At 63.4% G+C, this 115,343-nt stretch carries 99 protein-coding genes, 1 tRNA gene and 6 pseudogenes (1 of these 106 only partly in view); 67 read left to right on the top strand and 39 right to left on the bottom strand.

Going from position 1 to position 115,343, the window contains the following annotated elements; translation table 11 throughout:
* From QCE58_RS16310 to QCE58_RS16285, 6 genes are all read left to right on the top strand, one after another.
* Positions 1-1,543, top strand: the 3' end of a protein-coding gene (locus QCE58_RS16310; protein ID WP_250522355.1) for an ImcF-related family protein. The gene continues 1,973 nt to the left of window position 1, outside the view; 1,543 of the gene's 3,516 nt are visible here — the last part of the coding sequence; its start codon lies beyond the left edge, outside the window; the stop codon is at positions 1,541-1,543.
* Positions 1,540-3,399, top strand: coding sequence for a type VI secretion system baseplate subunit TssF (gene tssF / locus QCE58_RS16305; RefSeq protein ID WP_250522354.1), 1,860 nt, complete (start codon positions 1,540-1,542; stop codon positions 3,397-3,399). Before QCE58_RS16310 ends, tssF begins: the two co-directional genes overlap by 4 nt.
* A gap of 99 nt (positions 3,400-3,498) precedes the next feature.
* Positions 3,499-4,419 carry a LysR family transcriptional regulator gene (locus tag QCE58_RS16300; RefSeq protein WP_008347062.1) on the top strand — a complete coding sequence of 307 codons (921 nt, stop codon included), beginning with the start codon at positions 3,499-3,501 and terminating at the stop codon, positions 4,417-4,419.
* A 112-nt stretch (positions 4,420-4,531) separates the two neighbouring features.
* The gene (locus QCE58_RS16295; protein ID WP_250522353.1) at positions 4,532-5,635 is read left to right on the top strand and encodes a tartrate dehydrogenase; all 1,104 of its coding nucleotides are present in this window, start codon (positions 4,532-4,534) and stop codon (positions 5,633-5,635) included.
* A 2-nt stretch (positions 5,636-5,637) separates the two neighbouring features.
* Positions 5,638-7,086: an aldehyde dehydrogenase family protein gene (locus QCE58_RS16290; protein WP_309779880.1), complete on the top strand. Its 1,449-nt coding sequence runs from the start codon at positions 5,638-5,640 to the stop codon at positions 7,084-7,086.
* A gap of 23 nt (positions 7,087-7,109) precedes the next feature.
* The gene (locus QCE58_RS16285) at positions 7,110-7,940 is read left to right on the top strand and encodes a Rossmann-like and DUF2520 domain-containing protein (RefSeq protein WP_008347056.1); all 831 of its coding nucleotides are present in this window, start codon (positions 7,110-7,112) and stop codon (positions 7,938-7,940) included.
* Positions 7,941-7,949: 9 nt separating this feature from the next.
* Here QCE58_RS16285 and QCE58_RS16280 read toward each other — a convergent pair.
* Positions 7,950-8,075 (bottom strand): annotated as a pseudogene (locus tag QCE58_RS16280) (short-chain dehydrogenase/reductase); the annotation flags it as partial.
* 180 nt (positions 8,076-8,255) lie between these two features.
* Here QCE58_RS16280 and QCE58_RS34110 point away from each other — a divergent pair.
* The 3 genes and pseudogenes from QCE58_RS34110 to QCE58_RS16265 form a co-directional block, all read left to right on the top strand.
* Positions 8,256-8,474: pseudogene (locus QCE58_RS34110) on the top strand (LysR family transcriptional regulator); the annotation flags it as partial.
* The gene (locus tag QCE58_RS16270; protein ID WP_309779878.1) at positions 8,471-8,932 is read left to right on the top strand and encodes a BON domain-containing protein; all 462 of its coding nucleotides are present in this window, start codon (positions 8,471-8,473) and stop codon (positions 8,930-8,932) included. The pseudogene QCE58_RS34110 and the gene QCE58_RS16270, both read left to right, overlap by 4 nt.
* 33 nt (positions 8,933-8,965) lie before the next feature.
* Complete coding sequence (locus QCE58_RS16265; RefSeq protein ID WP_309779876.1) at positions 8,966-10,564, top strand: MFS transporter; 1,599 nt, start codon at positions 8,966-8,968, stop codon at positions 10,562-10,564.
* Positions 10,565-10,625: 61 nt separating this feature from the next.
* Here QCE58_RS16265 and QCE58_RS16260 read toward each other — a convergent pair whose 3' ends face one another.
* Positions 10,626-10,988, bottom strand: a complete 363-nt coding sequence (locus QCE58_RS16260) for an NUDIX hydrolase (protein WP_175981399.1) — start codon at positions 10,986-10,988, stop codon at positions 10,626-10,628.
* 187 nt (positions 10,989-11,175) lie between these two features.
* Here QCE58_RS16260 and QCE58_RS16255 point away from each other — a divergent pair, with 187 nt between their 5' ends.
* From QCE58_RS16255 to QCE58_RS16240, 4 genes are all read left to right on the top strand, one after another.
* Positions 11,176-11,988 (top strand): CHAD domain-containing protein, encoded by an 813-nt coding sequence (locus QCE58_RS16255; RefSeq protein ID WP_008347044.1) that lies wholly within the window; start codon positions 11,176-11,178, stop codon positions 11,986-11,988.
* A gap of 41 nt (positions 11,989-12,029) precedes the next feature.
* Positions 12,030-12,779 carry a DUF2278 family protein gene (locus QCE58_RS16250; protein ID WP_250522351.1) on the top strand — a complete coding sequence of 250 codons (750 nt, stop codon included), beginning with the start codon at positions 12,030-12,032 and terminating at the stop codon, positions 12,777-12,779.
* Between the two features lie 141 nt (positions 12,780-12,920).
* Positions 12,921-14,159, top strand: a complete 1,239-nt coding sequence (locus QCE58_RS16245) for a multidrug effflux MFS transporter (protein WP_175981403.1) — start codon at positions 12,921-12,923, stop codon at positions 14,157-14,159.
* A gap of 104 nt (positions 14,160-14,263) precedes the next feature.
* On the top strand, positions 14,264-14,473 hold the full coding sequence (locus QCE58_RS16240; protein WP_008347038.1) for a hypothetical protein: 210 nt from the start codon (positions 14,264-14,266) through the stop codon (positions 14,471-14,473).
* 16 nt (positions 14,474-14,489) lie between these two features.
* Here the strand turns inward: QCE58_RS16240 and QCE58_RS16235 are convergent, their stop codons facing one another.
* Positions 14,490-16,676 carry a hybrid sensor histidine kinase/response regulator gene (locus QCE58_RS16235; RefSeq protein ID WP_250522350.1) on the bottom strand — a complete coding sequence of 729 codons (2,187 nt, stop codon included), beginning with the start codon at positions 16,674-16,676 and terminating at the stop codon, positions 14,490-14,492.
* 171 nt (positions 16,677-16,847) lie between these two features.
* On the opposite strand from QCE58_RS16235, the gene QCE58_RS16230 reads away from it, so the two are divergent.
* Positions 16,848-17,114: a hypothetical protein gene (locus tag QCE58_RS16230; RefSeq protein ID WP_033536447.1), complete on the top strand. Its 267-nt coding sequence runs from the start codon at positions 16,848-16,850 to the stop codon at positions 17,112-17,114.
* Positions 17,115-17,120: 6 nt separating this feature from the next.
* Positions 17,121-18,104 (top strand): FkbO/Hyg5 family chorismatase, encoded by a 984-nt coding sequence (locus tag QCE58_RS16225; protein WP_250522349.1) that lies wholly within the window; start codon positions 17,121-17,123, stop codon positions 18,102-18,104.
* Here the strand turns inward: QCE58_RS16225 and QCE58_RS16220 are convergent.
* Positions 18,096-18,965 (bottom strand): LysR family transcriptional regulator, encoded by an 870-nt coding sequence (locus tag QCE58_RS16220; RefSeq protein WP_250522348.1) that lies wholly within the window; start codon positions 18,963-18,965, stop codon positions 18,096-18,098. The genes QCE58_RS16225 and QCE58_RS16220 overlap by 9 nt on opposite strands.
* Before the next feature lie 156 nt (positions 18,966-19,121).
* On the opposite strand from QCE58_RS16220, the gene QCE58_RS16215 reads away from it, so the two are divergent.
* A complete protein-coding gene (locus QCE58_RS16215) occupies positions 19,122-19,970 on the top strand; it encodes a DMT family transporter (protein WP_250479283.1) in 849 nt (282 codons plus the stop codon).
* Between the two features lie 10 nt (positions 19,971-19,980).
* On the opposite strand, the gene QCE58_RS16210 is transcribed toward QCE58_RS16215, so the two are convergent.
* Positions 19,981-20,886, bottom strand: coding sequence for a LysR family transcriptional regulator (locus tag QCE58_RS16210; RefSeq protein WP_175981409.1), 906 nt, complete (start codon positions 20,884-20,886; stop codon positions 19,981-19,983).
* A gap of 125 nt (positions 20,887-21,011) precedes the next feature.
* Between QCE58_RS16210 and QCE58_RS16205 the strand changes: the two genes are divergently transcribed.
* The 5 genes from QCE58_RS16205 to QCE58_RS16185 all read left to right on the top strand — a co-directional run bounded on the left by QCE58_RS16205 (position 21,012) and on the right by QCE58_RS16185 (position 28,943).
* Positions 21,012-23,141, top strand: a complete 2,130-nt coding sequence (locus QCE58_RS16205) for a 3-hydroxyacyl-CoA dehydrogenase NAD-binding domain-containing protein (protein WP_250522347.1) — start codon at positions 21,012-21,014, stop codon at positions 23,139-23,141.
* A gap of 35 nt (positions 23,142-23,176) precedes the next feature.
* A complete protein-coding gene (locus QCE58_RS16200) occupies positions 23,177-24,367 on the top strand; it encodes an acyl-CoA dehydrogenase family protein (protein WP_250522346.1) in 1,191 nt (396 codons plus the stop codon).
* A 12-nt stretch (positions 24,368-24,379) separates the two neighbouring features.
* Positions 24,380-25,519, top strand: coding sequence for an acyl-CoA dehydrogenase family protein (locus tag QCE58_RS16195; protein WP_250441545.1), 1,140 nt, complete (start codon positions 24,380-24,382; stop codon positions 25,517-25,519).
* Between the two features lie 120 nt (positions 25,520-25,639).
* Positions 25,640-27,163 carry a sensor domain-containing diguanylate cyclase gene (locus tag QCE58_RS16190; RefSeq protein ID WP_250522345.1) on the top strand — a complete coding sequence of 508 codons (1,524 nt, stop codon included), beginning with the start codon at positions 25,640-25,642 and terminating at the stop codon, positions 27,161-27,163.
* Between the two features lie 127 nt (positions 27,164-27,290).
* Positions 27,291-28,943: an ATP-binding protein gene (locus tag QCE58_RS16185; protein WP_008347018.1), complete on the top strand. Its 1,653-nt coding sequence runs from the start codon at positions 27,291-27,293 to the stop codon at positions 28,941-28,943.
* Positions 28,944-28,956: 13 nt separating this feature from the next.
* Here the strand turns inward: QCE58_RS16185 and QCE58_RS16180 are convergent, their stop codons facing one another.
* From QCE58_RS16180 to QCE58_RS16170, 3 genes are all read right to left on the bottom strand, one after another.
* The gene (locus QCE58_RS16180) at positions 28,957-29,904 is read right to left on the bottom strand and encodes an amino acid ABC transporter substrate-binding protein (protein ID WP_008347016.1); all 948 of its coding nucleotides are present in this window, start codon (positions 29,902-29,904) and stop codon (positions 28,957-28,959) included.
* A gap of 12 nt (positions 29,905-29,916) precedes the next feature.
* Complete coding sequence (locus QCE58_RS16175; RefSeq protein WP_008347015.1) at positions 29,917-31,221, bottom strand: dicarboxylate/amino acid:cation symporter; 1,305 nt, start codon at positions 31,219-31,221, stop codon at positions 29,917-29,919.
* 164 nt (positions 31,222-31,385) lie between these two features.
* On the bottom strand, positions 31,386-32,918 hold the full coding sequence (locus QCE58_RS16170) for a NuoM family protein (protein WP_250522344.1): 1,533 nt from the start codon (positions 32,916-32,918) through the stop codon (positions 31,386-31,388).
* A gap of 349 nt (positions 32,919-33,267) precedes the next feature.
* On the opposite strand from QCE58_RS16170, the gene QCE58_RS16165 reads away from it, so the two are divergent.
* Entirely contained in the window at positions 33,268-33,516 is a 249-nt protein-coding gene (locus tag QCE58_RS16165; protein ID WP_175981421.1) for an adhesin, read from the top strand.
* Between the two features lie 7 nt (positions 33,517-33,523).
* Here QCE58_RS16165 and QCE58_RS16160 read toward each other — a convergent pair whose 3' ends face one another.
* Positions 33,524-34,876, bottom strand: a complete 1,353-nt coding sequence (locus QCE58_RS16160; RefSeq protein ID WP_250522343.1) for an NAD(P)/FAD-dependent oxidoreductase — start codon at positions 34,874-34,876, stop codon at positions 33,524-33,526.
* Between the two features lie 112 nt (positions 34,877-34,988).
* On the opposite strand from QCE58_RS16160, the pseudogene QCE58_RS16155 reads away from it, so the two are divergent.
* Positions 34,989-35,918, top strand: a pseudogene (locus QCE58_RS16155) (LysR family transcriptional regulator); the annotation flags it as partial.
* Positions 35,919-35,968: 50 nt separating this feature from the next.
* Here the strand turns inward: QCE58_RS16155 and QCE58_RS16150 are convergent.
* Positions 35,969-36,053: transfer RNA gene (locus QCE58_RS16150), tRNA-Leu, on the bottom strand.
* A gap of 152 nt (positions 36,054-36,205) precedes the next feature.
* Between QCE58_RS16150 and QCE58_RS16145 the strand changes: the two genes are divergently transcribed.
* Positions 36,206-37,414, top strand: a complete 1,209-nt coding sequence (locus QCE58_RS16145; RefSeq protein ID WP_034470218.1) for a mechanosensitive ion channel family protein — start codon at positions 36,206-36,208, stop codon at positions 37,412-37,414.
* Here the strand turns inward: QCE58_RS16145 and QCE58_RS16140 are convergent.
* The gene (locus QCE58_RS16140; RefSeq protein ID WP_250522342.1) at positions 37,403-38,377 is read right to left on the bottom strand and encodes a LysR family transcriptional regulator; all 975 of its coding nucleotides are present in this window, start codon (positions 38,375-38,377) and stop codon (positions 37,403-37,405) included. The genes QCE58_RS16145 and QCE58_RS16140 overlap by 12 nt on opposite strands.
* Before the next feature lie 96 nt (positions 38,378-38,473).
* Here QCE58_RS16140 and QCE58_RS16135 point away from each other — a divergent pair, with 96 nt between their 5' ends.
* Together QCE58_RS16135 and QCE58_RS16130 are read left to right on the top strand one after the other, a co-directional pair.
* On the top strand, positions 38,474-40,501 hold the full coding sequence (locus QCE58_RS16135; protein ID WP_409014126.1) for an FAD-dependent oxidoreductase: 2,028 nt from the start codon (positions 38,474-38,476) through the stop codon (positions 40,499-40,501).
* 51 nt (positions 40,502-40,552) lie between these two features.
* Positions 40,553-42,130, top strand: coding sequence for an ABC transporter substrate-binding protein (locus QCE58_RS16130; RefSeq protein WP_309779865.1), 1,578 nt, complete (start codon positions 40,553-40,555; stop codon positions 42,128-42,130).
* A 7-nt stretch (positions 42,131-42,137) separates the two neighbouring features.
* Here the strand turns inward: QCE58_RS16130 and QCE58_RS16125 are convergent, their stop codons facing one another.
* Positions 42,138-43,010 (bottom strand): GNAT family N-acetyltransferase, encoded by an 873-nt coding sequence (locus QCE58_RS16125; RefSeq protein ID WP_008346999.1) that lies wholly within the window; start codon positions 43,008-43,010, stop codon positions 42,138-42,140.
* 244 nt (positions 43,011-43,254) lie between these two features.
* On the opposite strand from QCE58_RS16125, the gene QCE58_RS16120 reads away from it, so the two are divergent.
* From QCE58_RS16120 to QCE58_RS16070, 11 genes are all read left to right on the top strand, one after another.
* On the top strand, positions 43,255-44,733 hold the full coding sequence (locus QCE58_RS16120) for an aldehyde dehydrogenase (RefSeq protein WP_250522340.1): 1,479 nt from the start codon (positions 43,255-43,257) through the stop codon (positions 44,731-44,733).
* Between the two features lie 176 nt (positions 44,734-44,909).
* Complete coding sequence (locus QCE58_RS16115) at positions 44,910-45,578, top strand: haloacid dehalogenase type II (RefSeq protein ID WP_008346995.1); 669 nt, start codon at positions 44,910-44,912, stop codon at positions 45,576-45,578.
* Positions 45,579-45,606: 28 nt separating this feature from the next.
* Positions 45,607-46,881, top strand: a complete 1,275-nt coding sequence (locus QCE58_RS16110; RefSeq protein WP_250507801.1) for an FAD-binding oxidoreductase — start codon at positions 45,607-45,609, stop codon at positions 46,879-46,881.
* A gap of 80 nt (positions 46,882-46,961) precedes the next feature.
* A complete protein-coding gene (locus QCE58_RS16105) occupies positions 46,962-48,584 on the top strand; it encodes an ABC transporter substrate-binding protein (RefSeq protein WP_008346991.1) in 1,623 nt (540 codons plus the stop codon).
* Positions 48,585-48,664: 80 nt separating this feature from the next.
* Entirely contained in the window at positions 48,665-49,621 is a 957-nt protein-coding gene (locus QCE58_RS16100; RefSeq protein WP_008346990.1) for an ABC transporter permease, read from the top strand.
* Positions 49,618-50,550, top strand: a complete 933-nt coding sequence (locus QCE58_RS16095; protein WP_008346989.1) for an ABC transporter permease — start codon at positions 49,618-49,620, stop codon at positions 50,548-50,550. The genes QCE58_RS16100 and QCE58_RS16095 overlap by 4 nt, the downstream gene beginning before the upstream one ends.
* The gene (locus tag QCE58_RS16090; RefSeq protein ID WP_250458258.1) at positions 50,547-52,394 is read left to right on the top strand and encodes an ABC transporter ATP-binding protein; all 1,848 of its coding nucleotides are present in this window, start codon (positions 50,547-50,549) and stop codon (positions 52,392-52,394) included. Before QCE58_RS16095 ends, QCE58_RS16090 begins: the two co-directional genes overlap by 4 nt.
* Entirely contained in the window at positions 52,391-52,705 is a 315-nt protein-coding gene (locus tag QCE58_RS16085) for a (2Fe-2S)-binding protein (protein WP_008346985.1), read from the top strand. Before QCE58_RS16090 ends, QCE58_RS16085 begins: the two co-directional genes overlap by 4 nt.
* Positions 52,690-54,078, top strand: a complete 1,389-nt coding sequence (locus tag QCE58_RS16080) for an NAD(P)/FAD-dependent oxidoreductase (protein WP_250522339.1) — start codon at positions 52,690-52,692, stop codon at positions 54,076-54,078. The genes QCE58_RS16085 and QCE58_RS16080 overlap by 16 nt, the downstream gene beginning before the upstream one ends.
* Positions 54,075-55,244 carry an FAD-binding oxidoreductase gene (locus tag QCE58_RS16075; protein WP_250437411.1) on the top strand — a complete coding sequence of 390 codons (1,170 nt, stop codon included), beginning with the start codon at positions 54,075-54,077 and terminating at the stop codon, positions 55,242-55,244. The genes QCE58_RS16080 and QCE58_RS16075 overlap by 4 nt, the downstream gene beginning before the upstream one ends.
* Positions 55,241-55,657, top strand: a complete 417-nt coding sequence (locus tag QCE58_RS16070; protein WP_175981448.1) for a helix-turn-helix domain-containing protein — start codon at positions 55,241-55,243, stop codon at positions 55,655-55,657. The genes QCE58_RS16075 and QCE58_RS16070 overlap by 4 nt, the downstream gene beginning before the upstream one ends.
* Here the strand turns inward: QCE58_RS16070 and QCE58_RS16065 are convergent.
* On the bottom strand, positions 55,571-56,542 hold the full coding sequence (locus tag QCE58_RS16065) for a LysR family transcriptional regulator (RefSeq protein ID WP_008346980.1): 972 nt from the start codon (positions 56,540-56,542) through the stop codon (positions 55,571-55,573). The genes QCE58_RS16070 and QCE58_RS16065 overlap by 87 nt on opposite strands.
* 100 nt (positions 56,543-56,642) lie before the next feature.
* On the opposite strand from QCE58_RS16065, the gene QCE58_RS16060 reads away from it, so the two are divergent.
* From QCE58_RS16060 to QCE58_RS16035, 6 genes are all read left to right on the top strand, one after another.
* Positions 56,643-57,719, top strand: a complete 1,077-nt coding sequence (locus QCE58_RS16060) for an ABC transporter ATP-binding protein (RefSeq protein WP_008346979.1) — start codon at positions 56,643-56,645, stop codon at positions 57,717-57,719.
* Positions 57,720-57,791: 72 nt separating this feature from the next.
* Complete coding sequence (locus QCE58_RS16055; RefSeq protein ID WP_008346978.1) at positions 57,792-58,505, top strand: HAD-IA family hydrolase; 714 nt, start codon at positions 57,792-57,794, stop codon at positions 58,503-58,505.
* A gap of 2 nt (positions 58,506-58,507) precedes the next feature.
* Positions 58,508-59,821, top strand: a complete 1,314-nt coding sequence (locus tag QCE58_RS16050) for an FAD-binding oxidoreductase (protein WP_250522338.1) — start codon at positions 58,508-58,510, stop codon at positions 59,819-59,821.
* Entirely contained in the window at positions 59,818-60,729 is a 912-nt protein-coding gene (locus QCE58_RS16045) for an ABC transporter permease (RefSeq protein WP_008346976.1), read from the top strand. Before QCE58_RS16050 ends, QCE58_RS16045 begins: the two co-directional genes overlap by 4 nt.
* Entirely contained in the window at positions 60,726-61,523 is a 798-nt protein-coding gene (locus tag QCE58_RS16040) for an ABC transporter permease (RefSeq protein WP_008346975.1), read from the top strand. The genes QCE58_RS16045 and QCE58_RS16040 overlap by 4 nt, the downstream gene beginning before the upstream one ends.
* 20 nt (positions 61,524-61,543) lie before the next feature.
* A complete protein-coding gene (locus QCE58_RS16035) occupies positions 61,544-62,971 on the top strand; it encodes an aldehyde dehydrogenase family protein (protein WP_250522337.1) in 1,428 nt (475 codons plus the stop codon).
* Here the strand turns inward: QCE58_RS16035 and QCE58_RS16030 are convergent.
* The 11 genes and pseudogenes from QCE58_RS16030 to QCE58_RS15980 all read right to left on the bottom strand — a co-directional run bounded on the left by QCE58_RS16030 (position 62,959) and on the right by QCE58_RS15980 (position 75,938).
* On the bottom strand, positions 62,959-64,674 hold the full coding sequence (locus QCE58_RS16030; protein WP_250522336.1) for a GMC family oxidoreductase: 1,716 nt from the start codon (positions 64,672-64,674) through the stop codon (positions 62,959-62,961). The two genes, QCE58_RS16035 and QCE58_RS16030, sit on opposite strands and share 13 nt — an antisense overlap.
* Before the next feature lie 7 nt (positions 64,675-64,681).
* Complete coding sequence (locus QCE58_RS16025) at positions 64,682-65,743, bottom strand: ABC transporter substrate-binding protein (RefSeq protein WP_008346971.1); 1,062 nt, start codon at positions 65,741-65,743, stop codon at positions 64,682-64,684.
* A 196-nt stretch (positions 65,744-65,939) separates the two neighbouring features.
* Complete coding sequence (locus tag QCE58_RS16020; protein WP_008346969.1) at positions 65,940-66,284, bottom strand: cupin domain-containing protein; 345 nt, start codon at positions 66,282-66,284, stop codon at positions 65,940-65,942.
* A gap of 808 nt (positions 66,285-67,092) precedes the next feature.
* Positions 67,093-68,089: pseudogene (locus QCE58_RS16015) on the bottom strand (M14 family metallopeptidase).
* Positions 68,086-69,558 (bottom strand): NAD-dependent succinate-semialdehyde dehydrogenase, encoded by a 1,473-nt coding sequence (locus QCE58_RS16010; protein ID WP_008346965.1) that lies wholly within the window; start codon positions 69,556-69,558, stop codon positions 68,086-68,088. The pseudogene QCE58_RS16015 and the gene QCE58_RS16010 overlap by 4 nt, the downstream one beginning before the upstream one ends.
* A gap of 17 nt (positions 69,559-69,575) precedes the next feature.
* On the bottom strand, positions 69,576-70,640 hold the full coding sequence (locus QCE58_RS16005; protein ID WP_008346962.1) for a tartrate dehydrogenase: 1,065 nt from the start codon (positions 70,638-70,640) through the stop codon (positions 69,576-69,578).
* Between the two features lie 95 nt (positions 70,641-70,735).
* Positions 70,736-71,233, bottom strand: coding sequence for an Lrp/AsnC family transcriptional regulator (locus QCE58_RS16000; protein WP_008346961.1), 498 nt, complete (start codon positions 71,231-71,233; stop codon positions 70,736-70,738).
* 43 nt (positions 71,234-71,276) lie between these two features.
* Positions 71,277-72,686 (bottom strand): aspartate aminotransferase family protein, encoded by a 1,410-nt coding sequence (locus QCE58_RS15995; RefSeq protein ID WP_175981466.1) that lies wholly within the window; start codon positions 72,684-72,686, stop codon positions 71,277-71,279.
* A gap of 172 nt (positions 72,687-72,858) precedes the next feature.
* Positions 72,859-73,785 carry a glyoxylate/hydroxypyruvate reductase A gene (locus QCE58_RS15990; RefSeq protein ID WP_250437461.1) on the bottom strand — a complete coding sequence of 309 codons (927 nt, stop codon included), beginning with the start codon at positions 73,783-73,785 and terminating at the stop codon, positions 72,859-72,861.
* Between the two features lie 6 nt (positions 73,786-73,791).
* Entirely contained in the window at positions 73,792-74,664 is an 873-nt protein-coding gene (locus QCE58_RS15985) for a GNAT family N-acetyltransferase (RefSeq protein WP_250458250.1), read from the bottom strand.
* A 74-nt stretch (positions 74,665-74,738) separates the two neighbouring features.
* Positions 74,739-75,938 (bottom strand): YbfB/YjiJ family MFS transporter, encoded by a 1,200-nt coding sequence (locus tag QCE58_RS15980; protein WP_250479268.1) that lies wholly within the window; start codon positions 75,936-75,938, stop codon positions 74,739-74,741.
* Between the two features lie 97 nt (positions 75,939-76,035).
* Here QCE58_RS15980 and QCE58_RS15975 point away from each other — a divergent pair, with 97 nt between their 5' ends.
* A complete protein-coding gene (locus QCE58_RS15975) occupies positions 76,036-76,926 on the top strand; it encodes a LysR family transcriptional regulator (protein ID WP_250458247.1) in 891 nt (296 codons plus the stop codon).
* A gap of 46 nt (positions 76,927-76,972) precedes the next feature.
* Here QCE58_RS15975 and QCE58_RS15970 read toward each other — a convergent pair whose 3' ends face one another.
* Positions 76,973-77,956, bottom strand: a complete 984-nt coding sequence (locus QCE58_RS15970; protein ID WP_250522334.1) for a phytanoyl-CoA dioxygenase family protein — start codon at positions 77,954-77,956, stop codon at positions 76,973-76,975.
* Positions 77,957-78,112: 156 nt separating this feature from the next.
* The gene (locus tag QCE58_RS15965; RefSeq protein WP_250522333.1) at positions 78,113-78,736 is read right to left on the bottom strand and encodes a TetR/AcrR family transcriptional regulator; all 624 of its coding nucleotides are present in this window, start codon (positions 78,734-78,736) and stop codon (positions 78,113-78,115) included.
* A 122-nt stretch (positions 78,737-78,858) separates the two neighbouring features.
* Between QCE58_RS15965 and QCE58_RS15960 the strand changes: the two genes are divergently transcribed.
* Positions 78,859-80,895, top strand: coding sequence for an NADH:flavin oxidoreductase (locus QCE58_RS15960; RefSeq protein WP_250522332.1), 2,037 nt, complete (start codon positions 78,859-78,861; stop codon positions 80,893-80,895).
* A 6-nt stretch (positions 80,896-80,901) separates the two neighbouring features.
* Here QCE58_RS15960 and QCE58_RS15955 read toward each other — a convergent pair whose 3' ends face one another.
* Complete coding sequence (locus QCE58_RS15955) at positions 80,902-81,495, bottom strand: YSC84-related protein (protein ID WP_008346946.1); 594 nt, start codon at positions 81,493-81,495, stop codon at positions 80,902-80,904.
* A 125-nt stretch (positions 81,496-81,620) separates the two neighbouring features.
* Between QCE58_RS15955 and QCE58_RS15950 the strand changes: the two genes are divergently transcribed.
* Positions 81,621-82,079, top strand: coding sequence for a septal ring lytic transglycosylase RlpA family protein (locus QCE58_RS15950; RefSeq protein WP_250522331.1), 459 nt, complete (start codon positions 81,621-81,623; stop codon positions 82,077-82,079).
* Between the two features lie 14 nt (positions 82,080-82,093).
* Here QCE58_RS15950 and QCE58_RS15945 read toward each other — a convergent pair whose 3' ends face one another.
* Positions 82,094-82,981: a PTS sugar transporter subunit IIA gene (locus QCE58_RS15945; protein ID WP_250522330.1), complete on the bottom strand. Its 888-nt coding sequence runs from the start codon at positions 82,979-82,981 to the stop codon at positions 82,094-82,096.
* 606 nt (positions 82,982-83,587) lie between these two features.
* Between QCE58_RS15945 and QCE58_RS15940 the strand changes: the two genes are divergently transcribed.
* Together QCE58_RS15940 and QCE58_RS15935 are read left to right on the top strand one after the other, a co-directional pair.
* Positions 83,588-85,135: a methyl-accepting chemotaxis protein gene (locus tag QCE58_RS15940; RefSeq protein WP_250522329.1), complete on the top strand. Its 1,548-nt coding sequence runs from the start codon at positions 83,588-83,590 to the stop codon at positions 85,133-85,135.
* Positions 85,136-85,190: 55 nt separating this feature from the next.
* Positions 85,191-85,697 carry an NUDIX domain-containing protein gene (locus QCE58_RS15935; RefSeq protein WP_175981487.1) on the top strand — a complete coding sequence of 169 codons (507 nt, stop codon included), beginning with the start codon at positions 85,191-85,193 and terminating at the stop codon, positions 85,695-85,697.
* On the opposite strand, the gene QCE58_RS15930 is transcribed toward QCE58_RS15935, so the two are convergent.
* Entirely contained in the window at positions 85,688-86,134 is a 447-nt protein-coding gene (locus QCE58_RS15930; protein WP_008346936.1) for a type II 3-dehydroquinate dehydratase, read from the bottom strand. The genes QCE58_RS15935 and QCE58_RS15930 overlap by 10 nt on opposite strands.
* Positions 86,135-86,138: 4 nt before the next feature.
* Complete coding sequence (locus QCE58_RS15925; RefSeq protein ID WP_008346933.1) at positions 86,139-87,422, bottom strand: MFS transporter; 1,284 nt, start codon at positions 87,420-87,422, stop codon at positions 86,139-86,141.
* A 188-nt stretch (positions 87,423-87,610) separates the two neighbouring features.
* Here QCE58_RS15925 and QCE58_RS15920 point away from each other — a divergent pair, with 188 nt between their 5' ends.
* Positions 87,611-88,396, top strand: coding sequence for an IclR family transcriptional regulator (locus QCE58_RS15920; RefSeq protein ID WP_250437389.1), 786 nt, complete (start codon positions 87,611-87,613; stop codon positions 88,394-88,396).
* A gap of 132 nt (positions 88,397-88,528) precedes the next feature.
* On the opposite strand, the gene QCE58_RS15915 is transcribed toward QCE58_RS15920, so the two are convergent.
* Both QCE58_RS15915 and otnK read right to left on the bottom strand, forming a co-directional pair.
* Positions 88,529-89,164, bottom strand: a complete 636-nt coding sequence (locus QCE58_RS15915; RefSeq protein WP_008346930.1) for an aldolase — start codon at positions 89,162-89,164, stop codon at positions 88,529-88,531.
* Positions 89,164-90,465, bottom strand: a complete 1,302-nt coding sequence (gene otnK, locus QCE58_RS15910; RefSeq protein ID WP_175981494.1) for a 3-oxo-tetronate kinase — start codon at positions 90,463-90,465, stop codon at positions 89,164-89,166. The genes QCE58_RS15915 and otnK overlap by 1 nt, the downstream gene beginning before the upstream one ends.
* 186 nt (positions 90,466-90,651) lie before the next feature.
* Between otnK and QCE58_RS15905 the strand changes: the two genes are divergently transcribed.
* The 4 genes from QCE58_RS15905 (at position 90,652) to QCE58_RS15890 (ending at position 96,155) form a co-directional block, all read left to right on the top strand.
* Positions 90,652-92,031, top strand: coding sequence for a homoserine dehydrogenase (locus tag QCE58_RS15905; protein ID WP_250522328.1), 1,380 nt, complete (start codon positions 90,652-90,654; stop codon positions 92,029-92,031).
* Positions 92,032-92,090: 59 nt separating this feature from the next.
* Positions 92,091-93,440: a gluconate:H+ symporter gene (locus QCE58_RS15900; protein WP_175981496.1), complete on the top strand. Its 1,350-nt coding sequence runs from the start codon at positions 92,091-92,093 to the stop codon at positions 93,438-93,440.
* A gap of 54 nt (positions 93,441-93,494) precedes the next feature.
* Positions 93,495-94,304, top strand: coding sequence for a DeoR/GlpR family DNA-binding transcription regulator (locus QCE58_RS15895; protein ID WP_008346923.1), 810 nt, complete (start codon positions 93,495-93,497; stop codon positions 94,302-94,304).
* Positions 94,305-94,574: 270 nt separating this feature from the next.
* Positions 94,575-96,155, top strand: coding sequence for an isocitrate lyase (locus QCE58_RS15890; RefSeq protein WP_008346921.1), 1,581 nt, complete (start codon positions 94,575-94,577; stop codon positions 96,153-96,155).
* Positions 96,156-96,227: 72 nt separating this feature from the next.
* On the opposite strand, the gene QCE58_RS15885 is transcribed toward QCE58_RS15890, so the two are convergent.
* Positions 96,228-96,674, bottom strand: coding sequence for an SRPBCC family protein (locus tag QCE58_RS15885; RefSeq protein ID WP_239295253.1), 447 nt, complete (start codon positions 96,672-96,674; stop codon positions 96,228-96,230).
* Here QCE58_RS15885 and QCE58_RS34105 point away from each other — a divergent pair.
* Both QCE58_RS34105 and QCE58_RS15875 read left to right on the top strand, forming a co-directional pair.
* Complete coding sequence (locus QCE58_RS34105; protein WP_409014125.1) at positions 96,664-97,140, top strand: hypothetical protein; 477 nt, start codon at positions 96,664-96,666, stop codon at positions 97,138-97,140. The genes QCE58_RS15885 and QCE58_RS34105 overlap by 11 nt on opposite strands.
* A pseudogene (locus tag QCE58_RS15875) lies at positions 97,137-97,847 on the top strand (GNAT family N-acetyltransferase); the annotation flags it as partial. The gene QCE58_RS34105 and the pseudogene QCE58_RS15875, both read left to right, overlap by 4 nt.
* A 36-nt stretch (positions 97,848-97,883) precedes the next feature.
* Here QCE58_RS15875 and QCE58_RS15870 read toward each other — a convergent pair.
* Positions 97,884-98,282, bottom strand: coding sequence for an FKBP-type peptidyl-prolyl cis-trans isomerase (locus QCE58_RS15870; RefSeq protein WP_250522327.1), 399 nt, complete (start codon positions 98,280-98,282; stop codon positions 97,884-97,886).
* A 50-nt stretch (positions 98,283-98,332) separates the two neighbouring features.
* Positions 98,333-98,629, bottom strand: a complete 297-nt coding sequence (locus tag QCE58_RS15865; RefSeq protein WP_175981500.1) for a DUF4148 domain-containing protein — start codon at positions 98,627-98,629, stop codon at positions 98,333-98,335.
* 238 nt (positions 98,630-98,867) lie between these two features.
* On the opposite strand from QCE58_RS15865, the gene QCE58_RS15860 reads away from it, so the two are divergent.
* Entirely contained in the window at positions 98,868-100,115 is a 1,248-nt protein-coding gene (locus tag QCE58_RS15860; protein WP_008346909.1) for an MFS transporter, read from the top strand.
* A 57-nt stretch (positions 100,116-100,172) separates the two neighbouring features.
* Positions 100,173-101,102 (top strand): LysR family transcriptional regulator, encoded by a 930-nt coding sequence (locus QCE58_RS15855; RefSeq protein ID WP_008346907.1) that lies wholly within the window; start codon positions 100,173-100,175, stop codon positions 101,100-101,102.
* Between the two features lie 46 nt (positions 101,103-101,148).
* Here the strand turns inward: QCE58_RS15855 and QCE58_RS15850 are convergent, their stop codons facing one another.
* Positions 101,149-102,030 (bottom strand): LysR family transcriptional regulator, encoded by an 882-nt coding sequence (locus QCE58_RS15850; protein ID WP_250522326.1) that lies wholly within the window; start codon positions 102,028-102,030, stop codon positions 101,149-101,151.
* Positions 102,031-102,143: 113 nt separating this feature from the next.
* Between QCE58_RS15850 and QCE58_RS15845 the strand changes: the two genes are divergently transcribed.
* Entirely contained in the window at positions 102,144-103,343 is a 1,200-nt protein-coding gene (locus QCE58_RS15845; protein WP_175981504.1) for an amidohydrolase family protein, read from the top strand.
* A 3-nt stretch (positions 103,344-103,346) separates the two neighbouring features.
* Here QCE58_RS15845 and QCE58_RS15840 read toward each other — a convergent pair whose 3' ends face one another.
* The 3 genes from QCE58_RS15840 to QCE58_RS15830 form a co-directional block, all read right to left on the bottom strand.
* Positions 103,347-104,183: a bifunctional allantoicase/(S)-ureidoglycine aminohydrolase gene (locus tag QCE58_RS15840; protein ID WP_008346903.1), complete on the bottom strand. Its 837-nt coding sequence runs from the start codon at positions 104,181-104,183 to the stop codon at positions 103,347-103,349.
* Between the two features lie 216 nt (positions 104,184-104,399).
* On the bottom strand, positions 104,400-105,740 hold the full coding sequence (locus QCE58_RS15835; RefSeq protein ID WP_008346901.1) for an SLC13 family permease: 1,341 nt from the start codon (positions 105,738-105,740) through the stop codon (positions 104,400-104,402).
* A gap of 18 nt (positions 105,741-105,758) precedes the next feature.
* A complete protein-coding gene (locus QCE58_RS15830) occupies positions 105,759-106,796 on the bottom strand; it encodes an amino acid ABC transporter substrate-binding protein (protein WP_175981507.1) in 1,038 nt (345 codons plus the stop codon).
* 193 nt (positions 106,797-106,989) lie between these two features.
* Between QCE58_RS15830 and QCE58_RS15825 the strand changes: the two genes are divergently transcribed.
* The 9 genes and pseudogenes from QCE58_RS15825 to QCE58_RS15785 form a co-directional block, all read left to right on the top strand.
* Positions 106,990-107,394: a hypothetical protein gene (locus tag QCE58_RS15825; protein ID WP_175981509.1), complete on the top strand. Its 405-nt coding sequence runs from the start codon at positions 106,990-106,992 to the stop codon at positions 107,392-107,394.
* Between the two features lie 99 nt (positions 107,395-107,493).
* Positions 107,494-107,997, top strand: a complete 504-nt coding sequence (locus tag QCE58_RS15820) for a MaoC family dehydratase (protein ID WP_008346896.1) — start codon at positions 107,494-107,496, stop codon at positions 107,995-107,997.
* Positions 107,998-108,171: 174 nt separating this feature from the next.
* Positions 108,172-109,518: an MFS transporter gene (locus tag QCE58_RS15815; RefSeq protein WP_008346894.1), complete on the top strand. Its 1,347-nt coding sequence runs from the start codon at positions 108,172-108,174 to the stop codon at positions 109,516-109,518.
* A complete protein-coding gene (locus QCE58_RS15810; protein ID WP_250522325.1) occupies positions 109,515-110,912 on the top strand; it encodes an MmgE/PrpD family protein in 1,398 nt (465 codons plus the stop codon). Before QCE58_RS15815 ends, QCE58_RS15810 begins: the two co-directional genes overlap by 4 nt.
* A gap of 27 nt (positions 110,913-110,939) precedes the next feature.
* Positions 110,940-112,124 carry an acyl-CoA dehydrogenase family protein gene (locus QCE58_RS15805; protein ID WP_250522324.1) on the top strand — a complete coding sequence of 395 codons (1,185 nt, stop codon included), beginning with the start codon at positions 110,940-110,942 and terminating at the stop codon, positions 112,122-112,124.
* Complete coding sequence (locus tag QCE58_RS15800; protein ID WP_008346888.1) at positions 112,121-113,311, top strand: CaiB/BaiF CoA-transferase family protein; 1,191 nt, start codon at positions 112,121-112,123, stop codon at positions 113,309-113,311. The genes QCE58_RS15805 and QCE58_RS15800 overlap by 4 nt, the downstream gene beginning before the upstream one ends.
* Positions 113,312-113,382: 71 nt before the next feature.
* Positions 113,383-114,132 (top strand): GntR family transcriptional regulator, encoded by a 750-nt coding sequence (locus QCE58_RS15795; RefSeq protein ID WP_250522361.1) that lies wholly within the window; start codon positions 113,383-113,385, stop codon positions 114,130-114,132.
* A 19-nt stretch (positions 114,133-114,151) separates the two neighbouring features.
* The gene (locus tag QCE58_RS15790) at positions 114,152-114,946 is read left to right on the top strand and encodes a CoA ester lyase (protein WP_175981513.1); all 795 of its coding nucleotides are present in this window, start codon (positions 114,152-114,154) and stop codon (positions 114,944-114,946) included.
* Between the two features lie 25 nt (positions 114,947-114,971).
* Positions 114,972-115,343: pseudogene (locus QCE58_RS15785) on the top strand (electron transfer flavoprotein subunit beta/FixA family protein); the annotation flags it as partial.

Genomic DNA, 115,343 nt, shown 5'->3' with positions numbered 1-115,343 from the left:
CGGCGATGCAATCGACAAGGCGGCGAAGGAAGGGCGCGTCGCCGCCGACTGGGTGCTCGCCGATGAACGCGCGGCCCGCATACCGGGTGCGGCGCTCGAAGCGCAACAGGACATCGAAGAAGCGAAGCGGCGCTTGCATGCGCGCTATTTCGCGGATTACACCGCCGCATGGCAGGCGATGCTCAATAGCATCCAGTGGCGCAGCGCATCGAATCTGAGCGATGCAATCAGCCAGTTGACGCGTCTGACGGATGCGCAAACGTCACCGCTGATCGCGCTGATGAAGGCAGTCGAATATCAGGCGCAGGCGGGCCGTGCGTCGCAGGCGCTGACCGATACGCTCGTGCGCAAGGCGCAGGATCTGATCGCTAACAAGACCGGCGTTGCAGCCGCGCCGGAAATCAATCCGCTTGATAAACCCTTCGGTCCGCTGCTCGCGCTCATGGGCGACGATGTGGTGACTGGCCACGGCAAGTCCAGCACGAAATCGAAGAACGCGGCGGACTTCAGCGGCGTGAGTCTCGCGCACTTTCTGACCGTAGCGACAACGATGCGCCTGAAGTTGCAGCAGATCGCGACCAGCGCGGACGCACAGGCGATGTCCCGTCAGATGGCGCAAGCCGTGTTTCAGGGCAAACTCTCGGAACTCACTCAAGCGCGCGACGATGCAGCATTGACCGCCGCGAGCCTCGGCTCGCAGTGGTCGGGCTTCGGCGATGCGCTCTTCGCCAAACCGCTCGATGTAGCATGGCAAACGATCCTTCAGCCCGCAGCAGCGAGCCTGAACGACGCATGGCGAGCGTCAGTCGCGGCGCCGTTCGCGAGTGCCTTCGACGGTCACTATCCATTCGCCGACACCGCATCCGACGCCTCATTCGTCGAGCTCGGCCGCTACATCAAGCCGGAGACGGGTCTGATCGCGCGCTTCGTCACGACGCAACTCGCGGGCATGCTGCAGCCGCAGGGCAACGCGTGGACCCCGAACGAACTCGCGCCGCAAGCGCTGCAATTCGATCCGGAGTTTTTATCGGCGCTGCGTCAATTGTCGACGCTCGGCGCGCAACTGTATGCACAAGGCGATGCGAGCTACCGCATCCAGATCATGGCGACCCCGACGCCGGAAGTCGTGCGCAGCATCCTCACGGTCGATCAGACGAAGATCGAGTATTTCAATCAACGTGAATCGTTCACGCCGATCGTCTGGCCGGGAAATGGTCGCGACGGGCAGGCGATGCTGACGTGGGAATCGCTGACTGCCGGGACGAGCGTCGCGTTCAGTGCCGTCGGTGACTGGGCATTCCTTCGATTGCTGGGCACGGCGAACATCAAGCCGCTCGACAGCACGAACTACGCGCTGACACTCAATCACGACAATGACTATCCGCTGCATTACGTGATGAAGACGCAGGTCGGCGCGGGACCGCTCGATCTGCTCAAGCTGCGCGGCTTCAAGATGCCGCAGCGTGTCTTCATCGCCGGCAGGAGCGCTGTGTACGCGGGCGCGCCGTCGTTGCCGCCCTTGCCAGCGGAGATACAGCCGTGACCGCGCCGTGGAAGCGTTCGGCGCTGGAACACGAGAATCCGTTCCTGAAGTACTTCGATGCGGAGATGCGCTACTTGCGCGCGGCATCGGCGGAGTTCGCTCAAGCACATCCCGACGCCGCGCGTCGCCTGGACATGCGTTATGGCGACGTGGGCGACAGCGCGCGCGCGACCTTCGAAGGCTTTGCGCTGCTCACGGCGCGTCTACGTATGAAGCTCGATGACGGCGCTCCGGAATTCACGGAAACGCTGATCGACAACCTGTACGAACATGCGGCGCGCGCGATTCCATCGCTGTCGATCATCGAATGCACGCCGATTGGTCGCGGAGTTGCTTCGGCAACGCAGATTCCCGCGGGGGCCGCCGTGCGGTCGACGCCCGTCGGTCCGGATCAGGTCAAGTGTCTCTATCGGACGACGCAGACGGTGAAGTTGTTGCCACTTTCGGTCGAAGATGCAGAGATCGCGGTCCGCGATGGCGGACGCACCGTGATTCGCCTTACGTTCCGGTTGTGGCTTGGCGAGCAACGCGAGGCGGTTGATTTGTCGCGCATCCGTCTTTACTTGCACGGCGACCGGCCTGCCGCCTCCGCGCTGTACGCGGCGCTGACGCGCCAAGTCGAATCGATCAGCCTGCGCCTGCCTACAGTGCGCGATGGCGAGTTGCAACCGCTCGAAGACGTGCGCTTCGAAGCGGCAGGCTTTGGTCCGTCCGCGCGGCTGTGGCCGGTCACGGAGCCCGAGCGTGACCGCGGGCTGGATCGCGAACAGACGCTGTTGGAATACTTCGTGTTCCCGCAGAAATTCAACTTCGTCGATCTATGCGGCTTCGATGCGTCGATGCTGCCGATGGGTGAATCGCAAATGACCTTCGAGATCGAACTGAACGCTCGCGTGCCTGGCGACTATCCGGTCAGTCGCGACAGCTTTCGTCTCTTCTGCACGCCCGTGATCAATCTGTTCGAAGTGGACGCGTTGCCGCTGCGGCCGACAGACCGACATGACCGCGAGCATCGCGTACGTCTGCAGCAGGATGTGGCGGGGCACGTCGAGCCGTATCACGTGCTCGCGGTGACGGCGGCCGATCCGGAAGACAGCGCGCGCCACGCCTACGGCGCATTCACGAGCTTCCGCCATCGCGGCTGGACGCTGCGCTACGAGAACCCCGAGCGGTATTTCCATACCTCGATGCGCTTTGGCGTAACCGGCCGCGAACTCTGGGTGACGCTTTCCGGTTCGCTCTGGGAGCGCTTCCATGCGGATGCCCGACACGATGAGAATCGTCCAAAGCCGGACGGCTACCTGACGGTTCGCGCGCTCGCGAACAACGGACGCCTGCCGCGCATGGCGCTGTCCGAGGCGACGATCAACGAGACCGTGTCGGGTTTTACCGGCATCGCTTCCGTGCGCAATCTGACAGCGCCGACTTTGCCGCTCTATCCTCCGCGCTATCACCCGGAGTACGACTGGCGCGTGCTCGGGCACTACACGGCAGGCGGCGCGAATGAGTTGAACATGATCGGGATGGGCGGCGTGGTGGTGCTCCGTGAGGCGCTGGAGCTCTACGACTGGTCACACGACGAAAGCATCGCGCGACGCATCGATGCGATTCGAGACGTGCGGCTGTCCGAGCATGAAAGCGTGGGAAAGGGGCATATGCGCTTCGAGATTCGCGTTCACGTCCGGCTCGATGCGAGTGCGTTTGACGGACCCGGCGATGCGACGCTCTTCGGCGATGTGCTGAGCCGCTTCGTTGGCCGCTATGCAAGCTTCCATCACGCGACGCGGCTCGTGCTGAATATCGACGGCAAGGACACGCTTTTTCCGCTCATGGAATTCGAGGGTGCGCCTTTCTAATAGCCGCATCGCTCAGGGTTTTCCTGTATCCCTCCACGCCACAGCAACCCCAACCCAATGCCATACTCCCCGGAATAAACTTCCACGGAGCATCCGGTTTTGTTCGATCTCACGTCGCTGGCTCTCTTTCTGCGCGCCGTCGAAATGGGCAGCCTGTCCAAGGCGGCGCAGCAATCGCATATGTCGCTATCGACGGCGAGCCGGCGCATCGCGCTGCTCGAACATCACTTTCGCGTGGGGCTTCTGAATCGCACGTCGGCGGGTGTCGAGCCCACGCCGGCCGGCGAAGCGCTCGCGCGTCACGCCACGGAACTGCTGCTCAGGACCGACGCGATCTATAGCGAGCTATCCGATTACACGAAAGGCTCCGTCGGCCGCGTGCGCGTGTTCGCCAATATCTCCGCGATCAGCCAGGACTTGCCCGATCATCTGCGTGCGTTCTCCCAGCGCTATCAGGACATCAAGCTGCATATCAGCGAATTGCGCAGCATGGACATTCTTCAGGCGCTGCGCGAAGGGCGCGCGGATGTCGGCGTGGTGACGTCGCAGAGCGGCATGGAAGGCATTCGCCTCGCACCATATTGCACGGATCGCATCAGCGTCGTCGTGCCCGAAGATCACGTTCTGCAAGGCGATCAGATCGATTTCGCCGCGCTGCTCGAGCACGATATCGTCGGTCTGGACGATAAGGCCGAAGTCACGCGCATGCTCGTCAAGGAAGCCGCGCTCGCGGGCCGCGCGATCCGCTTTCGCGTACAGGTGCAAAGCTTCGAAGGCATGTGCAGGCTGATCGCGGCGGGGCAGGGCATCGGCGTGTTGCCCGAAGGCGCGGTGCGGCTCTTTCGCGAACCCATGCGTCTGCGCTTCATTCGCCTGACGAATCCGTGGGCCGAGCGCGTGATGTCGGTCGGCATACGCGTGGGCGCGGCGCCTTTGCCCGCGCGCAGGCTCTTCGATTATCTGAGCGGACTCGCGCCCGCATCGCTCGTCGCGCCCGGCGGGGAACGCGCCGCAAGCTGAGCCCTTGCGGATATTCGAAGACTCCCGTTTCCGGATTCGCACTTCCGCAGCAACAACGCCTCCGCTAGATTTCCCCTCAGATCAAACGTCGAAAACGAGGAGACAGAGCGCAATGGCAACGACACATCACATCGCCGTCATTCCGGGCGATGGCATCGGCAAGGAAGTCATGGTCGAAGGACTGCGCGTGCTGAAGGCCGCCGCCGCGCGCTACGACATCGCGCTCGATTTCGACGAGTTCGCATCATGGTGCACCGAGCATTACGTCCAGCACGGCACGATGATGCCCGCCGACTGGGACAAGCAGATCGGCAAGCACGACGCGATCTTCTTCGGCGCGGTCGGCACGCCCGACATCGTGCCGGACCATACGGCGGTGTGGGAATCGATCATCAGGATTCGCCGCGAGTTCGATCAATACGTGAACCTGCGTCCCGTGCGGCTGATGCCCGGCGTGCCTTCGCCGCTCGCCAATCGCAAGCCCGGCGACATCGACTTTCTGGTCGTGCGCGAGAACACCGAAGGCGAGTATTCGTCGGTCGGCGGACGCATGTTCGAAGGCACCGAGCGCGAGTTCGCGACGCAGCAGGCGGTCTTCACGCGCACGGGCGTCGATCGCATTCTCGACTTCGCGTTCAAGCTCGCGCAGAGCCGTCCGAAGCAGCAGCTCACCGCCGCGACCAAATCGAACGGCATCTCCATCACGATGCCGTACTGGGACGAGCGCCTTGCCGAAGCGGCGAAGCGCTATCCGGACATCGCGACGAACAAGTTTCACATCGACATTCTGTGCGCCCATTTCGTGCAGCATCCTGACCGTTTCGATGTCGTGGTCGCGTCGAATCTCTTCGGCGACATTCTTTCCGATCTCGGTCCCGCATGCACGGGCACCATCGGCATCGCGCCTTCGGCGAACCTGAATCCCGAGCGGCGCTTTCCATCGCTCTTCGAGCCGATACATGGATCCGCGCCCGATATCGCGGGCAAGGGCATCGCCAATCCGATCGGGCAGATCTGGTCGGCCGCGCTGATGCTCCAGCATCTCGGACGCGGCGACGCGCGCTACGAAGCGGCGGCGAAGACCATCGTGTCGGCCATCGAAAGCGTGCTCGAAAACGGCCCGCGCACGCCCGACATGGGCGGCACGGCGAACACCATCGAAGTCGGCAAGGCGATCGCCGAAGCCGTCACCGAACATGCACTGATCACGGAGTAAGCATGGAATACCGTCACTTCATCGGCAACGCGTGGAAAGCGGGCGACAACGGCGAATCGCTCGATGTCATCGATCCGAGCACCGGCGAGCCGTTCGCGGCGATTGCACGCGGCAACGCCGCCGATATCGCCACGGCTGTCCACGCAGCGCGCAGCGCAATGGGCGATGCGCTCGACGGTCCGTGGGCGAAGCTCTCGCCTGTCGAGCGCTCGAACCTGCTGTTCGCCTATGCGAACGCCGTTCTCGAACACGCCGACGAACTCGCGCAACTCGAAGCGCGCGACACCGGCAAGGCGCTCAAGACCGCGCGCACCGATGCGGCCGTGCTCGCGCGCTATCTGCAGTATTACGCGGGTTGCGTCGACAAGCTGCACGGCGAAACGCTGCCCTATACGACCGGCTTTACGGTGCTGACGGTACGCGAGCCGATCGGCGTGACGGGCCACATCATTCCGTGGAATTACCCGATGCAGATCTACGGCCGCAGCGTCGGCGCGTCGCTCGCGGCGGGCAATGCGTGCGTCGTGAAGCCCGCGGAGGACGCGAGCCTGTCGATCCTGCGGCTCGCAGAAATCGCCGCCGACGTCGGCTTTCCGGCTGGCGCGATCAACGTCGTCACCGGACTCGGCAGCGAGGCGGGCGCGGCGCTGTCGGCGAACGAAGGCATCGGTCATATCTCGTTCACCGGCTCGACCGCGACGGGCGCGCTCGTCGGACGCACGGCGGCGGAACGTCATTGCCCGAGCGTGCTCGAACTCGGCGGCAAGTCACCGCAACTCGTTTTCGACGATGCCGATCTCGACGAAGCCTTGCCCGTGATCCAGAACGCGATCGTGCAGAACGCCGGACAAACGTGTTCGGCGGGCAGCCGTCTGCTGGTTCAGCGCGGCATCTACGAAACCGTGATCGAACGTCTCGCGCAGCGTTTCGAAGCGCTGCGTTCCGGGCCGCCCGCGATGGACCTCGACATGGGCCCGCTCGTCAACGCGAAGCAACATGCGCGTGTGCGCAGCATCGTCGAGCAGGCGGAAGGCGAAGGCATACGCGTCGCGGCGCGCGGCAAGATTGTCGTGGAAGCGTCGCGCAATGGCTTCTTCCAGGAAGCGGTGCTGTTTCGCGACGTGCCGCCGCAAAGCCGGCTCGCGCAGGAGGAAGTCTTCGGCCCGGTGCTCGCGGTAATGCCCTTCGACGACGAAGCCGAAGCCGTGAAGCTCGCCAATGGCACGAACTACGGTCTCGTCGCGGGCGTGTGGACGCGCGACGGTTCGCGCGGCCTGCGACTCGCGCGCAAGCTGCAGGCGGGCCAGGTGTTCATCAACAACTATGGCGCGGGCGGCGGCGTCGAGTTGCCGTTCGGCGGCGTGAAGGCGAGCGGGCATGGACGCGAGAAGGGCTTCGAAGCGCTGTACGGCTTCACGAGCCTGAAGACCATCGCGATCAGGCACGCCTGAGTCTCGCGCGGGTTCACATCATCATGGCGACTCTCAACATCATCGGCGCGGGGCGGGTCGGCGCGACGCTCGGCAATCTGATCGTCGCGAACCGCGTGCTCGATATCGGCGATGTATGCGACAGCGATCTCGCGCATGCGCATGAAGCGGTCGATTTCATCGGCGCGGGCCGCGCGCTCGACGACATCGCCGCGATGCATCCCGCGGATATCTGGCTGCTCTCGGTGCCCGATGCACGCATCGCGGACGTGGCGCAAGCGCTTGCGGCGCATCGCAAGCATGATGCGCCGACGATTGCCGTGCATTGCAGCGGCGCGCTCGACGCCGACACGCTCGCGCCCTTGCGCGCGCTCGGCTGGAGCGTCGCGAGCGCGCATCCGATGCTGAGCTTCGCGAAGCCCGGCACGGCCGTGTTCCAGTTCGAAGGCACGCCATGCGGACTCGAAGGCGATCGCGCCGCCCGCGATGCATGGAGCGAGATTCTCGCGGCCATCGGCGCGCGCTGCTTCGATATCGAGCCGGGCAGCAAGGCGCTTTATCACGCGGCGGCGGTCGTCGCATCGAACTTTCTGCCGATACTGGCGGCGATGTCCGTCGAGATGTGGCAGGCGGCCGGCATTCCGCAAGCGCTCATCGAAGACATGATGCACACGCTCACGCGCAATGCCGCCACCAACGTCGTTTCGCTCGGGCCGAAGGATGCGTTGACCGGTCCGGCGGCGCGCGGCGATCGCGCGGTCGTGGAAGTGCAATCGCAGGCGATCGGCGCGTGGGACACGGTATCGCGCGATGCCTACGACGCGCTCTCGACGCTCGCCACGCGCCTCGCGCTGACGGGCAAGGTGCGAGGGTAATTGACGCGATCAAACAGCGAAATCCGTCGAACTCGATGACTCACGCCACGCGTCCGTTTCGGCTTCGACATGCGCGTTCTTCTCCGCGATGGGCTTCAGCGTGTCGGTGCCGAGCGCGAGGCGCAGCGGCGGCGTTGCGCATCGGCGAGCGTGATGAGCGGCGTGCGGTCATTGATCAGGGGATATCGCCGCAAGCCACAGCGCCTGTTGCAGAGCGTCGAACCGGCGCTTGCGATGCTCACGTCTGCCATCGCGGATGCGAAGAACGCGAAGGAAGACATCGCCCGGCCGTTGCGCATCAGCGCGCCGAAAGCGCTCGGTAGTTTTTTCGCGGTCGCGCATATCCGCGAAGGACGTCTCGTACCCTTGCTCACGCGTCAAATGACGCAGCGCGAATCGATCTACATCTACTATCGGCATCGAACGGAGCGGCCGCTTCGCGTGCGAACGTTCATCGACTTCACGATCGCAAAGCTCGCGGGAAACGCCGATTTCTGCCTTACGCCGACGCGATTGCGCGCGCTAGCGAAATGAACGGCCCGATTCCCTGCGATATCGCGAAGCGTCGATTAGAATCCATCTTGCCTTTGCATCCTCCATTTCACGCAAGCTACCGGAGCCACGCAATGAAGATGATCAATGCGCTCAGATTTGCCGCCGTTGCATCAGCGATAGCCTTTTCCGTCAACGTATGGTCGCAGACCAGCGATGCGGGATCGACCCAGTCCGCGACGCCTTCGGCGAGCACGGGAAGCTCCAAATCGACGGCGCGCAAAGCCAACCGCGCGCTCAGCAAGAAGGTGTCTCAGGCATTGCAAAAAGGCGGCATCGACACGAACGGCATGAATGTGATCGCCAAGAACGGCGCGATCACGCTCGCCGGTCACGCAGCCGATGGCGAGCAGATCGACCAGGCGGCGTCGATCGCGAGAGGCGTGGACGGCGTGAAGTCGGTGAAGAATGTTCTGACGATTCAGGAAGGCGGGCAGTAACACACTGCTTCTGAGCGCGCGCTCGCGCATGTCATGAACTCGTTCCTGGATGTCGGCGATCGCGAACGGCAACGCCTGCCGTTTCGCGAATCGCTGCTCGCGATGCTCGGCATCGCGTTCGTCACGATGCTCGTCGCGCTCGATCAGACCATCGTCGGGACCGCGATGCCGCGCATCGTCGCCGAACTCAAGGGCTTCGATCTGTACGCGTGGGTCGCGACGTCGTACATGCTCGCGTCCGTCATCACGATTCCGATCTTCGGGCGGCTCGGCGACCTTTACGGACGAAAGCCGTTTCTGCTCGCGGCGATCGTGCTGTTCACGCTGGCGTCGGTGCTGTGCGGATTCGCCGACAGCATGCTGTTCCTGGTAATTGCGCGCGGCGTGCAGGGCATCGGCGGCGGCATTCTGCTCGGCACGGTGTTCGCCGCCGTCGCCGATCTCTTTCCCGATCCGAAGCTGCGTCTGCGCTGGCTCGTGCTCGTCACGTCGACGTTCGGCGTCGCCAACGTGATCGGCCCGACGCTCGGCGGCATGCTCACGCAGATGCGCGGCTGGCGGCTCGTGTTTTTCGTCAACGTGCCAATCGGCATCGTCTCGCTAATGTTCGTGCTGATGTTCGTGCCGAACCTGCATCATGCGAAGACGCGTGGACGGATTCAGCTCGACTGGCTCGGCGCGTGCGTCGTCGCGGTGACGCTCGGCGCATTGCAACTGCTGATCGAACTGCTGCCGAAAGAAGGCGTCTCGCGCACGACGATCGTGCTTGCGCTCGTCACGCTCCTGTTCGGCGCGACACTGTACTTCTGGGAAAAGCGCATGGGCTATCCCGTCGTGCCCGTCGACGTGCTGATGGACCGCAAGCTCGCCGCGCTTTTCGCGATCTCCGTGCTCGGCGGCTTCGCGCTCTTCTCGATGGCCTTCTACATTCCGCTGCTGTTTCAGGGCGGCTATGGCATGTCGCCGCACGATTCGGGCATGCTCATCACGCCGCTGCTGCTCGGCACGACCGTCGGCAGCATGATCAACAACCGCATCGTCACGCGCATCCCGCGTGCGAACGTGCTGATGTATGCGGGCTTCGCGCTTTCCGTGGCCGGCTGTCTCGCGCTCGTCTCGCTCGATGGTCACGAACCGCATGCCGTCTGGATGGCGTGCATGGGCGCGAGCGGACTCGGTCTCGGGCTCGTCGCGACGAATCTCACCATCTGCTCGCAACAGATCGTCGCGCGCGAGCAGATCGGCGCGGTCACGGCGTTGCTGCAATCGCTGCGCATTTTCGGCGGCATGCTGGGCACCGCGATCACCGGCGCGCTGCTCGGGCATCTCTATGCGCAAAACGTGCATCGTCCGCTCGATTCGTATCAGGCGACGCAGTGGCTCAAATCGTTCGCGAGCGCGGACCTGCTGATCGACCGTGCGGAACAGTCTGCGCTGATCGAACGCCTCGTCGCGGCGGGCCAAGCGGCCGATGCGATGACGATGATGCACTCGGCGCGCATGGCGCTCGTCGCGTCGATTCACGTCGGGCTCGTGGTCGCCGCGATGGCGGCGTTCGTCGGCCTCTGTCTCGCGTGGTTCGTGCCTGCGGTGCGCGTCGATTATGGCGATGCGAAAGGACAAAGCGCGTGACGTTTGCCGAACGACCATGCGAGAGTCCGATTATGACAAGAGGATGTCGGGCCAAACGGTGTCAGCGTTTGCCGCCGAGCGCCTTCACAATGTGTCTCGTCGGCTCGCTGGTCGCGAGTCGTGAAATTTCCGACATATGAACCCAGCGGCAGCGAGAGATTTCATTGCTCGCGCGCGGCTTTGCGTTCTTCGGCACATCGCAGAAGAAGACGTGATGATGCTTCTGCCTTCCACGATGCTGAAACAGGAATTTCGCCGACTTGCCCGCGAGACGCGTTTCTTCCTTGAGTTCGCGAAGCGCGGCGTCCGAAAGATGCTCGCCTCGCTTGAGCATGCCGCCGGGCAGCGCCCACTTGGTGCGACGTCGCGCCACCAGAAGTATCCGGTTGCCCTTCCGACAAATGACGGTGGCTCGCTTCCTCAAACCGACTCCGTTATCTATAAGCTATGTCCTGTCAACGGACCCAGTGTACCCAACCGTTTTTTCATTGTGGAGCATCCGATGACAGCGGCATTTTCCGTATTGGGCATGAAGCAAGACATGTTCCGCTCGCCCCGCGCAGCGGGTATGCATGTTGCGTAACCGGGTCATTCGGTAACAGGGAGCGATCATGGACGATCGAACGCGCATCACGGCCGAAGCCAGATTCGGCGATCTCGCGTCGCCGCTGATCGACGAGGCGATGCAGCACGCTGCCACGCTCGACGGAAACACGGACCCGGAAGTGCTTCACAAGCTGCGTGTTGCGTTGCGCAGGCTGCGCACTTTGTTCTGGGCATACCGGCCTTTGCTGGACGAAGAATTCGATACGCGTCAGCGCGCCCTGTTCAGGTATCTCGCGACATCGGCGGGCAGCGCGCGGGACTGGGACATTCTGATCGAATTGCTGCATGAACTCGATGTCGAAGGATTCGACGAAACGGTGAAGGCGCATCGGGCTAACGTGCTCGCGACGAGCATCGAAAATCTCGCCAACGCGGACATGAAGCATGTGCTGCTGAGCGGATTGAAGGAAGCGAATCATCAGCTCAACACGGGACCGCAACGCGTGCCGGTCGAACGGTTCGCGAAAAAGCGCATCGGCGCGGCGCGCAGTCAGCTGAAGAAGCGCATCAAGCGGGCGTTGCGCGCGAAACAGTCAGACTATGCTGCGTATCACGAAGTGCGCAAGGCGGGAAAGAAGGTGCGTTATCTGATCGAGTTTTTCGAGCCGGATATCCCGGCGAAACTGCGCGCCGAGGTGAAGAGCCTCAAGCGGCTTCAAAAGCGCTTCGGCGCGTTGAACGATGTCGTTGCGAGCCGCGATTTGCTTTCGAATTCACGAGGCGAATTCGCCGACGATGCCAGCGAAAAGCACGCGTTACGTGCGCTGAAGGCGGAGCAGAAACATCGCTTCAAAGCTGCGAGAAAAGCGATTCGTTGATATCGTCGTGATCGCATATTGGCCGAAAGGATGTTGTCATCATGGCGCGCAACGAATACGTTGTCTTCAAGGGCACGGTCAAGCTAGGCGTCCCCTTTCTTCAGGGCTATAAGGGCGATCCGCATTACGTGATCGTCAGCGAGGACGCGAACGGCAAGCCATTCGACATCGTCACCAACGTGAAATCGGATAGCTCGCTGACGGGGCCAGCGGGTTATCTCGTGCTGTATGTCTGGAATCGATACTTCGATCATCCGATGACGGCCGATCTCGACACGCTGTCGGCGGGTGTGTCGACAGCGAACTTCCCGAAGCTCGACTATGTACACGATTCGCGACTCGTCGATCTCGACGCGATGCGCCCGATCCCGCTCGACACCAAGGACGAGAAGAACGATATCAATGCGCTTCTCAACGAGATGCTGCAACTGGACATGTCGGCGAACGGCGTCGATTACGTCTACGAAACGCCGAGCTATAGCGACGATCGCCTCGGATGGAAGCCGACGAAAGACGTGACCGTCTATGGCTTTGGCTTCCTGTTCGAGCCGGGGAAGGACGGGCTGCACGAGACGCATATGAATCAGGGCAACCCGAAGCCGGGCAAGGGCACGCATGTCAAGGACCACTCGAACGAGAACGGCGTGTTTCAGGACGGCGCGGTCATGATCGAAGTGGACGGCAAGTTTCAGGCGCTGTTCGTCGCGTTCCAGACGCAGCTCGTGCCGACCGACAGCCGTGGCCGCCCGATACCGGGCCAGTCGCATCCCATCCTGCATGGCAAGACGTGATCGATCGCGCGGGAAACGCGCAGGTTGACGTACGCGCGACGAGGGCTTTGAGCCGATTCGCGCGATGACAGGCACAATACGATGAATCCCCATCCGGATTGGCCCGCAGAGGCCGCCGGCCTTCGCTCATTCGTCGTTGTCATGAACCACGCTCATCCTTCGAAGAATTCCCCGCAATTCCTGCTGTTTCTGGTTTGCCTGTTCGCGTCGGCGGGGCAGCTCGCCATCGATATCTACGTGCCCGCGTTGCCCGCGATGGCGCGTTACTTCGCCACGTCGCCCCAGGCGATCCAGTCGAGCGTCTCCGGCTACATGGCGGCGTATGCGATCGGTCAACTGGTCTTCGGCCCCATCGCCGATGCGTACGGGCGCAAAAAAGTGCTGGCGTTCGGGCTCGTCGTCTTCACGCTCGGCTGCTTACTGTCGCTCGCGGCGACGAACCTCGAAACCTTCCTGCTCGCGCGGTGCCTGCAAGGCTTCGGCATCGCGGCGACCAACCTGCTCGCGAAGGCGATCATCACCGATTCGTTCAAGGGCCTGGCGCTGCTGCACGCGTTCACCTATATGTCGATCGCGTGGGGGCTCGCGCCGATCGTCGCGCCCGTGATCGGCGCGCACTTGCAGGAATGGTTCGGCTGGAAGTCGTGCCTCGTCTTTCTGCTCATCTATTCGATCGTGATGTGGACGCTCATATGGCGCTATCGCGAGACCTTGCAGAAGCCGGTGCATCTCGCGCCGCGCACGCTGTTCACGAATGCGGGCAAGGTGTTGTCGAGCCGCGTTTTCCAGAGCTGTTTTCTCGCGCAAGGGCTGTGCTACAGCATCCTGCTCGTATTCAACATCGTCGGCCCCTTCATGGTGCAGAACACGCTGCACAAGCCGCCGACGTACTTCGGCTATCTCGCGCTCGCCATCGGCATGATGTATTTCCTCGGCGGGCTGTCGAACCGCGTGCATGGCGCGCGTCTGCCGAGCGCGGAGCAACGGCTGCGCATCGGCGCGCGCGTGATGGCGGGCGCATCGGTCGTCATGCTGCTGCTCTCGCTGACGGTCGGCCTCACCGTATGGACGTTGTCCGCGCCGGTGCTCGTGATGGGCTTCTGCGCCGGCGCGATGTACCCGACGCTGATGGCAAAGGGCAATTCGCTCTTTCCGCATATCGCGGGCCTTACCGCGGCGATTCTCGGCTGCTCGCTCTTGCTCGTGTCGTCGGTGATGATGGGTCTCGCGGGCTTCGTGTCGGTGCAGATTCTCACGCCCCTCGCGGCGTTCTTCGTGATTCTCGCGTTCACCGTCGTCGCGATGGTGACGTTGCTGCTGCGCCATCTGGAGCAGTCGCAGGCCACGGGCACCGTGCGGGAAGGCGTCGACGCAGCCTGATGCGCCAAAGCGGTGCGGCCTGCAATGCATTGCAGAAAAGCTTGTTTGTCCAAGTCTTTTTGAAGGCTTAGATTCGAGCTGTTCATGCATCGAGGAGGCGAGCCATGCCGCACTTCCTGACTCACTACTGGCAGGCGCTTTCGGGCCCTTCGCAGCGTGCGCGTGAGCGTTCGGCCAACGACGCGCACGCCGCGAGCGAAACCACGCGCGCCGAGCAGCTCGAGCACATTTCCGTCTACGCGCGCGCGGGATATTTCAACATGGGCTATACCGTGGATGCGTTTCAGTTGCCCGGAGAATCGCCGCTGCACTGAAGCGCACGAACGAGACTCACCGCGCGGCGCGCATCGACAGGCCGTTCAGCAGCCGTTGCAACTCGTCGATATTGAAAGGCTTCGCGAGTATGGTGAAGCCGGTGCGGCGCGCCTCGTCGAGCTGATCGGCGTAACCCGTCATCAGCGTGACCGGCTGATTCGGGCGCGTCGACTTGATCCATTCCGCGAGCTTGATGCCGTCGTAACTACCGGGCATCTGGATGTCGGAAAGCACGAGATCGAATTCATCGCCGGCTTCGAGCATCTGTCTCGCGGCATCGCCTGACGATGCGTGGCGCGCTTGCCAGCCGAGCACGTCGATCACGGCGCACAGGCCCGCCGCGACTTCCTCGTTGTCTTCGACGATCAGCACGGTGGACGATGGCGCTTCGCGATCGACGGTCTCCACAGGCGGCGCATCCGCAGGCGCATCGACTTCGCCGGTCCAGTGCGGCAGATAGATGTCGACTGTCGTGCCGAAGCCCCATGCAGAATTCACGCGCGCCGTGCCGCCCGCCTGCTCGGACATCGCGAGCACTTGCGCGAGTCCGAGCCCAGTCCCGGCGCCCGCGCCCTTGGTGGTGAAAAGCGGTTCGAACGCTTGTTTTGCGACGTCGGTGCGCATGCCGACGCCGCTGTCCTTGCACGAGATCACGACGTATTCGCCGGCGCCGAGACCTTCATGCGTAGACGTATAACGCACGTTGTTGCACTCGATGCGAAAGTCGCCGCCGTGAGGCATCGCGTCCTTCGCATTCACGGCGATGTTGATGAGCGCGGAGGTCAGCTCCGTCGCATCGACGCGCACGGTCCACGTCGATGGCGGCACGCGCGAGCCGAACGTGACCTTGTCGCCCACCGACGCGCGCACGAGCGGCTCGGAGTCCATCATCCAGCGATCGAGGCGGATGACCTGCATCTGAAGCGGCTGACGTCGCGCGACGCTCAGCAGGCGGCGTGCGAGCGATTGCGCATTCTTCGATGCGCGCTCGACCGCCGCGACTTCCTTCTCGAGGCCGTTGAAGCCCTTGCGCCGTGCCAGTTCCATGTTCGACGTGACGACCATCAGCAGGTTATTGAAGTCGTGCGCGACGCTCGCGACGAGATTGCCGAGCGCGCCCATGCGTTGAAGCCGCCGCGTGGCCGCGACGGCCGAGCGGCGCAGCGCAAGTTCGCCGCGCCAGTTGTGCCATGCCGCTTCTTCCGCTTTGAGGCGTCGCAGCGAGAAGCCGATCAGCACCCACAGCGCGATGCACGGAATCAGTGCGATCGACGCGATCGATACATCGCGCCGCCACCATGCGAGGCGCACGTCATGAATCGAAAAGCCCGCCGCCGCATAGACGGGATAGTCGCCGACACGCCGCCACGCCGCGAGCTTTTCATCGTTGTCGAGCGGCGATATGTAACGCATCAGACCCGTGGGCTTGCCTTGCGCGAATGCGCTCGCCAGCACCGAATGGCGATCGGGCGCATTGGGCGCGGACGCTGGCGGAAAACGCGCGAGCACGGCGCCGTCGTCGCGATGTAGCGCGAGCGTGAGCGCGGGATCGCTCACAATGAGTTCGCGATAGAAATCGAACAGATAGTCGCGCCGCACGGCAATCGCGATTTCGCCGAGAAATCGGCCGTCTTTCGCATAGCGTGCGCTCAGCGTGTTGACGATGTCCGTGTTCTTCACGCGCCCGCGCTCGGGCATGGAAACATGAAAGCTCGAATGCGTATCGCGCGTCGCGATGAAATCCGCACGATCGCTGACGGACACATCGGGCGCGGGAAAAAAGCGGCTGCTGAGCACGAGCCTGCCGCGACTGTCGAGCACGGAGAGCGCCGCGATCTGTTCATGAGCCGCCGCGAGACGCGCGAGCTTGTCGTGCAGCTCCGACTGGCTGCGCGCGATGAAATCCGCGTCGCCGCTGCCGAGCATCTCGTCGATGCGCGAGATCAGTTCGCGGTTGATGCTGAAAACGGTGTTGGCCTTTTCGTCGACGATACGCACGAGCCGTTCGAGCGACTCGCCGGTTTCGGCGAATGTGCGTCCGTAAGTGTAGTAACCGTACAGGTAGAAAAATGCGAAGGGAATGACGATCGACGCAACGAGTGCAGCGAAGAGCCGTCTGCGCGCCGCGCGAAAGTCGAGCGGTGGCAGAGAGGGCAGGGTCTCTGCGGTGCCTGAAGCGGAGTGTTCTTCAGATTCATTCATGGCGCGTTGCAAGGCGTGCGCGAGCGCCGAAACGCTCGTTTCGATGGTAGCACGCAGGTCTGTCATCGCCATGCATGAGTGCGCATCGGTCGTCGCGCAATCAGGCTGTGGTATAAGCACCGCATGCGCGCGCCCGCTCGCGGCGCGCAACGAACGTAACAGGAGCATGCAGTGAGAAGGACCGCCGAAAACAAGCTAAAGGTGGTCGCAGTGCGGGTCGATCCACAATTCGAACAACGGCTGCGACTTCTGGCGGAAGTGACGGGGCGCAAGCAATCGTTCTTCCTCCAGCAGATGATCGAGAACGGCATCGGCGCAATGGAAGAAACCTGGCTGCCGCCGGACGTGCTCGAACAAGTGAGGAGCGGTGCGTTACCGCCGTTGCAGCAGGATCGCGTCTCGACCGCGGACCTCTTCGGCGATCAGGCCGATGAATGATCGATGATGGCGACGCCCCGATCGCGCTTCATCGCGCATGACGCGACATGCGAAGACGATGTGCTCGCGCGCATCGTCTTCGGTGCGGCGAGCGGCGGGCCGTGCATCGAAAGCGGTGTGCCGACGCTGCGCCTCGCGATGTGCGACGACTCTCACGACGGCTTCGCCGAAATCTGGACAGGCAACGGGCCGATCCGCAGCGGACGCTTCAACGATCTCGTCTTCGCGCACGACGACGCGTTTCTCTTTTGCGCGGGCTTCATCGCGTCGTCCGGCCGCTATACCGAAGCCACGCGACAAGCGTATGGCGATGCGTTCGCGCTCGTCGGCGAACTGAACTTCCCGAAGATTTTCCGCATGTGGAATTTCATCCCGCACATCAACGGGGCGAATCGGGAGGGGCTCGAGGTGTATCGCGATTTCTGCCGTGGACGCGCCATCGCGTTCGAGCAGGATTACACGGGCGCATCGGGTATGCCGGCGGCGACCGGCATCGGCACGTCGGGCGATGGCGTCGGCTTCTATTTTCTGGCGTGCCGCGCAAATTCGCCACGGCATATCGAGAACTCGCGACAAACGCCCGCGTATGAATATCCGCAGCGATACGGTCCGAAGTCGCCGAGCTTCGCGCGCGGCACCTTGTTGGACGATACGTTGTACGTCTCGGGCACCGCGAGCATTCTCGGACACGAGACCGTGCACGAAGGCGATCTCGACAAGCAATGGCATGTCGCGATCGGCAATATCGCGCATCTGATCGGCATCGAGAATCTCGAAGCGCAGAACGTGAGCGGCGGCTATACGCTGCGCGACCTCGATCAGATCAAGGTGTATTACCGTCATGCGGCGGACTTGCCGCGCGTGATGAAACTCGCGCAGACCGCGTTTCATGCGGATGCGAACATCCGCTATGTCAAGGCCGATATCTGCCGCGCCGATCTGCTCGTCGAGATCGAGGGCATTGCTTCATATCGTCGTCGATCAGACTGACGCCGATTGCCTGAGCGTCTTCACGAGGAGGCTATACAGGCCGTCCACCGCTTTGGAGCCGCGCGAATCGCGACTGCGATAGACAGCGACTTCCATCGGTTCGAGCGGACCCAGGCCTTCATCGTTGCCCAGAATGCGGAGATGGTCCGGCGCGCTGCATTCCGTCAGCACCGCGACCGCGAGACCGCTTTCGACGGCGGCAATCTGCCCGGCCAGACTCGAACTGTTGTAGACCACCTTGTAGCGGCGGCCTTGCTGCGCGAGCGAATGAATCGCGCTGCGCCGCGCGAGGCTCGCGCTTTCATAGACGGCGATCGGCAACGGATCGCGTCTCCATAATTCGAATTGCGCCGCGCCGACCCAGACCATCGGCTCATGGAACAGCAGCGTGCCGCGCCGGCCGTGATCGCGCGATACGAGTGCGATATCAAGCTCGCTATTCGCGATGCGCGGAATCAGCGATGTCGATTGCTCGCAGATCAACTCGATCTCGACGCCGCTGTGCCGCGGCGCAAAGCGCTTCAGCACGGGTGTCAGATATTTGGCCGCGTAGTCGTCGGGCACGCCGAGGCGCACGCGGCCGGTGAGTTGCTCGCCCTGAAGCGCGACCTGCGCCTCGGCATGCAGATCGAGAATGCGCCGTGCATAGCCGAGCAGCGTTTGCCCGTCGTGAGTCAGTTCGAGCGCGCGCGAGCCGCGTTCGATGAGCCGCAATCCGAGCGCGCTTTCGAGCTTCTTCAATTGCATGCTCACCGCCGATTGCGAACGATGCACTTCGCCCGCCGCGCTCGACAGCGAACCCGCATCGACGACGGCGACGAAGCACTTGAGCCAGTCCATCTGCAAATCGTGTTGTTTCATGGGTCTGATCGGCGATTTCGAAAATCGAATGGATGATCTTCGAATTATGCGCTTTTCGTTCTATCGATCGCGGCACACACTTGGGGCATGAACACGAACGCGTCATCCTCTTCCCGTACAACCGCGCGCAGTGAAGCACGATCTGCGGCAGGCGCGTTGCCCTTTATCGTCGGCTGCGCGCTGCTCGGCACGATCGGTGTTTTCCTGCACGAAGCGAATGCCGATCCGCTGACCGCGACATGGTTTCGCTGCGCTTTCGGGCTTCTGGGCATGAGCGCGTGGCTCATCTCGCGCGGACAGACCCGCTTTCTGCGCCTCACGCGCAGCAACGTTCTTTGGGTGCTCGCGGCGAGCCTGCTGATGGTGTCGAGCTGGGCGCTCTTCTTCAGCGCGGTCGAGCGCATATCGGCGGGCGTCGCCATCGTTCTGTTTCATGTGCAGCCGATGTGGGTGCTGCTATTCGCATCGTTGTGGCTCAAAGAGACGATCGGCGGGCAGCGCGTCATGGCCGTGGCAGTCGCGATGTGCGGACTCGTGCTCGCGACGGGCGTCGCCGGGCACGCGTCGGACGGCTCTTTGCAGCCCGCGTACTGGACGGGCGTGGCCGCATGCCTGGCCGGTTCGCTGTGCATGGCGGGCGTGACGATCATCGCGCGACGGCTGCGCGATCTGCCTGCGGGCGTGCTCGCGTGGTGGCAGTGCGCCATCGGCACGCTGTTGTTATGGATCTGGCCGATGCAGCACGGGTGGCCCGCATGGGGCATGTCGTGGGCGTGGCTCGCGGGCCTCGGGCTGATTCACACGGGCTTTGCGTACACACTGATGTATGTCGGCATGGCGCGGCTCGACACCGCGCGCGTCGCCGTGCTTCAGTTCGTCTATCCGGCGGTGGCCATCGTCATCGACTGGCTGGTTTTCGATCAGCGTTTGAGCGGCGCGCAGATGACGGGCATTGCGTTGATGTCGGTGGCGATAGGCTTTGCGGAGCGCGTCCGCAAGGCGTGACGCAGATGCTTCAATGACGCCCGCGCCCCGCCATTCGGGCGCGGTCGAGCATGAACTCGATGAACGCCAGCGTCGCGCGCGTGTGATGCCGGTTCGGCATGTAGAGCATGTACATGTGCGTGCCGAAGATGCTGAGCCGCCATTCGTCGAGCGCGGTGACGATCGCGCCGCGCCGCATGTCTTCCGACACGACGTAATCCGGCACGATGCCGACGCCGAGACCCGCGAGGATCGCATCGCGCAAAAACAGGAAGTTCTCGGAGATGAGGCTCGGTTCGAGGAGCACTTCGTGACGTTCATCGTCGAGATAGGCGGCGACGCGCGTCTGCTTGCCGACGACCGTCGCGGTGATCACCGGCACGACGCCCAGTTGCTCGAGCCGCGTGGGCATGCCGTGCGTTTCGGCATACGCGGACGATGCACACGCGACGTACCGCACCGGCCCCATGTCGCGCGCAACGAGACTCGGCGGCGGCTCGGGCATCACGCGCACGGCGATATCGACTTCGTCGCGCAGCAGGTCTTCGACGCGGTTTTCGAACATCACGTCGAGCACGATATCCGGGTACTCGCGCTTGAACGCGATCAGCCATTCCGACATCACGAGCTGTCCATAACCGCTCGGCACCGATAACCTCACGCGCCCCTGCAATCCTTGCCCGAGCGTCGATACCGATTCCTGCGCCGCGAAAAGCGCGTTGCGGATCGAACGGCCGTGCTCGTAGAGCTTGAGGCCGAGCTCGGTCGGCTCGACGCGTCGCGTGGTTCGCCGCACGAGCTGCAAGCCGACGGACTTTTCGAGCTGATTCAGGTGATAGCTGACATTCGCGCGCGTCATCTTGAGGCGGCGCGCCGCTTCGCTCAGATTGCCCGCATCGAGGATTTCGACCAGCAGCGTCAGCTCGTTGACGTCCACGGCATGGCTCGATTGTCAAAAGAGATTTGACAGTCTGTCAATCGAGCCTGTGATTGTCAAGGATGCCTGTCCCCGCGAGAATGCTTCCACGTAAAACAGGAACATCGACTCAGGAGACTTCATCCATGACGCTTTCGAGCGCGCCCGAAACCGCATCCGCGGTTCAACACGAATTACGCGGCAGCGTCCTTGTCGTGACGATCGATCATGCGCCCGTCAACGCACTCAACGCTGCCGTGCGGCGCGGTCTCATCGATGCAATCGAAGCCGCCGATGCAGATGCCTCCGTGCGCGCGGTGCTGATCGTCGGCGCGGGCCGGAACTTCATCGCGGGCGCGGACATTCGCGAGTTCGGCAAGCCCGCCGTGCCGCCGTCGTTGCCGGAGGTGTGCAACCGCATCGAGCGTTGCGAGAAGCCCGTCGTCGCGGCGATACACGGCGCGGCGCTTGGCGGCGGACTCGAAGTCGCGCTGGCGTCGCATTACCGGATCGCGGTCGCCGGCGCGAAGCTCGGCCTGCCCGAAGTGCAACTGGGACTCTTGCCGGGCGCGGGCGGCACGCAGCGCTCGGCGCGTCTGATCGGCGCACAGGCCGCGTTGTCGATGATGTTGAGTGGCCGTCACATCGGCGCGGAGGAAGCGCTGCGTCTGGGTCTCGTCGACCGCGTCGGCCAGAGCGACGACGTGTTCGCCGAAGGCCTTGCTTTCGCGCACGAACTCATCGCGACGAAGGCCGCGCCGCGCCGCACGAAGAACGCGCGCGGACTCGCGGACAAGGAAGCGAGCGTGGCAGCGATCGCCGCCGCGCGCGCCGAGACGCAGAAGAAGTCGCGCGGATTGCTGTCGCCGCTGAAGATCGTCGATTGCGTGGAAGCGGCGTTGAATCTGCCCTTCGACGAAGGCTTGCGCTTCGAACGCGAGCAATTCCTCGAATGCCGCGAGAGCCCGCAACGCGCGGGTCTCGTGCATGCGTTCTTCGTCGAACGCGAAACGCAGAAGTCGCCCGAAACGCGCGACGCACAGCCGCGCGCGCTCGATCGCATCGGTGTGATCGGCGGCGGCACGATGGGTGCGGGCATCGCCGTCGCGCTGCTCGACGCGGGTCTCGCGGTGACGATGATCGAGCGCGACGAAGCCTCGCTCGAACGCGGAAGCGCGCATGTCGAGAAGGTGTACGACGCGCTGATCGCGAAGGGCCGCCTGACGCACGAATCGAAAACACGCGCGCTGCAACGCTTTCATGGCGACACGAAATACGACGCGCTCGCCGATGCCGATCTCGTCATCGAAGCCGTGTTCGAGGACATGGCCGCGAAGAAGGCCGTGTTCGCGCAACTCGATCGCGTGTGCAAGCCGGGCGCGGTGCTCGCGACGAACACGTCGTATCTCGACATCGACGAGATCGCGGCGAGCACCTCGCGTCCGCAGGACGTGCTCGGGCTGCACTTCTTTTCGCCCGCGAACATCATGAAGCTGCTCGAAGTGGTCGTGCCCGCGCGCGTGAGCGCCGATGTCGTTGCGACCGGTTTCGAACTCGCGAAGAAGCTGAAGAAGGTGGCGGTGCGTGCGGGCGTGTGCGATGGATTCATCGGCAATCGCATGCTCGCGGCGTATCGCGCGGCGGCGGATCATCTGATGGAAGACGGCGCGTCGCCGTATCAGATCGATCGGGCCGTGCGCGACTTCGGCTTTCCGATGGGACCGTATCAGGTCATCGATCTGGCTGGCGGCGATATCGGCTGGGCCGCGAGAAAGCGCCGCGCCGCGACGCGCGATTCGAACGCGCGTTACGTGCGTATCGGCGATGAACTGTGCGAGCGCGGCTGGTTCGGCCAGAAAACGGGACGCGGTTTCTATCGTTACGAAGACGGTGCGCGCACGGGCACGCCGGATGCGGAAGTCGAGTCGATCATCGATGCCGAGCGCGAGCGTGCGGGCGTCAAGCCGCGACCATTCACCGATGAGCAGATCGTGCGCCGCTACCTGGCCGCGATGATCAACGAGGGCGCGAATATCGTGCACGAAGGCATTGCGCAACGTCCGCTCGATGTCGATGCCACGTTGATGCACGGCTTCGGTTTCCCGCGCTATCGCGGTGGCCCGATGCATTATGCCGATACCGTGGGTCTCGACAACGTGCTCGCAGATATCCGCGCATTCGCGCAGGAAGATCCGCTCTTCTGGCGCGCGTCGCCGTTGATCGTCGATCTCGTGGCGCGCGGGAGGAATTTCGCGAGCCTGAATCAGACGGCCTGACGCGTGGCCTTTCAATCACTCATGGAATCGCAGTCATGGACCTGACATTCAACGCAGACGAAGAAGCCTTTCGCGCCGAAGTCCTAGCGTTTCTGCGCACATCGCTGCCAGAGCATGTTGCGCAGAAGGCGCGCACGGGCGAGCGCCTGACGCGCGACGACATGGCGCAATGGCACGCCACGCTCAACGCAAAAGGCTGGCTCGCGAATCACTGGCCGAAGGAGTATGGCGGCCCGGGCTGGACCGCGGTGCAGAAGTTCATCTTCGAGAACGAATGTGCGATTGCGGGCGCGCCGCGCATCGTGCCTTTCGGTGTGAACATGCTCGGGCCGGTGCTCATCAAATACGGGAGCGAGGCGCAGAAGCGTCACTGGCTGCCGCGTATTCTCGATGGCTCGGACTGGTGGTGTCAGGGCTATTCGGAGCCGGGCGCGGGTTCCGATCTCGCATCGGTGCGTACGACAGCCGTTCGCACGATGGAGAACGGCAGCGAGTATTACATCGTCAACGGACAAAAGACGTGGACCACGCTCGCGCACTTCGCGAACATGATCTTCTGTCTCGTACGGACGTCGCAGGATGCGCGCAAGCAGGAAGGCATCAGCTTTCTGCTCATCGACATGAATACGCCGGGCGTCGACGTGCGTCCGATCATCACGCTCGACGGCGAGCACGAAGTCAACGAAGTGTTCTTCACGGACGTGCGCGTGCCCGTTGCGAATCTCGTCGGAGAGGAGAACAAGGGCTGGACGTATGCGAAGTATCTGCTGACCTACGAGCGCACGAACATCGCGGGCGTGGGCTTTTCAGTGGCCGCGCTGAGCCGGCTGAAGGCTGTTGCGGGCAAGGTGCAATGCAACGGCCGCGCGCTCATCGACGATCCTTTGTTCGCCGCGCGTCTCGCGCGTGTCGAGATCGATCTGGAGAACATGAAGACGACGAATCTGCGCGTGATCGCGGCGGTCGCGGGCGGCGGCGCGCCAGGCGCGGAAAGCTCGATGCTGAAGATTCGCGGCACGGAGATTCGCCAGGAAATCTCTTCGCTGATGCGTCGCGCGATGGGTCCGTACGCGCAGCCGTTGATAGACGAAGCATTCGAAGATGACAAGGATGACGAAACATTCGATTCGGCGTCGGAGTACTTCAACAATCGCAAGCTGTCGATCTTCGGCGGCTCAAACGAAATACAGAAGAACATCATCTCGAAGATGATCCTCGGTCTTTAAAGGACGCGCACGATGAATTTCCAGCACACGGAAGACCGGCGGATGCTCGCGGATTCGCTGAACCGCTTCATCGCCGAGCAATATGGCTTCGATGTGCGCGACAGGATCGCGCGTTCGCAAGAGGGCTTCAGCCGCGATATGTGGCGACGGTTTTGCGAGCTTGGCATCGTCGGCGCGTTCTTCGATGAATCGATCGGCGGCTTCGGCGGCGACGGGTTCGATGTGTCCGTCGTGTTCGAAGCGCTCGGTCGCGGGCTCGTCGTCGAACCGTTTCTCGATACGTTGATCGTCGGGCGCGCACTTGCCTTCGCGGGCGATGAGCGGCAGCGCGAGATCGTTGCGAGCATGATCGACGGGACGGCGATCGCAGCATTCGCGCATGACGAACCCGGCTCGCACTACGAGCTTGCACGCGTGAACACGCGCGCGACCCGGCATGGCGATGGATGGATGCTCAACGGCGCGAAGGGCGTCGTGCAGCAGGGCGAACATGCGGACGTGCTGCTCGTGTCGGCGCGCACGTCGGGCAACGAGTACGACGAAGCGGGCATTTCGCTCTTTATCGTGCCGCGCGATGTGCAGGGCGTGAAGATGCGCGGCTACCGCAAGATCGATGGCGGACGCGTGGCGGAAGTATCGCTCGAAAACGTGACGCTCGATGCCAATGCGCTCGTCGGCAATGAAGGCGATGCCTACGCGACGCTCACGCATGCGATCGGATATGGTCTCGTCGCGCTCGTGTCGGAAGCGGTCGGCGCGATGGATGTCGCGAAGGAGCACACGCTCGAATATTTGCGCACGCGTAAGCAGTTCGGCGTGCCGATCGGCGCGTTTCAGGCGTTGCAGCATCGCATGGCCGATGTGCTGCTCGAGATCGAGCAGGCGCGTTCCGCTGCGATCAATGCGGCGGCGGCGGTCGGCGCATCGGGTGTTGCGCGCGAGCGAGCGTTGTCGGCGGCGAAGCATTCGGTCGGGCGCATCGGCACGCTCGTCGCGGAAGAGTCCATTCAGATGCATGGCGGCATCGGCATGACGTGGGAGCTGCCGCTTGCTCATTACGCGAAGCGGCTCGTGATGATCGATCATCAATTGGGCGATGAGGATCATCATCTCGCGCGGTATATCGCGCTGGGGCGGGGGGCGCTTCGCTGAAGCTTCACTACTTCAAGCCGGGATCATACAAATAGGAGACAATGACGCCCTAGCTCGCAACCCAAGGACCATGTAGAGCAACAGATAAACTCGCGAGCCAGGTTCCCGGACCTCCAGATAGTGGCAACCGAAAATATCTACAACCCGAGTCTCAACGCACCCGCCCCGGCACGCGCGCGAAGCTCGACGCCGAACGTCATCGTGCTGTGCGGCACGCTCATCGCGCTTCTCATGGTGGCGCTTTGCGCGCTGGTCCTGTATCAGGGCCGGGTCGATGCGCTCGATCGCGCGCGCGACACGTCCCGCAATCTCGCGTTGCTCGCCGAGCGCGACATCGAGCGCAATTTCGAACTCTACGAACTGTCGCTGCAAGCGGTCGTCGAAGGCGTCGAACGCGACGACGTAATGAGCCTTCCGCCCCGCCTGCGCAACGACGTGCTGTTCGACCGGGCGGCCACAGCGCGCGATCTCGGGTCGATCCTCGTGCTCGACGAGAACGGCAAGATCATCATCGATTCGGGCAGCCTCGTGCCGCGGCCGGGCGATTTCGCGGATCGCGGTTATTTCACGGTCCAACGCGACCGGCCAGACGCCGGGCTTTACATCAGCGGCCCGTATGCGTCGCGATTGCGCGGCGGCGCGCCCAGCATCGCGTTGAGCCGCAGACTCTCGCGTCCCGACGGGTCCTTCGCGGGCGTCGCGATGCTCGCCATCAACCTCGAATACTTCCGCAATCTTTTCGCGGGGCTTTCGCTCGGGCCGCACGGCGCGGTGTCGCTCGTCAATCACGACGGCCTGATGATCATGCGTCAGCCGTTCGATCCGCGCGTGATCGGCCGCGACATCAGCCAGGCCGATACCTTCAAGAAATTTCGGGCGGCGGAGCAGGGCAGCTTCAGCGAAACATCGTCGATCGACGGGAGGCGCCGCCTCTACTACTTCCGCAACTTCCCGAATCTGCCGCTCATCATCATGGTGGCCGAAGGAGAAGAGGACATCTACGCGGCATGGCGGCGGCGCGCGATCATCATCGGCTCGTCGATGGGCGTGCTCGCTATCGGATTCATCGCGTTGTCGTTCGTGCTCGCCGCGCAATTCAGGCGGCGCATGCGCGCGGAGTCGGAGCTACAGTTGCTCGCGCGCACCGATGGACTCACCGGGCTGCACAATCGCCGCACGCTGGGCGAGATTCTCGATCAGGAATGGCGCAGGGCGCGCCGCACGCGCAGTCTCTTTTCGCTGCTGTTCGTCGATATCGACCGCTTCAAGGCCTTCAACGATGCCTACGGCCATCAGGCCGGCGACGACGCGCTCGCGGCCGTCGCACGCTGCATCGGCGACAACATACGGCGGCCCGTCGATACCGCCGCGCGCTACGGCGGCGAGGAGTTCGTCGTCGTATTGCCCGACACGCCCGCCGACGGCGCCGCGAAAATCGCCGAGAAGATTCGCGCGGCCATCAGCGATCTGTCGATCGAGCACGCGGGCAGCGAGTTCGGCCGCGTCACGGCGAGCATCGGTCTCGCGAGCTGGCGGCCGGAACGCGACGACGACGTAAGCGCGCTCATTCGCGCGGCCGACGAGGCGCTCTACGATGCGAAAGCGCGCGGGCGCAACCGCATCATGCAGGCAAGTTTCGTCTGAGACGGTGGACGAAAGTTCGTCGCGCAACGGCCGGGCATGTGCGTGCACGCAAAATGCTTGTTTTGCCGTAAGCTCTCGACGCCGCGCGGGCCGCCCGCCCACGACGCGACCGACCCGAACCCTTCCGATGACCCAAACGCCCGATCCAGAAGCCCGCCGCCTCGCCACGCTGGCGCGCTACCACACGCTCTTCAACGCGATCGATGACGGCTTTTGCATCATCGAATTCATCGATGGCCCGCACGGACCGCTCAGCGATTATCTGCACGTCGAGGCCAATCCGGGATACGAGCGGCACTCGGGCATTCGCGACATCGTCGGCAAGACCTTGCGCGAGATCGATCCGACCGATGCCGACGGCTGGGTCGAAATCTACGGCGACGTTCTGCGCACCGGCGCGACCGCGCGTTTCGAGCGCTACTTTCTGTCGGCGGGGCGGCATATCGAGGTGTCGGCGTCGCGCGTCGAACCGCCCAGCCTGCGGCAAGTGTCGATCCTCTTTCGCGACATCTCCGCGCGCAAGAAAGCGGAGGAGGAACGCGATCGCGCGATCGCGTCGCTGCGCGCGTTCAACGAAACGCTGGAGCAGCGCGTCGCCGAGCGCACGGCGGAATTGATGCGCGCGGAAGAGCAACTCCGTCAGGCGCAGAAGATGGAAGCGGTCGGTCAGTTGACGGGCGGCCTCGCGCACGACTTCAACAATCTGCTGGCGGGCGTGTCGGGCTCGCTGCAGTTGCTCGGCATTCGGCTGAGCCAAGGACGGATCGCGGAGGTCGACAAATACGTCGTCGCGGCGCAAGGCGCGGTGCGGCGCGCGGCGGCGCTGACGCATCGGCTGCTGGCGTTTTCGCGGCGGCAAACGCTCGATCCGCGTCCCACGGACGTCAACGCGCTCGTCAACGGCATGACCGAGCTGATCCAGCGCACGGTCGGCCCGGGCATCAAGGTGGAGTCTGTCGGCGCGACGGGCCTGTGGCCCGCGCTCGTCGATTCGGGACAACTGGAAAACGCGCTGCTCAACCTGTGCATCAATGCACGAGACGCGATGCCCGATGGCGGGCGCATCACCATCGAAACGGCCAACAAGTGGATCGACCACCGCGCGGCCCAAAGCCACGACATGCCCGAAGGCCAGTTCCTGTCGCTGTGCGTGACGGATACCGGCACCGGCATGACGCCCGATGTCATCGCGAATGCGTTCGATCCGTTCTTCACGACCAAGCCGATCGGCATGGGCACGGGCCTCGGTCTATCGATGATCTACGGCTTCGCGAAGCAATCGGGCGGCCAGGTTCGGATCTATTCCGAAGTCGGGCAGGGCACGACGGTCTGCATCTATCTGCCGCGCTTCTATGGCGGTGTCGATGACGATGCCGCCGATCAATCCGCATCGCCGATCTCCGGCGCGGAGTCGGGAGAAACCGTGCTCGTCGTCGACGATGAACCGAGCGTTCGCATGCTTATCGTCGATGTGCTGGAAGAGGCCGGCTACGCGGTGATCGAAGCCGCCGACAGCATCGCGGGCCTCAAGCTGTTGCAGTCGAATGTGCGGATCGATCTGCTCATCAGCGATGTCGGCTTGCCCGGCGGCATGAACGGACGCCAGATGGCCGATGCGGCGCGCGAGGCGCGTCCCGATCTGAAAGTGCTCTTCATCACCGGCTATGCGGAGAATTCGGTGATCGGCAATGGACGCCTGGAGCCCGGCATGCAAGTGCTGACCAAGCCGTTCGCGATCGAAACGCTGGCCGCGCGCGTGCGCCAGCTCGTCGACGAGTAAGGACGCCCGCGCGCTACTGCGCCTCGCCGCCCGCCATCGACTCGATGATGCTTTCGAGTTGCGCGCTCATCGGCATGTCGAGGCTTTTTCCCGACGGCAGACGTTGCAGGAACCAGCGCTTGTATTGACGCTCGATTTCGCCATCGGCGGCGAGGTTCTGGAACGTATCCTTCACGACTTGCGCAAGCTGGGGATCGTCCCTGCGATACATGATGCCGTACGGGTCATACGACAAATAATCGCCGATCACCTGATACGCGCCGCCCTTCGCCGCGTTCTCCGCGATGAGGCCGTAGAGCAGCACGTCGTCGGTGGCGAAGGCATCGGCCTCGCCGTTCGCAACGCGCGCGAAGCCTTCCGCGTGATCCGGCACGATCTGCAACTGCAGGCCGAGCGCGAACTTCCGGTCGAGATCGCGCAGCGCCTTCTCGTTCGTCGTGCCTGCCGTCACCGCGACCTTCTTGCCCGCGAGATCGCGAAACGAGCGGATCGGCGACCCTTTCCTGACCATCACCTTGGTGCCGGCCACGAAGAAGATCGGCGAAAAGGCCACGCGTTTCTGCCGCTCGACGTTGCTCGTGGTCGAGCCGCATTCGAGATCGACACGGCCATCGACGACCGCTTCGATGCGATTCTCCGGCGTCACGGGCACCCACCGGATGTTCAGGTTCTTGTGCACCGCATTGCCGATCGCGGCGACGATCGACTTGCAGAGTTCGATCGAATAGCCGATCGGCTCCTTGCGCGCGTTCAGATACGAGAACGGCACTGAGGCATCGCGATAGCCGATCGCGATCGTGCCCGTGTCGCGCGCCTTGGCGAGCGTGCCGGTCAGCGTCGCGGGCGCGTAGGCGTCGTTGTCGGGCGGCGGTGTCTGCACGTCGTCGGCCGCGCGCGCGTTCGGAGCGATCGCGATCAGGCTGGCCGCAGCCAGCGCCGACCAGAAGCGCTGCGTCTTCATGGCTCGCCTCCGTCAGACCTGCGCGGGATGCGCGAGCGACGCGTCCTGTTCGGCCTCGATGCGCGCCGCATTCTTCGCCGCCTCCGATTCCGTCAGCAGCTCGCCTTCCCACTTCGCGACGACCGCGCTCGCGATCGAATTGCCGACGGCGTTGGTCGCCGAGCGCCCCATGTCGAGGAAGGTATCGACGCCGAGAATCAGCAGCAGACCCGCCTCGGGAATGTTGAAGTGATTGAGCGTGGCCGCGATCACGACCAGCGACGCGCGCGGCACGCCGGCCATGCCTTTCGATGTCAGCATGAGGATCAGCAGCATCGTGATCTGCGTGCTGATCGGCAGATGAATGCCGTACGCCTGCGCGATGAAGAGCGTCGCGAACGTGCAATACATCATCGAGCCGTCGAGGTTGAACGAGTAGCCCATCGGCATCACGAAGCTGGAGATCTTGCGCTTCACGCCGAAACGATCGAGCGCGTCGAGGATCTTCGGATACGCGGCCTCCGAGCTCGCGGTCGCGAACGAAAGCATGAACGCTTCCTTGATGAGCGACAGCAGCTTGAACACGCGCCGCCGCAGAAACAGGAAGCCCGCGAGCACGAGCAGGCCCCACAGCAGAAAGAGGCTGATATAAAAGTCGGCCATGAAGACCGCGAACTTCAGAAGGATCGTCAGCCCGTTGACCGCGACGGTCGCGGCCATCGCGGCGAGCACGGCTAGCGGCGCGAGCTTCATCACGTAGCCGGTGATCTTGAGCATGACGTGCGACAGCTGATCGATCGCGGCGAGCAGGATCTTGCCGCGTTCGCCGAGCGCGGCGAGCGCGACGCCGAAGAACATCGAGAACACGACGATCTGCAGGATCTCGTTGTTGGTCATCGCTTCGGCAAACGAGCGCGGCACCATGTGACTGACGAAGTCTTTCAGCGTGAACTTCGATGTCGCGAGATTCGCCGATGCGCCGATGTCGGGAAGCGGCAAGCCGAGGTTATCGCCGGGCTTGAGCAAGTTCGACATCACGAGGCCGAGCAGCAGCGAAATGAGCGACGCGGTGAGGAACCAGCCGAGCGCCTTGGCGAACACGCGTCCGACCGAGGCGGCGTCGCCCATGTGCGCGATGCCGACGACCAGTGTGGAGAACACGAGCGGCCCGATCAGCATCTTGATGAGGCGCAGGAACACGTCGGACACGAGGGAGATGTAGCCGGCGATCTCCGTGGCGGTTTTCTTGTCGGGAAAGCTCGTGAAGATCATGTAGCCAACCACTATGCCGATGACCATCGCGCCGAGAATCCAGATGGCTGCGGAGTTCTTCTTCATGTCCAGGCCTCCATTGACTGCATATCGAACGAATGCAATGGCGAATTTCGGATGGATCAGGCGATGCAAAAACGAACGCGGCGCCGCTCAGTATAGAGCGGCGCCGCGGCGTGTGTCCGCGAACACTCGAAATGTTAGCGGCGTAGTTCCATCTTTGCCGGAACTCAGCCCGGCGTGCGCTCCGAAACCGCTTCGCGGCGCGCGTTGTAGGACGGCGCGCTGCCGTCGTCGGGCAGCGTCGAGCTTTGCGCCGCCGCGAGCAGTCTTTCGACGGACGGGCCCATCGCGTCCGTGAAGGTCTTCGGATGCACGCCGATACCCAGCACCAGCACGGCCATCGCGCCGAACAGCACGAGTTCGCGCTTGCCGAGATCGCGCAGACCGGCGACGCGCTCGTTCTTCACCGCGCCGAAAATCACACGCTTGACCATCCACAGCGTATAGGCCGCGCTCAGGATCAGCGACGTGGCCGCAGCCGCGCCGATCCAGAAGTTCAGGCGGATCGCGCCCATCAACACTAGAAACTCGCCGACGAAACCGGAGGTGCCCGGCAGGCCGACATTGGCCATCGCGAACAGCATCGCGCAGACCGCGAAGCGGGGCATCGTGTTGGCGACGCCGCCGTAGGCATCGATCGAGCCATTTTTCGTGCGCTCGACGAGCACGCCGGTGCACAGCAGCATCGCGCCGGACACGATGCCGTACGACAGCATCTGCACGACCGCGCCTTCGGTGCCGAGGCGGTCGAAGGTAAAGAGGCCGAGCGTCACGAGACCCATGTGCGCGACTGCCGAGTAGGCAAGCAGCTTGCGCATGTCCGTCTGCGCGAGCGCGACGAGGCTGCCGTAGATCACCGCGACGAGCGACAGCGCGATCATCGCCGGGGCGAAGAAGTGCGCTGCGTCGGGCACGATCGGCAACACGTAGCGCAACATGCCGTAGCCGCCGATCTTCAGCATGCCGAGCAGCACCGCCGCGCCCGTCGGGCCTTCCGAGTTCACGTCGGGCAGCCACGTATGGACGGGCCACATCGGCACCTTGACCGAAAACGCCGCGAGGAAGCAGACGAAGACGACGATCTGCGGCGTGAAGCCGAGCTTCAGGTTGCGCCATGCGTCGATATCGAAGGTATGCGCCTGCGTCCACAGATAAACGAGCGCGGCCAGCATTGCAAGCGAGCCGAGCAGCGAGAAAAAGAAGAAGCGAATCGCCGCGTACACGCGCCGCTCGCCGCCCCACGTGCCGATCAGCAGATACAGCGGAATCAGCGAAGCCTCGAAGAACACGAAGAACAGCATGCCATCCAGCGACGCGAACACGCCCTGCATGCAGCCCGACAGCACGAGGAACGCGCCGTAGTATTGCGCGACCTGCTTCGTGACCGAGCGCCACGACGCGACGAAGATGATGAGCGTGGTGACGGCCGTCAGCACCGTGAACCACAGCGAAATGCCGTCGACGCCCAGATGGTACGAAATGCCGAACTGCGGCAGCCACTCGACGCGCTCGACGAACTGCATCGCGCTGGACGACGCGTCGAAGCGGGAGAGCAGCGGCACGACGGGCAACAGGCTGAGAATCGCGCCGAACAGGGCGACGGCGCGCGAGAGCGTCGCGGATGCGCTGAACGTCAGCACGAAGATGCCCGACACCACTGGAATCCAGATAAGAAAACTGAGAACTGACGGCAGATGCATAGCTCGGTCGAAATCGGGCGCAAAGCACGGCCAGCACGCGAAGAAACGTGCTCGCTGGAAAGGCGCTGACAGTGGAATGTAAGGCAGGACGAGTGCGCGGAGGCTTGAATCCGGCGCGCAGCCCGAATGACTTAGGCGTATTCCTAAGGGTTAACGAGGATAACTCAAAAGAATAGTTTTTTGTGCATTGCGGCGTATCAAATTCATTGCGCCGAACGGCCTTGACTTTTTTACCGATTCCGGCTCGGCGGCACGTCGACGTGAATGAATCGTTCGTTCGCTTCGGGCTTGCCCTGATTTGCCGGAAGCCGCGTGGCCCTTAGCCTAGAACGCAAGGAAGGAGACAAGCATGAAGAAAACATTCAAGGCCGTCGTCTTTGCGCTCGTCGCGTATCTCGTCGCCGATCGCGCCATGCTCCACGCGCAGGGACGCGACCTGGCCGCGTCGTCGTGCGCGCAGAGCGCGGCGCAGATCGAATTCGACGCCCTGAGCAAGGGCTTCAGCCACGCCGCCGCGAGCAGCCAGCGCGACGCGTTCCGGTCGCAATGCCTCGTGTCGGGCCGCGCCGAGTCCGGCACGGCCGTCGCAATGCGCTGAATCGGCGTCAGTTCAGCTTCACGGTAGGCCGCACGCGCTCGCGCAGCCATTGGCTCGCGGCGTACATCAGCGCCCGCTTGACGCCCGTCAGCCCCATGATGTGCCGGCGATACAGATGCCGGTAGCACGACGCCGCGAACCATCCGTCGATGAACAGCGGCCGGCGCAGCAACTCGCTCATCAGCGCGCCCGCCGCGCTTGCGCGTCCGAAGGAGACGAGCGTGCCCTGATCGCGGTACGCGAAGAGCGGCACGGCGCGTTCGTCGAGGCGGCGCGCGAGGGCATCGGCGAGATAGACGGCCTGCTGAAACGCGGCCTGCGCGCGCGGCGGCACGAGCGCGTCGCCTTTCGCTGCGGCGCACGCGGCGCAGTCGCCCATCGCGTAGATGCCTGAGCCGGGTTCGACCTGCAAGGTTGCATCGACGATCACCTGTCCCAGCCGGTTCAGCGGCAATCCTTCCAGCGTGCGCAACACCGGCGCGCCTTCCACGCCCGCAGCCCAGATCGTGATGTCGCTTGTGAGCGTTTCGCCATCCGCGGTCGATACGGCCTGCTCGTCCACCGAACGCACGCGGCAACCCAGCCGCACTTCCACGCCGAGCTTGGCGAGCACGTCCTGAGCGCGCGTCGAAATGCGTTCGGGCAGCGCGGGCAGCACGCGCGGCGCGCCTTCCAGCAGACGAATGCGGATGTCGCTGGCCGGGTCGATCGACGCGAGGTGATACTCGCGCAGCATTTCCGCCGATCCGCGCAGCGCGGCGGCCAGTTCGACGCCCGTCGCGCCGCCGCCGATCACCGTCACCGAAACCGGCGTGCGCGCCGCGCCGGGCGTCGCCTGCCGCGCATGACTCGAACGCAGAAGGCTCGACAACAGACGCCGCCGGAACGTTTCCGCCTGCTCCACCGTTTCGAGCGTCAGCGCATGCTGCGCCGCGCCGGGAATCGAGAAGAAGTTCGTCACGCTGCCGAGCGCGAGCACGAGCGAATCGAAGGCGAGCGTTCGCTTCGGCAGGAGCGGACGTCCGTCGATATCGGTCGTCTCGTCGATGACGATCTCGCGGCGTCCACGATCGATGTTCGCGAGCGCGCCCTGCTCGAAGCGAAAGTGATTCCACTTCGCGTGCGCGGCGTAATCGATCTGATGACTCGATGCATCGATCTGTCCCGACGCGACTTCATGCAGAAGCGGCTTCCAGAAGTGCGTCGGAAAGCGGTCGATGAGGATCACCTCGGCGCGCCGCCGCTTGCCGACGCTATTGCCCAGACGCGTCGCGAGTTCCAGCCCGGCGGCGCCGCCGCCGACGATCACGATGCGATGAGGCGAATCGACCTGCCGTTGCGCGTAAGGATTCAACATCATGGCTCTCCCGGAAGTGCTGTGTGGATGCTTGACGACCTCGTTGGGAAAAATATAAGGTCCCGAAAACATATGCGCTATTTAGTATTTATCGCCGACTCATAAGTTTTCACTAATGTTAAAGACCACGACCTTCCGTCAGTTGCGCACGCTGCAGACCGTCGCGCGCGTGGGCAGCATCTCGGGCGCCGCCGATGAACTGCATCTCACGCAGCCGGCGGTCTCGTTGCAAATCTCGTTGCTCGGCGAAGCCGCGGGCACGCCGCTTTTGCGCCGCGTCGGCCGCGAAGTGCAGCTCACGGCTGCGGGCGAAGTAATGGCGCGTTACGCGAACGAAATCCTGAGCCTTTGGAACGAAGCGGGCGAAGAAGTGGCGGCGTTGCGCGGCGAACTGGGCGGCACGTTGCGCATCGGTGCGATCACGACGGCGGAATATCTCGTGCCGCCGCTGCTCGTGCGCTTCACGAAGGAGCGGCCCGGCGTGAAGCTGCAGTTTCGCATCGGCAATCGCGATGACATCGTCCGCATGCTCGCGACGAATGAAATCGATCTCGCGATCATGGGACGGCAGCCGCGCGAACTGCGCACGAGCGCCGCCGCATTCGCGAAGCATCCGATGGCGTTCGTCGCCGCGCCTTCGCATCCGCTGATGCGCGCGAAGCGCCTGCGTCTGACCGATCTCGAATCGGCGAATCTGCTCGTCAGAGAGCGCGGCTCGGGCACGCGCGTCGCGATCGAAGGGCTGTTCAAGGAAGCGGGTCTGAAGCTGCATGCCGCGTCCGAGTTATCGAGCAATGAAGCGATCAAGCAGCTCGTCGAAGCGGGACTCGGCGTGGCGTTTCTTTCGCTGCACGCGTGCGCGCTCGAAATGCAGGCGGGCTTGCTCGCGACGCTTCCCGTGCCTTCGACGCCGATCGAGCGCGCTTGGCATGTCGTGCATATGTCGGAGCGACGCCTGCCTCAGGTCGCGAATGCGTTCAGGGAATTCTTGATTCAGTCGGGAGCGGCCGTCGCGGGCCTGACTGCGCCGCCGGAAACGCACAAGCTGCGTTCGACGCGCAGAGAGAAGAAAACAGAAGTCGTTGCGGATGCAACTGGTGCCCAGGTCGGGACTCGAACCCGAACGCCTCGCGGCGCTACCCCCTCAAGATAGTGCGTCTACCAATTCCGCCACCTGGGCAAGGGGACCGAATTGTAGCGGGAAAATCGGGAAATGCGAAGGGCTTCGATCATCGCGTGCATCGTCGCGACGCTACTACAATATTCGGCAAAGCAACGGTCTCGTCCGATTCGCCTGAATAATCACATCGGTTCGCCCATACGGGAGCGTCCATGTTCGGCAACAGCTTGCGTTTCGAAGTGGGACCCGACTGGCAAGTCAACGTCGCCACCGATAGCTGGCTCATCGCGACGCTTCTCGTGATCGCCATGCTGCTGGCGATTTTCCTCGCGAGCGTCATCTGCTACTACCTGACGCGCTGGATCATGCTCGTGATCGTCAACCGGCTCGCACGCAAGGAAGGGCGCAAGTGGCTGATCGCGGCGGAGCGACATCGCGTGTTTCATCGGCTTGCGCCGCTCGTGCCTGCCGCTATCGTCTATGCCGCGGCGCCGTTGCTCACGGGGCTCACGTTTCCGGTGATCCCGGCGCTCGGCAAGCCGCTCGCCATACTCGCGGCCTGCTACATGGTCTACACGATGGTGCGCGCGGCGCTTGCATTGCGCGACAGCATCGACGAGCGCTATAGCCACTTTCCTTCGGCGAGCGAGCGGCCCATCAAGAGCTTTCTGCAGATCGCCACGATCGTCGTGTATCTCGTCGCGCTGATCGCGGTCGTTTCGCTGCTGCTCGAGCGTTCGCCCGTTTATCTGCTCACCGGTCTCTCTGCGATCACGGCGCTGCTCATCATCATTTTTCGCGACTCGCTGCTCGGCTTCGTCGCCAGCATCCAGCTCGCCGCGTACGACATGCTGCGCGTGGGCGACTGGATCGAAGTGCCCGGATATGTCGCCGATGGCATCGTGATCGATATTGCCTTGAATACGATCAAGGTGCGCAACTTCGACAACACCGTCGTCATGTTGCCCAGCCAACTGCTGCTGACGAACAGCGTGAAGAACTGGCGCGGCATGGTCGCGTCGGGCGCGCGACGCTTGCGGCATGCGATTCACTTCGACGTGGACACGATCCGCTATCCCGACGACGCGTTGCTCGCGCAATTGCACGCAGCGATAGAACAGCCGCTCGTGACCGTCGAAGGCGAGCGCCGCACGAACCTCGGTTTGTATCGGCACTATCTCAGCGGATATTTGCGCGCGCATCCGGCCGTGCGTCGCGACATGCCGCTCGTGATTCGCCACGTCCAGTCCACGACGGCGGTCGTGGCACTCGAGATCTGCGTGTTCATCGACGAGATTCGCTGGGAGCGCTACGAGGCGTTGCTATCGGACATGCTCGATCACGCTTATGGCGTCGTGCCGTTTTTCGGCCTGCGCTGCTGGCAGCGCGAGCGTTCGGTGTCCGCGCCCTCAGGAAGGTGATCGAGCCATGCTTGCGTGATCGGCGCGCTGCTTGGGCACCGTTTTCAGCGGCGCGAGCACGCGACGAGCATCCTCGAGTTCCTTCCTCATTTCGTCGATGAGCCATTGCGCCACCGCGCGCGTGCTTTCCGACGGATTCGACGAGCGATGTTCGAGCACGTAATTGCAGCCCGTTTCGATGTATCGGTCCCACGCGGGAATGACCTTGCCCTCGTTCAACGGCGCCGCGATCGCGAGCAGCCAGCCGAGCACGACGCCTTGTCCGAGCATCGCGCATTGCACGGCGAGTCCGGGATCGGTGTGATGCACCGCTTCGCCGATGCCCTTGTCGGACAGCCCCGTCGCACGATGAAAATCCGCCCAGGAAAGCGTGGTCACGTCGAGATGAATATAGGCGTGACCTTCGATGCTCGCCGGCGTATCGAGCGGGCCGAATTCGGCGCGATAGTTCGGACTACAGACAGGGACGATGATCTCCGGACAAAGAAGAAGCGGTTCCTTCTCCGAACCCGGACCATGCAGCCGGATGCCGAGGTCCGCATCTTCGAGCGGTCCGTAGAGCCGCCCGGCCATCACTTGCAAGCGCAGATTGATGGAAGGAAACGCGCGGCGAAACCCCGCATAACGCGGCAAGAGCCACAAGGCGGCGAAGCCGCTCGCGAGCGACAGCGTGACGATTTCGCCTTGCGCATGATCGCGCTTGAGTTCATCGATGGTATCGCCGATCTGCCCGAAACCCGATGCAACGGCGCGCTGCAATGTTGCGCCGCGATCGGTCAGGGTAAGCCCTAGCTTCGTGCGATCGAAGAGCCTGAAGCCGAGCGCGTCTTCGAGACGCGCCACCATGCGGCTCACGGCGACGGGCGTCACGTTGAGTTCGCCGGCCGCCTTGGTGAAGCTCAAGAGCCGCGCGGATGTTTCGAAGACGAGCAGTGCCTGAAGGGACGGAAGTCGCAGACTCATACAACACCATGTTAAGGGGCGTGCATCCATTTGTAATTTGACGGCGCATATTGACCTCCTTACCTTGAGTCCGACGCTTACTTCTTCTCGCAGGCCATGACCACTGCTTCGTCGGACCCGTTGCTTCAGCCCTTTGCCCTCAGGCATCTCGTACTCAGAAACCGTGTGATGAGCACGAGTCACGCGAGCCGTCTCACGCGTGATGAATTCCCTCAGGAGGTTTATCAACGGTATCACGAGGAAAAGGCGAAAGGGGGTATCGCGCTGACGATGTTCGGCGGCTCGTCGAACGTCAGTCTCGACAGTCCCAATACGTTCCAGCAGATCAACGTCTCGACCGATGCCGTGGTGCCGCATCTGCGGCGCTTTTCCGATCGCGTCCATACGCACGGCGCAGCGCTCATGTGCCAGATCACACATCTCGGGCGGCGCGGCGATGCATACACGGAACCGTGGCTGCCGATGATCGCGCCATCGGCCGTGCGCGAAACGCTGCATCGGGCGATGCCGCAGGCTATCCACGATGCCGACATCAAACGCGTGATCCGCGACTTCGGCCTTGCGGCGAAGCGCTGCCGCGATGGCGGTCTGGACGGCATCGAAACGCATGCGGGCGGGCATCTCATCGGCCAGTTCATGGACCCGACCGTGAACCTGCGCACCGATAAATACGGCGGTTCGACGGCGAATCGCGTGCGCTTCGCAATCGAGGTTCACGAAGAAATACGCAAGCAGGTGGGCGACGATTTCATCGTCGGCTTTCGCTTCGCGCTCGAAGACGGATGCAGCTTCGAGGAAGGGCTGGAGATGTCGCGCATCCTGCAGAGCACGGGTCTGTTCGATTTCTTCAACGTCACGTTCGGGCGCATGGACACGAAGATGTCGCTCGCGGTCAACTCGATGCCGGGCATGTTCGTGCCGTCTGCACCGTGGCTGCCCAAAGCGGCCGCGTTCAAGCGCGCGGTCGATCTGCCCGTCTTCCACGCAGCGAAGATCGCCGATCTCGCCACGGCGCGTTATGCGATACGCGAAGGTCTGCTCGACATGGTCGGCATGACGCGCGCGCATATCGCGGAGCCGCATCTCGTGAAGCTCGTCGAAGCAGGCAAGGAGGATGAAGCGAGGCCGTGCGTCGGCGCATCGTTCTGCCGCAACTATCGCGCGACGTGCATTCATAACCCGGCGACGTCGCGCGAGACGTATCTCACGCATGACATACCGGAGGCCGCGCAGAAGAAGCGCGTGCTCGTCGTCGGCGCGGGACCTGCGGGCCTCGAAGCCGCGCGCATCTGCGCGACGCGCGGCCATGACGTCACCGTGCTCGAGGCGAACTCGGAGGCGGGCGGACAGATGTTGCTCGCGGCGACGGGAAGCTGGCGGCGCGATCTTATCGGCATCGTCGACTGGCGCGTGGCGCAACTCGACAAGCTCGCTGTCGATGTGCGCTACAACCACTACGCCGAGTTGAGCGACGTGCTCGATCATGGCGCGGATGTGGTCATCGTCGCGACGGGCGGCCTGCCGAATCTGGATGCGTTGCCGGGCGGCGAGCTCTGCAAGTCCGTCTTCGATGCGCTCACCGAAACGCCGCCGCGCGAAGGCAGCGTGCTCGTCTACGACGGCACGGGCCGGCATAACGCGTATCTCTGCGCCGAGCGTTATGTCGATGCGGGCCTTGCTGTATCGCTCGCGCTCATCGACAGCGTGCCCGCGCAGGAAACCGGCGGACGCGGCGACGATCAGGTCTGGATGCGCAATATCGCGCGCTGGGATGTTCCGGTCCGCACGAACATCGAATTGATCGAAGTGAGCGCGACCGATGGCGGCAAGCGCCGCGCCGTGTTCCGTCATCATCTGACGAACGAGCTCGTCGAGATGGAAGCGGATCATGTCGTGGTCGAGCGCGGCATGCTCGCGGTCGAGGATCTCTTCGAAGCGGCGCGCATGTATTCGGCCAATGACGGCTACACCGATGTCGAAGCATTCGCGACAGGCAAGCCGCAACCCGAAGCGAAGGAACGCGAGGAAGGACAGTTCCACTTGTACCGCATCGGCGATGCCAGCGCGTCGCGCGATATCCATACGGCCATCTATGACGCCTATCGGCTTTGCATGGCGCTGTGAAGGCAGGTTGCATCTCATCCGTTGAAACGACAATGAACGAGCGAGGCTCACATGACATTGCCGAAGGACTTCGTAGTTGCCGATCCGAGCCGCCGCAAGGCGATCAAAACGCTTGCCGCGGCGGGTGCGGCGACGCTGATCTTGCCGGGCGCATCGTCGCTTGCATTCGCCGGGAACGAGCCCGCGCCGCAACGCGGCGGACGCATCCGCGTGGCGCTCGCGAATCAGTCGCTGATGGACTCGCTCGATCCCGCGAAGGGAACGCATACCGGCGATTACGCTCGCGCGTACATGTTCTATAGCGGCCTCACCGAACTGGACGCCGACTTCAAGACGCAGAACGCGCTCGCGGAGAAGCTCGAATCCGACGACTTCACGACATGGACCGTCACGCTGCGGCCCAACGTGCATTTCCACGACGGCAAGCCGCTGACATCCGACGATGTCGTGTTCTCGTTGATGCGTCACAAGGACCCGGCGACCGGCTCGAAAGCGAAATCGATAGCGGATGGCATCAGCTCGGTGAAGGCGGCGGGACCGTTGAAAGTCGAGATCACGCTGACCGAGCCGAACGTCGATCTTCCCGCGCTGCTCGCGATTCCGCATCTCGTGATTGTCGCCGCGAACACGACCGATTTTTCGAAGGGCAACGGCACGGGACCGTTCACATGCAAAGAGTTCACGCCGGCGCAACGCTGCATCGGCGCGCGCAATGCGAACTTCTGGAAGCCGGGGCGTCCGTATCTGGATGAGGTGGAGATCATCGGCATCGGCGATGATGCAGCGCGCACCAATGCGCTGCTCGCGGGCGATGTGCAGCTCATCTCGCCACTGCCCGCGCGCGATGTCGACCGCGTGAAGCAGACCGGCAAGGTGACCGTGCTCGAAAGTCCGTCGCAACTCTATTCCGATCTCGCGCTGCGGCAGGACATGCTGACGACGAAGAGCGCGGACTTCAACGAAGGCATCAAGTATCTGCATGATCGCCAGCGCATCGTGAACGTGATGTTGCGCGGACACGGCACGCTCGCGAACGATCATCCGGTGCCCGAGTGGCATCCATACTTCATGAAGGGATTGCCTCAGCGCACGTTCGATCCGGACAAGGCGCAGTTCCACTTCAAGAAGGCCGGCACGCCGGGCGCGCGTGCGGAGATCATCGCGCCGCCATCCGTCGAGACCGCGCTCGATTCCGCGATGCTGATCCAGCAGGCGGCGAAACAGGCGGGCGTCGACATCAACGTGCGCCGCGTGCCCGCCGATGGTTACTGGACGACCTACTGGATGAAGTATCCGATGACCTACGGCTCGATCCTGCCGCGCCCGACGCTCGATCTGCTGTACACGCAGTTCTTTCGCTCGAACGCGAACTGGAACGAGTCCGGCTGGAAGAACGAGCAGTTCGATCAACTGTTGATACAGGCGCGCCGCGAACGCGACGAAGCGAAGCGCAAGCAGATGTACGGCGACATGCAGACCATCGTCTACGAGAAGAACAGTCTCGTGATTCCGGCCTTCATCAACTTCATCGACGCGCAAAGCTCGAACTTGCGCGGCTTGAAGGGGACGCCGTCAGGACGCGTGATGGGCTATCGGTTCGCGGAGTTCGCGTGGCTCGCGAAGGCGTGACGATCGATTACCACACGGCCTGGCTCGTCAGCGCAAATTGCGTGAACGTCGCATCGGTGGATGGCTTGCCGTTGAGCGCCATCTGCTCGATGGTATCGACGAGCGGCAGGCCGAGTCCTTCCAGCCACGAGGAAAGGCCGTAACGCAAGGGCGTATCGATGCGCACGAACATGCCCGCGTTCAGCGCGAGCCAATAGCTGATCAGCGCTTTGGCGCGGCTCTGGTCCGCCGACTCGGGCGCGACGACCGGGCCGATCACGTGACCATCGCCGAAACGTCGGAAGAGCGCGAAGCCGATCAGTTCGCCATCGCGATCGAGTGCGATGCCGCTCGCGACATCGAGCAATTGCGGCATGAGTTCCGTGCGATCCAGCCCGCTTGCGCGCGATGCCAGCGCGGCAAGACGCGGCGTATCCTTCGCGCCGATCGGACGGAGCCGTTCGCCCGGCGGCAGCGAAACGAGCGGCGGCTGAAAGGCCGCGCCCTGATGTTGATGAATGGTGTCGATGGTTTCGAAGCCGCGTTCCACGCAAAGCGGCTTGCCTTCGTTCGATGCGTGGATCAGCAGCATGCGCGGACCGAGCTTCGCACGCAGGCGGTCGAGCAGTCCGCGCCCGATGCCGCGCCGCTGATGTTCCGGCGACACGATGAACATGCCGAGCGTCGCCGCATCCGCGCCGAACTGAAACGCGAGCGCCGTACCGACGAGCGCACCGTTCTGATCGACCGCCGCGAAGCCGCTGCCGATACGCGCCGCGAAACGCCAATCGTCCGCGCGATGCCGCCATTTCACGGACGCGGACAACGCGTGCGCTGCAGGAAGGTCGTCGAGCGTGAAAGCCCGGTATTCGACCACTTCGTTATTGTTCGAGTCAGGCACGCGGCCTCCTCAGTTTGAAGACATTTACCGTGACTTTGACACCGCGCAGCGCGCATGGCTAGGACGATCTTCCTGTCCCGCACGGCGCGAGATTCCGCCGCGTGGTGCAACGCAAAACCGCAGGTTATCGCGGCAAGAACGCGCGCGCTGTGCCGAATCGGCAATTTTGTCGGCGAAATATGCCGGCGCGCTGGCCCTACGATGGAGTCATGTCAACGCAACATGCCGAGGAGGACTCACGCATATGGACCGGTTCGATCCTGCCAGCATCGTCATCAGAAGCGGGCACTTCATCGGCGGCGAACTGATCGATGCGGGCGCGTCGCGAATCGAGGTAACGCGTCCGTCGGATGGCGTCGCGTATGCCTCGGTGCCCGTCGCCGATGACGCGATGATCGACTACGCGGTGCAGAACGCCTACAGCGCGTTCAAAAAGAGCGACTGGGCCCGCCGCGCGCCACGCGAGCGCGCACGCGTGCTGCGCAAGTTCGCCGATCTCGTCGCTGCCGACGCTGCGAATCTCGCGCCGCTCGAAGCGATCGGCTCGACGCGCCCGGTGCGCGACGCATACAACTGGGACGTGCCGTTCACCGCCGAGAGCATTCGCTTCTATGCGGAGCTTGCCGACAAGATCGGCGGCGATGTTGCGGCAACGGATCATCGACATCTCGGCATGACGATCGCGGAGCCGTATGGCGTGATCGGCGCGATTGCTCCGTGGAACTTTCCGCTCGTGATGGGCATATGGAAGACCGCGCCCGCGCTCGCGGCGGGCAACGCGGTCGTGCTGAAGCCTTCGGAGATGACGCCGTTCAGCGCGTTGCGTCTCGCCGAGCTCGCGCTCGAAGCGGGCGTGCCGCCGGGCATCTTCAACGTCGTTCAGGGCGATGGCCGCACCACCGGCGATGCGCTCGTGCGTCATCCCCGCATCGGCAAAGTGACGTTCACCGGATCGACGCACACCGGCGCCGCGATCATGGCCGCATGCGCGCAAAGCGGCACGAAGCCGGTCACGCTGGAACTGGGCGGCAAGAGCCCGCAGATCGTGTTCGCCGACGCACCGCGCATCGATGAGGTCGCACGTCGCATCGCGGGCGCGATCACGGGGAATGCGGGGCAAGTGTGCGTCGCGGGATCGAGGCTGCTCGTGCAGCGCGGCATCGCCGAAGAACTGACGGATCGCATCGCGCAAGCATTCGGCGAACTGAAAGCGGGCGCGACCTGGGCTGCGGGCACGACCTTGCCGCCGATCATTTCGGAGCCGCAGGCGCAGCGCATCGATGCGATCGTTAAGCGCAGCATCGCGAACGGCGCGACCGTGCGTTGCGGCGGAAAGCGTGCCGATGCTGCGACGCCCGGCGCGTTCTATTCGCCAACGTTGCTGTGCGACGTCACGCAGGAGAGCGACGCCGTGCGCAATGAAATCTTCGGCCCGGTGCTCACCGTGCAGTCGTTCGACACCGAAGAAGAAGCGTTGGAACTCGCAGCGCATCCGGACTACGGCCTTGCTGCGGGCGTGCATACCGCGGACATCGGTCGCGCGTTGCGCATGGTGCGCGGCATCGAAGCGGGCACGGTATGGGTGAATCGCTATGGACGTACCAGCGATTTCGTGATTCCGACGGGCGGCTACAAGCGCTCGGGCATTGGCAAGGATCTCGGACGGCAGGCTTACGAAGCGAATCTGCGCTTCAAGAGCGTGCTCATCGATACGGAAGTCTGAAGCGCACGATCGTTCCAAACGTGCGCCGCATTTTCTGCTGTGGCGACGCCTCAAAACGCATGACTTATATCGTCGCGAGGCACGCATTCAACGCCATCAGTCATTTTTGCCTTGTTTAAATTTTCTCGACACTTCGCTGTTTCTTGTTTCAACCAACACACGACAGGACTGACATCATGATCGATTTCGAGCCGAAGTACATCACGTTCGACTGCTACGGCACGCTGACGAAATTCCGCATGGCCGACATGACCCGCGAGATGTACGCAGACCGCCTGCAGGGCGACGACCTCGAACAATTCGTCAAGTTCTTCGCGGGCTATCGCCGCGACGAAGTGCTCGGCGCGTGGAAGCCGTATCGCGACGTGATCGTCAATTCGGTGCGCCGCGCGTGCGAGCGCATGAACGTCGAATTCAACGAAGCCGAAGCCGAAAAATACTACCTCGCCGTGCCGACGTGGGGCCCGCATCCGGATGTACCGGAAGGTCTCTCGCGTCTCGCGAAGAAGTACAAGCTCGTGATTCTGTCGAACGCATCGGACGATCAGATTCAGAGCAACGTCGACAAGCTCGGCGCGCCGTTTCATCGCGTGTTCACGGCGCAGCAGGCGCAGTCGTACAAGCCGCGCATGCAGGGCTTCGAGTACATGTTCGATCAATTGAACTGCAATCCGGAAGACGTGCTGCATGTGTCGTCGAGCCTGCGCTACGACCTGATGACCGCGCACGACATGGGCATCAAGCACAAGGCGTTCGTGAAGCGCGGCCACGAGCCGGGCACGCCGTACTACGAGTATTACGAAGTGGACACCATCGGCGATCTCGCCGGTCAACTCGGTCTGTAATCGAAGCCACTTCACGCGAGCAATGCCGATGAAACTCGACTCCTACTGGCTCGATACCGCGCCTTCGATCATCTCGACGTGCGAAGGCCCGGCGGATGGCCAGGCCGATGTCGCCGTGATCGGCGGCGGGTTCACCGGTTTGTCGGCGGCGCTCGCGTTGGCGAAGCGCGGCGCGTCGGTCGTCGTGCTCGATGCCGGGCGCATGGGCGGCGGCGCGTCGGGACGCAACGGCGGTCAATGCAATACGGGCGTCGCGCAGGATTATGCGGCGCTGCGCTCGCAACTCGGCGTGGAGCGCGCGCAAGGCTGTTATCGCGCGTATGCGGCGGCGGTGAGCACGGTCGAACGTTTGATCCGCGAAGAAGACATCGATTGCGACTATCTCGCGTCGGGCAAGCTGAAGCTCGCCGCGAAGCCGCATCATCTCGAACATATCGCGACGACCGCCGAGTTGATCCGGCGCGAAGTCGATCCGGATATCGATGTGCTCGATCGCGAGCAGGTCCGCAATGAAGTGCAGTCCGATGCCTTTCACGGCGGGCTGTTGCAACGTCACGGCGGACAGATGCATATGGGCAAGTTCGCCGTCGGCCTCGCGAATGCAGCGGCGAGGCAAGGCGCGCGTCTCTATGAGCACGCTGAAGTCACGGCGATCGCGAAGGAAGGCGGCGCCTATCGAATCGATTCGAAGCGCGGCACGTTGCGCGCAAGGCAAGTGCTGATCGCGACAGGGCCTTCGAAGCATGGACCGTTCGCGTGGTATCGGCGCAGGCTTGCACCGGTCGGCTCGTTCATCATCGTGACGGAGCCGCTGCCAGCGGAACAACTGAAGCAACTGTTGCCGCAGCGCCGCTCGTACACGACGAGCCGCCTGATGCACAACTATTTTCGCGTGACGCCCGATTCACGTTTGCTGCTCGGCGGCCGCGCGCGCTTCACCGCGTCGGAACGTCCATCGGACGCGAAGAGCGGACGCATCCTGCAGGCGAATCTCGCAGCTATTTTCCCGAGTCTCGCCAGTGCGCGCATCGACTATTGCTGGGGCGGTCTCGTCGATATCACCGCGGATCGCCTGCCACGCGCGGGCCAGCACGATGGCATCTATTTCTCGATGGGCTACAGCGGCCACGGCACGCAGATGTCGACGCACATGGGCCAGATCATGGCCGACGTGATGAACGGCAACGCCGATGCGAACCCGTGGCGCGATTTCGACTGGCCCGCGATTCCGGGCCATACGGGCAAGCCGTGGTTCCTGCCGCTCGTCGGCGCGTATTACTCGATCAAAGACGTTTTCTATTGAAGCATCGAAAGCAAAGACAGACGGCCTTCATCCAATAACCAAGCCGTCGAACATTCACAGTCCCTATCGCGGAGAAGTTCATGAGCATCGACAAATCGCCTGAAGCACTCGTTCACGCCGATGCCGGCAAACGCCTGGAAGAACTGACGCGCCGTGGCGCGTCCCGGCGCAATGTCCTTCGCGCGATGGCCGCGGGCGGACTCATGTCAATGACGGGCGCGGGTCTGCTCACCGCGAGCGGCGCGGCTTTCGCGCAGGACAAGCCGAAGCAGGGCGGACGCATTCGCGTGGCGACGCAGTCGTCGTCAGCCGCCGATACGCTCGATCCGGCGAAGGGCGCGCTCGGCACGGACTACGCGCGCGGCTTCATGTTCTACAGCGGCCTGACCGAACTCGACAATCATCTCGGCGCGAAGATGGCGCTCGCCGAATCGCTCGAAACGAAAGACGCGACCGTGTGGGTCGTGAAGCTGCGCAGCGGCGTGCAGTTCCACGATGGCAAATCGCTCGCGCCGCAGGACGTCATCTATTCGCTGATGCGCCATAAGGATCCGGCGGTCGGCTCGAAGGCGAAGACGCTCGCCGATCAGTTCAAGGAAATCAAGGCGACCGGCCCGAACGAGCTCACGATCACGCTGACGGGCGCGAACGCGGACCTGCCCGTGATTCTCGCGGACTCGCACTTCCTCATCATCAAGGATGGCACGACGGACTTCAAGACGGCGGTCGGCACGGGCCCGTTCAAGCTGAAGGAGTTCTCGCCGGGCGTGCGTACCGTCGGCGTGCGCAACGAGAAGTACTGGAAGCCGGGCATGCCGCATCTGGACGAAGTGGAGCTGATCGGCATCGCGGACGAACCCGCGCGCGTGAACGCGCTGATGTCCGGCGACGTGCAGCTCATCAATGCAGTGAGCGCGCGCTCGACCGAGCGGATCAAGGGCACGCCGGGCTTCGCGGTGCTGGAAACGAAGACGGGCCAGTACACCGATCTCATCATGCGCGACGATGGCGGCATCACCGGCAATGCGGATTTCCGCCGCGGCATGATGTACCTGATGGATCGCGAGCAGATGCGCAAGACGATCTTCCGCGGCTATGGCGCGATCGGCAACGATCAGCCTATCGATCCGAGCAACAAGTACTACATGTCGGGTCTGCCGCAACGCGGCTTCGATCCGGACAAGGCGAAGTTCCACTTCCAGAAGGCGAAGCTGGGCAGCACGCCGATCCAACTGTACGCATCGCCGGCGGCGGAAGGTTCCGTGGAGATGGCCGTACTGATGCAGCAGGTCGCGCCGCAAGCGGGCATCAATCTGCAAGTGACGCGCGTGCCGGCGGATGGTTACTGGTCGAATCACTGGATGAAGCATCCGCTCGGCTTCGGCAACATCAACGCGCGCCCGAGTGCGGACGTGATCTTCACGCAGTTCTTCAAATCCGATGCGCCGTGGAACGAAGCGAACTGGAAGAGCCCGCAGTTCGACCAGATGCTCGTCGCCGCGCGTGGCGAACCGGACGATGCGAAGCGCAAGAAGATTTACGGCGACATGCAGGAGCTCGTGCATACGGACGGCGGCATCGGCATTCCGATGTTCCAGAGTTCGCTCGACGCGCATACGACGAAGCTGAAGGGCTTGGGCGGCATTCCGCTCGCGGGCCTGATGGGCTGGATGTTCGCGGAGAACGTGTGGCTCGAGGCATGAGCATGCTTTGAAGCGGGATGTGCGCCATCTTCCGATGGCGCGCGCAGTCAAACCTTCAACGAGAGAGAGGCGTTTATCCGATGAAAGCTCATGCGCAACGACTCGTCGCCGCGCGCCTCGGCCTCGCGCTGCTCACGCTGCTGATCGTGTCGATGGTGGTGTTCGGCATCACCGGTCTCTTGCCGGGCGATGCCGCGCAACAGGCGCTCGGTCAGGCGGCGACGCCCGAACAGGTGGCCGCGCTGCGGCATCAGTTCGGCCTCGATCAGCCTGCCGTCACGCGTTATCTGCAATGGCTTCTGCATGTGGTGACGGGCAACTTCGGCACGTCGCTGTCGAACAATCTGCCGGTCAGTGAACTCATCTCGACGCGTCTGCCGAATTCGCTCGTGCTCGCGGGGTTGACCGCGCTGGTCTCGGTGCCGATCGCGTTGTTCATCGGCATTCTCTCGGCGATGTATCGCGGCTCGCTCGTCGATCGCGTGCTCAACGTGCTCACGCTTTCGACGGTGGCGGTGCCCGAGTTTCTCGTCGCGACCATCGCGGTGCTGATCTTCGCGGTGAAGCTGCGCTGGCTGCCGGCGTTGTCGTATCTGTCGGATGTATCGTCGTTCGGCGCGCTCGTGCGGACCTATGCGATGCCAGTGATGACGCTCTGCTGCGTGATCGTCGCGCAGATGGCGCGCATGACGCGCGCGGCGGTGCTCGATCAGCTCAACGCTTCGTATGTGGAGATGGCGGTGCTGAAAGGCGCCTCGCCCATGCGCGTCGTGTTGCGGCATGTGTTGCCGAACACCATCGGGCCGATTGCAAATGCGGTTGCGCTCTCGCTCTCGTATCTGTTCGGCGGCGTGGTGATCGTCGAATCGATCTTCAACTATCCCGGTCTTGCGAGCCTCATGGTCGACGCCGTCACCAATCGCGACATGCCGCTCGTGCAGGGCTGCGTGATGGTGTTCTGCGCGGCTTATCTCGCGCTCGTGCTCATCGCCGATCTGGCTCAGATCGTCTCCAACCCGAGGCTGCGTCAACGATGAATCGGAACGTCACTTCTCACGCCACGACCGTGCTATACGATCAGCCGCCCGCCGATGCCCCGCAGGAGCAAGCGCCCGTCGTCGTCAGGCGCGGCCTCATGAGCCGCCTCGTCAACCGCTTTTCGGTGCTGGGTCTCATCGGTCTGTTCATCGTCGTGTTCTGGCTCGTGATCGCGTTCGTCGGGCCGGTTGTCGCGCCTTATAAAGGCGGCGCGTTCACATCGACGGAAGTGTTCGGCTCGTATAGTGCGGCACATCTGCTCGGCACCGACTATCTCGGCCGCGACATGCTGAGCCGCATTCTTTACGGCACGCAGTACACGGTCGGCCTCGCGCTCGCCGCGACGGTGGCCGCGAGCGTCATCGGCACGTTCTTCGGTCTCGTGGCCGCCGTGTCGGGACGCTGGGTCGATGAAGTGCTGAGCCGCCTGTTCGATGCGCTCATTTCGATCCCGAGCAAGATTCTTGCGCTCGTCGTGATTGCCGCATTCGGCTCGTCCATTCCGATGCTGATGATGGTCGCCGCACTCGCCTATATCCCCGGTGCCTTCCGCATCTCGCGCTCCCTCGCGGTGAACATCATGACGCTCGAATACGTGCAGGTCGCGAAGGCGCGCGGCGAGAAGCTCTTCTATATCGCACGCGTCGAAGTGCTGCCCAACATGATTCACCCGATGCTCGCGGACTTCGGCCTGCGCTTCGTGTTCATCGTGCTGCTGCTTTCGGGCCTGAGCTTTCTCGGTCTCGGCGTGCAGCCGCCGAACGCGGACTGGGGCTCGCTCGTGCGCGAGAACATCGGCGGGCTGGCGGAAGGCGCGCCCGCGGTGCTGATGCCGGCAGTCGCGATCGCGACGCTGACTGTAGGCGTGAATCTGCTCATCGACAGTTTGCGTCGTCATGGCGCGCGTTCGCATGGAGGCGGCCAATGACATCGAACACAGGCACGAACATGATCGAAGTGAAAGGCTTGCGCGTCGTTGCTGGCGCGGCGCCGGATCCCGTCGTCGAGATCGTGAAGGGCGTCGACTTCACGGTGAAGAAGGGCGAAGTGCTCGCGCTGATCGGCGAGTCGGGCTCGGGCAAGACGACCATCGCGCTCGCGCTGCTCGGTCATGCGCGCGGTGGTTGTTCTATCGCGGGCGGCTCGGTGAAGATCGGCGATACCGATGTGTTGTCGCTCGACGCGAAGGGCCGTCGCGCATTGCGTTCGCGCACCGTCGCGTATGTCGCGCAGAGCGCATCGGCGGGCTTCAATCCGGCGCGCACGATCATGGATCAAGTCACGGAACCCGCGCTGCTGCACAAACTCATGACGCCCGCTGTCGCGCGTGAGAAAGCGATCAGCCTGTTTCGTTCGCTCGCGTTGCCGAATCCCGAGACCATCGGCGATCGTTATCCGCATCAGGTGTCGGGCGGCCAGTTGCAGCGCTTGATGGCGGCAATGGCGCTGATCACCGATCCCGCCGTCGTCGTGTTCGATGAACCGACCACCGCGCTCGACGTGACCACGCAGATCGAAGTGCTCGCCGCATTCAAGGGCGTGGTGCGCGAGCTGGGCACGACGGCCGTGTATGTGTCGCACGATCTCGCGGTCGTCGCGCAGATGGCGGATCGCATCGTCGTGTTGAACGGTGGACGCGTGCGCGAGAACGGCGCGACCGCGCAAGTGCTCGACGCGCCGGCCGACGAGTACACGCGCCAGTTGCTCGCGGCAACGCGCCGTCCCGAAGTGGAACGCGCAACGCCCGACGATGCGCGCAAAGTCCCGCTGCTCGAAATCCGCAATCTGAGCGCGGGCTATGGACGCATCGATGCGAACGGCGTGCCCGCCGTGCGCGTGCTCGATGATGTGAGCCTGAAGATCGCGCGCGGCAGCACGCTTGGCGTGATCGGCGAATCGGGCTCGGGAAAGACGACGCTCGCGCGCGTGATCGCGGGTCTCGTCGATCGCGCGCACGGCGACGTGCTGCTCGACGGCAAGTCGTTGCCAGCGAAACTATCGGAACGCACGCTGGATCAATATCGTCGCGTACAGATCGTGTTTCAGAACGCCGATACCGCGTTGAACCCGAGCCGCACCATTGCCGATATTCTCGCGCGGCCCATGAACTTTTATCACGGTCTGCGTGGCGCGGCCGCGCAAAAGCGCATGCTGGAGCTGCTCGATCTCGTGAAGCTGCCTGCATCGATCGCGAAGCGTCAGCCGGGCGGCCTGTCGGGAGGGCAGAAGCAGCGTGTGAATCTTGCGCGCGCGCTCGCGGCGAATCCCGAGCTCATTCTCTGCGATGAAGTGACGTCCGCGCTCGATACGGTCGTCGGCGCGGCGATTCTCGATCTGCTCGCCGAGCTGCGTCGCGAACTGAATGTGTCGTACATGTTCATCAGCCACGACATCTCGACCGTGCGCGCCATCTGCGATGAAGTCATCGTGCTGTATGCGGGCCAGTGCGTCGAAGCGGGCCAGCGCGATGCGCTTTCGCATCCGCCGTATCACCCTTATACGGGCTTGCTCGTCGATTCGGTTCCTGCGTTGCGTCCCGGCTGGCTCGATTCGCGTCGTGCGATGGCGCTCGGCGCATTGCCCGCGCTCGGTCCGGAAAGCGATGCGCCCGAGTTGTGCAGCTTCCGTTCGCGCTGTGCGGCGCGCATCGACGGCAAGTGCAACGTGACGCCGCCCGCGAAGAAGACTTTGCCTTCGGGCGCGCACATCCTGTGTCATCACAGCGCCGACGATCTCGCCCGCATGCAGTCGATGGAAACGGTGACGGCATGAGCGGACGCTTCGTGAGAGTCGCCGAGAAAGGACGCAGGACGTTCGAGATCGTCATCGACGGCAAGCGCGCGCTCGCAGCCGAAGGCGACACGCTGATGGTCGCGCTGCTCACATCGCAGGAAGCATTGCGCGACTCCGAGTTCGGCGATGGCCGCCGCGCGGGCTTCTGCGTAATGGGCGCATGCCAGGACTGCTGGGTGTGGACCGCTAACGGCGAGCGCGTGCGCGCGTGCACGACGCAGGCGGCCGAAGGCATGTCGATCGTCACGCGTCTTGCAGAAGCGCAGGAGGGCGTATGGCCGCGACTGTGATCGTGATCGGCGCAGGACCGGCGGGCGTGCGTGCGGCGCAGGCGCTCGTCGAAGCGGGCTTGCGTCCCGTCGTTATCGATGAAGGCAGACGCGACGGCGGGCAGATCTATCGTCGTCAGCCGGAAGGATTCAAGCGCACGTACGAGACCTTGTACGGTACGGAAGCAACGCGCGCGCGTGCATTGCACGATGCGTTCGATGCGTTGCGCCCGAAGATCGACTACGTGCCCGATACGCTCGTCTGGAACATCGAGCCGAATGCACTGCACACGGTGAGCGGCACGCGTCATCGCAAGCTCGCGTTCGATGCGCTCATCATTTGCAGCGGCGCGACCGATCGGCTGATGCCCGTTCCCGGCTGGCATCACGCGGGCGCGTATAGCCTCGGCGGCGCGCAGGTCGCGCTCAAATCGCAGGGCTGCGCGATCGGTTCGCGCGTCGTGATGATGGGCACCGGTCCGTTGCTCTATCTCGTCGCCGCGCAATACGTGAAGGCGGGCGCGACAGTAAGTGCGGTGCTCGATACATCGACGTTCGCGCAGCGTCTGCGCGCGTTGCCGCAACTGCTCGCGATTCCATCGGCGTTAAGGAAGGGCGTTGCGTTGATGCGCGTGCTGAAAGATGCGCGCGTGCCGGTTCATCGCGGCATCACGCCGGTCGAGATTCGAGGCACGCCCGAGCATGGCGTGCAAGGCGTGCGCGTCAGGCAAGCCGATGGCGCGATGCTGCAAGTCGGATGCGATGCCGTCGCGCTCGGCTATCACTTGCGCCCTGAAACACAGCTCGCCGATCTCGCGGGCTGCGAGTTCCGCTTCGATCAGGCGTTGCAACAGTGGCTTCCCATCGCCGATGTGGATGGCCGCAGCAACGTGAAAGGCACCTATCTTGCCGGCGATGGCGCGCGCGTGCGCGGCGCGGATGCCGCCGAGCGCGCGGGACGTCTTGCGGCGCTCGCGGCGTTGAAGGACATCGGCATGACGTGCAGCGAAGACGAAGCCAACAAGTTGCGCTTGCAACTAAATCGCTTCACGCGTTTTGCTTCCGGCTTGCGCGCCGCGTTTCCGTGGCCCGCGCGCTTTGCCGCCGCCTTGCCGGATGAAACCATCGTGTGCCGATGTGAAGCGATAACGGCAGGCGACCTGAGGCGCGTCGTGAACGACATGGGCGCAAAGGAAGCGAATCGCGCGAAGGCTTTTTCGCGCGTCGGCATGGGCCGATGCCAGGGCCGCTTCTGCGCACATGCGGGCGCGGAAGTCATTGCAGCCGAAGCACGCGTGCCGCTGGAAGCGGTCGGCCGCTTGCGCGGGCAAGCACCGGTGAAACCTCTGCCCATGGCGCTCGCGCCGCACAAGGATCTGGAGACCAGCGAATGAACGAGCGCGCCGATGTGATCGTGATCGGCGGGGGCATCGTCGGCACGACGACCGCTTTCTTTTTGCGCCGTCGCAAGCGTTCCGTGATCCTGCTCGAACGCGGCTTGACCGGACAACAGGCGAGCGGCGTGAACTTCGGCGGCGTGCGTCGCCAAGGCCGCGCGCTGGAGCAACTCGCAATGTCGAATCGCGCGCTGCAAACGTGGCGGCGTTCCCGCGAACTGCTCGGCGAAGATGTCGAGTTCTTGCCATCGGGGCATACCCGCGTGTGCTATCACGCGCATGACGCGGAATACTTTCATCGCTATGCCGCCGATGCGCGCGCTTACGACCTCGATCTCGAAGTGCTCGAAGGCGCGGCCATGTTCAAGCGCTTTCCTTTTCTGGGCCGCGACGTGATCGCCGCATCCATCTCGCCGCTCGACGGCCACGCGAATCCGCGTCTTGCCGCGCCCGCGTTCGGGCGTGCTGCCGCGCGGCTCGGCGCGCGCGTCGTCGAGAACACGGAAGTGGTGCGCGTAGAAAAGGAAGCGGGCGGCTTTCGCGTGGAAAGCGCGGCGGGCGATGTGTATCGGGCGGAGCAAGTGCTGATTTGCGCGGGCGCGTGGGCCAATACGCTATCGACGCAATTCGGCGAACCCGTGCCGCTCGTCGCGCGCGGCCCGCAAATGGCGGTGACCGAACCCGTGCCTTACGTGTTCAAGGCTTCGATGGGCGTGTACACGTCGATCAAGGAAGAGAGCGTTTATTTCCGGCAAGTGGAGCGGGGCAATATCGTGCTCGGGGGCGGACCGCCCGGACCCGCGGACGCAGACACGCGACGCGCTTCCGTCCTGCCCGAGAACACCGTCGCGCAACTGGCGCAGTTCCGCCGCATGGTGCCCGCGATGCGCCCGCTGCATGTGATTCGCGTGTGGAGCGGTGTGGAAAGCTATCTGCCGGATTCGGAGCCGGTGATCGGTCCGAGTTCGAAGGCCGATGGCCTGTTCTACGCGTTCGGCTTCAGCGGATCGGGCTTTCAGATCGGACCGGGCGTGGGCGAGACGCTTGCCGAATTGCTCGATGCGGGCAGCACGCCGATCGATCTTTCTTCGTTTTCCATCAGACGATTTCAGCGCGCTTCGTCGACGCACGCGCAATCGCTTACTTCCGAGACTTCGCCATGAGCCAAGCCAATCTGGTCGACGCGCTCGCCTACATCGAAGCCAATTTCGACAAGACCGTGAGCCTCGCGCAACTCGCGGATCTTTCGGCGCTGAGCGTGTCGCGCTTCGCGACCGTGTTTCGCGAGCAATTCGGACTTTCGCCGTACAAGTACCTGTGCGAGTTGCGCGTGCGGCGCGCGCAGACGTTATTGCTCGCGGGCGTGCCAGGATCGGTCGTCGCGACGGAAGTGGGCTTCTTCGATCAGAGTCATCTGGCGCGGCATTTCAAGCGCCTGTGCGGCATGACGCCGAGCGCGTTCGTCGAGCGCGCGCGCAGAAAAGCGCGCTCAGCCGAGCTCGATGCCGGTCTGGGCAAGCGCGTCACGCAAGCCCAGCCGCGGGTATTTGCTTTCGACGGAGCGCATGTCGCTTAGCGCTTCCTGGATGATCCATTCGCGCACGCTGGCGACGATGGGCCGCATCGACTTGTTCGGCGGCGTGAGCAGACAGCAACGCCGGCTCGTGACCACCAGTTCTTCTTCGGCGGGCACGAGCGCGCCTTGCGCGAGCCAGTGCGACGTCACGTTGAGCCATCCGAGCGCGATGCCTTGTCCGAGCAACGCCGCCTGCACGACGATCGCGTAATCGTTGAAACGCAACATGCCCGCTGCATGGCGCTCCTTTGAAGCGAACGCATGAAAACGCTCGTGCCAGCCGCGTTCTTCATCGTCCATCACGATGACGGTATCGCCATGCGCGCGCGCCGCATCGGTCTCTGCGAGTTCGTGATAACGCGGATTGCAAAGCGGCAAGAGCATCTCGGGCATCACGAGCACCGCGTGCTCGTCGATCTCTTCGTCGTGAACAAAGCGCATGCCGAGATCGACATCGACGAGCGGCCCGCCGATGCGCCCCGATATCAATTGAAACCGCAGATCGACCGATGGAAACGCCTGATTCAGACGGCTCATGCGCGGCATGAGCCAATGCGTGGTGAAGCCGGTCGATACGGAAAGCGTGACGGTCTCGATGCCCGTCGCGCGCGCCTCGATTTCGCGGATCGCACTTTCGATGCCGCTGAAGCCTTCGGAAATCTTGCGATAAAGAATCTCGCCGCTCTCCGTGAGTTCGATGCCGCCGCGCACGCGCTCGAAAAGCCGCACGCCGATATGGTCCTCCATGCGCGCGAGCATGCGGCTCACCGCGGGCTGACTCACATAAAGCTCCTGCGCGGCGCGCGTGAAATTACCGCAGCGCGCGGCCGCTTCGAATACGAAAAGCGCATTGGCGCTCGGCAGTTTCTTGCGAAGGTTTGGCATGACTTCATGTTATGCCCGATCCAACAATTTTGGAATTGCCGTCAAAAACATCGCGACTTAGTATTTTCCCAACCCCTCTATTTCCGACGAGACGAACGACATGGACGCACGCGCTAAAACGGGAGTGTCGATCAGGTCCGCGACGAAGCGCTATGGCGCGGTGACGGCGCTCGATGACGTATCGCTCGATATCGCGCCGGGCGAATTCGTCTCGCTGCTCGGGCCTTCTGGCTCGGGCAAGACGACGCTGCTCGGCATTCTCGGCGGCTTCGTGCAGCCGAGCTCGGGCAGCGTGTGGGTCGGCGAGCGTGACATTACATTTGCGCCACCGCACAAGCGCGATATCGGCATCGTGTTTCAGAACTACGCGCTCTTTCCGCACATGACGGTAGGCGAGAACGTCGCGTTCTCGCTGCGTGCGCGGCGCGAGCCGAAATCGACATGGGCGAAGCGCGTCGCCGAAGCACTCGCCATGGTCGAACTCAAAGGTTATGAAAGCCGCAGCATCCATCAGCTTTCAGGCGGACAGAAGCAACGCGTGGCGCTTGCCCGCGCAATGGTGTTTCAACCGCAACTCATTCTGATGGACGAGCCGTTGTCCGCGCTCGACAAGCAACTGCGCGAGACCATGCAAATCGAATTGCGCAGGCTGCATCGGCAGCTCGGGGCGACCATCGTCAACGTGACGCACGACCAGCGCGAAGCACTCACGATGAGCGATCGCGTCGCCGTGTTGAAGGACGGCAGGCTCGTGCAGATCGACACACCCGAGCGCCTGTACGACCGTCCTTGCGATGCGTTCGTCGCGAGCTTCATCGGCGAAGCGACGATGCTCGATGTCACGCGCGCCGGCGACGATGCCGTGCGTCTCGGCGATACGATTCTGCGCACCGCGCATCCATTGCCGCGCGGCGAGAAGCTATTGCTCGCGGTGCAAACGGAAAAGCTCGTCATCGACGGCGAGAACCGTCATGCGGATGCGAACCGTCTTTCATGCCGCGTGACCGAAGTGCTCTATCAAGGTGAGAGCCTGCGCGTGTTCGCCGCGCTCGCCGACGGCACGGCGATCAGTCTTCGGCAACCCGGCAGCCACGACGCGCGCAAGCGCATCCCCGAGCCGGGCGCATCGATGACGGTCGCGCTCGATCCGCAAGACACGATCGTCGTGTCGGCCTGATTTCTTCTCACCGCCTGTGCACGGGCGATTTCGACTGCAAACGTAGATACGCAACCCGAAAAGGATGACGCAATGAATCTCACCGATTTCAAGGTCCTGACCTTCGATGTCGTCGGCACGCTGATCAACTTCGAAAAAGGCGTGCTCGATTCCGTGCGCCGGCTGGGCGGAGCGAAGGCAAAGGACCTGACCGACGATCAGATCTTCGAGCCGTACATGGAAGGGCGCGCGAAGTATCCGGGCAGATCGAGTCATGAAATGGCGAACGTGTATCTGCATCTCGCGAGCAAACTCGGCTTGCCCGACGATGCGCAATCCGCCGCGGCATTCCAGCGCGATGTGCTCGAATGGCCCGCATTCGAAGACTCGGTCGCGGCATTGAAGCGTCTGCGCAAGCACTTTCGTCTTGTCGCGATGACCAACGCGGATCGCGTTGCGTTGTCGGCCTATGCTCACACGCTCGGCAATCCGTTCGACGATACCGTCTGCTGCGATGAGACCGGCGTCGCCAAACCCGATCCGCAATTCTTTGCCTATAACCGTGGACGTCAGGCGGCGTTCGGCTATAAGTTCGAAGAGATCCTGCATACGGCGCAGAGCCAGTATCACGACATCGGCATCGCAACGAAGCTCGGTTATTCGACATGCTGGATCGAGCGGCGCCAGGGCATGAAGGGCTTCGGCGCGACACCCGTGCCCGAGAGCGTGACGACGCCGACGTGGAAGTTCGCGACGCTCGCCGCGCTCGCGGATGCCGTCGACGACGAACTCCGCGCCGCCGCCTGACCATGCGCGCCCCGACGACACCGCTGCGCCCGCAACCGGACTCGTTGTGGCGGGCGATAGCCGCGCCGATGAGCACCGGCGCACCGCTTGCACGCGATATCGATGTCGAAGTGGCGATCATCGGCGCCGGCTATTCGGGCTTGAGCGCCGCCTATGCGCTGCAAAAGCGCGGCGTCGAATGCGCGGTGCTCGATGCGAATCCGATCGGCTGGGGCGCAAGCGGACGCAATGGCGGCGTGGTGTCGTCGAAGTTTCGTCTCTCGTTTCCGACGATCGCGAGCACGCATGGCATCGATGTCGCGAAGCGCATGCATCGGCTCGCGCACGATGGCGTGCGCACCGTCGAGGCGTTCGTCGACGAGTTCAAGCTCGAACGCGCGCGCTTCGAACATATGGGCAGCCTGCGTTGCGCGCATACGGAACGTGCGCTCGCATCGATATGCGCCGAGGCGGACTGGATTCGCACGACGCTCAACGATACGTCCATGAGCGTGCAATCTCGTGCTGAAGTCGAACATGAGACAGGCTCGAAGGGCTTCGTCGGCGGCGTGTTGAGCGCGGACGCGGGCACGATCCTGCCGCTCGAATACGTGCGCGGCATCGCGGCCGGTCTGAACGCGCGCGGCGTGCCGATCTACGAAGCGACGCCTGTCATCGACATGTCGCGCGAACAGGACGGCCGCGTGCTGTTGACGGCGCCCGGCGGCACGGTGCGCGCGAAGCAGGTCATCGTCGCGACGAACGCCTATTCGAATCTGACCGAGGCAACCGCTTCATATCATCGCGAGCTCGTGCCGTTCAGAAGCGCGATGATCGCGACCGCGCCCTTATCTCCGGAACTCGATGCGCAGTTGATGGTGAACCGCCGCAGCTACACCGAAACGCGCCGCATGATGAAGTGGTTCCGCAAGGTCGATGGCCGCATGTTGTTCGGCGGCCGCGACGCGTTCGGCAAGGAAGGCGAGCCGACCGGCTTCGATGCGCTGCAACGCGCGATGGTCGCGCTCTTTCCGCAATTGAAGGACGTGCCGGTGGAATTTCGCTGGTCGGGTTATGTCGGGATGACCTTCAACGCATTGCCGCACGTGGGCCGCAGCGACGATGCGACCACGTTCTGTCTCGGCTATAACGGCGCGGGTGTCGCGATGGCGAGCCTGATCGGTCAGCATGCCGCTGCGCTTGCGCTCGGTGAGAAGCCCGAACTCGCGCTGCTCGCGCAAGACGGCTTGCGGCCCGTACCGTTTCATGCGTTGCGCGCGCCGGGTGTGCGGCTCGTCGCTGCGTGGTATCAGTTCCTCGATGCAGTAGGTGCATGATGACGACAGCCAAACGGATTCTCCAGGACCCCGCCGTGATGCAACCCGCGACGATCGATCCATCGGTGCGGCATCAGCGACGCGAAGACCGCGCGATGCTGCTGTTGATGGCGCCCGCGCTGTTCGTGGTCGTCGTATTGCTCGTCGTGCCGCTCGCGTGGCTGTCGTGGCAATCGTTCTATCACGACGGCGTGTTCTCGCTCGTCAATTACAAGCGTGTCTTTACCGGTGCCTATCTCGACACCTTTCTGCTGACGTTCAAGCTCAGTTTCATCGTGACGGCGATTACGCTGCTGCTCGGCTATCCTGTCGCGTATTTCGCGGCATCGATATCGCCGCGATGGAGCGCGCTCGTGCTCGGCATGGTGATTCTTCCGTTCTGGACGAGCGTGCTCGTGCGAACGTATGCGTGGCTCGTGCTCTTGCAACGCACCGGTCTCATCAACAAGGCGCTGCTCGGCATGGGTCTGATCGAGCGCCCCTTGCAGCTTTCGTATAACCAGTTCGGCACGATCATCGCGATGGTGCATATCCTGTTGCCGTTCATGGTGCTGCCGCTCTACTCCGCGATGCAGAAGATTCCGCCGAATCTCTCGCAAGCAGGTGCGAGTCTCGGCGGTTCGCCGCTGCATGTGTTCTTGCGCGTGTTTCTGCCGCTGTCCATGAGCGGCGTGCTCGCGGGCGTCACGCTCGTCTTCGTGCTGTGCCTCGGCTTCTATATCACGCCCGAGCTGATGGGCGGCGGCAAGTCGATGATGGTCTCGATGATCGTGAGCCGCAACGTCGAGATCTACAACAGTTGGGGCGCGGCAAGCTCGGTGAGCGTGGTGCTGCTTATTTGCGTGTGCGCGATCTTCTATTGCGTGAGCCGCGTGATTCCGCTCGAAAAGACACTGGGGGCGAAATGAATACCTTATCGTTCGGCCGCGTGACGCTCGGTGCATCGGTGATGCTGATTCTCGCGTTTCTGATGATTCCCGTGGTCATCGTCGTGCCGCTGTCTTTCTCGGATGCGCGTTTCCTCACGTTTCCGCCGCCTGCGTATTCGTTGCGCTGGTATCACGCGTTCTTCGATAATCCCGCGTGGATCGATGCGGCGAAGACCACCTTTGCGGCCTCGACGTGCGCGGCCTTGATCGCGACGCCGGTCGGCATCGCGGCGGCATACGGCATCCAGTATGGATCGCACTGGTCGTTGCGCTATCTGCGCACCTTGCTGATGCTGCCGCTGATGGTGCCGATCATCATCGTTGCAGTGGGCGTGTTCTTCGTCTTCACGCAGATGGGTTATGTGAACACGCTTGGCGGTCTCATCATCGCGGATACGATGCTCGGCCTGCCGTATGTGCTCATTTCCGTCGGCGCGGACTTGCGCACGTTCGATCGCACGCAGGAGATGGTCGCGCGCAGTCTCGGCATGAATCGCTTTCGCGCGTTCATGGCGGTGACGTTGCCGCAGATCAAGGCGAGCGTGATCTCGGGTGCCGTGTTCGTGTTCATTCAGGCGCTCGATGAAACCGTCGTTGCGCTCTTCATTTCGGGCGGCAACAATCAGACGCTCACGCGCCGCATGTTCGTCACGCTGCGCGATGAAATCGATCCGACCATCGCCGCCATCAGCACGATGCTGACGGCGTTGACCTTGTGTCTCGTGATGATCGTCGTCGTGAGCCGGCGATCTTCGGCTGCGGCGCGAGCCTGAATCTTTCACAACGAAAAACCATGCGACATCTACAGCAGTTCTATATCGACGGCGAATGGGTCGAACCGTACGGCGATACACGTTTGCCGGTCATCGATCCATCGACTGAAGAAGCGATCGGCGAGGTCGCGCTCGGCGATGCGCGCGATGTCGATCGCGCGGTCGCGGCGGCGCGGCGTGCGTTCTCATCGTTTTCACGGGCGAGCGTCGCAGAGCGCGTTGCGTTGCTCGAGCGTTTGCTCGAAGCGTATGTCGCGCGTTACGACGAGATGGCCGATGTCATCTCGCGCGAGATCGGCGCACCGGCGAAGCTCGCTCATGCGTGGCAGGCGGCGCTTGGCAAGCGTCATATCGAAGAGACGCTGCGCACGGTCGAACGCTTTCAATGGCAACGCAAGAAGGGCACGACGCTCATCAATCACGAGCCCGTGGGCGTGGCCGCGCTCATCACGCCGTGGAACTGGCCGATCAATCAGATTGTCTGCAAGGTCGCGCCTGCGCTCGCGGCGGGATGCACGGTGGTGTTGAAGCCGAGCGAAGTGTCGCCGATGAACGCCGTGCTTTTCGCCGAAATCATCGATGCGGCCGGCGTGCCCAAAGGCGTCTTCAATCTCGTCAATGGCGATGGTCCGACCGTCGGCGCGGCATTGAGCGCGCATCCGGATGTGGACATGGTGTCGTTCACCGGATCGACGCGCGCGGGCATCGAGATCGCGAAGCTGGCCGCGCCGACAGTGAAGCGCGTGCATCAGGAACTCGGCGGCAAGTCGGCGAACATCCTGCTGGACGATGCCGATTTCGAAGTAGCCGTCACGGCCGGCGTGAATTCGTGCTTCAGCAACAGCGGTCAATCCTGCAATGCGCCGACGCGAATGCTCGTGCCCGCATCGCGGCACGACGAAGTGGTGCAGATCGCGTTGCGCGCGGCGCAGAAGCAGCGCGTCGGCTCACCGAGCGATCCGGCGACGACGATGGGCCCCGTCGTCAGCGACGTGCAGTTCGAACGCGTGCAGCGGCTGATCGATGTCGGCATAGAAGAGGGCGCTGCACTGGTGACGGGCGGCGCGGGGCGTCCCGCTGGACTCGAACGCGGTTATTACGTGAAGCCGACCGTGTTCGCTAACGTGAATCCTTCGATGACCATCGCGCGCGAGGAAATCTTCGGCCCGGTGCTCGCGATCATGCCGTATCGCGATGAAGAAGAAGCGATCGCCATCGCGAACGACACGCCTTATGGCCTGGCGGCTTACGTGCAATCGCAGGATCAGGAGCGCGCGCGCCGCGTGGCGATGAGAATGCGCGCGGGCAGTGTCTACGTGAACTATCCGGCGTGGGATCCGGGCTCGCCGTTCGGCGGCTACAAGCAGTCGGGCAATGGGCGCGAATATGGCGAGTGGGGACTGGAAGCGTTTCTCGAAGTGAAGGGCATCGTGGGTTACGGCGCCTGAGTCACGGCGTGCGCGGCCGGTTCATGCTTGTCGAGGACCGTGCCGCGCAATGCATCCGCCACGCGCTCGGCGATCATGATCGTCGGCACGTTCGTATTCGCGCATGGAATCGACGGCATCAACGACGCGTCGCATACATGCAGACCTTCGATGCCATGCACCGCGCCGCGCGCATCGGTCACGGCCAGCGGATCGCTCGATGAACCCATGCGGCACGTTCCCGACGGATGCCATGTCCCGCCGACATGGCGCATGACGAACTCGGTCATCTTGCGATCGTCGGCGAGCAGTTCGTCGATCGTGATGCCTTGCGTCACGACGCCTTTGATCAACGCACCACGCAACGGCCCGGCGATATCGAGCAGCGCGCTCAACGCGCCGCGCTGGAGCGCATTCCATGTTCCCGGCACCGCCACCGCTGCAACGCGCGGTGAATAGCTCGACGGAAAGATCGCATCCATCGAAGCCGATGCAAGCGTTGCAGCGCCGAAACGCAGCGCGAGCTTGAGCCGTTCGAGATCGCGGGAATCGGAGAGCATCGCGAAGTCGACGTTGGGTTCATCGAATGCATTCGCCGATGCCAGCGTGACGCGTCCGCGCGAATAGGACTTGTTGACCCAGAAGAAGATCGTGCCCAGCCGATAACCCACCGAATGCCAGCCCGAACGCGACAGGATCGCGCCGTGCATGTCGCCTTGAACGGTGTCGGCCAGGCCGGATGAAAAGCGCACGATCGCCTGCTCGTGATGTTCATCCGGAAACGGCGTGCGTGCGGCGCGCGGCAAAAACGCGGAGACCGCTATCGAAGGATGTTCCATCAGATTGCGCCCGACGCCGGGACGATCGGCCACTACGTCGATGCCGAGCGCGGCGAGTTCATCGCCGGGGCCGATGCCGCTTCGCATCAGCAATGCGGGACTGTGAATCGCACCCGCCGATACGATCACGCGATGCGCGCGCAAGTCTTGACGCGTGCCGTCGGCGCGAACGATGCGCGCACCGATCGCGCGCTTGCCATCGAACAGAATGCATTCGACGACATCGCCGGTGCGTATCGTCAGATTGCTGCGAGCGCGCGCGGCATCGTCGAGATAGCAAACCGAGGTCGGTATGCGTTCTCCGTTCGCGCTGACCGCGATCGCACCGATGAACGTGCCGTCTTCCCAAGGTCCGTTCTGATCGTCGCGCAAGGCGTGGCCCCTATCGGCAAGCGAGGCGAGCACCGTGCGCACGAACGGCGAAATGCGCGGCCATGCCGTGCGTTGAATGCGTAACGGGCCATCGCTGCCGTGCAGCGGGCCGGTGACATCGCAATCGGTTTCCAGCTTGCGAAAGTAGGGCAGACACGCTTGCCAGTTCCAGCCATCGGCGCCGAGCGCTTCCCATTCATCGTAATCGGATGGAGAGCCGCGATTGGCCATTAACGCATTGATCGCCGAGCCGCCGCCGAGAAGCCGCGCCTGTTCATAGCGTCGCAGCGCCGCGGCGCGTTCGCTCATGCGCGCTTTCAATGCCTGCCAGATGTTGCGCGTGTCGAGATATGCGCGGCCCGGATAGCGGCTGCGGATGGCATCGGGCATCGTGCGCGCGGAGATGTCGCGGCCCGCTTCGACGAGACACACGGTCGCGCGCGCATCTTCGGAAAGGCGCGCGGCCAGCACGCAGCCGGCCGAGCCGCCGCCAAGAATCAGAAAGTCGAACACGTCGGCGTTATTGCATGAACTTGAGCCAGCGCGCCTTCGCCTGAATGCCGGACTCGGAAGCCCACCATTCTTCGGAAAGCAACGCCTGCTTCGCCGCATTCGCGGGCGCGCTCGGCAATTCGGATGCGCGCTTGTCGGTGATCTTGCCGGTCTTGAATGCAGCCGGATTGCCCGGACCGTAATCGATATAAAGCGGCAGATTCGCCTGCAATTCCGGCGATACGGCCGCGTTAAGGAAGCGCACGGCTTCGTTCATGTTCGGCGCGTTCTTGAGGATGCAAAGCTGCGTGTTCTGCAGAATTCCGTCGTTGAACGTGAAGGCGACATCCGGATTGTCCTTCATCACGGCGCTCGCGCGGCCGTTCCAGATCATCGTCATGTCGACTTCGCCGTCGTGCAGCAATTGCGCCGACTGTCCGCCCGAAGTCCACCACACCGTGACGTTCGGCTTGATCTCTTCGAGCTTCTTGAACGCGCGATCCACGTCGAGCGGATAGAGCTTGTCGCGCTGCACGCCGTCCGCGAGCAGTGCGGCTTCGAGCACCGTCATCGGATCGTTGCGCAGTGCGCGCGTGCCGGGGAAGTTCTTGACGTCCCAGAAGTCCTTCCAGCTTTGCGGCACTTTCTTCAGCGACTTCTTGTTATAGCCGATGACCGTCGAATAGAACTCGTACGCCACCGAATAGGGCGTGCGGTATTTTTCGGGAATGGCTGCGGCGTTGGGTAACTTCGAGAAGTCGAGCTTTTCGAGCAGCCCTTCGCGCCCGCCGCGCAAGCAGTTCGACGTGGGCGTATCGACGACGTCCCAGATCGGCTTGCCGGTTGAGCCTTGCGCCTTGATCTGCGGCCACGCATCCGGAATGCTGTCCTGGTTGATCGTGATGCCGAGCTCTTTCGCGGCGGGATCGAGAATCGCCTTGGTTTGCGCTTCCTGATACGCGCCGCCTTGCGATACGAACGTGATCTTGCCCGCTGCGAACGACGGCGCCGCGCTCGCGATGGAGAGCAGCAATGTCATGGCCAGCGGACGAACGGGAAAGTGCGGACAGCGGAATCTTGCAATCTTCATCACGGCGTTTTCCTCGACAAGATTGAAGCAGTGGACGTCCTGCAGATCGCGGTCCCGTCCGGCTTCGAGCGAAGACGAGGACGGCGCGCGGATGACTAAAAATATATTGAGTCAAATACGCGGGGGCAACGCCGGAATTGTTGGAGTGACCATGACCTGATGTTATGTCAGCGCAATGGCCACGTCCGATGCACGTTCAGAAGATCACGTAGACCTTGCGCATGGTTTCATCGACTTCCCATGTGCCTTCGGTGTTCGCCGCGAAGAAGAGCGTATCACCGCCGGTGAAGTGGATCGTGTCCTCGCCATCGGGCGTGAAGCGGCCACGGCCGGCCAGAAAATGCATGACCTCCGCTTCCTTCACCGAACGCCGGTACGTGCCCGGCGTGCATTCGAATACGCCCGTATCGATTGCTTCGCTGCCGGGAATCACTTTTTGCACGCCGGATATCTTTATTTCCTGCGTGCCGGGAAGTCCCGCCGTGCCCCAGTCTTCCAGTCCTTCGATTGCTATGCTCTGTTTGAGTTGCTGTACTTTCATTTGCTTTCTTGCCTCTTGATGGTTTTGGGTGATTGCCGGATCCCGTTATCGCGTCGGTCTATTAGCGTTGCCCCTGTGCGGGGCGGCAGTCACTTTCTTTGCCGTCGACCAGAGTTAGCGCTTTAGCGCTTACTCTGGTCCTTTCAAAGAAAGCAACCAAAGAAAGCAGCTTCCGATACGCCCGCGGTCACACGCAGTTTGGGTAGTCCTCTCGTCGTTCGTGGGCTGCCTCAAGAGTGCCCTCATAGGCCCCATCGGGCTTGGCTCGCGCACGGTCTGCCACATCGCACCACCCAACAAACTGGTTCAGCACCAAATAGCTCCGGCTCGCTTCGCGGCCGACCGGTCAATCGGGAATGCGCGTGCTTCTCTAAAAACGTCTCCATCTCGCCGCCTTCGCCGGACGTTGGTTTCCCTTGCATACCCGGCGGCAGCGCGTAGCGCTGTGCCGAAGGTCTTTCGTGCTGAACCAGCGCGCTCGAAGTTATTGGGCGGCGGACCGTGCGCGAGCCAAGCCCGGTTATTGTGATGAGGGCACTCTTTAGGCGAGTGCCATCGAGGACGAGAGAACTACCCAAATTGCGTGTGACCGCGGGCCTGAAAAGCTGCTTTCTTTGCTTACTTTCTTTGCAGCAGCAAAGAAAGTGAGTGCCGCCCCGCACAGGGGCAACGCTAATAGACCGACGCGAAAGCGGGATCCGGCGACTACTGGAAGGAAAGTGAGTGCCGCCCCGCACAGGGGCAGCGCTGATAGACCGACAAGTACACGGGATCCGGCGACCTCACATCACAACCGTAGAACAGTGCTTCAACGAGCCAAACCACCTGCAACTCGAATGCGCCGTTCGATCTTGCCGAGCCGCACGACCGTCACGCCCGGACGCAACTGCCGCAGCGACGGCATCACGAGCATGCAATCGTCATAGGGCGTTTCGACCGCAACGCCCTCCGCCCAGCCGATCACGCTGCCCGCTTTCGGAAACACTTCGAGCCCCGTGTAGGCATCGGCGAAACGGAAGTCCATGCTCCTGGCTACGACCGGTTCCGTCACACGGACAACGAGCATTTCCTGCGGCGATGGCTGAACCCATCCGACGGGCAAGTCTTCTTCGTCGATCACGCCGGATAGCAAAAGAAAGCGCGCGGTCACGTCGCGCGCGACGGTCACGGCATTCGCTTCCCAGTGCTGTCCGCATTCGATGAGCAACGCGTTCTTGTCGCTCGAAGGATCGCCGAAGCCTTCGTAATCGCGCATGCGCCGTCCTTCCGGGATGACCTTCGTCGCAGATCACGGTCGCAGGCGTGCCGAGCCTCGCCGACAAGTCGATGCCTTTATCGAGCGGTCCCGCGACGATCAACGGCTTGCTCTTCTCGTGCATCGAATGAAGATCGAGCAGAAGGTCCACCGTATCGATGACGGGCCGCATCGCGCGGGCGCGGCGCAGCTCGCTCGAATCGCGCGACATGTCATCGAGCGCTTGCGCGGTCCATACGCGATTGAAGTCCTGATCGACGAAGCGCGATGCATCGGGCTTGCTCGCATCGAAACGCGCGTAAGCATCGATGTTCGCGAACGCGAGCGTGAGCTTGCCGCGCCGCGGGCGCAGTTCGGCACGCAGCAAGGCATCGACGACGATCGCGCCGCACACTTCGTTGCCGTGCGTGAGCGCGTTGATCATCACATGCGGACCGTCGATGCCCGAATCGAACGTATGCACATACGGCACGCCCGCGTTGCCCGAGGCATGCGCGCCGATATCGGGGAACGCGATCTCGATCGGGTATGCGTTTGAATGCGCGTTCATTCGAGCCCGCCCTGGCAGAGATATTTGATCGAGAGGTAATCGTCGAGGCCGTACTTCGAGCCTTCGCGACCATAGCCCGATTCCTTGACGCCGCCGAACGGCGCGGCCTCGCTCGCAATCGCGCCTTCGTTGATGCCGACGAGTCCCGATTCGAGCAGACGCGATACGCGATCGATGCGCTTCAGGTTCTGGCTATAGAAATACGCTGCGAGGCCGAAAGGCGTGTCATTGGCGGCGCGGATCGCCTCGGCTTCGTCGTCGAAGCGAAACAGCGGCACGACCGGGCCGAAGGTTTCTTCGCAGCTCAACTGCATGTCGGACGTTGCATCGGCGAGCACGGTCGGCGCGTAATAGTTGGGGCCGAGTTCCGCGAGACGCTTGGCGCCCGTCAGCGCGCGTGCGCCGCGCTTCAACGCGTCGTTTACATGACGCTCGATCTTTTCGACCGCGCGCGCGTTGATCATCGGGCCGATCTGCGCATCGGAATCAGTTGCAGGCGCAACTTTCAATGCGGCGACGCGCTTCGCGAGCAGGTCAGCGAACTTGTCATACACGGACGACTGCACATAGACGCGATTCGGGCACACGCAAGTCTGTCCGCCATTGCGGAATTTCGATGCCATCAATCCGGTGACGGCGGCATCGAGATCGGCATCGTCGAATACGATGAAAGGCGCATTGCCGCCGAGTTCCAGCGACAGCTTCTTCAACGTGCCCGCCGATTCCCGCGCGAGATACTTGCCCACCGGCGTCGAGCCGGTGAAGGTGATCTTGCGCACGCGGCCATCTTCGAGCCAGTCGGCGACCGCGTCCTGCGCGTTTTCGCGCGATGCGCTGATGAGATTCAACGCGCCCGCCGGCACGCCCGCTTCATGGGCGAGCATCACGAGCGCGAGCGCCGTGAGCGGCGTATCTTCGGCCGGCTTGCCGACGACCGTGCAACCCGCCGCGAGCGCGGGCGCGATCTTGCGCGCAATCATCGCGAGCGGGAAATTCCACGGCGTGATCGCAGCGACGACGCCGACCGGTTCCTTCACCGCGCTCATGCGCTTGCCGCGTTGCTGCTGCGGAATGATGTCGCCGTAGATGCGCGTGGCTTCGTCCGCGAACCACGCGACGTAAGACGCGCCGTACATCACCTCGCCGCGGCCTTCCGCGAAGGGCTTGCCCTGTTCGAGCGAGATGAGACGTCCGAGCGCATCGGCATGCTCGACGATCAGCGCGTGCCAGCGATGCAGGACCGCGGCGCGATCTTTCGGCAGCGTATCGCGCCACGCGGGGAAGGCGCGCGCGGCGGCATCGGTGGCGGCGCGGGCATCGGCGGGGCCGCTGTCGGCCACTTGCGCGATGACGTCGCCCGTCGCGGGATCGGTGACGGCGAAGCGTCGGCCGCTTGCAGCGGCAACCCATTTGCCGTCGATGAAGTTATCGGCGCGAATCAGATCGCTCAGTTCATATCGTTGCGTCATGATGGTCTCCAGAAAAGTCAGGCGAGCATTTGCGCAATGGCCGCGCCGACTTCCGTCGTCTTCGCCTTGCCGCCGAGATCGCCCGTATGCGGACCTTCCTTCAATACCGCCGTGATCGCGGCAAGCATCGCATCGTGTGCTTCGCGTTCGCCGAGGAAGTCGAGCATCATCGCCGCCGACCAGATCATCGCGACGGGATTCGCGATGCCCTTGCCCGCGATATCCGGCGCGGAGCCATGCACCGGCTCGAACAACGACGGGAAGTTGCGCTCCGGATTCATGTTGGCCGAAGGCGCGATGCCGATCGTGCCCGTGCAGGCCGGACCGAGATCGGAAAGAATGTCGCCGAAGAGATTGGTGGCGACGACCACATCGAAGCGATCCGGGCTCAGTACGAAGCGCGCGCACAGAATGTCGATGTGCTGCTTGTCCCACTTGATCTCGGGATACTGCGCGGCGATTTCGGCGGCGCGCGTATCCCACCACGGCATGCTGATCGAAATGCCGTTGCTTTTAGTTGCGACGGTAACTTTCTTCTCGCGCTTTTGCGCAAGATCGAATGCGAACTTCAACACGCGCTCCGCGCCCTTGCGCGTGAAGATCGACGTCTGCGATACGAACTCGCGTTCGGTGCCTTCGAACATCGTGCCGCCGACCGATGAATACTCGCCTTCGGTGTTCTCGCGCACGATCATGAAGTCGATATCGCCCGCCTTGCGATTCGCGAGCGGCGAGGGCACGCCATCGAAAAGACGAGCGGGGCGCAGATTGATGTATTGATCGAACTCGCGCCGGAATTTGAGCAGCGAGCCCCACAGCGAGATATGGTCGGGAACGGTATCGGGCCAGCCGACCGCGCCGAACAGGATCGCATCGGCATCTTGCAACTGCGCCTTCCAGTCGTCCGGCATCATCTGGCCGTGCTGCGCGTAGTAATCGCAACTTGCCCATTCGATATGCCGGTACTCCAGTTCGATACCGAAGCGCTTGCTCACCGCGTCGAGCGCGCGCACTGCTTCGGGCATCACTTCCTTGCCGATGCCGTCGCCCGGAATCACGGCAATACGATATTTGCTGGACATGTGCTACTCCGCGTGAAAATGATCGACGATAAAAAGCACGCACGTGCATAAAGCGCGTGCGTCCGTTGAATGCATGAGAATGAGAGGCGCGCGCCTCAGTGATGGTTCTGCGAGAAGAGCGTTTCGAGCGGGTAATGCGTCTTCACGAACGACGTCTTGATGATGACGTAGCTGAAGTACTTCTCGATGCCGATGCCGCGCTCCAGCAGCCCTTCGATAATACTTTGATAGTGACTCACGCTGCGCGTGACGAACTTGAGCAAATAGTCGTAACCGCCGCTCGCGAGATGACATTCGACGATCTCGTCGACATCCTTCACGGCATTCACGAAGTTGATGAAGTCTTCGCGGCGATGATCGGCGAGCGTGACTTCGGTGAAGACCACCTGCACGTCGCCGAGCTTTTCGAGCTGAATCTGCGCGCCATAACCGACGATATAACCCGCCTTTTCCAGCCGTTTCACGCGAATCAGGCAAGGGCTGGGCGAGAGGCCGACCGCATCGGCGAGTTCCACGTTCGTGATGCGCCCGCGCTTCTGCAATTGCGAGAGGATACGCAGATCGATTCGGTCCAGCTTGCTGTCGGTGCTCATCGCGGCGGGTTCGGTCTCGCATGTCGGCGGTCGGTCGATGTTATCACGCAGCCGCGCGCGAACTAAAGCCCGATGCGCCTTTCAATGCATCGCGCACGTCGCTTTGCGCGAGTACATCGTCGAGTGTCTTCGTGAGGCGCTCGAACAGCATGTCGAAGTTCGCTTCGGTATAACAAAGCGCGGGCGCGAAGCCGAGAATGTTATCGCCGAATGCGCGGAACACGAGGCCGTTTGCATAAGCTGCGGCGGCAATGCGGTCGGGCAGCTTGAGCGATGCATCGAAGCCGCGCTTGCTGTTTTTATCGGCGACGAGTTCGAGCGCGCCGAGCAAGCCGCGATGCCGCGAATCGCCGACGAGCGGATGATCGAGCAACGCATCGAGCCCTTGCGCGAAACGCGGCGCCAGCGACTGCGCATTCGCGAGCAGGCCGCCTTCGTGATACAGCCGCATCACTTCGAGGCCGATCGCTGCGCTCACCGGATGCGCCGAATACGTATGTCCATGACCGATGACCGCCGACACATCTCCGCCATCCGCGATGCCCTGGTAGACCGCATCGGACATGAGGACCGCGCCCATCGGCGCATAACCCGCGGTGAGTCCCTTCGCGACCGTCATCAGATCGGGCTCGACGCCTTCGCCTTCGCACGCGAAGAGCGGGCCAGTGCGGCCGAAGCCCGTGATGACTTCATCCGCGACGAAGAGGATATCGAGCTTGCGGCACGCTTCGCGCATCGCCTTCAGCCAGCCTTTGGGCGGCACGATCACGCCGCCCGAGCCTTGAATCGGCTCGCAGAAGAATGCGGCGACGTTGTCCGCGCCGAGTTCCGCGACCTTGGCTTCGAGCGCTTGCACCGAAGCGGCGATGAGCGCGGCGTCATCGGCGTAATCGTTGCGGTACGCGTACGGCGAAGGAATGTGATGCTGCGTCGGCAGCGGCAAATCGAAGTTGCGATGGAACGCAGGCAACGCGGTCATGCCCGCGCCGATCGACGACGATCCGTGATAGCCGCGTTGCAGCGCGATGAAATGCTTCTTCGACGGACGGCCCGTCGCGTTGTAGTAGTGCGTGATGAAGCGCAGCGCGGAATCGACGGCATCGGAGCCGCCGAGCGTGAAGTACACATGTTGCAGCGAAGCAGGCGCGAGCTCGACGAGCTTCGCGGCGAGTTCGATGGCAGGCTCCGAGCCGAAATGAAAATAGCCCGTGGCGTAGGGCAGTTTCGCCATCTGCTTCGCGGCGGCCTCGACGATGCTCGCGTGTCCATAACCCGTGTTCACGCACCACAGGCCGGAGAACGCATCGAGCAGTTCGCGGCCTTCGATGTCGCGCAGGAACACGCCATCGGCGGAATCGAGCACGGTGACGCCGCGCGCTTCATGCGCGCGATAACTGACGACTGGATGAATCAGATGCTTACGGTCGGACTCGACAAGCGACTTGATCGACATGATGCGGCTCTCTCTTCGCGAAGGGGGCGGAATGGCTCTTGACCGTTTCATACTATCGGCAGAGCCGCATCGCGTGCATCGCCAAAAAAATCGCCAAAAAGCGAATCCGCAGCGTTTTGCGGGGGGCGCGCAGCATTTTCTGCTGCGGCCTTCGCGGTCTTTGCCCGACGATTCAATAGCCGCGCGTGCGGTCGATTTCGCCGATCATGCGCTCGCCCGCGCGATGACGGCGCAAGTTCTCCAACACCATTTCGACGGCGGTTTCGGGCCGCGTGGCGCTCGCGATATGCGGCGTGAGACGCACACGCGGATGCGTCCAGAAAGGATGCTCGCGCGGCAAGGGCTCGGGATCGGTGACGTCGAGAATCGCGGCGTTCAGATGCCCGCTATCGAGCGCATCGAGCAGATCCTGCTGGATCACATGCGGACCGCGCCCGACATTGATGAACGATGCGCCCTTCGGCAAGGTCTCGAACACGCGTTTGCCGATAAGCCCGCGCGTCGCATCCGTGAGCGGCAGCAGGCACACGAGGATATCGGTGCGCGCGAGAAACGCATCGAGCGATGCCGCGCCCGCATGACATTCGACGCCTTCGATCTCATGCGGCGAACGGCTCCAGCCCGCGCAATCGAAGCCGAACGCACGCAGCGTGTTCAGCACGGCGGTGCCGAGCATGCCGAGACCGAGCACGCCGACGCGCCGCGTCGAAGCCGCGCGCACCGGCATCTCGCGCCACACGCGCTCGCGTTGCTGCGCGGCGTAATCGAAAAGATCGCGATGAATCGTGAGCACGGCTTGCGTCACATACTCGACCATGCCTTCGACGATGCCCGGCTCCGTCATCCGCACGACCGCGACATGCGGCGGCACGCCGGACAGGTCGAACTGATCGATGCCCGCGCCGACCGAGAAGATCACGTCGAGATTGGGGAATGTCTGCATGACATCCGCGGGCGGCTGCCACGCGGCGAGATAGCGCACGGCATTGGCATCGCCGATATCGGGCCATACGCGAAACGGCACGTCGGGCGCTTTCAGCGCGAAGTGCGTGGCCCATTGCTTGCCGCGTTCGGGATCGGCTTTATAGAGGATCGTCATCGGCGTTCAACCCAGCGCCTGGTTGATGATCGCAAACTGCGCTACCGATGCGTCACGCGGCGGCGTGCCATTGCGCGCCATCTTGATGACGGTATCGACGCGTTTCATGCCGATGCTTTCGAGCCACGCCGACAAGCCGCTTTCATCGGGCGTGTCGATGCGCGTGAACTTGCCTTCGTCACGCGCGAGCCAATGGGCGATGAGCGCTTGCGCGCGGCGCGCGTGCTGCGCGTCGGCGGTGACGGAAACCACCGGACCGATTGCATGGCCGCGCCCGAATTCGCGGATCAGCGCGAAGCCCAGCACTTCGCCGTCGCGTTCGAGCACGATGCCGTCGGCAACTTTCAGCAACGCAGGCAGGAGCGTGCTTCGATCGAGTCCGCTTGCGCGCGATGCAAGCGCGACGAGTGCATCCGTATCGCGCGGATCGATCGCACGCAGGCGCTCGCCTTGCGCGAGATCGATGCGCGGCACGGCGAAATCGGCGGATTGATGCTGATGAATCGCACCGATGCGCGCGAACCCGAGCTTCGCGTAAAGCGGCTCGCCTGCGGGCGTCGCGTGCAGCACGGTGATGCGCTTGCCGAGCGCTTCGAGCAGCAGTTCCATCAGCTTGCGGCCGATGCCTTTGCCCTGGCAGTCCGGCGCGACGATCACCATGCCGAGCGATCCGCCATCGTCGCCGTACTTCCAGCACAGCGCGGTGCCGACGACACGCTCGCCTTCCTGCGCGATGAAGCCCGCGCCGGCGTCGAGCACGAAGCGCCAGTCGTCGGCGCGATGCGGCCATTTGACTTCGACCGAAAGCGCGTGAGCGGCGGCGATGTCATCGGCGGTGAAAGGGCGATACAGCAGAGTGGATGTTTCGGCAGCGGACACGGCATGCTCCACGTCAGAGGATGCCCGCCACTGTGACACGCGGCCCTCGCGCGCGGATAGGACGATCCTGTTGCTTACGCGGCGCTTGCCTTGTTGCGCATTCCGAGCCACGTCAATCCGGCCGCGCCGAATCCGAGCGCCGCGACCGCGATCCACAACGCGATGGAAAACGATCCGGTGTGCGCGGCGATCGGTGCGGCGACGAGCGGTCCCGCGATCTGACCGAGCCCGTATGAGGCGGTCGCGTATCCCATCAATCCGGCTGCGGCTTCGCCGCGCAGACGGCGCGCTTCGCGCATCGCGAACAGGGTGATGGCGGTGAACGGCAAGCCCAGCAGCAAACTGCCGATGCCGAAGCCGAGCGCGCTCGGAAACACGATGCCGAGCAAGATGCCGAGCGCCTGAATCAGATAGCACGCAGCGCAAAGCAGCCGGTTGTCCCACGACAGCGGCAGCCGCGCGGCGACCAGCGCGCCGGCGATCAGCGCCAGTCCGAAGGCAGGCCAGAACAGATCGGGCCACGGCGAGCCCGGCAAGGCCTGTCGCGCGATGACGGGCAGAAACGTCGCGGTGATGATGTAGCCGAACCCCGCGAGACCGTAAAGGCCGACGAGCCCGATCGAATCGACGCGCGCCGATGCGTTCGCCACGCTTTTGGCGGCATGCGCCGGGCTGCGCGCGACCGGCGCCCGATGCGCGAACGCCTGCCACACGAACACGCCCGCCACCGCCGAGCAGAGCGCGAATCCGATCCATACCGATGGCGCGGGCACGCCGAGCGCCGCGGCGGCCGCGCCGAGCAAACCGGTCGCGACGATGCCCACGCCCGGCCCCGCGTAGATGACGCCCGCGAGACCGTGCGCATCGAGTTCCGCGAGCCGGCGCAATCCCCATTGCGACGCGAACACGAAGGCCCACGCGCTGACGACGCCCGCCGCGAAACGTATCGCGGCCCACATCCAGAAGAGATGGATGACGCCCATCGCGAGCGTCAGCGCGATGGTCCACGCGAGCGCGAGACGCACCATGCGCGCGTGATCGATGCGGATCGCCGCGCACGACAACGCGCCGATCAGATAGCCGGCGTAATTGGCCGATGCGAGCCAGCCGCCGTGCCGGATATCGAGCGCGCCGCTGTTGAGCATCAGCGGGAGGAGCGGCGTGAAGGCGAACCGGCCGACGCCGAGCGCCACCGCCAGCACGACGGCGCACGCGAGCGCGGCGTTTCGGGCGTGATGCGCGGGCAGCGGCGAAGCGTGAGCGTGCGAGGCCATGAGTCGGTCGGCGAAGAAGGGATAAACCCCATCGTAGCTTGACCGGTCCATCTTGAAAAATGAATAATCGAGATGCGATCAATCTTCGGAAAAGATCATGGATTTGTCTGCATTGAACATTTTCAGGGCCGTCGTGCGCGAAAACGGCGTGACGCGCGCGGCCGCGAAGCTCAATCGCGTGCAGTCGAACGTGACGACGCGCATCCGTCAACTGGAGGAGACGCTCGGCACCGATCTCTTCATCCGCGATGGCCGCCGTCTCGTGCTGACGCCCGCCGGCGAAACCCTGCTGCCGTATGCCGAACGTCTGCTCGCGCTCGCGGAGGAGGCGCGTCATGCGGTCAGCGAGGATCGTCCGCAGGGGCGGCTGCGGCTCGGGACGATGGAGAGCACCGCCGCGAGCCGTCTGCCGCGCGTGCTGGCCGCGTATCACCAGCGCTGGCCGCAGGTCACGCTCGAACTGACGACGGGCGTGACGCGCGCGCTCATCGACAGCGTGCGTGCGTTCGAAGTCGACGCGGCGGTGATGGCGCGGCCGATCGAGCCCGACACGCTGCCCGCCGAGCAATTCGAGTCCGTGCCAGTGTTCGAGGAGGAACTGACGCTCGTCACGCCGCGCGGGCAGCATCCGTCGACGATGGCGCAGGCGAGCGCCGGCCTCACGCTCATCGCGTTCGAGCGTGGCTGCGCGTATCGCTCATACGCGACGCGCTGGTACGAGCAGCAGGGCATCCGTCCCGCGCGGGTGCTGGAACTGGGTTCGTATCACGCGATCGTCGCGTGCGTGGCGGCCGGTGCGGGCGTCGCGGTGGCGCCGCGCTCGGTGCTCGAACTCGCGCGTCTGGATGACGAAGTGGATCTGCATCCGATGGGCGAATTCGGTCGCATCGACACCTTGCTCGTCTGGCGCAAAGGGCATTTTTCGGCCGCGCTCAACGCGATGCGCGAGCTTCTGGCGGAACGTCCCGATGACGCAAAGGCGGCGTGACGATGTCGTCCGGCATCAGTTAGCTATCGAATGACGCGGGCGAAGCTCATTTCACGAGCGCCTTGATGGCCAGTTTCTTTGCCATCTGGAATGTCCTGGGAAAGGTCGTTTCGATGCCCAGCACGACGCGGCTCGATAACCGCTCCATGTCCTTCGGGCAATTGAACGCCATGCCGTTGAACTCGCGCAGATTCAGCGGCTTGATCTTCGACTGGAACTGCAGGAAGCGGTGAGAAACCGGAATGAAATGCGACGTCAGAGAGCTGCGCGAAAATTGCGGACGCGTCGTGCGCAGACTGCCGTGAATCGTTTTCGAATTCCATAGAAGCACGTCGCCCTTCTGCAGGAATGGCGCGCGAAATTCGAGCCGTTGTTCGGAGAGGATCTTCTTGACCAGCTCCTTGTACTGGCCGTGATTGAACGCGACGTCGAAGTTTTTTCCGTTCTTCACCATGTCGATGCGATGACTTTGCGGCACGACGAAGAAACGCCCGGCTCCCGCGTCGATATCTTCGAGCGCGTACCAGCATCCGACCATCGTGCCGATCAGTTCGCTATCGAGGTAATACGTGTCCTGATGCGGCCACGTCTCCGCGTTGCCTTCGAAATACATGCTCTGCACGAGCTTGCCTTCTTCCGAAAAAATCTCGCGTGTAATGGCTTTGACAGGCGTGCTCGCGAACGCCTTCACCGCGAGATTCTTGAGCGGCGCGAACGCTACGTCGCCGAGCGACTGAAGGTTGAGCAGCGGATTCATCACGAAGCCGTATTCGTTGATCCGGTTTTTTTCCGGATTCGCAGTGGCCTGCCGGTAGATGTATCCGGGGTACTGCTTGACCGTTTTATCGAATGCATTGCGGATCGAATCGCACGCGGCCCCGTCCACGACGCGGCGCACGACCACATAGCCGTTTTCCTCGTAGTATTGCTTTGCGCCAGCGAGGTCGGTCAGGTCGAACGTGGCCGAATTTTCTTCGACCGTTTCCGGAATTTCTATCTCGGTTCCAATCGGACTGAGGATTTTGTACATGATGGCCCCAAAGGCGGAATAGACCGGCTGCACGCGGACTCAATGTTCCGCACAAGCCTATGCCGGGCGATCGGACTCACGTCGCACCTGACCGATTCCGCCAAGGGATTGGCCTCAAGCGGCAATAAGCGGCAATAAGCTGCAATAAGCGGCCGCTCACTCGAACTCGAAGTTACGCCGCGAGTAGAAGCGCTGAAGCTCGTGTTGCTGCGGCCGCACGCCGGTGAAAACTTCGACGTATTCCGGAATGCGCGACATGCGCACCGCCATGTCTTCGTGGAGCTTCATCGACACATAGCCGGCCTGCGTGTAATACGCGACGCGCGCGCGGACGTCGGCGGCGCGCGGTTCATAGTCGAAGCGCACGAACAGCGCCGTCAATGCCGCGATGCGTTGCGCATCGTCCTGCGCCATCTGCTCCGCGATCTCCTGCGATTGCTGCGACCAACTGCGCATCGCGGCTTCGAAGCGCGAGTCGAAGAGCGAATTGTCGAACCAGCAGTCGAAGACGTTGAGCATCGCTTCGCACACGCTGTCCGCGTATGCCTCGGTTCGTTCGATCCAGTGGCCGGTGTTCTTCTGCTTCCATCGGCCGAGCAACGCGGCAAGCAGTTCCTCGCGGTCCTTGAAGAACCAGTAAAAACTCGTGCGCGAAAGATTCAGCTTTTTTGCGAGCGGAAGTATGCGGACCGCATCCACGCCTCCTTCGAGAAGCCCTTCGTACGCCGCGTCCAGCCACATGTCGGCGGAGCCGCGCACCGCGTCGAGGGTCTGATCCATTTCGTTTTTTCCTGTATGCGTTCCGCTGTACACCATTGTCTCTCTACTTGACACATGTGTACAGAGCTTCTACGCTTGATTCACAACCGGCGTTCGTTCCCACTTGCTTCGAAGAGGCGCTCATGTCCACGGATCCGCTGCTGCAGCCCTATACGCTGAAACATCTCACGTTTCGAAACCGGATCATGACGACCTCGCATGAACCGGCTTACGCCGACGACGGGATGCCGAAGGAGCGTTATCGGGCGTATCACGTCGAAAGGGCGAAAGCGGGAATCGCGTTGACGATGACAGCCGGCTCCGCAGCGGTTTCGAAGGACAGTCCGCCGGTCTTCAACAACATCCTCGCGTACAAGGACGAAGTGGTGCCGTGGATGAAGGATCTCGTCGACGAATGTCACGAGCACGGCGCGAAGGTGATGATCCAGCTGACGCATCTGGGCCGGCGCACGCGCTGGGACACGGGCGACTGGCTGCCCGCGGTGTCGCCTTCGCATTGCCGCGAGCCTGCGCACAGGACCTTCCCGAAGAAGCTGGAAGACTGGGACATCGAACGCATCGTGCGCGATTTCGCGGATGCGGCCGAGCGCATGAAAGCAGCCGGGCTCGACGGGATGGAGATCGAATCGTATGGTCATTTGATGGACCAGTTCTGGTCGCCTCTGACGAATACGCTCGAAGGTCCATATGGCGGTTCGCTCGATAACCGCATGCGCTTCACGTTCGATGTGTTGCGCGCGATTCGCGAGCGCGTCGGGGAGCGCTTTCTCGTCGGCCTTCGCTATACGGCCGATGAAATGCTCGCGGGCGGCATCACGAAGGAAGAGGGCATCGAGATTTCGATGCGCCTCAAGAACAGCGGTCTCGTCGATTTTCTCAACGTCATTCGCGGGCATCTGGAAACGGATGCCGCCCTGACCGACGTGATCCCGATCATGGGCATGAAGAGCGCGCCGCATCTGGAGTTCGCGGGCGAGATCAGGCGGGCGACGGACTTTCCGACGTTTCATGCCGGGCGCATTCAGGACGTCGCCACGGCGCGCTATGCGATCGAAGCCGGCAAGCTCGACATGGTCGGCATGACGCGCGCGCACATGACCGATCCGCATATCGTGCGCAAGATCATCGAGCGCAGGGAGGACGACATCCGTCCGTGCGTGGGCGCGAACTATTGTCTCGATCGCATCTATCAGGGCGGCATGGCGCTGTGCATCCACAATGCCGCGACGGGCCGCGAACTCGAGATGCCGCACACCATCGCGCCGGCCGCGACGAAGCGCAGGATCGTCATCGTCGGCGCGGGGCCGGCGGGACTCGAAGCGGCGCGCGTCGCGGGCGAGCGCGGGCATGACGTCGTCGTGCTCGAAGCGATGAACGATCCCGGCGGCCAGATTCGTCTCACCGCGCAGAACGTCCGCCGCAAGGAGATGATGGGCATCATCGACTGGCGCATGGCGCAGTGCGAAAAGCTCGGCGTGCGGTTCAAGTTCAATACGTGGGCGGATAAGGAAACGGTGCTCGCGGCGCAACCCGATGTAGTGATCGTCGCGACCGGCGGCATGCCGCACACGGAGGTTTGCAGCGAAGGCAACGAGCATGTGGTCTCGTCGTGGGACATCATTTCCGGCGACGTGAAGCCCGGCGCGAACGTGCTCATCTTCGACGATGCCGGCGATCACGCCGCGCTTCAGGCTGCCGAAACGATCGCGCAGGCGGGCGGCAAGGTGGAAGTGATGACGCCCGACCGCTCGTTCTCGCCCGAAGTCATGAGCATGAATCTCGTGCCCTACATGCGCTCGCTGCAAAAGCTCGCGACCACCTTCACGGTGACGTTCCGGCTGGAATCGGTGCGTCGCGAGGGCGGTGAACTGGTGGCGACCATCGGCAGCGATTACGGCGGCGTGACGAAGGAGCAGCGTCACGATCAGATCGTCGTCAATCACGGCACGATTCCGATGGACGAGCTTTACTTCGAGCTCAAGCCGCTATCGAAGAACCGCGGCGCGGTGAATTACGACGAACTCATCGACGGCAGGCCGCAGAGCGGAGAGACGCATCCCGAAGGACAGTTCCAGCTTTTCAGAATCGGCGATGCGGTATCGGCGCGCAACACGCACGCCGCGATCTATGACGCACTTCGTCTGGTGAAGGATCTGTGAGCGCGGTTACGGACTCAGCCGGCTGACCTTCGTGCCTTCGAGCGACACGCCGGCCATGAGACCGGCATTCGTCAGCACGAAGACCTCGACGGGATTGGTGGCCGTGGTCGTATCGAGCTGGCCGTTCGCGCCGAGCCTGGCGACCGCGACGGTCGCATCGGTGCCGGCCGCCCAGCCGTCGCGCCGACGGAATTGCGCGAGCGCATCGTCGGTCAGGAACACATAGATGATCGCTTTCGATTGCGCGCCAATCTGCAAGCCGAACGAGCCGCCCGCCGTGCTGTAGTAGCCGTCGGTGCGGCCATCGATACGCAATGCGCCTTCGCCATATTGCGCGCCGAACCAGAAGCCCGCCGCGATCACGCGAGGAAAAACGAGCACGCCGCGCGCTTTGCTCACGAGTTCGCGCGAGCCGTTCACGGAAACATATAACCGTTGCAGCGTCGCATCGACGGCGGCGTCGATGGCGCGATCGCGATCGGCCGTGCCGGCTGCGGTTTCGCCGGACGACGGACCCGTGGTCGTGCATCCGGCAATGCACAGCGCCGCCGCCGCCATGCCGCCGGTGAGCAAAAGACGCCTCTTGTTCTTCTGATTCATACGGTTCCTCTCATCGACAGTATCGTGGGCTCTCGCACTATACAAGCGTATTGCGCAGAGGGAAACGGTCCAAAGTCTGCTACGCCGATGCAAAGTCGGGACATCGGATTCGAGAGGATAAGAACATGAAGCGGCTTGGGGCATTCGTATGCGTGTTGATGTCGACGTGTTTGAGCAGCGCTTATGCGGCGCACGAGACGGCATCGCCGAATCATCATCGTCATCACGCCAAGGCGAAGTCCGCGCATGCAAGCGGGATCGATCGCTCAGGCAAGCCGCGCAAGGGCGAGGCTTCGTACTACGGCCGCAAGTTCTACAAGAAAAAAATGGCCGATGGCACACACATGGATCCGCAGTCCAACGCGGCCGCGAGCAAGACCCTTCCGCTCGGCACCAAGGCGCGCGTCACGAATCTCGAGAACGGCAACAGCGATGTCGTCGAGATCAAGGACCGCGGTCCTTATGCGAAGAACCGGATCGTCGATGTATCGCCGAAGACGGCGGACAAGCTCGGGATCAAAAAGGATGGCACCGCACCCGTCGAAGTGAAGCCGATCGAAGTTCCGCAGGCGGAAGAAAAGTAGGATGGCGAAATAAATTACGTCGCGCTTCGCGCGGGTCCGCTGAAGGGGAAATCCGCGAAAAGCCTGCATACCGCAGTCGCATTGCGGCAGAAATGAAGTTGCTCGCGGAACCGATGATCGCAAAAGTGCTCCGCGACTTCACCGAGCAAATGCAGATGCGTCATGCTCACGCGCTCGGGAACGAAGAGGGCGATCACATCCGTTACGGGCTTTCCATCGGGCGCGGCGTAGGGAATCGGCGCTGCGGGGCGGATATATAGCGCCATCGCCTGATTCACTTCTTCGAGTTGTCCGTGCGGGACGGCAACGCCTTCGCCAAGCGCGGTCGAACCGAGCGCCTCGCGGGCCGCGAGGCATGACGTGACTTGATCCGCCGCGAATCCATATCGATGGTCGACGAAGCGCCCGATCGTGCTGAAAAGCGCGTCCCGATTCGCGATATCCGCGCCGAGCAATATGTGCTCCGGCGTCAGCAGGCCGGATAGCGAAGTCGGTTCGTCGCGCGGCTTGACGATGTGCGCCGCCGAATCACCGCCGATCGAAACGCTGCGTTCCATGAGGTTGCGCCAGGCATCGGAAGGCGTGTCCGGAACTTCGAGCAAGCCGCTTACTTCTGCCGATGGCGCGACGTCGGACAGACGATCGATCGCGCCGTGGAGGGCCGTTCGCGGCAGGATCAGCGTGAGCCGGACGCGATCGCGTTCGTGCAGTGGCGTGACGCGTATCGTCCACGGTTTGCCCACGCAGTCGCGCACGAGCGAGCGGCGCAGCGGCGTGGCATGTTTTGCGTCGATGGTTACGTGAACCATCACATGACGGCTCTCGCCGAATGGCGCGACGCGGCCCGGCGCGGTTCTCGCGAAGCCCAATCGCGCGATGAAGGCTGACAGCGCGCTGACCATGTCGACTCCTTTACGGACGCGTGGCGAAGCAAGCACTTCAGCATAAACCCGCGCACATGAAGACGACGTAAAAATGCTCAGGCGTGTGGAGAGCGAGACTCGTATGAAGCGCTCACGGCGCTTTGCATCGTGATCAGAGGGACGGAAGGGACAAATCGCGCACGTCGGAAGAGCAAAACGCGACGCGCGCGCCGATCAGTGCATGCAGGTTATGTTGCAGGCAGCGTAGAAGGTACGCGGAAGACTGATCTTCGCGTCCGAGTTGCCTTTGCTTTGCGAGGCGCGTCTGCTGCCGGGCGATCATCCCCTTGCAGTCTTGAATATGGCGGTCGATTACCGTCAATTCTTTGCTCAATCTGTCACCGATACGAGAAAAAGCCCGCCGTGAGAGAGGGCGGGCCATGCGTTGCGAGCGCGCTGAGGCGGGGGCCAAAGCGCCATTTCAGAATAGCCGGGTTCGTCGATGGAATGGCCGTCCGTAACTGATCCCAAACGGGCGGCTCATGGCGTTTTTCGGGCTCGCCGCCCTCCAGTTCCGGCCGGGGTTGCCGATAAACCAGCGATCCGCGTCCCAAAGCGCTCGCAGCGTCTATCCACACTTTCCCGATGAAACTCAGTCTCAAGATTCCCCTCGCATTCGCCGCCGCGCTCGTTTTGATGTTCGCCGGCGCCCTCTATGGCATTTTCGCGCTCAACGGCTCCATCGACGCGTACCGCACCGAAGTCGCGGCCAACGTCGCCAGCGAGCGCATGGTTTCGGAGATGCTCGTCACGTTCAAGCTGCAGGTGCAGGAGTGGAAGGACACGCTCCTGCGCGGCAAGGATCCGCAGAAGCTGGAGAAGTACTGGAGCGCTTTCGAAACCCGCGAGCGCACCGTCAACAAGCTCGCGGACGAACTCAAGCGCACGCTGCCCGCAGGAGAAGGCCGCGATCTGATCGAGCGATTCGCGTCCGCGCACCTCGCGATGGGCACGGGATACCGGCGCGGCTTCGAAGCGTTCAAGTCGGCGGGATTCGAGGCATCTGCCGGGGATAGCGCAGTTGCAGGCGTCGACCGTGAACCGGCCGAGCTGCTCGAACAGGCCGCGAGGAAAATCGCCGCCGACAGCGCCCGCGTCTCCGCGCAAGCCGACGCCGATTCGCGGCAGGCATCGTTCGCCAGCATCGCGTTGATGCTCGTCGTGCTGGCGCTCGCGCTCATCGGCGGATACGTGTTCAGCCGCAGCGTGTCGCGTCCGCTCAATCGTGCGCTGGGCTGCGCGCAGGCTGTTGCAACGGGCGATCTGTCGCTCGAGTTCGATGCGCGCGGCAAGGACGAAATCGCGGAACTGCTCGTCGCGCTCAAGCACATGCAGACGAGTCTCGCGAAGGTGGTCGGGCAGGTGCGTCATAACGCGGAAGGCGTCGCGACCGCGAGCGCGCAGATCGCATCGGGCAATCTCGATCTGTCCTCGCGTACCGAGGAACAGGCCGCATCGCTGCAGGAAACCGCGGCCAGCATGGAAGAAATCACGGCGACCGTGCGGCAGAACGCGGAGCACGCGGCCGCTGCGTCGTCGCTCGCGCAAACCGCATGGCAAACCGCTGCGTCCGGTGGCGACACGATGGAGCAGGTCATCGAGACCATGCAAGGCATCTCCGAAAGCTCGGGCAAGGTGAGCGAGATCATCGCCGTCATCGATGCCATCGCGTTCCAGACCAACATCCTCGCGTTGAACGCGGCCGTGGAAGCAGCGCGCGCCGGCGAGGAAGGGCGCGGCTTTGCGGTCGTCGCGGCCGAAGTCCGCTCGCTCGCGCAACGCAGCGCGTCGGCGGCGAAGGAGATCAAGGTGCTGATCGAACAGTCGACGGGCCGCGTCGAAACCGGCGCGGCGCTGGTGCGCGATGCGGGCGCGATCATCGCCGATATCGTCGGTTCGGTGCAACGCGTGACGGGCGTCGTCGGCGAGATTTCGGCGGCGTCGGAAGAGCAGCGCAGCGGCATCGAGCAAGTCAATCTGGCCGTGACGCAAATGGACGAAGTCACGCAGCAGAATGCCGCGCTGGTCGAGCAGGCGTCCGCGGCCGCGCACGCGCTGGCGGAACAGTCCGCGTCGCTGCGTGACGCGGTGGCGGTGTTCAGATTGCGCGGTGACGCGGTTCAGGCTGCATGAGCACGCGCGATAAACTGTGCCGCATGAACGCAACGAAACGGAAGACTCTCTGACGATGCAACGAAAGGAGCGAGCCCCCACGCGCAATCACGACCAGGCGCGGCCGGCCACGCTGATCGACTCTGTCTGGCGCGTGATGCTTCGCGTCGCGTTCCGGCTCGCGCGCGCGTGGTGGAGCCTTCGACAGCCTGAGCACGAAGGCGCGCTCGTGGCGATCTACGTCGGATCGATGCTCCTCCTGGTGAAGCCGTCGTATCGGCTCGAATGGAACTTGCCCGGCGGAAGTATCGACCCGGGCGAGACGCCTCATGCCGCGGCGCTGCGCGAACTCGAAGAAGAGATCGGCCTCACGTCGCATCCGCTACGCCCTGCGGGCAGCGCGTGCGGCATATGGGACGGGCGGCGCGACACCGTGCATTTCTTCGAGCTGCATCTCGATGCGATGCCCGAATTGCGGCTCGATAATCGCGAGATCATCGCCGTGCATTGGGCGTCGCCGGAAGAATTGCGCGGCCTTGCGTTGACGGACGCAGCGGCCGCGTATTGCGAGACTCAGCTTTGATCGCCCCAGAGGTCGTCGACCGCGCGGATCGCGAGCAAGTAGCCGTTCGCGCCGGCTCCGCAGATGACCGCGGTGGCGGCCACCGAGATCGTCGAATGGCGATACTCCTCTGAGCGCCGATGAATGTTCGTGATGTGCACTTCCACCACCGGCCGGCGAATCAGCTTGACCGCGTCGAGCACCGGAATCCGCCCGAACGAAAAACCTGCCGGGTTGATGATCAGCGCGGCGTCCTGCAAGAACGCCTCCTGAATCCAGTCGATCAGTTGACTTTCGCTGTTGGTCTGACGGAATACGCAGTCGAACTTGAGCGTCTCGCCGAGCGCGAGACAGTTCTGTTCGATGTCCTTTAGCGTCGTATGCCCGTAGATGTGCGGCTCCCGTGCGCCGAGCATATTCAGATTGGAGCCGTTGAGAATGTAGAGTTTGCGAGCCATGGTGTCAGTGGGTAGCGCTGCGTTCGAGGGACGTGTCTTTGGTTTCCCGCGACGTCGCGATCATGAGGAAGGAAAGCAGGTTCAGCGAGCCGCAGACAGCGACGATGGCCCACGGTGAACCGTGAAAGGCATTGAGCAGCGCGACCGCGACGATCGGCATCGGTCCGCCGGTGAGCAGATTGGCGCCGGAGTAGGACAGCGCGGAGCCCGTGTAGCGCGCTTCGGTCGGAAACGATTCTGCGAACCACACCGGCTGAATGCCGCTCTGGAACTGTGTGAAGCCGAGGAAGGCGCCCATCACGGCCATCGTCATGGCGATGGAGTGCTGATTGAGGATCGGAAAGTAGATCAGGCAGCAGATCAGCGTGCAGAAGGAGCCGATCATCAGCGCGCGCTTGCGCCCGATCCGGTCGCTCAGATAGCCGCCCGCCAGAGCGCCCACGATGGCGCAGACATTGGCGACCATCAGCAGCATGAAGCCGGTCTGTTTGGGCACGCCGAGGTTCTTCGTCAGATAGCTGAGCGAGAACACCACGATCAGATAGAACAGCGCAGCCGGGCCGCAGAAGAACAGCGTGAGGCGCAGCGCGGTGCGCCAGTGGAACTTGAATACGACGCCGAGGGGATTCGCGGCGCGCGCGCCTTCGCCTTTCTTCCTGAGCGCCTCGAATGCCGGCGTCTCGCTGACCTTCATGCGGATATAGATGCCGAGCAGCACGAGCACGAAACTCGCGAGGAACGGGATTCTCCATCCGAACGATTCGAAGTCATCGGCCGACAGCAAGGCGGACAACGTGAAGAGCGCGAGATTGGCGAGTATCTGGCTGAGCGGCGAGCAAATGCCGAGCAGGCCCGAATACAGCCCGCGCTTCGAAGCGGATGCGTGTTCGACGGCCATCAATTGCGCGCCCGTCGATTCCCCGCCGAGCGCGAAACCCTGAACGATGCGCAACGAGACCAGCAACGTGGGCGCGAGGATGCCGACTTGCTGATAAGTGGGCAGCAGTCCCATCAGGAACGACGACGCGCCCATCACCGAGACCGTTATCAGCATGAGGTTGCGGCGTCCCCAGCGATCGCCGAGCATGCCGCAGATCACCGCGCCGAGGGGCCGCGCGGCAAGCCCGGCCCAGAAGCTCGCGAGCGATGCGAGCAGTGAGGCGGTCGGGTCGAGGGACGGGAAGAACAGCTTGGGAAAGATCGTGGCCGCGACCACGCCGTACAACGCGAAGTCGAACCATTCCAGCGCCGTACCGACGGTGGCGCCCGCCACGGCGCGACGCGCCATCAAGTGAGCCTGTGCGGATCGTTCGCTCGCGGCAATGTTTGGGTCAGCGATGACTGACATGACGTCTCCTGAGTTTTCGGTATCTTCAAACGTTCGTTTCTGGTGACGAACAGATGCTATTGTTTGCGCTGCCAAAGCGAGGCGTTCCGCACCGGAACTGCGTTTCATATCACGAAAGTAGCCAAACGATGTCGCTGAAAAACGGTCTGCGTGTCCTCGACTTTCTCGCGTCGCAAGGCGAAGGCGCGGGCCTTTTGGCCATCGCCGATGCGCTCGGCTTGCCGCGCAGCACATGCCACCGCGTGCTCGTCGAGCTCGTCGAAGGCGGCTATGTCAGGCAGATGGCCGATCAGGGCCGCTACATCCTGACCATGCGGATGACATCGAACGGGCTGGAATTCCTGAGTCTCACGGGCATCGCGGATATCGCCCAGCCGATCATCGAACGCGTCGCCGCGCGGACCGGCGAACTGGCGCGTCTGTCGCTGGTGGACGGTGAAGCGATCATCTGGGTAGGGAAGGCGGACGGGCAACGCACCGGCTTTCGCTACGATCCCGACATGGGCCAGGCAGCGCAGCTTTCGTGCACATCGACCGGACACGCATGGCTCATGACGATGTCCGATGAACGCGCGGCCGCGCTCGTGCTGAAGCAGGGCTTCGGGCAGCCGAACGAGTTCGGACCCAATGCGCCGACGACGCTCAAGGCGCTACTCGGTTTCCTGCACGCGGCGCGCGTGCGTGGCTACGCGATGATCGACGAGGTGTTTGCGCCGCGCATGTCGGCGGTGGCCGTGCCTGTGGTCAGCGGCTCGCGCTGCGTCGGCGTGATCAGCCTCGCCGGTCCGCGCGTGCGGCTGACCGCCGAGAAGATTCACGAGTATTCGGTCCTGCTGCTCGAAGCTTCCAATGAGCTGGCCCAGTTGAGCAATCTCGCGGGATTTCCGAGCCGGCCGCCGCTCGGCAAGGGATGAGCGTTCGGCCCTTTCGGTCGCGCCCGGCAGCGACTCGCGCGGCATCGGGATCGGCCTGGTGCACAAGTTCTGATCGCGACGGCGTTCTGTCGACGATCGAACGCACATCTCACCGATTCGCTTGCTGCGCCGCTACCAGCGCACGCCAAAAGCCGCGCACAAGTCAGCGATGGCGGACTGATCCAGCGGAGCGGGACGCGGCGTCGTCATGAGCCACAGACGCGCGGTTTCTTCGAGTTCCTCGAGCGCATACGAAGCGTGCGAGACGCTGCGTTCCCACACTACCGGCCCGAGCCGTTCGAGCAATACGGCCCGCACGGACGACGCACGCCGCGCGATTTCCGCGGCCACCTGCGGGTCGCCCGGACGCCGGTATCGCACGAGCGGCACATGCCCGACCTTCATCACGTAGTACGGCGTGATGGGCGGCAGCACGTCTTCATCGCTCCATACGCCCGCGAGCGTCAGCGCGACGAGCGAAGTGGAATGCGTATGCACGATGCCGCGCGTATCGGCGTTGTTTTCGTAGATTCGGCGATGCAGTTCCAGCGTCTTCGATGGCCGCGCGCCCGACACATGCCGGCCTTGCGCATCGACCTTCGCGATGTCCGCCGGATCGAGCCGCCCGAGACAGGCGTCGGTCGGCGTGATGAGCCAGCCATCGTCGCAGCGCGCGCTGATATTGCCCGCGCTGCCCACGGTATAGCCGCGCGCATAGAGGCTCGCGCCGACCGCGCAGATTTCCTCGCGCAATTTCGCGTCGGTCATCACGAACGTTCTCCTTCGGCATAGCGCAGGGCCTTCGCGAAGAAATCGCGTGCGCCGAAGTTGCCCGACTTGAGCGCGAGCACGAGCGGCGTCTCGCCGAGCGCGACCGTGACGGGCACGCCCGGATCGATCGGCGGTCCGATCTGCAGCATGTCGACGCCGAGCGCCTGCACCACCGCGCCCGAGGTCTCGCCGCCCGCCACCACGAACTTGCGCACGCCGCGCGCCTTCGCCTCGCGGGCGATGGCGGCGAGCGCATCCTCGACGAGCTTGCCCGCCGCCGCGACGCCCAGCTCGCGTTGCACTTCGCTCACTTCGTCGGGCGCGGCGGTCGCATAGACCAGCACCGGCTGCATCGCGTGCGTATCGATGAAAGCGAGCGCTGCCTCGACGACGGCTTCGCCACGCGCGAGCGCACGCGGATCGATGCGGTACGCGGGGCGCGTCTCGAGCCATTCCGCGACCTGCGCGTTGGTTGCCTTCGACGCGCTGCCTGCCAGAACGAGCGCCGGGCCGCTGACGGCCGGAAGATCGGCGGCCTTGTCGTTCGGCTCGATCAGTCCCGCGCGGCGGAAATTTTCCGGCAATCCGATGGCGACGCCCGAGCCGCCCGTGACGAGCGGCAACTCCGCGCACGCTTCGCCGAGCGTGCGCAGGTCGGCATCGGTGAGCGCATCGGCGATGGCGAGGCGCACGCCGTCGGCGCGCAGCTTCGCGATCGCGTCGCGCACGGCATCGGCGCCCGCCGCGACCGTCGCGCTCGCGATCAGGCCGACTGTCGACTTCGACTGACGCTGCAGCACGCGCACGAGGTTGGGATCGCGCATCGGCGTGAGCGGATGGTTCTCCATGCCGGATTCGTTGAGCAGCGCGTCGCCGACGAACAGATGTCCGCGATACACGGTGCGCCCGTTCTCCGGAAACGCCGGGCAGGCGATCGCGAAGTCGCCTTTGCCGCCGTCGGCGAGCGCATCGAGCAGCGCCTCGGCAACCGGTCCGATGTTGCCCGCATCGGTCGAATCGAAGGTCGAGCAGTACTTGAAGAAAAACCGACGGCAGCCCTGGCCGCGCAGCCAGTCGAGCGCGGCGAGCGACTGCGCGATGGCGTCGTCCGCAGCGATGGTGCGCGATTTGAGCGCGACGACGAGCGCGTCGACATCGTCGAGCACGGCGGATGCTGGCACGCCGATGGTCTGGATCGTACGCATGCCGCCGCGCACCAGCGTGCTGGCGAGGTCGGTGGCGCCGGTGAAATCGTCGGCGATGCATCCCAGAACGGGACGGCGATGGCTTGTTTGCATGGTGTTCCCTCCGGCGGCCGATTGTACGGCGCAGTGAACATTCCGTGTTAATCGATGTTAAAAAAATTGACTGTAATGATAAAGAGCGTTAACGTCTGCTCCATTGGGCGCGGGCTGTGTCCGCGACCTGTCACCCCGTTCGCCGGCTAACGTGCGTCGGCAACGCTTTTTTGCGCGGATCCCAAGATGAACTTCGAACTTCTGTTTTCCCCGGCTTCGTCGGCGCACGCGGGCCAGCCGGTGCGTTACGCGCTGACCGGCGCGAAGGGCGGTTTCGCCCGCACGCTGCTCGCGCAGACGCGGCTGATGGCGCGCCTCTTTCCGGCGGTCCTGTGCGATCTCGACGTCGCCGGGTTGCGCGCGATGTGCATCGAGCTGGGTTTCGATGAAGCCGCGCTCGTCGAATGCGCCGATGCCGCGAGCGTCGCCGCGCTCGACGCCGGCAAGATCGCGCTCGTCGCCGACGTCGCGCTGATCGCCTCGGCGCAGTACGACATCCTCGTCGAAGCGACCGGCAATCCCTCGGTGGGCTATCGCGTGGCGGTCGCGGCGCTCATCGCAAAGCGCCACGTCGCGATGGTCAGCAAGGAAGTCGATTCGGTCGCGGGCGTGTCGCTCGCGCGGCTCGCCCAGCGCCAGGGCGTCGTCTACACGACGGCGGACGGCGATCAGCCGTCGAACCTGATCGGCTGGGTGACGTGGGCGCGCGTGCTGGGGCTCGATGTCGTCGCGGCGGGCAAGTCGAGCGAATACGACCTCGTGTTCGACGATGCGACCGGCAAGGTCACACAGCTCGATCAGACGTTCGAAGCGCCGGAACTCGCCGGCCTCATGTCGCTCGGCGACGACATTCCCGCGACGCTCGCCGCGCGCCGCGAAGCGCTGCGCGGCCGCAAGACATCGGCGACGGCGGATTACTGCGAGATGAGCGTCGTCGCGACGAACACGAACCTCGTGTCCGACGTCGAACTGCTGCATTACCCGGTCGCGCGCACGACCGAACTTGCCGACATCTACGCGCTGCGCGAAGACGGCGGCGTGCTGTCGCGCTCGGGCGTCATCGACGTGTTCAACATGCTGCGCCGTCCCGACGAGGCGAGCTTCGCGGGCGGCGTGTTCGTCGTCGTGCGTACCTTCGATGCGCCGACGTGGGAACTGCTCGCGCAAAAGGGCCACGTCGTGAGCCGCAACGGCCGCTACGCGTGCCTGTATCTGCCGTATCACTTCATGGGCGTCGAGACGCCGATCACGCTGCTGGACTCGGTGCTGCACGGGCGTCCGTCGGGCGCGGCGAAGCCGGCGCAATGCGTCGTGCTGGCGGGCCGCGCGAACGTGGATATCGCCGCGGGCACGGTGCTGCACATGGGCGGCCATCATCACGACGTGACCGGCGTGCAGGCCGTGCTGCTCGATCGCAGGAACGCCCCCGCCGATGTCGCGCCGCTGTATCTCGCGGCTCACACGACGCTCGCACGCGATGTGAAGGCGGGCGAACTCATCACGATCGCCGATCTGTACAACCCCGACGAAGCGCTGTTGAGCGCATGGACGACGGGCTGCGCCTGAGCGCCGCACGTTCCGATAACGACGAAATCATTCGAACACTGAATCAGGAAGGGGACACCATGCGGGGAGAATTCGGGACGATCACGATGGCCGTGATCGCGATTGTCGTGCTGATCGTTTTGATCGCACGATACAGGCTGAGTCCGTTCATCGCGCTGACGCTGGTCGCGCTCGGACTCGGGCTCGCGGCGGGCGTGACGCCGGAGCACGCGATCGACAGCTTCACGAAGGGCTTCGGCGGCGCGCTGGCGCGCACCGGGCCGGTCGTGGGTCTGGGCGCGGTGCTGGGCGGCATCATGATCGGCACGGGCGGCGCGGACCGCATCGCGAATGCGTTCGTCGGCAAGCGGCCGTTGTGGCTCGCGCCGTGGACGGTCTGCGCGGCGGCGCTCTTGATCGGCATGCCGCATCTGTTCGACGTGAGCTTCATCATGCTCGCGCCGCTCGTCTATACGATCGCGCGGCGCACCGGCAGCCATCTGCTGTATATCGGCTTGCCGCTCGCAGCCGGCCTTTACGTGTCGCACGGTCTGCTGCCGCCGCATCCGGCGCCGACGCTCGCCGTGACCGCGTATCACGCCAACACCGGCCTCACGCTGCTTTACGGTCTCATCATCGCGATTCCGGCGGCGGTGATTACCGGTCCGCTCTTCACCGCGTTCGCGCGACGCAGCTTCGGCCCGGCGCCCGATCTTTCGAAGGGCCCCGGCGGCACGCGCACCGATGCGGAGAACGCCACCGACGTGTCGCTCGCGCTGTCCGTGCTGTGCCTGCTGATTCCGCCCGGACTGATGCTCGCGGGCACCGTCGGGATGGACTACAGCACGAAGGGCACCGGGCAATACGTGTTCTTCCAGTCGCTCAACGATCCGATCCTGTCGCTGCTTGCCGCGGTGATCTTCGCGTTCTTCGCGCTCGGCATCAAGGCGCGATTCCCGCTCGCGGACATGCAGAAGATGATCGGCAAGGGCATCGCGCCGCTCTCGGCGATCCTGCTGATTCTCGGCGCGGGCGGCGGCTTCAAGCAGATGCTGACATCGATCCATCTGGACACCATCATCGTCACGCACACGGCGAGCTGGGCCGTGAGCCCGCTCGTGCTGGCATGGGTGATCGCCGCGCTGCTGCGCGTGTGCGTCGGCTCGGCGACGGTCGCGACGGTGGCGGCTTCGGGCATCGTCGCGCCGCTGCTGGTGTCGCATCCGGGCGTCTCGCCGGAACTGATGGTGCTCGCGACCGCATCCGGCGCGGTGATGCTGTCGCATGTGAACGACTCCGGCTTCTGGCTTTTCAAGGAGTATTTCCAGCTGACGGTCTCGCAGACCCTGCGGACGTGGACGCTGATGCTGTGCGTGCAGTCGCTGGTCGGGCTCGCGGGGGTGCTGCTCATCAACATGTTCATCGGCTAAGATAAGCGACCCCCGGCGAGCCCGCGCGCCGGGGCGCTTAATGAAGGTTTTCTCATGTCGAGCCAGGCCAAACCCGATGCATCCGATGTCCCGCTGATTCCCGATCAGCGGCGCGAGGCCATGCTGCGCCAGTTGCGCCGGGACAAGGTGCTGTCGGTGCATCAGCTGATGGAATCGTTCAACTGTTCGCACATGACGGTGCGGCGCGATATCGCCGCACTCGAGGAAGCCGGATTCGTCTATACGGTGCCGGGCGGCGTGCGGATCGCGAGTCATCTGAACAGCGAGCCGAGCCATCAGTCGAAGGCGGTCGTCGAACAGCCGCAGAAGCAGGCCATCGCGCGCCGCGCCGCAGAAGGTCTGCGCTCCGGCATGTCGATCTATCTCGATGCCGGCACGACCATGCTGTCGTTCGTGCCGCATATCGTCGAGCTGTCGGACATGACGGTCGTGACCAACGACTTCCAGATCGTGCGCGAACTCGCCAGCGCGACGCATGTGAACGTCATACACATCGGCGGACAGCTCGATCACCGGAACCTGTCGAGCGTCGGCACGCTCGCGGCGGCGACGCTGCGTCAGGTCGTGCTCGACGTCGCGTTCATCTCTGCGAGTTCGTGGGACTTGCGCCGTGGCGTGACCACGCCTTCCGCGCCGAAAGTCGAAGTCAAGCTCGCTGCGATGGAAGCCGCCTCGCGCAACGTGCTCACGGTCGCGAGTTCGAAATACGGCACGGTCGGGCTATACAAGGTAGCGAGTCTCGAAAGCTTCGATCAGGTCATCACCGACGATGGCCTCGCCCCGGCTGCCGCAACGGGCATCCGTCAATCGGGAATCGATCTGGCGCTGGCCGCGGTCGAGTAATCCCGGCGGCTCGCCGCACGCATCCATTTTTCGAAAGCGCGTTTCACATCGCGGGACACGCGTCGCGCGTGCGGCGCTTCGACTTTTCGCGGCTTGAAAGCGTGTTTTGCATCGCAAAAACGGTCGGCTATCTCGTTGATATGAAAGGATAAATACTGTCTTGTGTCTTATATAAGACTTGGCTTGCCAGCGAAGAAACGGCGTTACCATGTAGTCATGCGGTTTCGCTTCGACTATTCATCTAACGCGCTTTGTTCTTAGGAGAGTCACATGGCCCAGTATCAAGACGACATCAAGGCAGTTGCCGGTTTGAAAGAGAATCACGGCAGCGCGTGGAGTGCCATCAATCCCGAATATGCCGCGCGCATGCGTGCGCAGAACAAGTTCAAGACGGGCCTCGACATCGCGAAGTACACGGCGAAAATCATGCGTGCCGACATGGCCGCCTACGACGCCGACCCGTCGAAGTACACGCAGTCGCTCGGTTGCTGGCACGGATTCATCGGCCAGCAGAAGATGATCTCCATCAAGAAGCACTTCAACAGCACCGAGCGCCGTTACCTTTATCTGTCCGGCTGGATGGTCGCCGCGCTGCGCTCCGAGTTCGGTCCGCTGCCGGATCAGTCGATGCACGAAAAAACCTCGGTCAGCGCGCTGATCCGCGAGTTGTACACGTTCCTGCGCCAGGCCGACGCGCGTGAGTTGGGCGGCCTGTTCCGTCAGCTCGATGCGGCCGAAGGCGCTGCCAAGGCCGCCATTCAGGAAAAGATCGACAACCACGTGACGCACGTCGTGCCGATCATCGCCGACATCGACGCGGGTTTCGGCAACGCGGAAGCGACGTACCTGCTTGCCAAGCAGTTCATCGAAGCGGGCGCGTGCTGCATCCAGATCGAAAATCAGGTGTCCGACGAGAAGCAGTGCGGTCACCAGGACGGGAAAGTCACCGTGCCGCACGAGGATTTCCTCGCCAAGATTCGCGCGATCCGTTACGCGTTCCTGGAACTCGGTGTCGACGACGGCATCATCGTGGCGCGTACCGATTCGCTCGGCGCGGGCCTCACCAAGCAGATTGCCGTGACGCGCACACCGGGCGACCTGGGCGATCAATACAATTCGTTCCTCGATTGCGAAGAACTGACGGCGGACGAACTGGGCAATGGCGACGTCATCATCAAGCGTGACGGCAAGCTGCTGCGTCCCAAGCGCCTGCCGAGCAACCTGTTCCAGTTCCGCGCCGGCTCGGGCGAGGCGCGCTGCGTGCTGGATTGCGTCACCGCGCTGCAGAACGGCGCCGACCTGCTGTGGATCGAAACCGAGAAACCGCATATCGCGCAGATCGGCGGCATGGTCAGCGAGATCCGCAAGGTCATTCCGAACGCCAAGCTGGTGTACAACAACAGCCCGTCGTTCAACTGGACGCTGAACTTCCGCCAGCAGGCGTACGACGCGATGAAGGCCGCGGGCAAGGATGTTTCGGCCTACGACCGCGCCCAGTTGATGAGCGTGGAATACGATCAGACCGAACTCGCGCAGCTCGCCGATGAAAAGATCCGCACCTTCCAGGCCGACGCGTCGCGCGAAGCGGGCATCTTCCATCATCTGATCACGCTGCCGACGTATCACACGGCCGCGCTGTCGACCGACAATCTCGCCAAGGAATACTTCGGCGACCAGGGCATGCTGGGTTATGTGGCGGGCGTGCAGCGCAAGGAAATCCGTCAGGGCATCGCGTGCGTGAAGCACCAGAACATGTCCGGCTCGGACATCGGCGACGATCACAAGGAGTATTTCAGCGGCGAAGCGGCTTTGAAGGCGGCGGGGAAAGACAACACGATGAACCAGTTCTGATCGCGCTCGTACTTCACGCGAAAGGACAAATGGCCCGATCGGCTTGCGCTGATCGGGCCATATTTGCGTTCATCAAGACCTACCGGGGAACGCGCCGCGCTGAATCAGGAATTCGTCCAGTTGCTCGAACGTTTCGGGCATTGCTTCGTCCATTCCCTCGATGGCGACGTCGAGCGCTTCCTTCGACGGATACAGCTCGTGCATCACGAGCAGCGTCTTGCCATCTTTCTCTTCGAGGGTCACGGTCGTGACGGCGCCATCGTCGCTTTCCTCGTTGGTCCAGACGAGGCGCGCATCCGGAACCACGTCGAGGTATCTGCCGAAGAACGCCATGGGCGCCGATGCCTCGGGATGAGCGAACGCCAGCCGATAGCGCCCGCCGACACGCACGTCCTGTTCGCACGAGAGCAGGGTCGCACCGCTCGACTTCGGCACCCACCATTGCCGGAAAAGCTCGGGCGTGGTCCACGCTTCGAACACGAGCCGCGGCGGCGCGTCGAAGATTCGCGTGATGACCATCTCGCGCTCGGACTTGCGCTCCGATGCGGTGCGGTTGCTCGTGCGGTTGTTCGTGCGGGCGGGCTCATTTTCTCTGCTTGCGACCATCACGTTTCTCCTTGCGTTTGAGTTCCTCGATGACCGTGTCCAGCGCGTCGAAACGTTCATGCTTTCATGCACTGTCGATGCTCCGGCCGTTTGCCGCCACCAATGCGATGGTGAATTGTGCGCCACCTTCTTCGCGATTGACAGCCGCGATCCGCGCGCCGAATCCGTCGACGATGGGCGACGTGATCGCGAGCCCGAGGCCGGTCCGTGTCCGCGCGGCTTGGTCGTGACGAGCGGATCGAACAGATGCGCGAAGTTTTCCGAAGGCGAGGTTCGCGGCACGCGCCGCATTCCGAAATTTCAGAATCGCTCGATTTTCGATGGCCGAGCTTTTAGACTGCGAGTTGCCCTTTCACGCAACGGAGCGCTTCACGCATGACGAGAACCAACGAATATCAGCAGCCGATCGGCGAAGCGGTAACGGACTGGAAAACGCGTGAGCGCCCGGCGCGCATCGGCATCGACGGCAGGCATTGCCGCATCGAGCCGCTCGACTTGGATCGCCACGCGGCCGATCTCTTCGATGCCTACGGCCGCGCACCGGACGGCAGCGACTGGACTTATCTTTTCGTCGGGCCGTTCGCGGATTTCGAAACCTTTCGCGACTATCTGGCGAAAGCCGCCGCGTCCGCCGATCCGCTGCATTACACGGTCATCGATTCGGCGAGCGGCAAGGCGGTCGGCACGCTCGCGCTGATGCGGATCGAGCCTGTGCATGGCGTCATCGAAATGGGCAGCGTCACGTTCTCGCCCCTGCTCAAGCAGACGCGCATATCGACGGAAGCGCAATATCTGCTGATGCGCCATGTTTTCGACGATTTGGGCTACAGGCGCTACGAATGGAAGTGCGACAGCCTGAACGCGCCTTCGCGCAAGACGGCGCTTCGGCTCGGCTTCGAGTTCGAAGGCATCTTCAGGCAGGCGATCGTCTACAAGGGACGCAATCGCGATACGGCGTGGTACGCGATCATCGATAAGGATTGGCCGCGCATCCGGCGCGGCTTCGAACGCTGGCTCGCCGACGATAACTTCGACGCGAACGGCAGGCAGCGTGCATCGCTCGCGCAATTGCGGGACGAGGCCGCTTAGAAAGCGCATCGTCCGCGATTGCGCGTGCTTCGATTACTTCTTGATCTCGAGCAGTTCGACTTCGAACGTCAGGTCGCTGTTCGGCGGAATCGTGCCGACGCCGCGGCTGGCGTAGGCGGTTGCGGCCGGGCAGGTCAGCTTCGCCTTGCCGCCGACCTTGATCTTCTGCACGCCTTGCGTCCAGCACGGAATCACGCGGTTGAGCGGGAAGGTCGCGGGGCCGCCGTGCTTGCTCGAGCTGTCGAATTCGGTGCCGTCGGCGAGCGTGCCGCGATAGTTGACGCTCACGGTGTCGTCGGCGGTGGGTTGCGCGCCGGTGCCTTGCTTGAGGTGCTCGACGACGACACCCGACGGCAGCTTCTCGGTGGTGTTGGCGGCGAACGCGGTGGTTGCGATGGCGGATGCGGCGAGCAGAGCGATGACTGATTTCATGCGATAACCTCGTTGAACGGAAGGGCCATTATATCGACAGCCCTTTGGCCTCAATTCGTCCGCGCCTCCGGGCATTCCGTCCGGTACCAGATATCGACCTGACGCTGCGCCGCATGCAGATCGTCGGGATAGTACGGGTCGAAAAATTTCGACGGATCGTAGCCCGCTCGTTCGAGCGCGGCCAGTTCGCTCAGATTGCGCTCGCGCGTCAGCGGCGCGTGGTTTCTGAGCGCGGTGAGATCGCGGCATTGCGCAGCGCTCAGATTCGGCGCGCCTGGCTGCGAGCCGCCTGCGGCACAACCGGCGAGCGCAATGGCGAGCGCCGGGATCATCGAAAGTGTTTTCATGTTGCGTTTTCCTCCGGTTCGGGGCGTCTATCGGAAGTATCCCTAGTTGAGCGGAAATCCGCTCGAACTGCTTCGCGCAGCCCGGCGAGCGCTGCAGCCGCGCCATTGTTTGCGAATCGCGAATGACGCATTCGGCGGTTCGCCCGTTCTTTTCGAAGCGCGTCTGAGTCACCCTCTGTTGCGTCGACGATGCCGCATTTCAACCACGCGGCGCGCGATTCTGACTCAGGAGACAAAGATGACCTCGAACCGGTGGGATACGTCCTACGAATGGAAAGCCGTGACGCTGCTTGCGCTCGGATTCGGCCTTGTCGGCCTCGATCGATGGCTGATCGCGCCGCTCTTTCCGGCAATGATGAAGGACCTGCATCTCACCGCGCAGGATGTCGGCAACTGCATCGGCATACTGGGGCTGTCGTGGGGCGTGTTCGCCGCGCTGATGGGCGGCATCTCCGACAAGATCGGACGTCGCAAAGTGCTGATTCCCGCGATCATCGCGTTTTCGCTGCTATCCGGATTTTCGGGCGTCGCGGGCGGCCTCGCCAGCCTGCTCGCCGTGCGCTCGCTGATGGGCGTCGCCGAAGGCTCGTTCTGTCCGACGAGTTTCGCCGCGACCGCCGACGCCTCGCATCCGAAGCGGCGCGGCTTCAATCTCGGGCTGCAGCAAAGCGGATTCGCGCTCTTCGGGCTTGCGCTTTCGCCGATCATCGCGACGCAACTGCTCAACGTCGTGTCGTGGCGCTGGGTGTTCGCGCTCGTGTCCATTCCCGGCTTGATACTCGGCGTGCTGATGTTCTTCGTGATTCGCGAACCGGCGTCGGCGCCTGCGCAACAGCAGGCCGCGAAGGGCAACTGGCGCGACGTGCTGAAGAGCCGCAACATTCCCGTCGCGATGGTCGCGCTCTTCTGCGCGATGACGGGCGTCTTCGTGCTCGGCGCGATGCTGCCGCTTTACCTCACCGACTATCTCGCGCTCGACACGCAGCGCATGGGCATCGTCGTATCGGCGATTGGCTTTGGCGGATTCGTCGGCCAGTTCGCGTTGCCGGGACTCTCCGATCTCGTCGGACGGCGGCTTGCGAGCATCGCCGGTTTCGCGGGCACGGCCGTCATGCTGTACGTGTTTCGCGGCGTCGGGGCGCAGCCGCTCGTTCTGTTCATCGTGCTGTTCGTGGCGTCGTTCTTCACGCTCGGCCTCGTTTCGCTGCTGTCCGGGCCGGTCGCGACGGAAGCGGCGCCGATCGGCATGGTGTCGACGGCGATCGGGATCGTCGTCGGCGCGGGCGAGATCTTCGGCGGCGGCGTGGCGCCCGCGATCGCGGGTTTCGTCGCTACACGATTCGGAATCCAGAATATTCTCTGGCTCCCGATTTGCGCGGTGATTCTGGGCATCGGCGTGAGCCTGCTGCTCGAAGAGACAGCGCCCGCCCGCGTGCGCGGAAAAGCGCGCGGCGTGGGGCTCGTCGGAGGCGAGCAGCCCGAGTAAGCGCATACGCGCGCTGCGGATACACTGACATGCTGGACACGCTCGAAAGGGACCAGCATGGATCGTTTTCTCAGCATAGAGGCCTTCGTGCGCGTGGCGGAGACCAGCAGCTTCGCGGAAGCGGCGCGGCAGCTCGGCGTCGCCAGTTCGGTCGTCACCACGCGCATTCAGCAGTTGGAGAAATTCCTCAATGTGCCGCTGTTTCATCGCAGCACGCGGCACGTCAGGCTATCCGATGTCGGCGAGGCGTTCTATCGGGACTGCGCGGAAGTGGTGGGGCGCGTCAACGAACTGACCGACCAGATGCGCGAGTTGCGCGCGACACCGACCGGGCGGCTGCGCATTCAGATGTTGCCGGGCTTCGCGCTGGGTCACTTCGGCGCATCGCTGGCCGAATTCAATCGACGGTATCCCGGCATCCAGCTCGACGTGATCGTCAACGACCGTGTCGTCGATCCGATCGAAGAGGGCTTCGACGTCGCGTTCCAGATCTTTCCGGCGATCTCCGAATCGCTGATCGAGCGGCGTCTCTTCACCGTCCGGCGGCTCTTTTGCGCCGCGCCTTCCTACGTGAACGAACATGGCGCGCCCCGGCATCCGCGCGAACTGCTCGATCACAGGACGGCGCTTTACTCGGGCTATCCGTCGCGCAATCGCTGGACGATGACGCGCGGCAGCGAGGTCGTCGAAATAGAACTGCCGGGCATCGTGCGTTCGAATTCGGTGCACTTGCTGCACGACTACGCGCTGACGGGCGGCGGCGTGGTGTGCCTGCCGACGCTCGTCGCGAGCGCGTCGCTGCTCAATGGCTCGCTCGTGCCGATTCTGCCGGACTACGCGCTCTCTCCGATGAACTTCGCAGCCGTCTATCCCGCGACGCAGCGGCAAGGGCTCAAGGTAAAAGCGCTGGTCGAATTTCTCGCCGAGCGGCTGGGTCCGGAGCCGGCGTGGGACGTGCCGCTCATCGAACGAGGATGGGTTAGTTAGCCATGCAACTAACTGTCCTTTCGCGCACGTCCCTTGAACAACGCGCTCAACGACGCTGCGGCCCGAACATGCGCGACAAGGCCCGCGCGAGTTCCTTCACAACGGCATCGGCAGTCGGGCGATGCAGCAGCGCGATATCCATTGTCTCGATGGCGGGCAAGCCGCTCTTCGCTGTCAGCACGACGTGATCCGGCGATACGGCGCGCGCCGGAAGCAGGCTGATGCCCAGACCATCGGCGACGGCCGCCTGGATGCCGCTCAGACTCGAACAGATGAACGCGAGCCGCCAGCGTCGGCCGATGCTTTCGATCGCATGGGTCATGTCGTCGCGATACAGCCCGCGCGGCGGAAACGCGACGAGCGGAATCGGATCGAGTTGAATCGACGGATTCGTCGCGCTGTCGATCCATCGCAATTGCTCGGGCCATGTCGCGACGGCTTCGCGGCTATTGCGCCGCTGCTTCACGAGGACGAGATCGAGATCGCCGCGATCGTAGCTGTTGCTCAGATCGCGGACCAGTCCGCTCGTCACTTCGAGCTTCACTTGCGGATGCTTGCGATTGAAGGCCGCGAGCATGTGCGTCGTCGGTCCGCCGACGAAGTCTTCCGGCACGCCGAGCCGGATCGTCACGCCGACGTTCGCGCCCGATAGCGCCTCGATCATTTCGTCGTTGAGCGCGAGCATGCGGCGCGCGTAGGCGAGCAGGGTTTTACCGGCGTCGGTCGGGCGAACATCGCCGCTGCCGCGTTCGAGCAGCTTGTGCCCCGCCATGTCCTCGAGCCGGCGCACCTTCTGGCTGATCGTCGATTGCGTCGAATGAAGCCGCGCGGATGCGGCGGTGAAGGTGCCGCAATCGGCCACCATGACGATGGCCTTCAGCAAGTCGAGGTCGAACAGCGGCGTGCGTGCGTTGGGAAGGTGTTTCATCGACCCGATGGATCTTCGAATGGGACATCGACTTCTATCACGCGCGAAGGGCGCTGGCAATCGCGTGATAGTGTTCCGGTAGGGCAGTGCGTACGCTTACCGATATCGCCGACATGACTCGTTCTCTCTATCTCTGCAATGTCCGCCTGGCCGATGGCCAACGGGTTTCCGTATCCATCGTCGATGGCCGTATCGACGCGCTCGGCGCAGATGCCGCCGCCCCACGCGATGCGCAGATCGAAGACGGCGGCGGCGCGTTGCTGCTGCCGGGCTTCGTCGAAGGTCATACGCATGTCGATAAGAGCAACTGGGGGCGTCCGTGGTATCGCAACGAAGTCGGCCCGCTGCTCACCGATCGCATCGGCAACGAACGCGAATGGCGCAGGACATCGGGACACGATGCGGCCGCGCAATCGCTCGCGCTGTCGCGTGCATTCGTGGCTGCGGGCACGACGCGTCTGCGCACGCACGTCGATATCGACACCGACGCACGCCTGCGCCATCTCGAAGGCGTACTCGCAACACGGCAGACGATGCGCGATACGCTCGACATGCAGATCGTCGCGTTTCCGCAGTCGGGCATGCTGATTCGTCCGGGCACCGTCGAGCTGCTCGGCGAAGCGCTCGCAGAAGGCGCCGATGTGCTCGGCGCGCTCGATCCCGCGTTGATCGACGGCGATCCGGTCGCATCGTTGAACGCGACCTTGGCGCTCGCGCAACGCTATCGCAAGCCGATCGACATCCATCTGCACGAACCGGGCGAGATCGGCGCGTTCACGCTGAAACTGCTGCTGGATCGCGTGCAAGCGTCGGGCATGCAGGGACAGGTCGTCGTCAGTCACGGCTTTTGTCTTGGCGCGCTGCCGGAGCGCGAGCGCGATGTGCTGCTCGATCGCATCGCTGATTTGCGCGTGGCGCTGCTGACGAGCGCGCCGCCTTCGTGCACGGTGCCGCCGCTCAAGCTATGCCGCGAGAAGGGCATCACGATGTTCGGCGGCAACGACGGCATCCGCGATACATGGACGCCGTACGGCGTGCCCGACATGCTCGAACGCGCGATGCTGATCGGCATGCGCTACGACTTGCGGCGCGACGACGATCTCACGATCGCGTTCGATTGCGTGAGCGATGCGGCAGCGCGCGGCTGCGGTTTCGCGGACTACGGCCTGCGCGTGGGCGCGCGCGCGGATCTCGTGCTCGTCGATGCCGAGACCGTCGCCCATGCGGTCGTGACGCGGCCCGTGCGCAAGCTCGTCGTTGCGAACGGACGTATCGTCGCGCGCGACGGCGTGCTGACGCCGCCTCGCGCATGACGCTCAACGCGGTGCGTTGAGCGTCAGCTTCATATGGCGGTTCACGTCCTTGTACAGCAGATAGCGGAAGCGGCTCGGTCCGCCCGCATAACAGGCTTGCGGACAGAATGCGCGCAGCCACATGAAGTCGCCGGCTTCGACTTCGACCCAGTCCTGATTCAGCCGATACACCGCCTTGCCTTCGAGCACATACAGGCCGTGCTCCATCACGTGCGTTTCTGCGAACGGAATCACGCCGCCCGGCTGGAACGTAACGATGTTGACGTGCATGTCGTGACGCATGTCGCTGGTATCGACGAAACGCGTCGTCACCCAGCGGCCTTCGGTGCCCGGCATCGGAATCGGCTCGATGTCCTGCTCGTTCGTGACGAACGCTTCGGGAAGCGGCACGCCATCGACGGCTTCATAGTGCTTGCGAACCCAGTGAAAACGCGCCGCATCCTTATGACGATTGCGCAACTGCCAGTTCGTGCCGGGCGGAATGAACGCATACCCGCCTGTCTTCAGAACATGCAAGGTGCCTTGCAAAGTCAGTTCGATCTCGCCTTCGACGACGAACAGCACGCCTTCGGCATTCGGGTCCTGTTCGGGCTTTTCGCTGCCGCCGCCCGGCGCCACTTCCATGATGTATTGCGAGAACGTCTCGGCGAATCCGGTAAGCGGACGCGCGAGCACCCAGAGACGCGTCTTGTCCCAGAACGGCAGATGACTCGTGACGATATCGCGCATCACGCCTTTGGGAATGACGGCATACGCTTCAGTGAACATCGCGCGATCGGTGAGCAGCTCGGTCTGCGATGGATGACCGCCGTGCGGCGCGTAGTACGTGTTGCTTGACATACGAAAGTCTCCGTTAGGTTCACGCCGTCGTCGTGATTTCGACGCCTTGGTCGTCCGGCTTTCCCGGACGCGAATGACAGGCGCGACGAATTTACCCGGCAGAACACATACAAAATATCGGAGATGCGCGCTATCGACAAATTAAATGTTCGAATGCAGGGTATCCATTTCCTGAATGGGGCAGCGAACGATTCTTTATGCAGACGCTTACGAAGATCAGCGAAGAACATGCCCGAGCACGATCACATACACCGCCGTGATCGCAAGCTGACATAAGGTGAACGGCAATCCATAGCGCAGAAAGCGCCCGAAGCTGACCGGCGCGCCTTCCTGCGCGCAGATTCCCGCTGCCACGATGTTCGCCGCCGAGCCGACGAGCGTCGCGTTGCCGCCGAGCGTCGCGCCGTACATCATGCCGATGAAGACCGGAATCACCGCGTCGGGCCACTGCGTGAACTGGTCGGAGAGCGCGGCCTCCGGCACGAATTCCGCCGTGACGAGATAGCCCTTGACCATCACGATCGACGCAGCCGCGACCGGCACGTTCGCGAGCACGGAAGAGAGCAGGCCGATGCCGCCGATCATCGCGAGCGCGACGAGCGCGAGTCGCGTGCCGAACACTTCATACAGCTTGAGCGACATGACTTGCAGCAGTCCCGTCTTGGCCATGCCCTGCACGAGACAGAAAATGCAGGTGAGGAACAGCAGCGTCTTCCAGTCGACGTCGCGCAGCACGCGATCGGTCGGCTCGACCCTGAACGCATACGCGACGAGCAGCGCGAGCGCACTCGCGATCACGGCGACGACGGGTGGCACGATGCGCGTCGGCAACTCTTCGCCGAGCACGAAGAGGACCATCATCAGCGCGAGCACGACGACGGCGAGCGCCGCGTACACGGGCCGCTTGAGCTTCGTTCCCGGGCTGCGCGGCGGTAGCGGCGTGACGCTGCGCCAGATGCCGCGCATGAGGATCGGCAAGAGCGGAATCACGACGATGATCGCGAGCAGACCACCGAGGCTCGCGCGCCGCAGATACTCGCCGAAGCTCATGCCGATCGAACTGCCGACGAGAAACGTCGCCGGATCGCCGACGAGCGTCAGCAGGCCGGCGGCGTTGCTGAGCAGGGCGGTGAGGATCAGCGGCGGCACGATATCGAGTTCGAGCGCGCGCGCGACGCGAACGATGATCGGCGCGAGCAGGATCACCGTCGTCGCGTTGGGAAGCAAGGCGCATAGCGGCGCGACGATCACGATCAAGAGAAGCAGGAAGCGCTTGCCGCTGCCCGCCGTCGCGCGCAGATAGTATTCGCCGACGAGATCGAAGAGACCCGTCGTCGAAAGAATCCGCGCGACGATCATGCCGCCGAACAGCAGGCTGATCGGTCCTGCCGCGGTGCGCGCGGTCGCGATCAGATCCTGCTCGTCGATGATGCCGAGCGCGATCAGCACGCTCGCACCGACGAGCGCGGCGACGGCCATGTCGATCAGATCGAAGGCGATCACGAGGATCACCGCCGAGAACACGCCGACTACGAGATAGATTTGCCAATCGCTCATGATGGGCTCGCGCGGGCGCTATTGCATCGGCGGCGCGTACATCAGGCCGCCGCGTCGGTAGAGTTCGTTCAGTCCGCGTTCGAGTTTGAGCGGACTTCCGGTGCCGAGATTGCGGTCGAACATTTCTCCGTAATTGCCGGCGCTTTTCAGCGCACGAATCGTCCAGCCGGGGTCGATGCCGAGCGTCGCGGTGACGCTCGCATCCGGCACGAGCGCGCGGGCCACGATCGGATCGCGGACGCGCTCCGCTTCGTTGCTCCGCGTCACGCCGACTTCTTCGGCGGTGATGAGCGTGAAGAGCACCCAGCGGACGATGACGAGCCAGCGGTCATCGTCGCCGCGCACGGCGGGCGCGTGCGGCTGCTTCGAGATTCGCTCGGTCAGGATCGTCATGGACGACGGGCCGCCCGGCGCGCGGCTGCGCAGCGTGGCGAGCAGGGAGGTATCGGCGGTCACGGCGCCGCATCGGCCGGAGACGAACGCGTGCTCCAGTTCCGTCACCGAGCCGAGCACGAGCGGCTTCAGGTCGAGCGCGTTCGCATTCGAATAGCCGGCGAGATTGCTTTCGCTCGTGGTCTCGCGTTGCACGCAGACCGTGGCGCCCCTGAGCGACGCGAGCGTGCGAATGCCGCTCTTCGCCGGCACCATGAACGCCTGAGCGTCATAGAACAGCACGCCCGCGAACTGCACGGCGAGCGTGCCTTCGCGCAGCAGCGTCCAGGTCGTGTTGCGCGCGAGCAGATCGACGCGGCCCGTCCTGAGCGCCGGAAAACGCGCGGACGTCCTGAGTGGAACGAAGGCGACCTTGTTCGCGTCGCCGAGCGTCGCGGCGGCCACCGCGCGGCAGAAGTCCGCGTCGATGCCCGACCAGTGCCCGGACGCATCCTGCTGTGAAAAGCCCGCGATGCCGTCGCTGACGCCGCATCGCAGAACGCCGCGCGCCTTGACTTGCGCGAGCGTGTCCGATCCCGCCGCGAGGACGGGCGCGCCCGATGTCAGCAGCGCGAGCAGCACGGCGCCGACGATCGCGATGAATCTCCCCGATGCGTTTGCCATCGTCTTCTCTTGTTGAAGACTTCCGTTCACGGCGTATTGCCACGCAGTTCATGCTCGAAAGGCGAGCGTGTGATATTGCTTGTTTCTACCCGTTCGAAGAGACACGTGACAATAAGGTTGTAGACGAAAACGGATTCAGTTCAAGCGGTCATTTACCGGATACTGTTGCCCCGCCAGGGGCTGGGAGAATTCGATGCGCGCCTTCGTCTCGCTGCCGGTTCTTGCGTTGCCGATGCTTCTCGCCGCGTGCAACACGCCGCCGATTCCGCCGGGCAAATCGGTGGACATACCCACGGCGCTCCAGAACGTCCTCGATGGCGTGTGCAACTTCCGGAAGACGCAGGCCGAGCGCAAGCAGAACTACGGCGTGGCGATCGATTCGATCACCGTCGAACTCGATCTGACCGTCGATGGCGCGCAGACTCCGCCCGTCGCCGTCGCGCCCGATATCAAGTTCATCCCGACCGTCAGTTACGGGCACATCATCACGGCGAATACGGGAAGCAGGCTGCTCGTATCGCTGAAGAATCTCGATGGCGCGAAAGGCGCGGACATGCAGTGCCCGCCGCCGCCGCCGCCCGCCAGCCCCGCTAAGTAAGCGAGGGTTTACCGCAATCCATTCCTGCTTGACGTCGGCTGCGCCGCGCCTGATACTTTGTCCGTACAAAGTGATGTTTAAGACAGGAGGCATGACGCAATGCATTCGGACAGAGTAGGCAAGCAGCGATATCGGGCGAGTTACGGCCGTTATCTGGAGGATTTCACAGTCGGCGATATATACGAGCATCGCCCGGGCCGCACGATCACAGACGCGGACAACATTCAGTTCTCGCTGCTGACGATGAACTTTCATCCGATGCACTGCGACGCGCATCACGCCTCGAAGAGCGAGTTCGGCAAGCTTCTCGTGAGCAGCGGCCTCACGGTCGCGATCGTGCTCGGCATGTCGGTGAACGACGTGAGCGGCAAGGCCATCGCCAATCTCGGCTGGAAGGAAATTCGCCTGACGGGCCCTGTTTTTGCGGGCGATACGCTTTATGCGGAGTCGGAAGTGCTCGAAGTGCGCGAATCGAAATCGCGCCCGACGCAGGGCATCGTCACGGTGCACACGCGCGCGTTCAATCAGGACGGCAAGCCCGTCATGGATTTCATCCGTACCGCGCTGATCGCCAAGCGCGGCCACGGCACCGCCGAAGACTGACCGCACATATCGCCGGCGTTGTCGCGCGCCGGCGTCCCGTTTCCGTTTCGCATACAAGACCGTTCGATTGCATCGATGCATCGGCGCACGGCGGCGAGACGGTTCATCGTCACAGTACTGGAGACAACTGTGAGTCATTACGTTAGCTCGGGCGCCCGGCTGGACCGGCTGCCGATGTCGCGTTTTCACTGGAAGATTCTGGGCCTCATCAGCGCGGGCGCGTGCCTCGACGCGTTCGACGTCTATCTCGCGGGCGGCGTATCCGCCGCGATGCTCAAGGCGGGTTTCTCGACGATGCAGCTCAACGCATTGTTCGTGTCGTCGGGCTTTTTCGGCATGGTGATCGGCGCGGGCTTGTCCGGCTATCTCGGCGATCGCTTCGGACGCCGCTCGTCGTATCAGTTCAATCTCGCGCTCTTCGGTTTGATGTCCTTCGTCGCCGCGTTCGCACCGAATATCCAGTGGCTGATCGGCGCGCGCTTCGTCATGGGCATCGGGCTGGGCGCGGAGCTGGTCGTCGCGGCGGGCACGTTGTGCGAGTTCATTCCGCCCGCGTATCGCGGACGCTGGATTTCGCTGCTCGGTCTCATCGTCAATTCGGGTCTCGTGCTCGCGACGAGTGTCGGTTACGTGGTGATTCCGCATCTCGGCTGGCGCTGGATGTTCGGCATCGCGGGCATCGGCGCGGTGATCGTATGGGCGCTGCGTCATCGCATGCCGGAATCGCCGCGCTGGCTCGAATCGGTCGGACGCACGCAGGAAGCCGAGGACACCGTGAGCGCGATCGAAGCCGAAGTCGCGCATCAGAAGGGACCGCTGCCCGACTGTGCGCGCACGCAGAATCTCGAAGTGCCGCGCGCGCCGCTGTCGGCGCTGTTTCGCCGCGGCATGATCGGACGCACGCTGACGGCCGCATTGACGGCGATCGCGGTGAACGTCGCGGTGTACGGCTTCGTCGCGTGGCTGCCGACGTTCTTCGTCCACGAAGGGCGCGATATTGTCACGTCGCTCGGCTTCACGACGCTGATGTCGTTCGGCGCACCGTTCGGCGCAGTGCTCGGCTACCTCACCGCCGACCGCCTCGGACGCGCGAAAGGTCTCGTGTTCTATAGCGTCATCGCGATCGTGCTGGGCTTCGTCTATCCGCAGATGACGGCCAACGCGGCGATCGCCATCGTCGGCTTCACGCTCGTCAGTTGCATCTTCGGCATCGTCACGCTGGGTCTCTTCGGCTACGTGCCCGAGCTCTTCCCGACCGCGCTGCGCCTGCGCGGCACCGGCGTGGCGGGCGTGTGCGGACGTATCGCGTCGATGCTCACGTCGTATGCCGCCGTGATCCTGTATGCGCAACTCGGGCTGTTCGGCGTGCTCGGCATGGTCGCGGGCGTTCTGATCCTGCTCGTGATCGCCGTGCTGAGCCTCGGCGTGGACGCGAACCAGTTCTCGCTGGAAGAAGTCTCGCCCGATGAAGAAGCCAACGCAGACGATCTGCCGCTCAACCATCAGGGAGCCACGCGATGAACGCACGCAACGACATGCAGCAGGCGCAAACCGTATCGCAACGCCTTGCATCGTTTTCGACGCATCTGCAATTGAGCGACGTGCCGCAAAGCGTGCGCGAGCGCGCGAAGCATCTGATTCTCGACAGCATCGGCCTGGCTTATGCGACCTTGAAACTGCCGTACGCGACCTCGACGCTCGCCGCGATGCAGGAGCTCGGCAGCGGCGAAGCGACGGTGTTCGGCCACACGCAGAAGCTCGCATTGCGCGATGCGATGCTGCTCAACGGCCTTCTGATTCACAGCCTCGACTTCGACGACACGCATGCACGCGGCGTGATCCACTCGACGGCGAGCGCGTTTCCGGTCGCGTTCAATCTCGCCGAGCGCGAGAACGCGAGCGGCGCGGATCTGCTCACCGCGTATCTCTGCGCGATGGAAGTATCGACGCGCGTCGGCTCGGCGGCGAAGAGCGGCTTTCACAACGCGGGCTTTCATCCGACGGGACTCGTCGGCGCATTCGGATGCGCGCTCGGCGCGGCGCGTCTTCTGGGTCTGCCGGTCGAAGCGGCGCGGCATGCGCAAGGCATCGTGCTGTCGATGGCATCGGGCAATCTCGAGTTCCTGCAGGACGGCGCGTGGACCAAGCGTCTGCATCCGGGATGGGCGGCGGTAGCGGGCGCGACTTCGGCGACGCTCGCGAAGCATGGTTATATCGGTCCGGGCGCGGCTTATGAAGGACGCTTCGGTCTCTATGCGCTTTACATGAAGACGCCGCTCGAAGCGGGCGATATCGATATCGCAACGGCGGGCCTCGGCGAGACATGGGAGATCGACGGCGTTGCGTTGAAGCCGATTCCCGCGTGTCACTTCACGCATGCTTCGTCGGATGCGGCCATCGCGCTTCATCGCGCACATGGTTTGCAAGCCGACGACATCGAGCGTGTGATCGTGCGCGTGCCCGGCCCGACGATTCCCATCGTGTGCGAGCCGGTCGCGCCGAAGCAAAGGCCGTCGAACAGCTATGACGCGCAGTTCAGCATTCCGTACATCGTCGCGACGGGGTTGTTGCGCGGCCGCTTCACGCTCGACGATCTCGAAGCCGAAGCGCTCGCCGATGAAACCGTGCGCGCCGTCGCGGCCCGCGTCACGCACGAAGCGGATCAGGACTCGACGTTTCCGCGTCACTACACCGGCGAAGTGATCGTCCATACGCGGGACGGCCGCACGCTGACGCATCGCGAGTCGATCAATCGCGGCTCGTCGGACAGGCCGCTCACGAATGAGGACATCGTCGCGAAGTTCTTCGACAACGCGCAGCGCAACGTATCGCGCGATGCCGCCGAGCGCATCTGCGAAGCGGTGCTCTCGCTCGACACGCGACCGGCGCGCACGCTTGCGCAAGCGCTCGCATAAGACGTACACACGAATACAGGAGAAGCAATGGCCACCATCGACGCCGATCAACAGCAGGACATGAGCGACTACGAAGAGAACGAGACGCTCATTCTCGACATGCTCGACCGCTTCCTCAAGACGGAAGTGAAGCCCTACGTGCACGAACTCGATGCGAAGGACGAGTATCCGCACGAGATCGTCGAGAAGATGAAGGACATGGGACTCTTCGGCTGCCTGATCTCGCCCGAGTACGGCGGCCTCGGTCTCACGACTTCGACGTACGCGAAGATCGTCGATCGCATTTCCGCGGTATGGATGTCGGTGAGCGGCATCATCAATTCGCATCTCATCATGGCGATGACGATCCAGCGCAACGGCACCGAAGCGCAGAAGCGCGAGTTCCTGCCGCGCATGGCGACGGGCGAGCTGCGCGGCGGCATCGGCCTGACCGAACCGGATTGCGGCACGGACCTTCAGGCGATCCGCACGGTCGCGAGGCGCGACGGCGATCACTATGTCGTCAACGGCAGCAAGACGTGGATCACGAACAGCAAGTACGGCAACATCCTCGCGCTGCTCGTGAAGACCGATCCGGAAGCGCAGCCGCGTCACAAGGGCATGAGCCTTCTGATCGTCGAGAAGGGACCGGGCTTCGAAGTGAGCCGTCAGTTGCAAAAGCTCGGCTATAAGGGCATCGATACGTGCGAGCTTACGTTCACCGATTTTCGCGTGCCGGTGTCGAGCGTGATCGGCGGGCAGGAAGGGCTCGGCCTCAAGCAGATTCTGAGCGGGCTGGAGCTGGGCCGCATCAATGTAGCCGCGCGCGGGGTCGGTGTTGCGCAAGCCGCGCTCGATGAAGCGGTCGCGTATTCGCAGCAGCGCAAGACCTTCGGCAAGCCGATCTGCGAGCATCAGGCGATTGCGCTCAAGCTCGGCGAAATGGCGACGCGCGTGGAAGCCGCGCGCCTTCTGACGGACTCGGCCGCGCGCGCATACGACAAAGGTCTGCGCTGCGACATGGAAGCGGGCATGGCGAAGTACTTCGCAACCGAAGCGGCTGTCGAGAACAGCATGGAAGCAATGCGCATTCATGGCGCGTATGGCTATTCGAAGGAATACAACGTCGAGCGGCTGTATCGCGATGCGCCGCTTCTGACCATCGGCGAAGGCACCAACGAGATGCAACGCCTGATCATCGCCAAGATGCTGATTGCGAGGAACCCTGCATGAGCCTGCCTCTTTCCGGCGTACGCATCGTCGCCATAGAACAATACGGCGCGGGTCCGTTCGCGACCCAACATCTCGCCGATCTCGGCGCGGAAGTCATCAAGATCGAAAACTTCCGCGAAGGCGGCGATGTGGGCCGCAACGTGGGACCGCATTTTTTCGGCGAAGGCGATAGCCACTTCTTCGAAGCGTTCAATCGCAACAAGTGCAGTCTGACGCTCGATCTGAAGAAGCCCGAAGGGCGCGACGTGCTGCTCGATCTCGTCAAGTCGAGCGATGCCGTCTTCAACAATCTGCGCGGCGATCTGCCCGTGAAGCTGGGTCTCACTTACGATCAGTTGAAGGACGCGAATCCGGCTATCGTATGCGCGCATTTGTCGGCATATGGACGCACCGGCAGCCGCGCATCGTGGCCCGGCTACGACTATCTGATGCAGGCGGAAGCGGGTTATCTCTCGGTCACTGGCGAGCCGGACAGTCCGCCGGCGCGCTTCGGCCTGTCGATCATCGATCTGATGACGGGCACCACCGCCGCGATGGCGCTGCTCGCGGGTCTCGTGCAGGCGCGCACGACGGGCATCGGCCGCGACATGGACACGAGTCTCTTCGATGTCGCGCTGCATAACCTCGCGTATGTCGGCACTTGGTATCTGAACGGCGGCACGGTGACAGGACGGGACCGGCGCTCCGCGCATCCGTCGCTGACGCCGAGCCAGCTGTACAAGACGAAGGACGGCTGGATCTTCCTGATGTGCAACAAGGAAAAGTTCTGGGGCGTGCTGGCGGAGATACTCGACAAGCCTTCGTGGATCACCGATGAACGCTTCTGCAATTTCAAGGCGCGGCTCGCGAATCGCGATCTCGTCGAACAGGAACTCGATGCGGCGCTTTCGCGCGCGACGACCGCCGAATGGCTCGCACGTCTGGGCGGACGCGTGCCCGCCGCGCCGGTGTACGACATCAAGCAGGCGCTCGACAATCCGTTCGTCGCGGAGCGGCAAGGCGTGACCGAAGCGGAGCATCCGCGCTTCGGCAAGGTGCGCAACGTGGCGGCGCCGGTTCGCGTGAACGAGACCTTGCCCGCGCGTTCGGCGCCCGAACTGGGACAGGACAACGCGAGGCTTTTCGCCGAACTCGGTTACGATGCTGGTCGGATCGCCCGGTTGCGCGAGAGCGGTGCGGTGCAATGACGATGCTCGCACCGGATGATGTCGCGCGACAGGCGGATCCCTCCGTCAATCCTTCATCGTGCGTGCAAAAGATGGTCAACGTGCTCGGTCAGCAGCCGCGCTATCTGCAATTGGCGCAGACGCTCATCAACGAAATACAGAACGGGCGCTTTCCGGTGGGCTCCACCATTCCCACCGAATTCGAACTCTGCGAGCAGTTCGGCGCGAGCCGCTCGACCGTGCGCGAGGCAGTCAAGCAGCTCGTGCAGCTCGGCATGGTCGTGCGGCAGGCCGGCATCGGCACGACCGTCAAGGCCGTGAATTCGGAAGGCAGCTATCGGCAGGTCATGCAGCAGTTGAGCGACCTGCATCGCTATTCCGCCGATACCGCGCTCGAGGTCCTGAAGAAAGAGACCGTCGAAGTGAGCGATGCGTCGCTCTGCAAGATGTTGCAGGCGAAGCCCGGCGAAACGTGGTTGCGTCTCGAAGGCATTCGTCGTTCGCCGGAGAGCGTCGATCCGATCTGTCATACCGAGGTCTATATCCAGCCGGCGTTTCGTTCGCTGACAGGCATCGAGGATGATCCACACACGCCGATCTTCACGATGATCGAGCGTCAGTTCGGCGAGCAGATCGCGCGCGTGGAGCAGGAGATTCGCGCGGTGGCGCTGCCCGCGAACATCGCGCGTCTCGTCAACGCGAAGGCGCGTTCGCCCGCGCTATGGCTGTCGCGCCGCTACTTCAACAAGCGCGGCGAGATCGTCGAAGCGGCGGTCAGCATTCATCCCGCCGACCGCTTCAGTTATTCGGAGACGTTCCAGCGCGGCTGGAGCGGCACCTGACGCATTCGAGGAAATCCGCATGATTGCACGCAGTTTTTTGTTCGTTCCGGGCGATCGTCCGGAACGGTTCGACAAGGCATTGGCGACGCACGCGCATCGCGTGGTCATCGATCTGGAAGATGCCGTGGCCATCGATGCCAAGGCGCAAGCTCGCGCGCAGATCGCGCATTGGTTACGTGAGACGCATGAGCGCGTCGTGATTCGCGTCAACGCTTTCGGTACGCCATGGCACGAAGAAGACGTCGCGATGATTCGCGCGGCGAACGTGCGCGCCGTGATGGTGCCGAAGGCCGAAGATGCGGCGCAACTCGCGGATATCGCGGCACGTTGCGCCGATGACGTCGAGTTGATCGCGCTGGTTGAGAGCGTTGCGGGCGTGGTGCGTATGCGCGAGATCGCGCAGTGCGGGCGCGTTGCGCGGCTCGCGTTCGGCTCGTTCGATTTCGGCGTGGACGCGGGCATCGACGGCACCGGGCGCGAACTGGACTATGTGCGTTCGCAGTTCGTGATCGAGTCGCGGTTTGCGGGCCTGCCGCCGCCGATCGATGGCGTAACGCTCGCGACGGGCGACCTCGATGCGATCAACGCCGACGTGCTCGATGCGCGCCGCTTCGGTTTCGGCGGCAAGCTATGCATTCATCCGAAGCAGGTGGACGCCGTGAATGACGGCTTCGCACCGAGCGCCGCCGAACGCGAATGGGCGGCACGCGTGCTCGCTGCGCTGGAAGCGAATCCGCGCGGCGCGATCTCGGTGGACGGGAAACTGGTCGACAAGCCGATCGTCGATCGCGCGCGAAGAATTCAAGCCGCGTGAACGCGGTTCAACGGAGAGCAAGCGAATGAAGGTATTGGTTCCAGTGAAGCGCGTCGTCGATTACAACGTGAAGGTCCGCGTGAAATCGGATAACACGGGTGTCGATATCGCCAACGTGAAGATGTCGATGAACCCGTTCGATGAAATCGCTGTTGAGGAAGCGGTGCGATTGAAGGAAGCGGGCGTCGCTACGGAAGTGATCGCTGTGTCGTGTGGTGTTACGCAATGTCAGGAGACGTTGCGGACGGCGTTGGCTATCGGTGCGGATCGCGCTGTGCTGGTCGAAAGCGCAGAGGAATTGCAGCCGCTGGCGGTCGCGAAGATCCTGAAGGCGCTAGTCGATCAAGAGAAGCCTGAGCTCGTCATCCTGGGCAAGCAGGCCATCGACGACGACTCG

The sequence above is a fragment of the Caballeronia sp. LZ028 genome, assembly GCF_031451415.1.
Classification (GTDB): domain Bacteria; phylum Pseudomonadota; class Gammaproteobacteria; order Burkholderiales; family Burkholderiaceae; genus Caballeronia; species Caballeronia zhejiangensis.
This window is presented reverse-complemented; position numbering and strand designations above follow the sequence as displayed.

What these genes read in the sequence shown, in the direction of transcription:
- QCE58_RS16295 (WP_250522353.1), top strand. Translation starts at nt 4,532, where the DNA reads ATGGCAACGACACATCACATCGCCGTCATTCCGGGCGATGGCATCGGC.
- QCE58_RS16290 (WP_309779880.1), top strand. Translation starts at nt 5,638, where the DNA reads ATGGAATACCGTCACTTCATCGGCAACGCGTGGAAAGCGGGCGACAAC.
- QCE58_RS16285 (WP_008347056.1), top strand. Translation starts at nt 7,110, where the DNA reads ATGGCGACTCTCAACATCATCGGCGCGGGGCGGGTCGGCGCGACGCTC.
- QCE58_RS16270 (WP_309779878.1), top strand. Translation starts at nt 8,471, where the DNA reads ATGAACGGCCCGATTCCCTGCGATATCGCGAAGCGTCGATTAGAATCC.
- QCE58_RS16265 (WP_309779876.1), top strand. Translation starts at nt 8,966, where the DNA reads ATGAACTCGTTCCTGGATGTCGGCGATCGCGAACGGCAACGCCTGCCG.
- QCE58_RS16255 (WP_008347044.1), top strand. Translation starts at nt 11,176, where the DNA reads ATGGACGATCGAACGCGCATCACGGCCGAAGCCAGATTCGGCGATCTC.
- QCE58_RS16250 (WP_250522351.1), top strand. Translation starts at nt 12,030, where the DNA reads ATGGCGCGCAACGAATACGTTGTCTTCAAGGGCACGGTCAAGCTAGGC.
- QCE58_RS16245 (WP_175981403.1), top strand. Translation starts at nt 12,921, where the DNA reads ATGAACCACGCTCATCCTTCGAAGAATTCCCCGCAATTCCTGCTGTTT.
- QCE58_RS16240 (WP_008347038.1), top strand. Translation starts at nt 14,264, where the DNA reads ATGCCGCACTTCCTGACTCACTACTGGCAGGCGCTTTCGGGCCCTTCG.
- QCE58_RS16235 (WP_250522350.1), bottom strand. Translation starts at nt 16,676, where the DNA reads ATGAATGAATCTGAAGAACACTCCGCTTCAGGCACCGCAGAGACCCTG.
- QCE58_RS16225 (WP_250522349.1), top strand. Translation starts at nt 17,121, where the DNA reads ATGGCGACGCCCCGATCGCGCTTCATCGCGCATGACGCGACATGCGAA.
- QCE58_RS16220 (WP_250522348.1), bottom strand. Translation starts at nt 18,965, where the DNA reads ATGAAACAACACGATTTGCAGATGGACTGGCTCAAGTGCTTCGTCGCC.
- QCE58_RS16205 (WP_250522347.1), top strand. Translation starts at nt 21,012, where the DNA reads ATGACGCTTTCGAGCGCGCCCGAAACCGCATCCGCGGTTCAACACGAA.
- QCE58_RS16200 (WP_250522346.1), top strand. Translation starts at nt 23,177, where the DNA reads ATGGACCTGACATTCAACGCAGACGAAGAAGCCTTTCGCGCCGAAGTC.
- QCE58_RS16195 (WP_250441545.1), top strand. Translation starts at nt 24,380, where the DNA reads ATGAATTTCCAGCACACGGAAGACCGGCGGATGCTCGCGGATTCGCTG.
- QCE58_RS16185 (WP_008347018.1), top strand. Translation starts at nt 27,291, where the DNA reads ATGACCCAAACGCCCGATCCAGAAGCCCGCCGCCTCGCCACGCTGGCG.
- QCE58_RS16180 (WP_008347016.1), bottom strand. Translation starts at nt 29,904, where the DNA reads ATGAAGACGCAGCGCTTCTGGTCGGCGCTGGCTGCGGCCAGCCTGATC.
- QCE58_RS16175 (WP_008347015.1), bottom strand. Translation starts at nt 31,221, where the DNA reads ATGAAGAAGAACTCCGCAGCCATCTGGATTCTCGGCGCGATGGTCATC.
- QCE58_RS16170 (WP_250522344.1), bottom strand. Translation starts at nt 32,918, where the DNA reads ATGCATCTGCCGTCAGTTCTCAGTTTTCTTATCTGGATTCCAGTGGTG.
- QCE58_RS16165 (WP_175981421.1), top strand. Translation starts at nt 33,268, where the DNA reads ATGAAGAAAACATTCAAGGCCGTCGTCTTTGCGCTCGTCGCGTATCTC.
- QCE58_RS16160 (WP_250522343.1), bottom strand. Translation starts at nt 34,876, where the DNA reads ATGATGTTGAATCCTTACGCGCAACGGCAGGTCGATTCGCCTCATCGC.
- QCE58_RS16145 (WP_034470218.1), top strand. Translation starts at nt 36,206, where the DNA reads ATGTTCGGCAACAGCTTGCGTTTCGAAGTGGGACCCGACTGGCAAGTC.
- QCE58_RS16140 (WP_250522342.1), bottom strand. Translation starts at nt 38,377, where the DNA reads ATGAGTCTGCGACTTCCGTCCCTTCAGGCACTGCTCGTCTTCGAAACA.
- QCE58_RS16135 (WP_409014126.1), top strand. Translation starts at nt 38,474, where the DNA reads ATGACCACTGCTTCGTCGGACCCGTTGCTTCAGCCCTTTGCCCTCAGG.
- QCE58_RS16130 (WP_309779865.1), top strand. Translation starts at nt 40,553, where the DNA reads ATGACATTGCCGAAGGACTTCGTAGTTGCCGATCCGAGCCGCCGCAAG.
- QCE58_RS16120 (WP_250522340.1), top strand. Translation starts at nt 43,255, where the DNA reads ATGGACCGGTTCGATCCTGCCAGCATCGTCATCAGAAGCGGGCACTTC.
- QCE58_RS16115 (WP_008346995.1), top strand. Translation starts at nt 44,910, where the DNA reads ATGATCGATTTCGAGCCGAAGTACATCACGTTCGACTGCTACGGCACG.
- QCE58_RS16110 (WP_250507801.1), top strand. Translation starts at nt 45,607, where the DNA reads ATGAAACTCGACTCCTACTGGCTCGATACCGCGCCTTCGATCATCTCG.
- QCE58_RS16105 (WP_008346991.1), top strand. Translation starts at nt 46,962, where the DNA reads ATGAGCATCGACAAATCGCCTGAAGCACTCGTTCACGCCGATGCCGGC.
- QCE58_RS16100 (WP_008346990.1), top strand. Translation starts at nt 48,665, where the DNA reads ATGAAAGCTCATGCGCAACGACTCGTCGCCGCGCGCCTCGGCCTCGCG.
- QCE58_RS16095 (WP_008346989.1), top strand. Translation starts at nt 49,618, where the DNA reads ATGAATCGGAACGTCACTTCTCACGCCACGACCGTGCTATACGATCAG.
- QCE58_RS16090 (WP_250458258.1), top strand. Translation starts at nt 50,547, where the DNA reads ATGACATCGAACACAGGCACGAACATGATCGAAGTGAAAGGCTTGCGC.
- QCE58_RS16085 (WP_008346985.1), top strand. Translation starts at nt 52,391, where the DNA reads ATGAGCGGACGCTTCGTGAGAGTCGCCGAGAAAGGACGCAGGACGTTC.
- QCE58_RS16080 (WP_250522339.1), top strand. Translation starts at nt 52,690, where the DNA reads ATGGCCGCGACTGTGATCGTGATCGGCGCAGGACCGGCGGGCGTGCGT.
- QCE58_RS16075 (WP_250437411.1), top strand. Translation starts at nt 54,075, where the DNA reads ATGAACGAGCGCGCCGATGTGATCGTGATCGGCGGGGGCATCGTCGGC.
- QCE58_RS16070 (WP_175981448.1), top strand. Translation starts at nt 55,241, where the DNA reads ATGAGCCAAGCCAATCTGGTCGACGCGCTCGCCTACATCGAAGCCAAT.
- QCE58_RS16065 (WP_008346980.1), bottom strand. Translation starts at nt 56,542, where the DNA reads ATGCCAAACCTTCGCAAGAAACTGCCGAGCGCCAATGCGCTTTTCGTA.
- QCE58_RS16060 (WP_008346979.1), top strand. Translation starts at nt 56,643, where the DNA reads ATGGACGCACGCGCTAAAACGGGAGTGTCGATCAGGTCCGCGACGAAG.
- QCE58_RS16055 (WP_008346978.1), top strand. Translation starts at nt 57,792, where the DNA reads ATGAATCTCACCGATTTCAAGGTCCTGACCTTCGATGTCGTCGGCACG.
- QCE58_RS16050 (WP_250522338.1), top strand. Translation starts at nt 58,508, where the DNA reads ATGCGCGCCCCGACGACACCGCTGCGCCCGCAACCGGACTCGTTGTGG.
- QCE58_RS16045 (WP_008346976.1), top strand. Translation starts at nt 59,818, where the DNA reads ATGATGACGACAGCCAAACGGATTCTCCAGGACCCCGCCGTGATGCAA.
- QCE58_RS16040 (WP_008346975.1), top strand. Translation starts at nt 60,726, where the DNA reads ATGAATACCTTATCGTTCGGCCGCGTGACGCTCGGTGCATCGGTGATG.
- QCE58_RS16035 (WP_250522337.1), top strand. Translation starts at nt 61,544, where the DNA reads ATGCGACATCTACAGCAGTTCTATATCGACGGCGAATGGGTCGAACCG.
- QCE58_RS16025 (WP_008346971.1), bottom strand. Translation starts at nt 65,743, where the DNA reads ATGAAGATTGCAAGATTCCGCTGTCCGCACTTTCCCGTTCGTCCGCTG.
- QCE58_RS16020 (WP_008346969.1), bottom strand. Translation starts at nt 66,284, where the DNA reads ATGAAAGTACAGCAACTCAAACAGAGCATAGCAATCGAAGGACTGGAA.
- QCE58_RS16010 (WP_008346965.1), bottom strand. Translation starts at nt 69,558, where the DNA reads ATGACGCAACGATATGAACTGAGCGATCTGATTCGCGCCGATAACTTC.
- QCE58_RS16005 (WP_008346962.1), bottom strand. Translation starts at nt 70,640, where the DNA reads ATGTCCAGCAAATATCGTATTGCCGTGATTCCGGGCGACGGCATCGGC.
- QCE58_RS16000 (WP_008346961.1), bottom strand. Translation starts at nt 71,233, where the DNA reads ATGAGCACCGACAGCAAGCTGGACCGAATCGATCTGCGTATCCTCTCG.
- QCE58_RS15995 (WP_175981466.1), bottom strand. Translation starts at nt 72,686, where the DNA reads ATGTCGATCAAGTCGCTTGTCGAGTCCGACCGTAAGCATCTGATTCAT.
- QCE58_RS15990 (WP_250437461.1), bottom strand. Translation starts at nt 73,785, where the DNA reads ATGACGATCCTCTATAAAGCCGATCCCGAACGCGGCAAGCAATGGGCC.
- QCE58_RS15980 (WP_250479268.1), bottom strand. Translation starts at nt 75,938, where the DNA reads ATGGCCTCGCACGCTCACGCTTCGCCGCTGCCCGCGCATCACGCCCGA.
- QCE58_RS15975 (WP_250458247.1), top strand. Translation starts at nt 76,036, where the DNA reads ATGGATTTGTCTGCATTGAACATTTTCAGGGCCGTCGTGCGCGAAAAC.
- QCE58_RS15970 (WP_250522334.1), bottom strand. Translation starts at nt 77,956, where the DNA reads ATGTACAAAATCCTCAGTCCGATTGGAACCGAGATAGAAATTCCGGAA.
- QCE58_RS15965 (WP_250522333.1), bottom strand. Translation starts at nt 78,736, where the DNA reads ATGGATCAGACCCTCGACGCGGTGCGCGGCTCCGCCGACATGTGGCTG.
- QCE58_RS15960 (WP_250522332.1), top strand. Translation starts at nt 78,859, where the DNA reads ATGTCCACGGATCCGCTGCTGCAGCCCTATACGCTGAAACATCTCACG.
- QCE58_RS15955 (WP_008346946.1), bottom strand. Translation starts at nt 81,495, where the DNA reads ATGAATCAGAAGAACAAGAGGCGTCTTTTGCTCACCGGCGGCATGGCG.
- QCE58_RS15950 (WP_250522331.1), top strand. Translation starts at nt 81,621, where the DNA reads ATGAAGCGGCTTGGGGCATTCGTATGCGTGTTGATGTCGACGTGTTTG.
- QCE58_RS15945 (WP_250522330.1), bottom strand. Translation starts at nt 82,981, where the DNA reads ATGGTCAGCGCGCTGTCAGCCTTCATCGCGCGATTGGGCTTCGCGAGA.
- QCE58_RS15940 (WP_250522329.1), top strand. Translation starts at nt 83,588, where the DNA reads ATGAAACTCAGTCTCAAGATTCCCCTCGCATTCGCCGCCGCGCTCGTT.
- QCE58_RS15935 (WP_175981487.1), top strand. Translation starts at nt 85,191, where the DNA reads ATGCAACGAAAGGAGCGAGCCCCCACGCGCAATCACGACCAGGCGCGG.
- QCE58_RS15930 (WP_008346936.1), bottom strand. Translation starts at nt 86,134, where the DNA reads ATGGCTCGCAAACTCTACATTCTCAACGGCTCCAATCTGAATATGCTC.
- QCE58_RS15925 (WP_008346933.1), bottom strand. Translation starts at nt 87,422, where the DNA reads ATGGCGCGTCGCGCCGTGGCGGGCGCCACCGTCGGTACGGCGCTGGAA.
- QCE58_RS15920 (WP_250437389.1), top strand. Translation starts at nt 87,611, where the DNA reads ATGTCGCTGAAAAACGGTCTGCGTGTCCTCGACTTTCTCGCGTCGCAA.
- QCE58_RS15915 (WP_008346930.1), bottom strand. Translation starts at nt 89,164, where the DNA reads ATGACCGACGCGAAATTGCGCGAGGAAATCTGCGCGGTCGGCGCGAGC.
- otnK (WP_175981494.1), bottom strand. Translation starts at nt 90,465, where the DNA reads ATGCAAACAAGCCATCGCCGTCCCGTTCTGGGATGCATCGCCGACGAT.
- QCE58_RS15905 (WP_250522328.1), top strand. Translation starts at nt 90,652, where the DNA reads ATGAACTTCGAACTTCTGTTTTCCCCGGCTTCGTCGGCGCACGCGGGC.
- QCE58_RS15900 (WP_175981496.1), top strand. Translation starts at nt 92,091, where the DNA reads ATGCGGGGAGAATTCGGGACGATCACGATGGCCGTGATCGCGATTGTC.
- QCE58_RS15895 (WP_008346923.1), top strand. Translation starts at nt 93,495, where the DNA reads ATGTCGAGCCAGGCCAAACCCGATGCATCCGATGTCCCGCTGATTCCC.
- QCE58_RS15890 (WP_008346921.1), top strand. Translation starts at nt 94,575, where the DNA reads ATGGCCCAGTATCAAGACGACATCAAGGCAGTTGCCGGTTTGAAAGAG.
- QCE58_RS15885 (WP_239295253.1), bottom strand. Translation starts at nt 96,674, where the DNA reads ATGGTCATCACGCGAATCTTCGACGCGCCGCCGCGGCTCGTGTTCGAA.
- QCE58_RS15870 (WP_250522327.1), bottom strand. Translation starts at nt 98,282, where the DNA reads ATGAAATCAGTCATCGCTCTGCTCGCCGCATCCGCCATCGCAACCACC.
- QCE58_RS15865 (WP_175981500.1), bottom strand. Translation starts at nt 98,629, where the DNA reads ATGAAAACACTTTCGATGATCCCGGCGCTCGCCATTGCGCTCGCCGGT.
- QCE58_RS15860 (WP_008346909.1), top strand. Translation starts at nt 98,868, where the DNA reads ATGACCTCGAACCGGTGGGATACGTCCTACGAATGGAAAGCCGTGACG.
- QCE58_RS15855 (WP_008346907.1), top strand. Translation starts at nt 100,173, where the DNA reads ATGGATCGTTTTCTCAGCATAGAGGCCTTCGTGCGCGTGGCGGAGACC.
- QCE58_RS15850 (WP_250522326.1), bottom strand. Translation starts at nt 102,030, where the DNA reads ATGAAACACCTTCCCAACGCACGCACGCCGCTGTTCGACCTCGACTTG.
- QCE58_RS15845 (WP_175981504.1), top strand. Translation starts at nt 102,144, where the DNA reads ATGACTCGTTCTCTCTATCTCTGCAATGTCCGCCTGGCCGATGGCCAA.
- QCE58_RS15840 (WP_008346903.1), bottom strand. Translation starts at nt 104,183, where the DNA reads ATGTCAAGCAACACGTACTACGCGCCGCACGGCGGTCATCCATCGCAG.
- QCE58_RS15835 (WP_008346901.1), bottom strand. Translation starts at nt 105,740, where the DNA reads ATGAGCGATTGGCAAATCTATCTCGTAGTCGGCGTGTTCTCGGCGGTG.
- QCE58_RS15830 (WP_175981507.1), bottom strand. Translation starts at nt 106,796, where the DNA reads ATGGCAAACGCATCGGGGAGATTCATCGCGATCGTCGGCGCCGTGCTG.
- QCE58_RS15825 (WP_175981509.1), top strand. Translation starts at nt 106,990, where the DNA reads ATGCGCGCCTTCGTCTCGCTGCCGGTTCTTGCGTTGCCGATGCTTCTC.
- QCE58_RS15820 (WP_008346896.1), top strand. Translation starts at nt 107,494, where the DNA reads ATGCATTCGGACAGAGTAGGCAAGCAGCGATATCGGGCGAGTTACGGC.
- QCE58_RS15815 (WP_008346894.1), top strand. Translation starts at nt 108,172, where the DNA reads ATGTCGCGTTTTCACTGGAAGATTCTGGGCCTCATCAGCGCGGGCGCG.
- QCE58_RS15810 (WP_250522325.1), top strand. Translation starts at nt 109,515, where the DNA reads ATGAACGCACGCAACGACATGCAGCAGGCGCAAACCGTATCGCAACGC.
- QCE58_RS15805 (WP_250522324.1), top strand. Translation starts at nt 110,940, where the DNA reads ATGGCCACCATCGACGCCGATCAACAGCAGGACATGAGCGACTACGAA.
- QCE58_RS15800 (WP_008346888.1), top strand. Translation starts at nt 112,121, where the DNA reads ATGAGCCTGCCTCTTTCCGGCGTACGCATCGTCGCCATAGAACAATAC.
- QCE58_RS15795 (WP_250522361.1), top strand. Translation starts at nt 113,383, where the DNA reads ATGGTCAACGTGCTCGGTCAGCAGCCGCGCTATCTGCAATTGGCGCAG.
- QCE58_RS15790 (WP_175981513.1), top strand. Translation starts at nt 114,152, where the DNA reads ATGATTGCACGCAGTTTTTTGTTCGTTCCGGGCGATCGTCCGGAACGG.